This window comes from Desulfogranum mediterraneum DSM 13871, assembly GCF_000429965.1.
GTDB lineage: Bacteria > Desulfobacterota > Desulfobulbia > Desulfobulbales > Desulfobulbaceae > Desulfogranum > Desulfogranum mediterraneum.
Map to the genome: position 1 here is coordinate 59,634 of NZ_KE387004.1, position 115,343 is coordinate 174,976.

The 115,343-nt window shown below is 58.3% G+C and carries 87 protein-coding genes and 9 tRNA genes (2 of these 96 cut by a window edge); 38 read left to right on the top strand and 58 right to left on the bottom strand.

The window, feature by feature from the left end:
• The 29 genes from rpoC to G494_RS0115230 form a co-directional block, all read right to left on the bottom strand.
• Positions 1-3,388: the 5' portion of a DNA-directed RNA polymerase subunit beta' gene (gene rpoC, locus G494_RS0115090; protein ID WP_028585193.1), read on the bottom strand. Its footprint begins 677 nt before the window's first position; only the first 3,388 of its 4,065 coding nucleotides appear in the window; its start codon is at positions 3,386-3,388; the stop codon falls past the left edge of the window.
• Positions 3,389-3,471: 83 nt separating this feature from the next.
• Positions 3,472-7,551 (bottom strand): DNA-directed RNA polymerase subunit beta, encoded by a 4,080-nt coding sequence (rpoB, locus tag G494_RS0115095; RefSeq protein ID WP_028585194.1) that lies wholly within the window; start codon positions 7,549-7,551, stop codon positions 3,472-3,474.
• Between the two features lie 207 nt (positions 7,552-7,758).
• Positions 7,759-8,142, bottom strand: coding sequence for a 50S ribosomal protein L7/L12 (gene rplL, locus G494_RS0115100; RefSeq protein ID WP_028585195.1), 384 nt, complete (start codon positions 8,140-8,142; stop codon positions 7,759-7,761).
• A gap of 68 nt (positions 8,143-8,210) precedes the next feature.
• Positions 8,211-8,729, bottom strand: a complete 519-nt coding sequence (rplJ, locus tag G494_RS0115105; protein WP_028585196.1) for a 50S ribosomal protein L10 — start codon at positions 8,727-8,729, stop codon at positions 8,211-8,213.
• A 240-nt stretch (positions 8,730-8,969) separates the two neighbouring features.
• Complete coding sequence (gene rplA, locus G494_RS0115110) at positions 8,970-9,680, bottom strand: 50S ribosomal protein L1 (RefSeq protein WP_028585197.1); 711 nt, start codon at positions 9,678-9,680, stop codon at positions 8,970-8,972.
• A gap of 69 nt (positions 9,681-9,749) precedes the next feature.
• Positions 9,750-10,175 (bottom strand): 50S ribosomal protein L11, encoded by a 426-nt coding sequence (gene rplK, locus G494_RS0115115; RefSeq protein ID WP_028585198.1) that lies wholly within the window; start codon positions 10,173-10,175, stop codon positions 9,750-9,752.
• 30 nt (positions 10,176-10,205) lie between these two features.
• Positions 10,206-10,769, bottom strand: coding sequence for a transcription termination/antitermination protein NusG (gene nusG, locus G494_RS0115120; RefSeq protein WP_028585199.1), 564 nt, complete (start codon positions 10,767-10,769; stop codon positions 10,206-10,208).
• A 19-nt stretch (positions 10,770-10,788) separates the two neighbouring features.
• Positions 10,789-11,058 carry a preprotein translocase subunit SecE gene (gene secE, locus G494_RS23800; protein ID WP_035246924.1) on the bottom strand — a complete coding sequence of 90 codons (270 nt, stop codon included), beginning with the start codon at positions 11,056-11,058 and terminating at the stop codon, positions 10,789-10,791.
• A 51-nt stretch (positions 11,059-11,109) separates the two neighbouring features.
• Positions 11,110-11,186, bottom strand: a tRNA-Trp gene (locus G494_RS0115130).
• Between the two features lie 6 nt (positions 11,187-11,192).
• Positions 11,193-11,342: a 50S ribosomal protein L33 gene (rpmG, locus tag G494_RS26410; RefSeq protein ID WP_084457006.1), complete on the bottom strand. Its 150-nt coding sequence runs from the start codon at positions 11,340-11,342 to the stop codon at positions 11,193-11,195.
• Positions 11,343-11,432: 90 nt separating this feature from the next.
• Entirely contained in the window at positions 11,433-12,623 is a 1,191-nt protein-coding gene (gene tuf, locus G494_RS0115135) for an elongation factor Tu (RefSeq protein ID WP_028585200.1), read from the bottom strand.
• A 66-nt stretch (positions 12,624-12,689) separates the two neighbouring features.
• Positions 12,690-12,764 (bottom strand) — tRNA-Thr (locus G494_RS0115140).
• A gap of 49 nt (positions 12,765-12,813) precedes the next feature.
• Positions 12,814-12,889 (bottom strand) — tRNA-Gly (locus tag G494_RS0115145).
• A 43-nt stretch (positions 12,890-12,932) separates the two neighbouring features.
• Positions 12,933-13,017, bottom strand: a tRNA-Tyr gene (locus tag G494_RS0115150).
• Between the two features lie 72 nt (positions 13,018-13,089).
• Positions 13,090-13,165, bottom strand: a tRNA-Thr gene (locus G494_RS0115155).
• A 272-nt stretch (positions 13,166-13,437) separates the two neighbouring features.
• Positions 13,438-14,640, bottom strand: coding sequence for a quinone-interacting membrane-bound oxidoreductase complex subunit QmoC (gene qmoC / locus G494_RS0115165; protein WP_028585201.1), 1,203 nt, complete (start codon positions 14,638-14,640; stop codon positions 13,438-13,440).
• A gap of 126 nt (positions 14,641-14,766) precedes the next feature.
• Complete coding sequence (locus tag G494_RS0115170) at positions 14,767-17,031, bottom strand: hydrogenase iron-sulfur subunit (RefSeq protein ID WP_028585202.1); 2,265 nt, start codon at positions 17,029-17,031, stop codon at positions 14,767-14,769.
• Between the two features lie 11 nt (positions 17,032-17,042).
• Positions 17,043-18,293 carry an FAD-dependent oxidoreductase gene (locus G494_RS0115175; RefSeq protein WP_028585203.1) on the bottom strand — a complete coding sequence of 417 codons (1,251 nt, stop codon included), beginning with the start codon at positions 18,291-18,293 and terminating at the stop codon, positions 17,043-17,045.
• 184 nt (positions 18,294-18,477) lie between these two features.
• Positions 18,478-20,493: an adenylyl-sulfate reductase subunit alpha gene (aprA, locus tag G494_RS0115180; protein ID WP_028585204.1), complete on the bottom strand. Its 2,016-nt coding sequence runs from the start codon at positions 20,491-20,493 to the stop codon at positions 18,478-18,480.
• 66 nt (positions 20,494-20,559) lie between these two features.
• Entirely contained in the window at positions 20,560-20,985 is a 426-nt protein-coding gene (gene aprB / locus G494_RS0115185) for an adenylyl-sulfate reductase subunit beta (protein ID WP_028585205.1), read from the bottom strand.
• 451 nt (positions 20,986-21,436) lie between these two features.
• Complete coding sequence (locus tag G494_RS0115190; protein ID WP_035246929.1) at positions 21,437-23,596, bottom strand: DNA translocase FtsK; 2,160 nt, start codon at positions 23,594-23,596, stop codon at positions 21,437-21,439.
• Between the two features lie 274 nt (positions 23,597-23,870).
• Positions 23,871-24,299, bottom strand: coding sequence for a transcription antitermination factor NusB (gene nusB, locus G494_RS0115195; RefSeq protein WP_028585207.1), 429 nt, complete (start codon positions 24,297-24,299; stop codon positions 23,871-23,873).
• Positions 24,300-24,420: 121 nt separating this feature from the next.
• A complete protein-coding gene (gene ribH, locus G494_RS0115200; RefSeq protein WP_028585208.1) occupies positions 24,421-24,888 on the bottom strand; it encodes a 6,7-dimethyl-8-ribityllumazine synthase in 468 nt (155 codons plus the stop codon).
• 43 nt (positions 24,889-24,931) lie between these two features.
• Positions 24,932-26,176, bottom strand: a complete 1,245-nt coding sequence (locus G494_RS0115205) for a bifunctional 3,4-dihydroxy-2-butanone-4-phosphate synthase/GTP cyclohydrolase II (RefSeq protein WP_028585209.1) — start codon at positions 26,174-26,176, stop codon at positions 24,932-24,934.
• A gap of 76 nt (positions 26,177-26,252) precedes the next feature.
• Positions 26,253-26,906, bottom strand: a complete 654-nt coding sequence (locus G494_RS0115210) for a riboflavin synthase (RefSeq protein ID WP_028585210.1) — start codon at positions 26,904-26,906, stop codon at positions 26,253-26,255.
• Positions 26,907-27,530 carry a tetratricopeptide repeat protein gene (locus G494_RS23805; protein WP_051305743.1) on the bottom strand — a complete coding sequence of 208 codons (624 nt, stop codon included), beginning with the start codon at positions 27,528-27,530 and terminating at the stop codon, positions 26,907-26,909. It abuts the gene before it with no gap.
• Positions 27,520-28,668: a DVU0298 family protein gene (locus G494_RS0115220; protein ID WP_028585211.1), complete on the bottom strand. Its 1,149-nt coding sequence runs from the start codon at positions 28,666-28,668 to the stop codon at positions 27,520-27,522. The genes G494_RS23805 and G494_RS0115220 overlap by 11 nt, the downstream gene beginning before the upstream one ends.
• A 5-nt stretch (positions 28,669-28,673) precedes the next feature.
• Complete coding sequence (locus tag G494_RS0115225) at positions 28,674-29,306, bottom strand: tetratricopeptide repeat protein (RefSeq protein ID WP_028585212.1); 633 nt, start codon at positions 29,304-29,306, stop codon at positions 28,674-28,676.
• A gap of 253 nt (positions 29,307-29,559) precedes the next feature.
• Positions 29,560-30,516, bottom strand: a complete 957-nt coding sequence (locus tag G494_RS0115230; protein ID WP_028585213.1) for a bifunctional riboflavin kinase/FAD synthetase — start codon at positions 30,514-30,516, stop codon at positions 29,560-29,562.
• Positions 30,517-30,958: 442 nt separating this feature from the next.
• On the opposite strand from G494_RS0115230, the gene G494_RS0115235 reads away from it, so the two are divergent.
• From G494_RS0115235 to grdA, 4 genes are all read left to right on the top strand, one after another.
• A tRNA-Leu gene (locus tag G494_RS0115235) sits at positions 30,959-31,045 on the top strand.
• Between the two features lie 286 nt (positions 31,046-31,331).
• Positions 31,332-31,418, top strand: a tRNA-Leu gene (locus G494_RS0115240).
• Between the two features lie 418 nt (positions 31,419-31,836).
• Positions 31,837-33,345, top strand: a complete 1,509-nt coding sequence (gene grdC, locus G494_RS23810; RefSeq protein WP_035247060.1) for a glycine/sarcosine/betaine reductase complex component C subunit beta — start codon at positions 31,837-31,839, stop codon at positions 33,343-33,345.
• A 74-nt stretch (positions 33,346-33,419) separates the two neighbouring features.
• A complete protein-coding gene (grdA, locus tag G494_RS27735) occupies positions 33,420-33,875 on the top strand; it encodes a glycine/sarcosine/betaine reductase complex selenoprotein A (RefSeq protein ID WP_232362573.1) in 456 nt (151 codons plus the stop codon).
• A gap of 63 nt (positions 33,876-33,938) precedes the next feature.
• Here the strand turns inward: grdA and G494_RS0115265 are convergent, their stop codons facing one another.
• Positions 33,939-35,264 carry a glycine/betaine/sarcosine/D-proline family reductase selenoprotein B gene (locus tag G494_RS0115265; RefSeq protein ID WP_084456937.1) on the bottom strand — a complete coding sequence of 442 codons (1,326 nt, stop codon included), beginning with the start codon at positions 35,262-35,264 and terminating at the stop codon, positions 33,939-33,941.
• Between the two features lie 2 nt (positions 35,265-35,266).
• A complete protein-coding gene (locus tag G494_RS0115270) occupies positions 35,267-36,511 on the bottom strand; it encodes a glycine/sarcosine/betaine reductase component B subunit (RefSeq protein WP_028585218.1) in 1,245 nt (414 codons plus the stop codon).
• Between the two features lie 462 nt (positions 36,512-36,973).
• On the opposite strand from G494_RS0115270, the gene G494_RS0115275 reads away from it, so the two are divergent.
• From G494_RS0115275 to dsrP, 7 genes are all read left to right on the top strand, one after another.
• Positions 36,974-37,702, top strand: a complete 729-nt coding sequence (locus tag G494_RS0115275) for a hypothetical protein (RefSeq protein WP_028585219.1) — start codon at positions 36,974-36,976, stop codon at positions 37,700-37,702.
• A 401-nt stretch (positions 37,703-38,103) separates the two neighbouring features.
• Positions 38,104-38,349 (top strand): hypothetical protein, encoded by a 246-nt coding sequence (locus tag G494_RS0115280; protein WP_028585220.1) that lies wholly within the window; start codon positions 38,104-38,106, stop codon positions 38,347-38,349.
• 10 nt (positions 38,350-38,359) lie between these two features.
• Complete coding sequence (locus tag G494_RS0115285) at positions 38,360-40,678, top strand: molybdopterin-dependent oxidoreductase (protein ID WP_028585221.1); 2,319 nt, start codon at positions 38,360-38,362, stop codon at positions 40,676-40,678.
• The gene (locus G494_RS25655; protein WP_161630004.1) at positions 40,675-41,337 is read left to right on the top strand and encodes a cytochrome c3 family protein; all 663 of its coding nucleotides are present in this window, start codon (positions 40,675-40,677) and stop codon (positions 41,335-41,337) included. Before G494_RS0115285 ends, G494_RS25655 begins: the two co-directional genes overlap by 4 nt.
• Positions 41,338-41,389: 52 nt before the next feature.
• Positions 41,390-42,019, top strand: coding sequence for a hypothetical protein (locus G494_RS25660; RefSeq protein WP_051305747.1), 630 nt, complete (start codon positions 41,390-41,392; stop codon positions 42,017-42,019).
• Between the two features lie 12 nt (positions 42,020-42,031).
• Entirely contained in the window at positions 42,032-43,000 is a 969-nt protein-coding gene (locus G494_RS0115300) for a 4Fe-4S dicluster domain-containing protein (RefSeq protein ID WP_051305748.1), read from the top strand.
• A 91-nt stretch (positions 43,001-43,091) separates the two neighbouring features.
• Positions 43,092-44,327: a sulfate reduction electron transfer complex DsrMKJOP subunit DsrP gene (gene dsrP / locus G494_RS23825; protein ID WP_035246933.1), complete on the top strand. Its 1,236-nt coding sequence runs from the start codon at positions 43,092-43,094 to the stop codon at positions 44,325-44,327.
• 227 nt (positions 44,328-44,554) lie between these two features.
• On the opposite strand, the gene G494_RS0115310 is transcribed toward dsrP, so the two are convergent.
• Entirely contained in the window at positions 44,555-44,968 is a 414-nt protein-coding gene (locus G494_RS0115310) for a hypothetical protein (RefSeq protein WP_028585223.1), read from the bottom strand.
• Positions 44,969-45,539: 571 nt separating this feature from the next.
• Here G494_RS0115310 and G494_RS23830 point away from each other — a divergent pair.
• From G494_RS23830 to G494_RS0115365, 11 genes are all read left to right on the top strand, one after another.
• On the top strand, positions 45,540-46,397 hold the full coding sequence (locus G494_RS23830) for a M48 family metalloprotease (RefSeq protein WP_051305749.1): 858 nt from the start codon (positions 45,540-45,542) through the stop codon (positions 46,395-46,397).
• Positions 46,398-46,613: 216 nt separating this feature from the next.
• Positions 46,614-47,288: a lipid-binding SYLF domain-containing protein gene (locus G494_RS0115320; RefSeq protein ID WP_028585224.1), complete on the top strand. Its 675-nt coding sequence runs from the start codon at positions 46,614-46,616 to the stop codon at positions 47,286-47,288.
• Positions 47,289-47,643: 355 nt separating this feature from the next.
• Positions 47,644-48,162, top strand: a complete 519-nt coding sequence (locus tag G494_RS0115325; protein WP_028585225.1) for a GNAT family N-acetyltransferase — start codon at positions 47,644-47,646, stop codon at positions 48,160-48,162.
• A 389-nt stretch (positions 48,163-48,551) separates the two neighbouring features.
• A complete protein-coding gene (locus tag G494_RS23835; protein WP_084456940.1) occupies positions 48,552-50,327 on the top strand; it encodes a hybrid sensor histidine kinase/response regulator in 1,776 nt (591 codons plus the stop codon).
• Complete coding sequence (locus tag G494_RS0115335; RefSeq protein ID WP_028585226.1) at positions 50,324-50,896, top strand: DNA-3-methyladenine glycosylase I; 573 nt, start codon at positions 50,324-50,326, stop codon at positions 50,894-50,896. Before G494_RS23835 ends, G494_RS0115335 begins: the two co-directional genes overlap by 4 nt.
• Before the next feature lie 88 nt (positions 50,897-50,984).
• Positions 50,985-51,629, top strand: coding sequence for a flavodoxin family protein (locus G494_RS0115340; protein ID WP_051305752.1), 645 nt, complete (start codon positions 50,985-50,987; stop codon positions 51,627-51,629).
• 525 nt (positions 51,630-52,154) lie between these two features.
• On the top strand, positions 52,155-54,242 hold the full coding sequence (locus G494_RS0115345; protein WP_051305753.1) for a TonB-dependent receptor plug domain-containing protein: 2,088 nt from the start codon (positions 52,155-52,157) through the stop codon (positions 54,240-54,242).
• A 12-nt stretch (positions 54,243-54,254) separates the two neighbouring features.
• Positions 54,255-54,806 carry a YfiR family protein gene (locus G494_RS0115350; protein ID WP_028585229.1) on the top strand — a complete coding sequence of 184 codons (552 nt, stop codon included), beginning with the start codon at positions 54,255-54,257 and terminating at the stop codon, positions 54,804-54,806.
• A gap of 23 nt (positions 54,807-54,829) precedes the next feature.
• A complete protein-coding gene (locus G494_RS0115355; RefSeq protein WP_028585230.1) occupies positions 54,830-57,235 on the top strand; it encodes an ATP-binding protein in 2,406 nt (801 codons plus the stop codon).
• A gap of 368 nt (positions 57,236-57,603) precedes the next feature.
• Entirely contained in the window at positions 57,604-59,250 is a 1,647-nt protein-coding gene (locus G494_RS0115360; protein ID WP_028585231.1) for a hydantoinase/oxoprolinase family protein, read from the top strand.
• Positions 59,251-59,272: 22 nt separating this feature from the next.
• Positions 59,273-60,577, top strand: a complete 1,305-nt coding sequence (locus G494_RS0115365) for a histone deacetylase family protein (RefSeq protein WP_028585232.1) — start codon at positions 59,273-59,275, stop codon at positions 60,575-60,577.
• Between the two features lie 47 nt (positions 60,578-60,624).
• On the opposite strand, the gene G494_RS25665 is transcribed toward G494_RS0115365, so the two are convergent.
• Entirely contained in the window at positions 60,625-63,075 is a 2,451-nt protein-coding gene (locus G494_RS25665; protein ID WP_051305754.1) for a hybrid sensor histidine kinase/response regulator, read from the bottom strand.
• A 325-nt stretch (positions 63,076-63,400) separates the two neighbouring features.
• On the opposite strand from G494_RS25665, the gene G494_RS0115375 reads away from it, so the two are divergent.
• Positions 63,401-65,890, top strand: coding sequence for a glycogen/starch/alpha-glucan phosphorylase (locus G494_RS0115375; protein WP_028585233.1), 2,490 nt, complete (start codon positions 63,401-63,403; stop codon positions 65,888-65,890).
• Between the two features lie 36 nt (positions 65,891-65,926).
• Here G494_RS0115375 and orn read toward each other — a convergent pair whose 3' ends face one another.
• Both orn and G494_RS0115385 read right to left on the bottom strand, forming a co-directional pair.
• Positions 65,927-66,472: an oligoribonuclease gene (gene orn / locus G494_RS0115380; RefSeq protein ID WP_028585234.1), complete on the bottom strand. Its 546-nt coding sequence runs from the start codon at positions 66,470-66,472 to the stop codon at positions 65,927-65,929.
• 140 nt (positions 66,473-66,612) lie between these two features.
• Positions 66,613-67,896: an ATP-dependent 6-phosphofructokinase gene (locus tag G494_RS0115385; protein ID WP_028585235.1), complete on the bottom strand. Its 1,284-nt coding sequence runs from the start codon at positions 67,894-67,896 to the stop codon at positions 66,613-66,615.
• 496 nt (positions 67,897-68,392) lie between these two features.
• Between G494_RS0115385 and G494_RS0115395 the strand changes: the two genes are divergently transcribed.
• Positions 68,393-69,793, top strand: a complete 1,401-nt coding sequence (locus G494_RS0115395) for an NAD(P)/FAD-dependent oxidoreductase (protein ID WP_028585236.1) — start codon at positions 68,393-68,395, stop codon at positions 69,791-69,793.
• A 105-nt stretch (positions 69,794-69,898) separates the two neighbouring features.
• Positions 69,899-70,324: an FKBP-type peptidyl-prolyl cis-trans isomerase gene (locus tag G494_RS23845; RefSeq protein WP_051305755.1), complete on the top strand. Its 426-nt coding sequence runs from the start codon at positions 69,899-69,901 to the stop codon at positions 70,322-70,324.
• Positions 70,325-70,386: 62 nt separating this feature from the next.
• Here the strand turns inward: G494_RS23845 and G494_RS0115405 are convergent, their stop codons facing one another.
• The 3 genes from G494_RS0115405 to G494_RS0115415 form a co-directional block, all read right to left on the bottom strand.
• Positions 70,387-71,835 carry a sugar phosphate nucleotidyltransferase gene (locus tag G494_RS0115405; protein ID WP_028585237.1) on the bottom strand — a complete coding sequence of 483 codons (1,449 nt, stop codon included), beginning with the start codon at positions 71,833-71,835 and terminating at the stop codon, positions 70,387-70,389.
• 1 nt (position 71,836) lies between these two features.
• Positions 71,837-72,526: a glycosyltransferase family 2 protein gene (locus G494_RS0115410; RefSeq protein ID WP_028585238.1), complete on the bottom strand. Its 690-nt coding sequence runs from the start codon at positions 72,524-72,526 to the stop codon at positions 71,837-71,839.
• 323 nt (positions 72,527-72,849) lie between these two features.
• Entirely contained in the window at positions 72,850-73,779 is a 930-nt protein-coding gene (locus tag G494_RS0115415) for a Tim44 domain-containing protein (RefSeq protein ID WP_028585239.1), read from the bottom strand.
• 404 nt (positions 73,780-74,183) lie between these two features.
• Here G494_RS0115415 and G494_RS0115420 point away from each other — a divergent pair, with 404 nt between their 5' ends.
• The 3 genes from G494_RS0115420 (at position 74,184) to hflC (ending at position 77,585) form a co-directional block, all read left to right on the top strand.
• Positions 74,184-75,260, top strand: coding sequence for a rhomboid family intramembrane serine protease (locus tag G494_RS0115420; protein WP_084456942.1), 1,077 nt, complete (start codon positions 74,184-74,186; stop codon positions 75,258-75,260).
• Positions 75,261-75,482: 222 nt separating this feature from the next.
• Positions 75,483-76,595: an FtsH protease activity modulator HflK gene (gene hflK / locus G494_RS0115425; RefSeq protein ID WP_232362576.1), complete on the top strand. Its 1,113-nt coding sequence runs from the start codon at positions 75,483-75,485 to the stop codon at positions 76,593-76,595.
• A 48-nt stretch (positions 76,596-76,643) separates the two neighbouring features.
• Complete coding sequence (gene hflC / locus G494_RS0115430; protein ID WP_028585242.1) at positions 76,644-77,585, top strand: protease modulator HflC; 942 nt, start codon at positions 76,644-76,646, stop codon at positions 77,583-77,585.
• A 93-nt stretch (positions 77,586-77,678) separates the two neighbouring features.
• Here the strand turns inward: hflC and G494_RS23850 are convergent, their stop codons facing one another.
• A complete protein-coding gene (locus G494_RS23850) occupies positions 77,679-78,344 on the bottom strand; it encodes a hypothetical protein (RefSeq protein WP_035246938.1) in 666 nt (221 codons plus the stop codon).
• A 384-nt stretch (positions 78,345-78,728) separates the two neighbouring features.
• Between G494_RS23850 and G494_RS0115440 the strand changes: the two genes are divergently transcribed.
• Complete coding sequence (locus G494_RS0115440) at positions 78,729-80,033, top strand: citrate synthase (RefSeq protein ID WP_028585243.1); 1,305 nt, start codon at positions 78,729-78,731, stop codon at positions 80,031-80,033.
• A 178-nt stretch (positions 80,034-80,211) separates the two neighbouring features.
• Here the strand turns inward: G494_RS0115440 and G494_RS0115445 are convergent, their stop codons facing one another.
• From G494_RS0115445 to G494_RS0115460, 4 genes are all read right to left on the bottom strand, one after another.
• Positions 80,212-81,636 (bottom strand): DUF4139 domain-containing protein, encoded by a 1,425-nt coding sequence (locus tag G494_RS0115445; protein ID WP_028585244.1) that lies wholly within the window; start codon positions 81,634-81,636, stop codon positions 80,212-80,214.
• 88 nt (positions 81,637-81,724) lie between these two features.
• Positions 81,725-82,102, bottom strand: a complete 378-nt coding sequence (locus tag G494_RS0115450; protein ID WP_153305910.1) for a hypothetical protein — start codon at positions 82,100-82,102, stop codon at positions 81,725-81,727.
• A 539-nt stretch (positions 82,103-82,641) separates the two neighbouring features.
• On the bottom strand, positions 82,642-85,326 hold the full coding sequence (polA, locus tag G494_RS0115455) for a DNA polymerase I (RefSeq protein WP_028585246.1): 2,685 nt from the start codon (positions 85,324-85,326) through the stop codon (positions 82,642-82,644).
• Positions 85,327-85,459: 133 nt separating this feature from the next.
• A complete protein-coding gene (locus tag G494_RS0115460) occupies positions 85,460-86,005 on the bottom strand; it encodes a cold shock domain-containing protein (RefSeq protein ID WP_028585247.1) in 546 nt (181 codons plus the stop codon).
• Between the two features lie 407 nt (positions 86,006-86,412).
• On the opposite strand from G494_RS0115460, the gene hemH reads away from it, so the two are divergent.
• The gene (gene hemH / locus G494_RS0115465) at positions 86,413-87,366 is read left to right on the top strand and encodes a ferrochelatase (RefSeq protein WP_028585248.1); all 954 of its coding nucleotides are present in this window, start codon (positions 86,413-86,415) and stop codon (positions 87,364-87,366) included.
• A 30-nt stretch (positions 87,367-87,396) separates the two neighbouring features.
• Here the strand turns inward: hemH and rodA are convergent, their stop codons facing one another.
• The 5 genes from rodA to G494_RS0115490 form a co-directional block, all read right to left on the bottom strand.
• Positions 87,397-88,506 (bottom strand): rod shape-determining protein RodA, encoded by a 1,110-nt coding sequence (gene rodA / locus G494_RS0115470; protein ID WP_028585249.1) that lies wholly within the window; start codon positions 88,504-88,506, stop codon positions 87,397-87,399.
• A gap of 18 nt (positions 88,507-88,524) precedes the next feature.
• Positions 88,525-90,555 carry a penicillin-binding protein 2 gene (gene mrdA, locus G494_RS23855; protein WP_084456945.1) on the bottom strand — a complete coding sequence of 677 codons (2,031 nt, stop codon included), beginning with the start codon at positions 90,553-90,555 and terminating at the stop codon, positions 88,525-88,527.
• 29 nt (positions 90,556-90,584) lie between these two features.
• Positions 90,585-91,121, bottom strand: a complete 537-nt coding sequence (locus tag G494_RS25670) for a hypothetical protein (RefSeq protein WP_028585250.1) — start codon at positions 91,119-91,121, stop codon at positions 90,585-90,587.
• An 88-nt stretch (positions 91,122-91,209) separates the two neighbouring features.
• Positions 91,210-92,061 (bottom strand): rod shape-determining protein MreC, encoded by an 852-nt coding sequence (mreC, locus tag G494_RS0115485; protein WP_028585251.1) that lies wholly within the window; start codon positions 92,059-92,061, stop codon positions 91,210-91,212.
• A gap of 281 nt (positions 92,062-92,342) precedes the next feature.
• Entirely contained in the window at positions 92,343-93,380 is a 1,038-nt protein-coding gene (locus G494_RS0115490; protein WP_028585252.1) for a rod shape-determining protein, read from the bottom strand.
• A gap of 231 nt (positions 93,381-93,611) precedes the next feature.
• Between G494_RS0115490 and G494_RS0115495 the strand changes: the two genes are divergently transcribed.
• From G494_RS0115495 to G494_RS0115515, 3 genes are all read left to right on the top strand, one after another.
• Positions 93,612-93,687: transfer RNA gene (locus G494_RS0115495), tRNA-Ala, on the top strand.
• Positions 93,688-94,170: 483 nt separating this feature from the next.
• A tRNA-Ala gene (locus tag G494_RS0115505) sits at positions 94,171-94,246 on the top strand.
• 809 nt (positions 94,247-95,055) lie between these two features.
• Positions 95,056-95,706: a DVUA0089 family protein gene (locus G494_RS0115515; protein WP_084456948.1), complete on the top strand. Its 651-nt coding sequence runs from the start codon at positions 95,056-95,058 to the stop codon at positions 95,704-95,706.
• A 109-nt stretch (positions 95,707-95,815) separates the two neighbouring features.
• Here the strand turns inward: G494_RS0115515 and G494_RS0115520 are convergent, their stop codons facing one another.
• Positions 95,816-97,270: a GTPase/DUF3482 domain-containing protein gene (locus G494_RS0115520; protein ID WP_028585254.1), complete on the bottom strand. Its 1,455-nt coding sequence runs from the start codon at positions 97,268-97,270 to the stop codon at positions 95,816-95,818.
• On the bottom strand, positions 97,255-98,862 hold the full coding sequence (locus G494_RS25675; RefSeq protein WP_028585255.1) for a DUF2868 domain-containing protein: 1,608 nt from the start codon (positions 98,860-98,862) through the stop codon (positions 97,255-97,257). Before G494_RS25675 ends, G494_RS0115520 begins: the two co-directional genes overlap by 16 nt.
• Positions 98,863-99,036: 174 nt before the next feature.
• On the opposite strand from G494_RS25675, the gene G494_RS0115530 reads away from it, so the two are divergent.
• Together G494_RS0115530 and G494_RS0115535 are read left to right on the top strand one after the other, a co-directional pair.
• Positions 99,037-99,762, top strand: coding sequence for an AzlC family ABC transporter permease (locus G494_RS0115530; RefSeq protein WP_232362577.1), 726 nt, complete (start codon positions 99,037-99,039; stop codon positions 99,760-99,762).
• Positions 99,762-100,082, top strand: coding sequence for an AzlD domain-containing protein (locus tag G494_RS0115535; RefSeq protein ID WP_028585257.1), 321 nt, complete (start codon positions 99,762-99,764; stop codon positions 100,080-100,082). The genes G494_RS0115530 and G494_RS0115535 overlap by 1 nt, the downstream gene beginning before the upstream one ends.
• 75 nt (positions 100,083-100,157) lie before the next feature.
• Here G494_RS0115535 and G494_RS0115540 read toward each other — a convergent pair whose 3' ends face one another.
• From G494_RS0115540 to G494_RS0115550, 3 genes are all read right to left on the bottom strand, one after another.
• A complete protein-coding gene (locus G494_RS0115540) occupies positions 100,158-101,246 on the bottom strand; it encodes an adenylate/guanylate cyclase domain-containing protein (protein ID WP_028585258.1) in 1,089 nt (362 codons plus the stop codon).
• A gap of 46 nt (positions 101,247-101,292) precedes the next feature.
• Positions 101,293-102,378, bottom strand: a complete 1,086-nt coding sequence (gene aroC, locus G494_RS0115545) for a chorismate synthase (RefSeq protein WP_028585259.1) — start codon at positions 102,376-102,378, stop codon at positions 101,293-101,295.
• 168 nt (positions 102,379-102,546) lie between these two features.
• Positions 102,547-103,578: an NAD-dependent epimerase/dehydratase family protein gene (locus G494_RS0115550; RefSeq protein ID WP_028585260.1), complete on the bottom strand. Its 1,032-nt coding sequence runs from the start codon at positions 103,576-103,578 to the stop codon at positions 102,547-102,549.
• Positions 103,579-103,773: 195 nt separating this feature from the next.
• On the opposite strand from G494_RS0115550, the gene dinB reads away from it, so the two are divergent.
• Genes dinB through G494_RS23885 form a run of 3 tightly spaced genes read left to right on the top strand, consistent with a single transcriptional unit; the run spans position 103,774 to position 108,900 of the window.
• The gene (gene dinB, locus G494_RS23880) at positions 103,774-104,976 is read left to right on the top strand and encodes a DNA polymerase IV (protein WP_232362578.1); all 1,203 of its coding nucleotides are present in this window, start codon (positions 103,774-103,776) and stop codon (positions 104,974-104,976) included.
• Complete coding sequence (locus G494_RS0115560) at positions 104,915-107,080, top strand: cation:proton antiporter domain-containing protein (RefSeq protein ID WP_153305911.1); 2,166 nt, start codon at positions 104,915-104,917, stop codon at positions 107,078-107,080. The genes dinB and G494_RS0115560 overlap by 62 nt, the downstream gene beginning before the upstream one ends.
• A 29-nt stretch (positions 107,081-107,109) precedes the next feature.
• Entirely contained in the window at positions 107,110-108,900 is a 1,791-nt protein-coding gene (locus G494_RS23885) for a YgiQ family radical SAM protein (protein WP_084456954.1), read from the top strand.
• Positions 108,901-108,974: 74 nt separating this feature from the next.
• On the opposite strand, the gene G494_RS0115570 is transcribed toward G494_RS23885, so the two are convergent.
• The 5 genes from G494_RS0115570 to G494_RS23890 form a co-directional block, all read right to left on the bottom strand.
• Positions 108,975-109,430, bottom strand: a complete 456-nt coding sequence (locus G494_RS0115570; protein WP_084456957.1) for a GNAT family N-acetyltransferase — start codon at positions 109,428-109,430, stop codon at positions 108,975-108,977.
• Positions 109,431-109,569: 139 nt separating this feature from the next.
• Positions 109,570-110,793: a hypothetical protein gene (locus tag G494_RS0115575; protein ID WP_035247096.1), complete on the bottom strand. Its 1,224-nt coding sequence runs from the start codon at positions 110,791-110,793 to the stop codon at positions 109,570-109,572.
• Positions 110,783-111,592: an outer membrane lipoprotein-sorting protein gene (locus tag G494_RS0115580; RefSeq protein ID WP_028585264.1), complete on the bottom strand. Its 810-nt coding sequence runs from the start codon at positions 111,590-111,592 to the stop codon at positions 110,783-110,785. The genes G494_RS0115575 and G494_RS0115580 overlap by 11 nt, the downstream gene beginning before the upstream one ends.
• Positions 111,589-113,976: an efflux RND transporter permease subunit gene (locus G494_RS0115585; RefSeq protein ID WP_028585265.1), complete on the bottom strand. Its 2,388-nt coding sequence runs from the start codon at positions 113,974-113,976 to the stop codon at positions 111,589-111,591. Before G494_RS0115585 ends, G494_RS0115580 begins: the two co-directional genes overlap by 4 nt.
• Positions 113,977-114,391: 415 nt before the next feature.
• A protein-coding gene (locus G494_RS23890) for an ABC1 kinase family protein (RefSeq protein WP_051305758.1) crosses the window boundary here: on the bottom strand, positions 114,392-115,343 show its 3' portion. It continues 419 nt past the right edge of the window; only the last 952 of its 1,371 coding nucleotides appear in the window; its start codon lies beyond the right edge, outside the window; the stop codon is at positions 114,392-114,394.

Here is a 115,343-nt window from a genome sequence, read left to right on the forward strand (position 1 = left end):
CCTCAAAGAGCTCGGCCACCCGAGGCAGACCACCGGTGATATCCTTGGTCTTGGTGGTCTCACGCGGGATCTTTGCGACCACCGTACCAGGGGTGATGATATCACTCTCATCCACGGTGATCACCGAGCCCACCGGCAGCAGATAGCGGGCAGCCAACTCACCATCGGGCAGTTTCAGGGTCCGGCCCCGTTCATCCTTGATGGTGATCCTGGGATTCATCTGTTTGGAGGAGGTGCCCGGAGTGATCACCTTACTGGCCTTACCGGTAATCTGGTCGACGCGCTCCTGCATGGAGTCACCCTCGACCACATCGCCGTACTTGATCTTACCGCCGACCTCTGCCACGATGGGAATGGAAAAGGCGTCCCAGTCGGCGATGATCCTGCCGGGATCAACCACGGATTCTTCCTCGACCCGGAGCACGGCACCGTAGGGTACCGGGAACCGCTCCCGGTCAACGCCCTGATCGTCGAGTACCGATACCTCGGCGTTGCGGTTCATGACCACCAGGTGCCCCTCGGCCGCGCGCACAGAGTGCAGGTTCTTGTACTGTATCCGCCCTCCCCTCTGGGTCCGCACCTCAGCCTGCTCCACCGCCCGGCTGGCCGTACCGCCGATATGGAAGGTCCGCATGGTCAACTGGGTACCTGGCTCACCGATGGACTGGGCAGCGATGATGCCCACGGCCTCACCGATGTTGACCATGTGGCCGCGACCCAGATCCCGGCCGTAACACATGGCGCAGACGCCGCGTTTGGCCTCACAGGTCAGCACCGAGCGAATCATCACCCGATCGATACCGGCGGCCTCGATGGCATCCACCTTGTCCTCGGTGATCTCTTCGTCCATCTCCACCAGCACCTCATCGGTGTGCGGGTCGACGATGTCTTCCAGGGCAACCCGGCCGAGGATACGCTCACCTATACGGACGATCACCTCGCCACCCTCGATCAGGGGCTCGGCCTGGACCCCGCGCATGGTGCCGCAGTCCCGGATCACGATGGTGGAGTCCTGGGCCACGTCGACCAGGCGACGGGTCAGGTATCCGGAGTTGGCGGTCTTCAGCGCCGTATCGGCAAGCCCCTTACGGGCCCCATGGGTGGAGATGAAGTACTCCAGGACGTTCAGGCCTTCCCGGAAGTTGGCCTTAATCGGGGTCTCGATGATCTCGCCCGAAGGCTTGGCCATCAGGCCACGCATTCCGGCCAACTGACGGATCTGATCCTTGGACCCCCTGGCACCGGAATCGGCCATGATATAAACCGCATTGAAACTCTTCAGCTCGTTGACCGTTCCAGCTGCATCCGGGATATACTCAACGGCCATCTCGTCCATCATCTCCTTGGTGATCTTGTCCGTGGCCTTGGACCAGATATCGATGATCTTGTTGTACTTCTCACCGTCGGTGATCAGACCGTCGGAGTACTGCTGGTCAACCTCAGCCGCCTCCTTCTCCGCATCCTCGACAAACTCCTCCTTACGAACCGGAATCTTCATGTCATTGATACAGATGGAGATACCGGCACGGGTGGCATACTCATAGCCCATATCCTTGAGCCGGTCGGCCAGGATAACGGTATCCTTGGTGCCGGCGTGACGGTAGGTATAGTCGATCAGAAAGGCGAGCTCTTTCTTGGAAAGCTCCTTGTTGACCAGCGAATAGGGAACCGCCTCGGGCAGGAGATCACCGACGATCAGCCGACCGATGGTGGTCTGGACCATCTTGCCCCTGATCCGGACCTTGACCCGTGACTGGAGATCGGCGGCATCGTGGTCATAGGCCATCCTGGCCTCAACGGCCGAGGAGTAGCAGGCCCCCTCTCCCTTGACTCCGTAGCGCTCCCTGGTCATGTAGTAAAGCCCCAGAACGATATCCTGACTGGGGATGATGATCGGGCCGCCGTTGGCCGGGGAGAGGATGTTGTTGGTTGACATCATCAACACCCGGGCCTCTACCTGGGCCTCGACAGAGAGCGGCACATGGACCGCCATCTGGTCACCGTCAAAATCGGCGTTAAAGGCGGCACAGACCAGGGGGTGGAGCTGAATCGCCTTGCCCTCGATCAGGACCACCTCAAAGGCCTGCATGCCCAGACGGTGGAGGGTGGGTGCTCGGTTGAGGATCACCGGGTATTCGCGGACGATGCCGTCGAGCACGTCCCAGACCTCCTTGGCGCCCTTTTCCACCATCTTCCGGGCACTCTTGATGGTGGTGACAAAGCCCTTCTGTTCCAGCCGATTGTAGATGAAGGGCTTGAACAGCTCCAGGGCCATCTTCTTGGGCAGGCCGCACTGGTGGAGGCGAAGGTGGGGACCGACCACGATAACCGAACGGCCGGAGTAATCGACCCGCTTACCCAGGAGGTTCTGGCGGAAGCGGCCCTGCTTGCCCTTGAGCATATCGGAGAGCGACTTTAAGGGACGCTTGTTGGGTCCGGTGATGGTCCGGCCCCGGCGACCGTTATCAAAGAGGACATCCACGGCCTCCTGGAGCATCCGCTTCTCGTTGCGGATGATGATATCCGGGGCATCGAGTTCCAACAGACGTTTCAAACGGTTATTACGGTTGATGACCCGGCGATAGAGATCGTTCAGGTCTGAGGTGGCAAAGCGGCCGCCTTCCAGGGGGACCAGGGGACGCAGGTCCGGGGGCAGCACCGGGATGACCTCCAGGATCATCCATTCGGGCCGGTTGCCGGAATCACGGAAGGCCTCCACCACGTTGAGTCGCTTGCCGTATTTGGCGCGCTTGGTGGCCGAGCCGGTGGTCTTCATCTCTTCCCGAAGGGTAACCGAGAGTTCCTTGAGTTCAAGGCCCATCAGCATTTCCCGGATAGCCTCGGCCCCGATTCCAACCCGGAACTGGCCGGGGTAATCGGTCAGGGCATCGCGGTACTGCTCTTCGTTGAGCAGCGAGCCCACCGGCAGGCTTTCGACCTCTGAGGTGACCACGGCATAGGATTCAAAGTAGAGAATGCGTTCCAGCTGCTTGAGGGTCATGTCGAGAATGGCACCGATCTTGGACGGCAGACTCTTTAAAAACCAGATATGGGCGACCGGTGCGGCGAGCTCAATATGGCCCAACCGTTCACGGCGAACCTTGGACTGAATAACTTCAACACCGCATTTTTCACAAACCACACCACGGTGCTTCATGCGCTTATACTTGCCGCAGTTACACTCATAGTCTTTCACCGGTCCGAAGATCTTGGCACAGAAGAGGCCATCACGTTCCGGTTTAAAGGTTCGATAGTTTATGGTCTCAGGCTTCTTCACCTCACCGTGGGACCACTCCATAATCTTCTCAGGAGAGGCCAGGGAGATTTTCACCTTATTAAAACTAACGGGTCCTTTCGGTTTTGCAAAGAAGTTGAACAATTCTTCCACGAATTCACCTATATATTTTCAAATAAAATCGACAGGCGGCTCCGGTGGGGGGAGTTCCGGAGCCGCTGTAGCGCTTGTGTGCTCTATCCCTGTAATTCGACGTCCAGACAAAGGCCCTTCAGTTCTTTTACCAGGACATGGAAGGATTCGGGCAGACCGGTTTCAAGGAAGTTGTTGCCCTTGACGATCTTTTCGTACATGGTGGTCCTGCCTTCCACATCATCGGACTTGACGGTGAGAAACTCCTTCAGGGTGTAGGCGGCACCATAGGCCTCCATGGCCCAGACCTCCATCTCACCAAGGCGCTGGCCGCCGAACTGGGCCTTACCACCCAGCGGTTGCTGGGTGACCAGCGAGTAGGGACCGGTGGAACGGGCATGGATCTTGTTGTCGACCAGGTGATGCAGCTTAAGCATGTACATGATTCCAACGGTCACCTGGTTGGCAAAGGGCTCACCGGTGAGTCCATCGTAGAGGGTGGACTGACCGACCTCATCGACTCCGGCCTCAACCAGCACTTCACGGATCTCCTCCTCAGAGGCGCCGTCAAAGACCGGGGTAGCGATATGGAGCCCTTCCCTGGCCCTTCTGGCCAAGGCGAGAAGTTGATCATCATCCAGGTCGGCCATCAGCTCTTCGTACTCCTGGTGGGAGTAGAATCGTTTGAGTTGGGCCTTGATGTCGTCGAGTTCATACTGCTTGGCAAACCTGGCGATCTTCTCACCCAAGCGCTTGGCAGCAAAACCGAGGTGACACTCCAGGACCTGGCCCACGTTCATACGTGAGGGTACGCCCAGGGGGTTGAGCACGATATCCACGGTGGAGCCATCGGCAAAGTAGGGCATGTCCTCTTCAGGCAGCAGCCTGGAGACCACACCCTTGTTGCCGTGGCGACCGGCCATCTTGTCGCCCACCGCAAGCTTACGCTTGGTGGCGACATAGACCTTGACCATCTTGACCACCCCGGGAGGCAGATCATCGCCCTTTTCCATCCGCTCGGCTATGCCCTCGTAGCGGCCTCGGACCAGGGATGCCTGGCTGTTGTAGCGGTTGAAGATGGCCTCGATCTCAGGGGCATAGCTGGAGCGATCGGCAAAATCGATGGTGGAGAGCGAGGAAAAATCGACCTGCTCCACAACCTCGGGGGTCAGCTGTTTACCCAGGCCGAGGATGAGCTCGCCCTCTGAGGAGAGGATATCGCTCTTGGCGGTACGCCCCACAAGCACGGCGGCCAGGGAGTTGCGCACCCCCTTTTTCAAACTCTTGAGCTCAGCCTCCATATCACGATTCAGACGTTCGATCTCCATCTCCTCGATCATCAGAGTCCGCTCGTCCTTGTCCACACCCTTGCGGGAAAAGACCTTGGCATCGATGACCACCCCCTCCACTCCAGGGGGAACCCGCAGCGAGGAGTCCTTGACATCACCGGCCTTTTCGCCGAAGATCGCCCGAAGCAGTTTCTCCTCGGGAGAGAGCATGGATTCACCCTTGGGGGTGACCTTGCCCACCAGCATATCGCCGGGGCCGATCTCTGCACCGATCCGCACGATTCCTGAGTCATCCAGGTTGCGCAGTCCTTCCTCTCCCACATTGGGGATATCCCGGGTGATCTCCTCCTTGCCCAGCTTGGTATCCCGTGCCATGGTCTCGAAGATCTCGATATGGACCGAGGTAAAGGTATCCTCGCGGAGCAGACGCTCGTTGATCAGGATGGAATCCTCAAAGTTGTAGCCGCGCCAGGGCATGAAGGCGATGGTGACATTTTTACCCAGGGCAAGCTCACCGATCTCACAGGAGGGACCATCGGCCAGAACCGTGCCCTTGGTCACCCGTTCACCCGGAAGCACCAGGGGCTTTTGGTTGAAACAGGTGTTCTGATTGGTCTTCTTGTACTTGGAGAGCCGATAGACGCCCACTCCGGTGTCAAAGCCGTCCACATCGGGATCATCATAGCGAACCACGATCCTGCAGGCGTCAACCTCCTCAACCACGCCCTTGCCTCCGGCCAGCAGGCAGGCACCCGAGTCACGGGCCACATACTTTTCCACCCCGGTTCCCACCAGGGGCGAACTGGGTTTGAGCAGGGGCACGGCCTGGCGCTGCATGTTGGAGCCCATCAGGGCCCGGTTGGCATCATCGTTCTCGAGAAAAGGCACCAGGGAGGCGGCCACGGAAACCAGCTGGTTGGGGGCAACGTCCATCATGGTGATCTCGTCGGCGGCGATCATGGCCACCTCACTCTCCTGACGGGCAATCAGGTACTCGCTGGAGATCTGATTGCCTTCCATCTCCACCTTTGCCGGGGCAATCACGTGGACCTCTTCCTGGATGGCGGAGAGGTACTTGTACTCGTCTGAAACCACCCGCTCCTGGACGTAGCGGTACGGTGTCTCGATGAAGCCGTAGGGATTCACCTTGGCATAGGTGGCCAGGGAGACAATCAGACCGATATTCGGCCCCTCAGGCGTTTCCACCGGACAGATCCTGCCATAGTGGGTGGGATGAACGTCACGGACCTCAAAACCTGCGCGCTCACGGGAGAGACCGCCGGGCCCGAGGGCAGAGAGGCGCCGTTTATGGGTGACCTCGGAGAGCGGATTGGTCTGATCCATGAACTGGGAGAGCTGCGAGGTACCAAAAAATTCCTTGATGGCCGAGGTCACCGGTTTGGGGTTGACCAGATCATGGGGCATCAGGGTCTCGATCTCCTGGAGGGTCATCCGTTCCTTGGTGGCACGCTCCATCCGTACCAATCCCATCCGGTATTGATTTTCACAGAGCTCGCCAACGGTGCGCACCCGGCGGTTTCCGAGATGATCGATGTCATCACCATCGCTGAGCTCATCTTTGATCTTCACCAGATGCTTGACCCCCTTGAGGATATCTTCCTTGGTCAGGGTCCTGGTCTCGATGGGGGTATTGACCCCAAGCTTGGTATTGATCTTGTATCGTCCCACCTCGGAAAGGTCATAGGTGGTGGCATTGAAGAAGAGGTTGTCAAAAAACGACTGGGCAATTTCCGGAGTCGGCGGACTGGAAGGACGCAGACGCCGATAGATTTCAATCAAGGCCTCTTCCGAATCCTTGACCTTGTCCACAAACAGGGTCTTGCGAAAGGCTTCACTGACGTTGACGCCGTCTATATAGAGGACCGGGAAGGATTGGACCCCGGCCTCGGCCATGACTGCCAGGGCGGCCTCGGTGACCGGATCATTACATCTGCAGTGTTCCAGGACCTCACCGGTCTGCTCATCGATGACGTCACTGGCAAAAAAACGGTCCAGCAGCCCTTCGACCGGGGCCATCATCTCGGCAATGCCGGCCTCCTGGATGCGTTTGGCCAGGGCCTTGGAGACCTTCCGTCCCTTCTTGCCGAGGATGGAGCCGTCGGTGGGGTTGACCAGGTCGACGTTCAGCCGTTGACCGACAAAGGTCGAGGGCTGGAAGTCGATGGCAAAATTTTCTTCACGAAAGTGGATGGTATCCACATGATAAAATTCGGTGAGGAGTTCCTCCTCGCTGAAGCCAAGCGCCTTGAGCAGGACAGTGACCGGCAGCTTGCGGCGACGGTCGATCCGCACATAGAGGACATCTTTGATATCAAACTCAAAGTCAAGCCAGGAACCGCGCACCGGGATGATCCGGGCAGAGTAGAGCCGTTTGCCCGAGGTGTGGGACTTGCCGTTATCGTGGGTAAAGAAGAGGCCAGGAGAACGCTGAAGCTGGTTGACGATGACCCGCTCGGTCCCGTTAACCACAAAGACCCCGTCCTGGGTCATCAGAGGCAGGGCCCCGAGAAAGATCTCCTGCTCTTTGATGTCGCGGACCGACTGGACTCCGGTTTCCTCATCCACATCAAAGGTAATCAAACGGACGGTGATCTTGACCGGTACCTCGTAGGTCATACCCCGCTCGACACATTCCTCAACGGTATATTTAGACTCGCCAAAGGAGTAGCGTACAAACTCAAGGGAACACAGGCCGTTAAAGTCGGTAATGGGAAATATATCTTGAAAAATTGCCTGTAAGCCGTGACTCTGACGCTGGTCCGGGGCCACATTTTTCTGGAGAAAATGCTCATAGGACTCCCGTTGCATGGCAATCAGATGCGGCGGCTCAACGATGTGACTTGTTTTGGCAAAACTCTTACGTACTCTTTTCATTGCTTTCCTCGAACTTTTCCGCGAAACACAGGCATCAGAGATCTTAATCAATTCCAACTACTTGTTTTACCGACCAAAATCCCCTGTTTCTTTACTGCGCCCCTACAAACGCAACAACGCTACAGGGGTGTGAAGGCCCTGTAGCGTTACTGGCTATGTAAGCTTGGCTGCAGGGTAAATACCCCGTCAGCGCGAATGAATAGGTTTTTATTTTATCTCGACTACGCCTCCAACACCTTCGATCTGAGACTTAATCTCTTCGGCTTCATCCTTGGTTACACCTTCTTTGATGGGCGCAGGAGCACCCTCAACCAGGGCCTTGGCCTCTTTCAAGCCAAGAGAGGTAATTGCGCGTACCTCTTTAATGACTTTGATCTTCTGATCGCCGGCACCGGTAAGAACAGCGTCAAACTCGGTCTTCTCTTCTGCAGCAGCGCCGGCATCGCCAGCACCACCACCTACGGCAGCTACAGCAACAGGAGCTGCAGCAGACACACCAAACTTGTCTTCGAGTTCGGTGATGAGCTCGGAGAGCTCGAGAACGGTCATACTGGAGATGAATTCAATTACGTCTTCTTTGGTTACAGCCATTGTCATTCCTCCTGACAAATATGTTCAATAAAAGTTACGCCGCCCCTGCTGGCAGGGACAGGGTATAATCAATTTTCCTTCTGCTCTTTAATCGCCTGCAATCCGAATACAAGCTTCTGCGGAATAGCGTTAAGTACCCGCACAAAACCGGTGGGTACAGCAGCCATGGTACCAAGCAGCTTGGCAAGCAGTTCATCCTTGCTCGGCAGTTTGGACAGGGCGATAACGTCATCTGCAGTCAACACGCTCCCTTCCAGCACGGCAGAACGAATCTGCAGGGCCTCAAACTCCTTGGCAAAGGCGGTCAGGGCCTTTGCAGGACCGACCGGCTCTTCGAAGCTGAAGACTACGGCAGTGGTACCGGTGAAGGAGTCGGTCAACCCCTCGTACTCGGTACCCTTGACCGCCAGACGGAGCAGGGTGTTTTTTGCAATCTGGAATTGCGTTTCGCTCTCACGCAAAAGGTGGCGCAACTTTTCCAGTTCCGTAACTTTAAGCCCCTTGTAGTCGGTGACTACGGCGAACTTAGCTTTGGAAAAGGTCTCGTTGAGCTCACTGACCAGATCGGTCTTTTGGTTGCGATCCAACGTACATACCTCCTAAAAGTCACGGGAATGTCAAAGTGCAGACAGGAATAATGACAAGACTGTGTAATTGATGTACAATCCAATACGGCCTCGGCAGGCAATCTGTGATCCAGATTATTATACTTCCGTACCTGCTGTCTCTGACCTTCCCAGGGTTACAACAAATGGGATTACTCTGTTTTAAAGGGTTGTCTGTGTTCAGGCCTGCTGCGGTGACAACAACCGCAGCAGGCGATTTGCTCATGCGGCTTTAATCAGACCGCGAACCTGGAGCGGATCCAGCTTATAGCCGGGTCCCATGGTGCTTGAGATACTGATGGTCTTCAGATACACGCCCTTGCTGGAAGAGGGTTTGAGCTGAATGAGTTTATCGATGAAGGCAACGATGTTTTCAGTCAGTTTTTCAACGCCAAAGGATCCCTTTCCCACGGCGGCATGGACTACTCCGGCCTTGTCGACCCGAAAGTCGACCTTACCCATCTTCACTTCCTTGACGACGCGATCGATGTCAAAGGTAACGGTGCCGAGCTTGGCATTGGGCATCAGGTTCCGCGGTCCGAGGACCCGGCCGATCTTACCCACCTCGCCCATCATGTCAGGGGTGGCGATGGTCTTATCGAATTCGAGCCAGCCTTCCTTGATCTTTTCGACCAACTCTCCTGAACCGGCATAGTCGGCGCCGGCGGCAAGGGCCTCTGCTTCTTTTTCGCCCCTGGCAAAAACCAGTACCCGAACCTCTTTACCGGTTCCGTGGGGCAGGATGACACTGGAGCGTACCATCTGGTCGGCGTGACGGGGATCTACCCCCAGTCGAACGGCAATATCGATGGATTCGTCGAACTTGGCAAAACGACCGTCGACGACGCCCTTGACCCCATCTTCGAGGTCATAGAGCTTGGTGTTGTCACGGTTGACAACACTGTTGGTATATTTTTTTCCGCGCTTAGGCATTGTCTCAACCTCGTATCTATTCTCCCTGGCACAGTGCGGCTGTGCAGGTTTAGCGAATCCAGCCCAGGATTACCCTACGACTGTAATACCACAACTTCTTGCGGTTCCCTCAACGATCTTCATGGCCTGTTCAACGGTGAAGGCATTCAGATCGGGCATCTTGATCTCAGCGATCTCCTGGATCTTTTCTCTGCTCAGTTCGGCAACACGCTCACGCTTGGGATTACTTGACCCCTTATCCAGCCCTGCAGCCTTAAGCAGCAGTACCGAGGCAGGAGGCGTCTTGGTGATGAAACTGAAAGAACGGTCTGAGTAAACCGTAATAACCACAGGAATGATGGTGTCGCCGGCACTCTGGGTCTGGGCGTTGAACGCCTTGCAGAAGTCCATGATATTGACTCCGTGCTGTCCCAGTGCAGGCCCAACCGGCGGTGACGGGTTGGCCTTTCCTGCTGGTATCTGTAACTTGATATATGATTGTATCTTCTTTGCCATTATGTACTCCTACACAGAACTCTGTACGCCTTAGTTTTTACTTACCTGAATATATTCAAGCTCGACCGGGGTTGACCTGCCGAAGATGGAGACCATAACCTTTACCCGGCCCTTATCAGGATACACCTCATCGATGACCCCCTGGAAATTGGCAAAGGGACCGTCGACGACCCGCACGGTATCACCCTCTTCAAAGACCACCTTGGGCTTAGGTTTACTGGCACCCTCTTCAATTCGGCCGATAATCTGCTGCGCCTCCTTGTCGGTCAGGGAGGGAATGCGCTTATACAGGTCTTTTCCAGCGATTGTTTGATTGGCATTGACCCCAACAAAGCCGGTGACCCGGGGAGTCTCCTGGACCGTGTGCCAGCTATGTTCGTTCATCTCCATCCGGACCAGGATATAGCCGGGGAAGAACTTCCTCTCCGAGGTCTTTCGCGACCCCTTGACCATCTCCACCACCTGTTCAGTGGGCACCAGTACCTCGCTGAAGAGGTCCTCTTGCTTTGCGTTTCTAATACGCTCCTCAAGAGTGGCCTTCACCTTGTTCTCAAAACCGGTGTGTGTATGGACAATATACCAGTGCTTTGCCATGAAATTCGAAAAAGTAGATTTAATCGAGGAGAGTGGAGACAAATTTACCGAGCAGTAAATCTACTGATCCCAGATAGATAGAAATGACAACCACCAGGATCATCACAAAGCCGGTGAGTCCCGCGGTAACCTTTTTCTGGGGCCAGGCGACCTTATTGAACTCGGCCTGGACCTCATGAATAAAAGTACGGATTCCAGCCGGGCTGAAATAGGATGGACCAGACTTCGTGACCTCAGCTTTGGCGACAGGCTTGGCTTTGGTGTTGCGGGTTTTTTTCTTGGTTGCCATTGTCCCTGTTGGATGAGGTTATTGAATTGCGCCTCGATCAGTGATTCGAGATGGCAGGCCAGGAGGGATTCGAACCCCCAACCCCCGGATTTGGAGTCCGGTGCTCTACCAGTTAGAGCTACTGGCCTGCGCGATCACTTGGTCTCTTTGTGCGGAGTGTGAGCCTTACAGAACGGACAGTACTTCTTCAGCTCGAGTTTGTGAGGAATGGTCCGCTTGTTCTTGGTGGTCGTGTAATTTCTCTGCTTGCAGTCTTGACAGGCAAGCGTGATGATATCTCTCATGATACATTCCGATAGAGTGACTACAGCCGGGACGAGCCCGGCTGTAACATTCACTATGGTAAGCGCGACCCCTTCAAGAGGCCTGCCACCTTATTCGATTATTTCGCTGACTACGCCGGCGCCGACGGTGCGGCCGCCTTCGCGAATGGCGAAGCGAAGTCCAACTTCCATGGCGATGGGGGTGATCAACTCGCCGCTGATGTGAATGTTATCACCGGGCATAACCATCTCTACGCCCTCTTCCAGGGTACAGACCCCGGTCACATCGGTTGTCCGGAAATAAAACTGGGGACGATAGCCGTTGAAAAAAGGAGTATGACGACCGCCCTCTTCCTTGGTCAGAATATAGGCCTCTGCCTTGAACTTCTTGTGCGGGGTAATGGAACCCGGCTTGGCGAGCACCTGACCGCGAACGATCTCCTCGCGCTTGACACCGCGAAGCAAAGCGCCGATGTTGTCTCCGGCCTGGCCTTCATCCAGCAACTTGCGGAACATCTCGACGCCGGTACATGTGGTCTTCTGGGTGTCACGGATACCAACGATCTCGATCTCCTCACCGACCTTGACGATTCCGCGCTCAACCCTACCGGTGGCAACCGTGCCGCGACCGGAAATAGAGAAGACATCTTCAACAGGCATCAGGAAAGGCTTGTCCACATCGCGCTCGGGCTCAGGCACATAGCTGTCGACAGCCTCCATCAGCTCCCAGACACACTTGGCCTTTTCATCATCTTCGGGATTCTCCAGGGCGAGCAGCGCAGAACCGCGAACAATCGGGATGTCGTCACCTGGAAAGTCATACTTGTCCAGCAGCTCGCGAAGCTCCATCTCAACCAGCTCGATGAGCTCCTCATCATCCACCATGTCGCACTTGTTCAAGAAGACGACCATGGCAGGAACACCTACCTGACGGGCAAGGAGGATGTGCTCACGGGTCTGGGGCATGGGGCCGTCATCGGCGCCAACGACCAGGATAGCGCCGTCCATCTGGGCGGCACCGGTGATCATGTTCTTAATATAGTCAGCATGGCCCGGACAGTCGACATGGGCATAGTGCCGACCCTCGGTCTCATACTCAACGTGGGCTGTGGCGATGGTGATTCCACGCTCCTTCTCTTCAGGGGCCTTATCGATATCACTGAAGTCGGTGAAACTCGCCTGACCTTTGGTGGACAATACCCGGGTGATTGCAGCGGTCAACGTGGTCTTACCATGGTCAATGTGGCCGATAGTGCCGACATTGACATGGGGCTTTGTCCGCTCAAATTTTTCCTTTGCCATTTTACGTCTCCTCGGACAAAAGTTCAACTTGACTCAGCCGACCTGATAGCGCAATCGACTGACAATTGGAGCCCACGACCGGACTTGAACCGGTGACTTCCTCCTTACCAAGGAGGTACTCTACCACTGAGTTACGTGGGCCCAAAATCTGAATAACAACATACACAAGAGCGTGTTATCAACGTATTACTGGAGCGGGAAACGAGACTCGAACCCGCAACCCTCAGCTTGGAAGGCTGATGCTCTACCAATTGAGCTATTCCCGCTTTCACTAAACTGATGACAAACACTGTTGTCGTACAAACTATGTGGTGGAGGGGGGAGGATTCGAACCTCCGAAGGCTGAGCCGACAGATTTACAGTCTGTTCCCTTTGGCCACTCGGGAACCCCTCCACATATATTCAGGCGAAAAAGAGGAGATGGGAAAAATGATCGCTATCCCAATCCTTAACTTTATGCTTAACCTGGAGCTGGCGATGGGACTTGAACCCGCAACCCCCTGATTACAAATCAGGTGCTCTACCAGTTGAGCTACGCCAGCACGAACCGTGACATTATACCAGCATTTTTCGCGTTGTCAATCTCTTTCTTCAGCTTGTTCTCTTTTTTTCCAATCATCCCCTGAGCTCCCCCAACCTTTCTGGTGAGAGCCTGTCAGCCGGGCCTGGTGTACGCTGCCCGCTCGTTGACTGGAGCTGATCGCTGAAAGCGGTGTATCTATATACCATACTTCTAAAAAAAGCCAACAAAAAAGCCGAAGGCTGATCGCCTTCGGCTTCTTTTTTTTCCCTTGATAGTTGAACTAAACGCTATCTAGTCGTTTAATGGATCCTTTACATAGGCAGACTCGCGATAGCGCTCAAAGGCCATGGCAAAGGTCCGGTAGACAATATGGGCAAACTTGGTATAGGGCAGGTAGAGAAAGAGCATCATGACCGATACCAGGTGGAGGTAATAGACCACATACCCCAGGGAAGGAATACCCACCAGACGAAGCAGCTCGGCCGCTAAGCCGGTAATACCGACGCCGGCGATCATCCAGATCAAAAACCAATCATAAAAGGTGTTGGTCGCCTTGCCGGCGGCCTCCATCTGGGCACGGTTCATCCAGAGGATGCCGATCCCCACCAGCATGGCAACGGCAGAGACGTTGGCCAGCAGCTTCACCGGATTCCACATGGAGATCGGGCCATGCATGGAGGGGATGAAGATCCCGATCACATCCTGGGTAAAGAGGGAGTAACAGGTAACGATGAACAGGCCGATGAAGGCCAGCATCAGGGGCAGATGGCCCCGTACCCGGTCCTGGTTGACCGTACACTCACGAAAGCGGCCGTGGCCGACAATCTCCTTTAAAGAAGGCCAGAGGAAATCCTTGATAAAGAGGGTTGCCGAAGGCCGGTAGTTCAACTCCCCTACCCCCAGGTTCTCTTCCATCTTACCCCACATGGTGGAGATGGCCTGGTAGAGGGAGTAGACGGCAATACCCAGCGCCGAGAGCATGATGACATCAATGAAGAGGACGTTCTTGGCCAGCAGCCGGAAGTCCCAGTGTCCGAAGAACTGGGTGAAGCCGACGTGGGCAAACTGTTCGCCGCTGGGAATATGCATCCCCCCGGAGATCAGCCAGAGCACAAAGACGGTGACTGCAGGAATGCCGATGAGCATGGGCAGATTCTTCACCGAGGTGCAGAGTTTGGCCAGGCCGCTGGGCCAGCCATAGTGCTCATAGGCATAGGCACGGATGGCACCGAGGACATCACCGGGCTTGGCACCCCGGGGACACATCTCGGTACAGTCACCGCACTGATGGCAAAGGAATACGTTGGGATCGGCGAGGAGCTTATCCTTCATTCCCCACTGGGCCAGGATCATTTCCCGCCTGGGGAAGGGGTCGCCGTCCGAAGAGAGCGGACAGGCTACGGAACATGTGGCACACTGATAACACTGCTTGAGTGTATCGCCTCCGGCCACCTTCATCGCCTTGATGAATTCTAAATCTGGTTGCACGTTCATAGACATTTTATCCTCCTGTCATGAAATATGAAAATTCATATATCAGAATTATCGCAACAGTAGCAAAAAAGTAAAAACTCCTCCGCCCCTGAAATCAGTGGGACGGAGGAGAGCAAAAAAAGAGGATTAGAAGCCCTTGAACGGGTTTGGTCCCATCTCGATGATTTCCTCTACAAACTCATCAATGATAGCTGGAACCTTGTCGTAATCGGAGATCGCGATTTCACGGACACCGCAACGCTCAGGCTCAAGGCCGAGGGATCCAAGGGTTTCACCGATATTTTCCATCCGCTTGGTGGCGATTTCAGAGCCCTTGACAAAGTGACACTGGTAATCGTCGCCATACTTACAGCCCAGCAGCAGCGCACCGTCCATACCAGAGGACATGGCATCCTTGATCCAGACCATGTTGACGCTGCCCAGGCAGCGAACCGGGATGAAACGCACCAGGGTATTCATCTTGTTACGGTGCATACCGGACATATCGAGGGCCGGATAGGCATCGTTCTCACAGACAAAGACCGCGATCCGCAGCTTGTCCTCATCATCATCCGGTACCTCGATGGCCTTGACCATGGAACCGATCATGTCGATGGAGTAATCGGCAAAGTTGATGATCCGCTCTGGACAGGCGCCCATACAGGTACCACAGCGGCGACAGCGGGTCGGATTGGGCAGCGGGGTACCCTTCTCATCATCATCCAGGGCGCCGAAAGGACACTCCTCGGTACACCGCTTACACTGGGTACAGCGGGACATGAAGAAGTCAGGGTAGGTCTGATCACCGGAACGGGGATGGACAGAGACTCCGCGGTTGGCAGACTCGATACACTGGATCGCCTTGAGGGCGGCGCCGGTGGCATCGTCCATGGTCTCTTCCATGGTCTCTGCCTTGCGCACGCCGCCGCAGGTGTAGACACCGGTACGACGGGTCTCGTAGGGGAAACAGATGAAGTGGGAGTCGGCATAACCGTCAAACAGGTCCAGATCCAGGAAGGCCGGTCCCTGACGGTAGGCCAGGTTGATCATCGGCTCTTCGGCGGTGGTGGGCTCCATGCCGGCGGCAAGGACGACCATATCCACATCGATGACCAGGTCCTCACCCAGGAGGCTGTCTTCGGCGGTCACGGCCAGGCCGGAACCGTTGGCCTCGACCTTGGTCACGGCAGCCTTGGTCATGAAGACCCCGTCCTTGGCCTGCATACCCTTGTAGAACAGCTCGGCATTACCCGGGGTACGCATGTGCTGATAGAGGATGAAGGCCTGACCGGTCTCTGGGTTATCCTCCACCACGTAGTTGGCCTGCTTCAGGGCAACCATGGAGGTGACGGAGTTGCAGAAGGGGAAGTCCTTATCGCTCTCCTTGGCACCGGGGCTGAGGACAAAGGCGACCTTTGCAGGAACCTTGCCCTGTTTGGCCAGCCGTTCGAACTCGGCGTTGGTGACCACGTTTTGGACCTGGCCATAGCCCAGGTGCTCAAACTCGGAGACATCGGCGGGTTTCCAGCCGGTGGCCAGGACCACGGCACCGAACATCTGACCGTCGGGGTTGAGCTCGGTGTACTTGATCATCCCTGCGTTGGGATCTTCCAGCTCTCCCTTGTCGATCTTCTCCTGCTCGTCAACGGTGACCTTGGCAGGGGCATCCCACTCAGAGGCCACCCCGGCCTCCTTGATGGTAACGTTGAAGGCACCGGGAGCGCCGGCAACCCGGGCAACCTCGGCACCGGTACGGACGGTGATGTTGGCGTTGGCCTGGACCTCGGCCACCATCTGCTCGATGTTGGGCTCTTCCAGGGCGTTGTAGGGGTAGCTGGTGGGGAACATCTTCCGCCAGCCCAGGGCCTTGCCGCCGAGCACTGCTTCCTTCTCGACGATGGTCACCTTATATCCGGCCTTGGCAGCCTCACCGGCCGCGGTCAGTCCGGCGATACCGCCACCCATGACCAGGATCTCCCTGTGCAGGGTCTCCATCTGGTAGGGCTCAGGCATCTCGGTCTTCTGGGCGCGGGTAACGGCCATGCGGACGTAATCTTCACCCATCTCCTGGATGAACTCATCGGTCTCTTCAGAGGCCTCTTCACCCTCGGCAGGCTCGGCCACGGTCCAGGCCACGTGCTCACGCAGGTTGCCGCGGACGGTGATGGTGGACTCACCGAAGTTGAACTCCTCCTGCATCACCCGCGGAGAACAGGCACAGACCACAACGGTGTTCACCCCGTTATCGGCAATGTCCTGCTCGATAAAGGCACGCCCTGCAGCTCCGCAGAGACAGTCGTGTTCCTTCATCTCGATGCCGGTCTCAGAGGCCGCACCTTTCAGCCCATCCACATCGAGAACATCACCTATGCCACAGCCAGTACAAAGATATGCACCATATACTTTATCCATTGTCTCTCCTCCTAGCGTCCAATCTGAATTGCTTTAAGAGCCGCTGCAGTGGAAGACTGGCCGCTTGAGTAGACATCGACAGCAGCCTTAGCACAACCGGCAGAGATCATACCCTTTTCTGGCTCGGAAACGATAAATCCATTACCATCCACAGTCAGGCCGAGTTGCTCTCCCTGCTCCATGGCAGGCTTCATGCCGGTGGCCAGCACACACATATCAACCTTCTGCTGGATCTTCTTCGCAGAGAGGGTGTCTTCGGCAACGACCGTAACCCCACCGTCGCCCTCGGCGATGATGTCGGCGACCTTACCCTTGATGAAGGTGGTGTTTTCGTCGGCGGTGAACTTCTCGCGGAAGCTCTCGTACTTGCCCGGGGTGCGCAGATCGATATAGAAGACATAGATCTTGGCTTCCGGGTACTGCTCACGGATATAGGAGATCTGCTTGAAGGTGGCCATGCAGCAGATGTAGGAGCAGTGTTCCATGTGATTCTCGTCACGGGAGCCGGCACACTGAACAAAGGCAAAGGACTCGGGTTCCTTATCATCGCCGGGACGGAGGATCTTGCCGGCTGTGGGGCCGTTATCGGCGGCAAGACGCTCCATCATCATGTTGGTGATGATGGCAGGAGAGGAGTTGAACTTCAGGTTGTCGATCTTCTCGGCCTCATAGGGATTCCAGCCGGTGGACCAGATGATGGAGCTGACCTGGAGGGTGAAGGTCTCGGTCTGCATCTCGGTATCGATGGCGTTATACTTACAGGACGCCTTCACCGCTGCCAGACACTCGTCGGAGCAGGCATCTTTGGCCAGGACAAAACGCCTGGGAAAGGCCATCTCATGGGGCAGGTAGGCGGCCTTGATCTTGCGCATACCGAAGTTAAAGGGGTCGTCGATCTCGTCGGTACAGGCTGCTGCACAGTCGCCACAGGCGGTACAGTTGGAGTTGACGAAACGGGGCGCGGTCTCCAGTTCCACCGTGAAGTTGCCTGGGCCGCCGGAGACGGACTTGACCGTGGTCATGCTGTAGCTTCTGATCTTACGGTTGTCCTTGAGCCGTTTGAAGTTGATTTCCAGGCCGCAGGTCGGGGGACAGAGCTTGGGAAAATATTGATTCAGCTGGGCTACCCGACCACCAAAGTACGGGTTTTTATCGATGACAAAAACGTCGTTGCCCACTTCCGCAGCTTCCAGGGCAGCAGTGAGGCCGCTGATCCCTCCGCCGACAACCAGTACTGCACCATTTCCTGCAGTATTACTCATACCAAACCTCCATAACTTCTAATATTAATGAAAGGTGTTTTCTGGTTCAATTGATCCGAAGAGAAGGATTACCCTATCTTCTGTATCAACTCAAACAAAAAAAAATCAGGTGGATATAAAAAATCTCCAGACCCCCTAAGGAGTCTGGAGATTTCTATGTCACACGATCAAGACAGACTTGGAACTAGATCCAGGGATCGGTCTCGATGATGTTGATGCACTCAACCTTCTCACACTTCCACTCCTGGCTCTTAGGATCGTAAGTGGAGTTAACGAAAGCCTTCCAGTTCTCGTCATCACAGGTTGGGAAGTCAGAGCGGTAGTAGAATCCTGGGTAACGGGATTCCTTACGGAACTCAATGTGACGGATGTGGGTCTCTACACACCAGATGCGGTGATAGTTTTCCCAGGCGCGCATCAGTTCATGCAGGTCGCCGGCAGCCATCTTGGCAGCATCTTCACGCAGCATCTCGAGGAGATCCAGGCAGATGTTGAGCAGTTTACCGGAGGTCATGTAGTAGGTAGCAACACCACCACCATACTCATCGGTGGCCTTCATCAGACGCATCATCATACCGGCAGGCTTAACGTAATTGGGGTTAACGTTTTCTGCGGTGGAAGCACCCTGGTGCTCATGATAGAGCTTAACCGGTGCGTAGATCTCGTCAGCCAGCTCCTGAGGAGTCTGGGCGATCTCCGGAGCGAAGTCAGCGTTGTCGCGACAGTACTTGACCATCTGCTTGGCACAGATACGACCCTCTGCATGGGATCCGGAGGAGAACTTATGACCGGAAGCGCCAACACCATCACCAGCGGTGAACAGACCGTTAACGGTGGTCATACGGTTGTAGCCCCACTTGTACTGGTGAGAACGGGGACCATCTACAGTCGGTACCCAATCTTCTTCCGGACCAGAGGTCCAGATACCACAACAACCGGAGTGAGATCCGAGCATGTAGGGTTCGGTCGGCATGATCTCAGAGCCTACCTTCTCAGGCTCAACGTTCATACCAGCCCAGAGGCCGGCCTGGCCAACGGACATATCCAGGAAGTCTTCCCAGGCCTCGGACTCGAGGTGTTTCCAGAACTTCTTAACCGCTTTCTCGTCTTTACCAGCAGCGCGCTGATCATCAAGGAAGGCGTTCAGAGCAACGTCGGTGGCCATGTAGATCGGGCCGCGACCTTCTTTGAGCTCGTTGATCATCAGGTGGTTACGCAGACAGGTAGGAGTAACTGCGGAGGCACCATAAGGCATGAACTTCTCGAGTTCGTCCTTGACTGCATCGGTGTTGGCGTAGAACTCACCCAGGCCGTTCTGTACCTTAGCCTTGAACAGCAGGAACCAAGCACCAACCGGACCGTAACCATCTTTGAAACGGGCAGGGGTGAAACGGTTTTCCATCATGGTCAGGGTGGCACCAACCTGAGCACACATGGTGTAGGTGGAGCCGGCGTTCCATACGGGGTACCAGGCACGACCTTTACCTTCACCGGTGGAGCGGGGACGGAAGATGTTAACAGCGCCACCACAGGCTACCATTGCGGTTTTACAGGTGTAGACGTGAACTTTGTTTTCACGGGTAGAGAAACCTACAGCACCGGCGATGGTGTTCTCTTTGTTTTTGTCCAGCAGCATCTTAACGATGAAGACACGCTCGTGGATGTTGTCTTCGCCCAGGGCCTTCTTGGCAGGCTCAGCAACGATACACTTGTAGGACTCACCGTTGATCATGATCTGCCATTTACCGGTACGTACAGGGGTTCCACCTTCACGCAGGGTCGGGGCAGGCTTGGCACCATCGAGGTTCTCGCCTTCGGCGTTCTTCTTCCAAACGGGCAGGCCCCACTCTTCGAACAGCTTAACAGACTCATCAACGTGACGACCGAGGTCGTAGATGAGGTCCTCACGAACAACGCCCATCAGGTCATTACGTACCATCTTGACGTAATCTTCGATGGCGTTCTCACCGATGTAGGTGTTGATTGCGGACAGACCCTGAGCAACAGCACCGGAGCGCTCCAGGGAGGCCTTATCGACGAGGATGATCTTCAGTCCTTCGGGGGCCCATTTGCCGATTTCAAAAGCGGTACCACAGGCAGCCATACCGCCACCAACGATCAGCACGTCACAGCTGTGTTCTACGATTTCCGGATCTACTACAGCAGCGAGCTCGCCCTGCGGCTTATTTGGTAATGCCATATTCCTATCTCCCAATATTTAATCTAGAATAGAATAATTAGTTAATCCCTAATACCAAGCCTGAACTTAAGCCAGTTTGGTAGGTGTAGGCAGATCGCTCTCGAGCAGCAGACACTCGTCATCGAGGTTTGCACCTGTCTCGCCGGGATATTCGTTGGCAGCACCCTCAGCAGTTGTCCGGATGGGGAACTTGAAGCGCTTGATATTGCCATTACGGAATTTTACAGTCCACATGATGGAGTCAGAAGACCGCATAGGATGAACCTGGCCTCCCAGCGGTACGAAGTCATCGTAACCACGGACAAAGATCGCGCCCTGCGGACAAATCTTAACACAAGAGTAACACTCCCAGCATGCATCGGGCTCCTGATTGTACGCCTTCATCTCCTCAATATTGAGAACCATCAGGTCGTTAGGACAGATGTACATGCAGGCAGTCTTGTCGCCGCCCTTGCAGCCATCACACTTTGAAGGATCTACGTAACTTGGCATTAAACTACCTCCTCACTTGATTTTTCCTTTATGGCGCCCGTTGTGGGTACCAATAACCTCTAGCTTGATATTTCGAAGAAAAACAGATTGGTACTACTTGACGATCATCTATTTTTCACCGCAACCCGCAACCAGCAACATGTTAATTTTACTTCACTATAAAGACGTAATCTCTCTGAGTAAAAAATGAACAGCCACTCATTATGGTGAGATCAACTTTTAATTTGTTGCCTGGTCATTGTCAAGAAAAATCGACAAAACAAGGCTGTCCAGGAAAACTTATAAAAACCATCAGGAGAATGTATATAGGCTCCAGAAGGCTATATTTTGCCTTTCCTCCCTTGAAAACCGTGCCCAAAAAAAAATCTAGCCCGGTGCTGACCACACTCCCTGTCGGCCATAAAGTTGGCCTTCTCCAGAGCTGGGCCGGTCGCGGAAGAGCACCCTCCAATCAGCCCTCGTAGCCCCCCCGAACCAAGACCTCCCTGGGGCGTGATCCGTCTGCCGGACCGACGACCCCCTCCCGTTCCATGGTCTCGATCATCCTGGCGGCCCGGTTATAGCCGACCCGCAGGCGACGCTGGACCATGGAGATGGAAGCCTGGCCGGTCTCTGTGACCACGGCCACGGCCTCATCATACTTCTCATCATGCTCAGCCACCCCATCGCCTCCCTCTTCCGGTTCTTCTTCCACCCCCTGGAGCACCGACTCATCATACTCCGCAGGCCCCTGCTCCTTGAGGAAACTGATGATCCGTTCGGTCTCCTGCTCGGAGATAAAGGCGCCATGGATTCGTTGCAGTTTGGCCGCCCCCGGCGGCAGAAAGAGCATGTCCCCCATGCCGAGGAGATGCTCGGCCCCTGAGCCGTCCAGGACCGTACGGGAATCCACCTTGGAAGATACCTTGAAGGAGATCCTGGTCGGGAAGTTGGCCTTGATCAGGCCGGTGAGCACATCCACCGAGGGCCGCTGGGTTGCCAGGACAATATGCATCCCCGCGGCTCTGGCCATCTGGGCCAGCCGGGCGATGGAGGTCTCGACATCCTTGGAGGCGACCATCATCAGGTCTGCCAGCTCATCGACGATGATGACGATAAAGGGCAACTTCTCTTCAGCCACCTGGTTGTAGGAGGTAAAGGACTTGACCCGTAGCTCTTCGAGCAGGCGGTACCTGCGTTCCATCTCCCGTACCGCCCAGATCAGGGCCCTGGAGGCCACCTTGGCCTCCACCACCACCGGATGGAGCAGATGGGGGATATCATCATAGACCGAGAGCTCGATCCGCTTGGGATCGATCATCAGGAGGCGGACGTCTTCGGGGGCGGCCTTGAAGAGGATGGAGGCGATAAAGGCGTTAATGGCCACCGACTTCCCGGCGCCGGTGGCGCCGGCAATGAGCAGGTGGGGCATCCGGGCCAGATCGGCGATGATGGGCCGGCCGATGACGTCAAAGCCCAGGGCCAGGCTGAGCATGGAGGCCGACTCCCGGTACTCCCTGGAGAGGAGGATGTCCCTGAGAAAGACCATCTTACGCACCGGGTTGGGAATCTCGATGCCGATGGCCGCCTTCCCCGGGATGGAGCCCACCACCCTGACCCGATCCACCTTGAGCACCATGGCCAGGTCATCGGCCAGGGAGACGATCTTATTGATCTTCACCCCAGGGGCCGGGGTATACTCGTAGGTGGTGACCACCGGACCCGGTGAAATCCCGACCACCCCGCCCTCCACTCCAAAGTCTTCGAGTTTGGCAGCCAGGATCTTGCTGGTTTCCAGATAGTGTTCCCGGCTGACCTTGACCTCATCCTGGGTGGATTGATCCAAGAGGTTCAGGTTGGGCAGACGATAGACCCCACGTTTCAATGGTTTTGGACTGAACTGCTCCTCGACCTCCTGCTCAGGTGCCTCCCAGACCACCGGCTCATGCACTGCCGGTGGCGGCAGCACCGGTTTTGGCTCGGGTTCCAGGGCCTGGGGTGGAGCCTTTTTCAGGCCTGGCTCGGCACCAGCCCCCTTGATCACCGGACCCGGTTTAGGCAGACGCCCAAGCAGAACCACCCCCCTCAGCAACCATTGCCAGCTCCAGCCCATGGTGGCCAACAGCGAAAAACGTACCGCCGCCATCATGGCCAGGACCAGCACCATGGTCAGGACCAGGGTGGAACCGATCTTGCCCAGAACGGTGTTCAACACGGTCCAGAGGAAGGCACCGATGTAACCTCCGGGGAGGATGTACTGCCCTGCCACCATGCTGGTGCTCTGTTGCCCCAGAAGCCCTGCAGAGGAGAAGAGGATACCGGTGATGCCGGCAACGATAAAGGGCAGACGCTGGATATCGGCCCGGCCCTGGAAAAAGGCCCAGCCCACATAGATCAGAATCACCACCGGAAAAAAGGCGGCAAGACCGATCAGGGATATGAGGTAGTGCGCAACAAAGAAGCCAAATGCGCCGCACCAGTTGGCCGCAGGTTCCTGCAGGGTTGCGCCCCCCTGATAGAGAGGCAGGAGGTAGCTGAGCAGACAGAGCAGGAGAAAGACCGCCAGAAAGAGTACCAGCAGGGTTACGGTTTCCTTGAGCAGCCAAGGTTCTTTGTTTGTACGACGCGCCATTCCTTCCTGATCCCCTTTTTTCTTAGGACGTCCAAGCCGTCCGATGGCACCGAAGCAAGCGGGCTTCGATGGTTCCTCCCCCCAACAGGCGACAGCTGAGACCAGCAGTGGCCAGGGGGCCTCTGCTGGTTCATCTACACTATTTATCAGTAAAAATCAAAGGGACCCCAGGCAGCCGGCAGTGGGCACTGCCGGCAGAGCCGGTGATTTTACGCAGGAAAGAGAGGGGCAGGAGAAAATGGAGAAAGGGTTTGAAGAGGGATGGCGGAAGCGCTCATCCCCGAGTTGAGAGGCCGGCCTGAACCGAATCGAGGATACCGTTGATAAAGGAAACCGATTCCCGCACAGAGTAGCGCTTGGCTATCTCCAGGGCCTCATTGATGGCCACCTGAACAGGCACATCGTCGCGGTACTGCATCTCATAGACCGCGATCCTGAGCACGTTGCGATCCACCAGGGACATCCGCTCCACCCGCCAGTTGTGAGAGTGCTCGGCCAGGAGCGCATCTATCGCCTCTCGATGCTCACAGAGCCCGAAGACCAGCTCCTCTCCATAGGCGAGGGCCTTCTTGCCGGCATCAAAGGTCTGACAGAAGACCTCCAACTCCCGGGCGACCGGTTCCTGGTCACAGGAGCGTTCCTGAAAGTCGTGACTAAAGAGAAACTGGAGGGCCAATTCCCGTGATTTACGCCGTAATCCCATTGTTCGCTTATACCTGTATGGTTGAATAAAAAAGCAGTGGGGCAGAGATCTTCTCCCTGCCCCACTGCTGTTGCGCCCTCTTGCTCCGCCGGGAGGGCATGGGCCGCCCGGGAAGAGCGGCTCAGCCTACCTGCTCGAGCAGGTTGACCATCTCCAGCGCTGCCACGGCAACATCCGAGCCCTTGTTTCCGGCCTTGGTTCCGGCCCGTTCGATGGCCTGTTCAATGGTCTCGGTGGTCAGGACCCCGAAGAGGATGGGCACCCCGGTATCCAGCATCACCTGGGCCGAGCCCTTGGCCACCTCGCCGGCAACAAAGTCAAAGTGGGGGGTCGCCCCACGGATGACCGCACCGATGCAGATCACGGCATCATACCTGCCGGACTTGGCCATCCTCTGGGTTGCCAGCGGAATCTCAAAGGCGCCGGGTACCCGGGCCACGTCGACGTCATCGCTGTTGACCCCGGAACGCACCAGGCTGTCCAGAGCCCCTTCCAGCAGTTTTTCGCAGATAAATGAGTTGAACCGTGCCACCACAATGCCGATCTTGCGCCCGGTTCCCTGGAGGTTTCCCTCAAAATAATTTGCCATAACTCTTTCCTATCTCTTTGCAATAATGGATATATCGTTGAATTCAGGGCTCATTGGAGACATAACCGATGGGCAGCTCTCCATACAACTCAAGAATGTGGCCCATCTTATCGCGTTTTGTCCGCAAATAGCGCTGATTGTCCTTCTCTCCCGGGATCTCGATGGGCAGACGGTCGCTCACCTTCAGGCCGTAGCCTTCCAGGCCGATAATCTTCTTGGGATTGTTGGTCAAAAGCCGCATCTGGCGGATCCCGAGATCGCGGAGGATCTGGGCACCGACCCCATAGTCACGCAGGTCAGGTTTGAATCCCAGCCTGGTGTTGGCCTCGACCGTGTCCAGGCCGTCACAGTCCTGGAGTTCATAGGCCTTGAGCTTGTTGACCAAGCCGATCCCCCGGCCCTCCTGGCGCATATAGAGCACCACTCCGCGCCCCTCCTGTTCGACCATGCGCATGGCCGCATGGAGCTGGGGGCCACAATCGCAGCGGGCAGAGCCGAAGACATCACCGGTAAGGCACTCGGAATGAACCCGGACCATGACCGGCTCTTCGGTATCCACATCCCCCATGACCAGGGCCACATGCTCAAAACCGTCGACCTGGTTGGTATAGGCGATCACCCGAAACTGACCGGCATGGGTGGTGGGGAGACGCGCCTCTGCGGCACGCTCAACCAGCCGGTCCTTGCGCAGCCGATAGGCGACCAGGTCGGCGATGGTGGCAATCTTGATCCCATGCTCCCGGGCAAAGATCTCCAGATCGGGCATCCGGGCCATGGTCCCGTCTTCATTCATGATCTCACAGATGATCCCGGCGTTGCGCATCCCGGCAATCCGGGCCAGGTCAACCGATCCCTCGGTCTGACCCGTCCGCACCAGCACCCCGCCTTCACGGGCGCGCAGGGGGAAGATATGGCCAGGGCTGATGATATCCCGGGGCGCCGCATTGGGGTCCACCGCCGCCTCAATGGTTCGGGCCCGGTCGGCCGCTGAGATGCCGGTGCTCACCCCGGTCCGGGCTTCGATACTGATGGTGAAGCCGGTACCATAGGGGGACTGGTTGTTGGGGACCATCATGGGCAGGCCGAGCTGCTCGATGATCTCCGGGCTCATCGCCAGACAGATCAGCCCCCGGCCATGGGTGGCCATGAAGTTGATGGCCTCGGGAGTGACCGCCTCTGCGGCCATACACAGGTCACCTTCATTCTCCCGGTCTTCATCATCAACCAGGATCACCATTTTTCCGGCTTTGATATCCTCTACTACTTCTTCTATTGAACTGACAGCCATCTCACACCCTCTTTCGGGAATCAACCTGAGCTTCCCTGTTACTCATCAGATAATGACCGCTGGGGCCACCGCTTGTTTATAAAAATCCATGTTCGGCGAGAAAGGAGGGGCTGATCTTACTGCTCGCCTCCCTGGGCCCGCCATGACCGCCAAGCAGCTTTTCCACATACTTGCCGATGATATCCACCTCGATATTCACCCGATCCCCCTGCTTCAGCTCCCCCAGGGTGGTGACCGCCAGGGTATGGGGAATAATGGAAACAGCGAACCGGTTCTCCTGGCAGCTGTTAACGGTGAGACTGATGCCGTTGATGGTTATGGACCCCTTCTCAATAACATATTTTATTAAACTCGGGTCCAAGGAAAAGTGAAACAGGGTAAAATCTCCGCTTTCCCGACGTTCCTCCACCATGCCCAGGCCGTCGACATGGCCGGAGACGATGTGCCCGCCCAGGCGGTCACTGAGCCGCAGGGCGCGCTCCAGGTTCACCCTGGAACCCAGCTTAAGCCGGCCCAGACCGGTACGGGAGAGGCTCTCCGGCGAGACATCCACCAGAAAACGATTACCTGAAAAGTTGCGGGCGGTAAGACAAACGCCGTTGGTGGCGATGGACTCTCCCTCTTTGGGATCGCTGATGGCAAAGTCAGACTCCAGCCCAAAGACCATGCCCCCGCCGGCGGCACGTTTCTCCACCACCGTCCCTAATCCTTGAATTATGCCGGTAAACATTTAGGCCCCTTTTTCCAGCTCCTCGGCGCGTCGGGCAAACTCTTGGGCCAGACGATCGTGCTTGAAGTTGGCATGGATACTGGAAACGGTTCGGAAGCTGTCTGCGGCCTTCTCAAGGGCACCGCTCTCCTGGTAGACCTCTCCAATGGCCTCCAGCACCTCCACCACACCCCTGGGATTATTCACCACCCGGTAGTGGTCGACCAGATCCATCATCATTTCCAGGGCCTTATCCAACTCGCCCATCTTACGGTAGCTGGTGGCAATCTTCTTGTTCAGGCCGACCACGGAAAAGGTATCATCCTCTTCCTCACAGATGCTGGCCGCCCGCTGGTAGTGGCTGATCGCCATGGAATACTCTTCCCTGGCCACGCAGGTATCACCCAGGCGGTCCGAGGCATTGGCAATGCCCTGGCGATCATTCTTTTCCTCAAAGCCCAGGAGGGCGTTATGAAAGTTGATAATCGCCTGGGTATAGTCCCCTGCGGTGAAATGCTTGCGCCCTGCCATGTAATCCATCTTGGCGGGATCATTAGGGTCCCCGAGGTTTTGCCCCTCACACATCGGCTCGGAGGATTGCATGGGCTGAATGGACTGCATGGGCTGAATGGTATCACTGACCATCTTGTTCTCCCTTATGAATTTCTTCTATCGCTCTTTGCGCCACTGCACCAACCGTGGTTTCCAGGGGTGAGCCCTGATCAAAGATGGTCACCCTGTTCTCATCCTGTTGCAGCGGAAGCAGCTGAAAGCCGGCCTCGCTGGCCCTGATCCGACCGAGCATCCGGGCTACCAGGGCCCGAACCTCTGCCTGTTCGTGGCTGAGCAGGTCAAAGAGTGAATAAAAAGGTGTTTTCCTGATAAGATCCGGCCGGGTAACGGCTATCTCCCCCATGCCCCAGAGTACGGCGGCACAGGTGGCGGGATCGTCTAAATAGTTGTAGAGGTGACGGGTAAAGGCGCCGTAGATATCTGGCCTGCAGGCGATGATGGCACCAATGGCCTCGACCATGCCCCAGGAGGTGGATGCCGAATCGGAACAGGACTCAAAGAGCCGGTGGAGCAGATCAGCCACCGGCGCAGGCTCACGGGTGGAGATCCGGGCACAGACCAGGCCGGTGGTCCAGGCCACCCGGTAACGCATGGCCGTCTCAGGCTCATAGAGCAGGCGCTGGAGGAAGCGGAGGGTGCGTTTATCATCAAAGCAGAGATCTACCAGCGCATCCAGGTCATCCTGGAGCACCAGCTCCTTGACCAGTTTCTTGCTGGCCCGTTTCTTCTCCCGTTTGGGATCACGCTCAGGCTCAATCTCAGGGCCTGCTGCGCCTCCCTGGGCTGCAGCTCCCTCGGAGGGAACCCGTTGCTGTTGATTGTTCTGATACCGCTCTACGATCTCGGCCATCCCCTTGTGGAGACGGACAAAGAAGAGCACCCCCCGCACGGCACGGCCATCCAGGTTTCGCTTGGGGATGACCTGGTGGGTGACGTCATCATAGTCTTCCAGCCGTCCGGTGAGGTAGTCTTCCTCTGGGAGGAGTTCCCAGGCAAGATCCCACTCATCGTGACAGGCGTTGACCAGACACTCCACCATGGCTGCCCCGACGTTGTGACCGGTGGCGTCGGCTACATAGACCGCGCCACACTCACACCGCCCCATGGGAAACTCGGTCATCTTCCGCACCATGGCATCGCTGGGTCGACCGATGTCCATGCCGCAGAAGGGGCACCACGGTTTCAAGGTGGCTTCAGCTTTACTGGCCATGGCGCTTAACCCAACTTTTCGTTCAAGGCATCGATGAAACGCGGATCAACAGAGTAGCCGAGCTCTTTGGCCTTTTCCAGGTTCTGCTTGGATTCGGCGAAATCGCCTTTAAAGTAGAGGGCCACGGCCAGGTTATTACGGGCCATAGCGGAATCAGGCTCCAGGGTGACGGCCTCACGGGCTGCCTCCACGGCCTTGGCATCCTCTTCATTCATGGTGTAGGCAGAGGTGAGATTGATCCAGGCGGTGAGCAGCTTGGGATCAATCTGGATGGCCGTGGAATAGCTCTCGATGGCATCGGCCACCCGATTCTGGTGCTGACGGATCAGGCCGATATTGACATGGGCCTCGGCCATCTTGGGCGAGATCGCCAGGGCCTGCTCGTTGAGTTTGAGCGCCTTCTCGGTATCCCCCAGATCAAAATGAATCGCCCCCAGGTTGATCATGCTCTCCATGGACTGGTCATCCAGCTCAATGGCTTTTTCCAGCTGGGTGATCGCCTCTTCGACCCGACCGGCCTGCCGGTAGACCAACCCCAGGTGATGCCTGGCCACGACGTTATCCGGCTTTTCCTTTACTACCTTTTCCAAGTCGCTGATCACCGTAGGCAGATCAGTGGTTTTCTGCTCATCAGACATAAAAAAACCCTTTGTTATCCAGTTTATATAATCTCTTCAACCAAGATCGATTCGTCTTCTCTATAGTGTGGAACTCCAACAAAACAGCAAATATTATAGGCATAAACCCCAAGGAAGCAAGCAGATCCAGGCCAATATTTTTCCGACCGGCTGCTTCTCTGCCTCTGCCCTGCCCGGGCCGATGGACTCTTGGGGGGATAAACAGTACCCGAGCCCGCCCTCAGTGGGCGGTCCAGGGAGCGGCCCGGGCCGCTCAACGCTGATGGGCAATCAGTTTCTTCTTCCGGGCCTTGGCCAAGACCTTGTGGGCCACGGCTATATCTTTGCCGATCTGACGCACCAGGGCCTCGGGACCGTCAAAGGCAATCTCTGTCCGGAGGTGCCTGAGCAGATCGATCTTCAGTGGCCGGCCATAGATATCGGCATTAAAGTCGAAAATATGGGTTTCAGCGACCAGTTTCTGCATCCCGAAGGTCGGATTATAGCCGATATTGGAGACCCCGCCATACTGTTTGCCGTCATAGCTGACCTGGGTGACATAGACCCCGGTCTTGGGACAGAGGTCCTCCTCTGAGATACAGAGGTTGGCCGTGGGAAACCCCAAGGTCCGCCCCCGTTGCTGCCCGGGCTCGACGATGCCGCGAATCTGATAAAAACGCCCCAGGAGCTTACGCACATCCCGCATCCTCCCGGCCATGACCAACTCCCGAATCCTGGTACTGGAGACGATCTCACCCTCGATAAACTGCGCCTCAACCACCGTCACTGGAAACCCCCTGGCATCACCCTGCTCTTTGAGAAAATCAATATTTCCCTGGCGTCCCTTGCCCAGGGCATAGTCATAACCCACCACCAGATCCTTCATCCCGATCCGGTCCACCAGGACCTGGTTGACAAAATCCAGGGCTGGGGTCGCTGCCACTGCCGGGGTAAAGGGAATGACCACCAGCGCGTCCAGACCGGCCTGGGCAATCAGCTCAATCTTTTGGGGCGTGGTGGAGATCAAACGGATCCCCCCGGGACTGAGCACCTTGAGGGGGTGGGGATCAAAGGTGACGGCAACACTGGTGCCGCCCTGCTCCCGGGCGCGTCGCACCACGGTGTCAAACAGCATCTTATGGCCCAGGTGGACCCCGTCAAAGTTGCCGATGGTCACATGGGCGGCGGGGAATGGGGATCGGATTTCGTTGAGGTCGCTGTAAATGTCCATAGACTCCACCTTCACAGTCATGAAGGGGCTCATCAAAGAAGGGGGCTGGGCTCTTCTGCTGACAGGTGTTTTATTCCGGCCAGGAAGACAAACTGTGTATACAGTAAGATCCCTTCACCCCGGTTGCAATACTCTGGGCAACTCTTTTTCGGCTCCGCTTGAAAAATGCGACACAGAGAAAAAATAGGCTGTTGTACCCCATATCAGCCAAACACGCAATTGGTTCATGTGGCCAGCGTCTCTTCCCGGCTCCGGGGAACCCGCCCAAGGGGTGGAGGCGCCTTGACCTGGATTACTCTCAGGAGCAAGATCCAGAGGGATCAACCACGTACCCCGTTCACTCTCCAGCCGGCATCACTGCTGCCTCCCCCAAAAAAAGCACTCTGCCCGACAAAGAACACTTGACACAAAACGCGTCTTGGTGCATATTGGCCCTCGCATTGCCGAAGTGGCGGAATTGGTAGACGCGCTAGGTTCAGGGTCTAGTGGGCGTACGCTCGTGGGAGTTCGACTCTCCCCTTCGGCACCAGAAACGACAAGGGCTGTAATCGATACGATTACAGCCCTTTTTCGTTGGTTCTTCTCTTCGGCCTCTTGCCTACCCTTTGCCGACCTCTTGCTGCCCCCCTCGCCGGCCCCTTCCCGGCGGCTCTTCCTCTCTGACTGCTCCCGGCAGAGCCCGCCGCTGCAGCCACTCGCTCATAACCAGCCTACGGCTTTTTTTCCTATGAAGGCTTGAACCTGCAAACTTTTCGTTATTCACTGCATCAACACTTGACACAGAGCGCGTCTTGGTGCATATTGGCCCTCGCATTGCCGAAGTGGCGGAATTGGTAGACGCGCTAGGTTCAGGGTCTAGTGGGCGTACGCTCGTGGGAGTTCGACTCTCCCCTTCGGCACCAGAAACGACAAGGGCTGTAATCGATACGATTACAGCCCTTTTTCGTTGGCCCTTCTCACCCGATCTTCAGCCGATCTTCATCATCGGCACCGGGCTCTCCCCCAAGATCCCCTGCCACCGCGCCCACAGGTCAAGACTGCACCTGGCCCGCCGTGGTCGACCGGAAAGAGCTGCACCACTCCAGCCTGTCACCGCAAGATCGAGCCATGCCCTGTCCTCCGGCTCCCCCACAGCCGACCTCACCCCGAACTCAACATCCCGGACACATCTTCAACTGACCACCAGCTTATCCCTGGGGCCCTCTTCCGGCCCGCTCCGCCCTGACAGGGCTGCTCATCAGCAGACTCGTAAGGTTTTCCATTGACATCCTCCCCGATAATCGTGGAAAATTTACTATGATCAAGAGGGGAGGAAAACCCATGGGAACACATCCGGTCATTAAAAATTTCTCCTACTGTTTAGCCCAGGTCCCGGACCTGGTTCGTTACGGCTCTAAACCGCGACGGGACATTGCCCGCGACCAGGGCCTTGAGGAAAAAATCAGCCGATCTCTCCGCTCGTACCCGGAGGCGGTCTGCTATCCCCCCAATCAGACCTTTGTGGGAAACCTTACTCCGGAAGAGTTGGCAAAGATCCCGCGTCCCTGGTTTCAATCCAGGGGCGGCCCTGGAGGAGGTGAACCAGAGGGAATCGGCAGATTTGGGGAGATCGCAGACCAGGAGCTCTTCCTTGCCCTCCTCAACGTCGCCGATGTCCTCAAGCCGCCGCTCTTTCAGCCAGACGAGCTGTACAGGGTACGATTGGAGCAGCGCTTGGCAAGCCATCCGCTCTTTGGTGCCGATACCAGCCCGTCTCCACCGCCCCCCCAGCCTGCACACTCACCTTTGTCCACCCCACACCCCACCTCTCTGCCGATATACCACCGGCAAGAGCGCTACGGCTGGTTTCACCGGGACCAACGAGCCGAAGGAGTGGATGACGAAAATCTGGCCGCTCACCATCTCCTGGAGAATCTCTCCACCAAGGCCTCCGCCGCCCTGGCCCTCAAGTGGTTGCTGCACCGGGAAGATATCAGCGCCAACCAGGTCGATTTTGTGATCAGCTGTGGGGAAGAGGCCTGTGGTGACCGCTATCAGCGGGGGGGAGGGGGCATGGCCAAGGCCATTGGCCAGATGTGCGGCTGTAACCAGGCCTCTGGTCTTGATATCAAAAATTTTTGCGCCGCCCCTGCCTCAGCACTGATCCTGGCAGGCGCCATGGTGCAGTCCGGCCTCCATGAGCGCATCGTCGTGGTAGGCGGTGGCTCTCTGGCCAAACTCGGGATGAAGTTTCAGGCCTTTCTCGCAGAGCAGATGCCCATCCTGGACGACTGCCTTGCCTCTCTGGCCTTTCTGGTCACAGCCGATGACGGGCTCAGTCCCATTATCCGGCTTGAACCAGGGGCAGTGGGCAAGGTTCCCATTGGCGCAAGCGGCTCCGAGGAATCGGTGTATCGCTCCTATCTGCTGGAGCCCCTGAGCAGACTGGGCCTCGATTTCACGGATATCGACAAATTTGCCCCCGAGCTCCAGAATCCCGAGATCATGGAACGTTCAGGATCAGGAGATGTCGCCAAAAAAAATTACCGCAAGATTGCCGCAATGGCCGTGCTCTCCCAGGCCCTTGAAAAAAAAGAGATGAACAGCTGGATCCAGACCATCGGCATGCCCGGCTTTGCGCCCACCCAGGGCCACATCCCCTCTGCGGTTCCCTATCTGGGCCATGCGACCGAGGCCATCCGCGGGGAACGGATCCAGCGGGCGATGTTTCTGGCCAAGGCAAGTATCTTCCTCAACAGATGTACCGACCTCTTTGACGGGGTATCATTTATTATCGAGCGTAATCCGCAGCTCGGCCCCCTGGAGAAACAGAGCAACCGGCAGCTCTAAATACAGCGCAGCTCTGCTGCCCAAGGCAGTGCACCATCCCCCCATAACCAGCAAAGAACAAACGAGGGAACCCCATGTTAACAGGAAAAAAAACCATCGTGTTCGGCGAGCGGGACGAGATCAGCGCCACAGCCACCAGTGCCTGCCTCAAGGCGGCTGGAGCTGAAGTCGTCTACGAGAATACCGCCTGTTTCGTCTGAACTTCGGCAGGCGCTGCAGGTCTTGCAGAACAGGAAGAGGTAAAAAAACTGGTGGAACAGTACGGCACTCGGGATATGATCGTGGTTTTTGGCCTGAATCAGCCCGCCACCGTGGAGATCATGGCCCGCACCTTTCACGATGGCGACCCCAGCTATGCCGGTCCCCTGGCCGGTGTGGCCCTTGGGCTGAAGAGTTATCATATCCTTGAACTCAAGGACCATATACCGGCTCATGTCTGGGAAGAACAGATGGGCATGCACGAACTCGAGATCGAGGATGAGATTTGGGAAAAGATCTGCCAGATCCTGAAGCAGGCCCGTCATGAGTAACCGGGCCGTTTTTTAAAAACAAGCGCTGCCCTTACCTGGAGACCAGGGGGCTTCAACAGGGCTCTACTCAAAGACCGTCTGCCCCCCAATGGGGGTCTCCAAGGCTTGTAGGGCCTTTTCCACAAGGCTCCGCCTCAGCGCCTTTTCCTCCGGGCCAGCGAGATGTGGGTCGCCAAAGGGGTGGGGAATGGCAATGGTCGGGACAATCCTGTTTCCGCCGACCGTTAAGGAAATCGGGACAATGGAACATGCATGCACCACCGTCATACCCGCCCGTTCTATCTCTTTTACCATCGTTGCCCCGCAACGAGTACAGGTTCCTCAGGTGGAGGTGAGGAGTACCGCCTGAACCCCGTCTGCCAGCAATATTTTAGCGATGGCCTGGCCATACCTTTGGGCACTTTCAACCGAGGTGGCATTACCAACCGTCGCATAGTACCAGTCATGGAGCGAGCCAATCGCCCCCTCTGACTCCAACTCGCGGACCGCATCCAGGGGGAGCACCCGATTTGGATCCCCATTGGCACAGGTGGGATCATAGCCCCCATGGACTGTTTGATGGCTCTGGGAGCTCAGCCTCTGCAGATTTTTGATGGGATAGCTGCCAAAACGCTGGGCATTGGCGGCTTCTATCTTATCGGGGTTACCGCGCGGCACGATGCCGCCGGAAGTCACCAGGGCCAGGCGGGCCCGGCGCATATCTGCAACAGGCGGGGCCGGGCGTACCCGATCAAAGACCGGCATGGGATACTCGCTCTCAAAGGGTTCACCCTGTAAGCGTTGCACCAGCATCTCCAGCGCTCGTTGCGCCCCAGTTTTAGCGGCACGGACATTCTTCCGGCGGCCCTGGGCAATATAGTGATCCTCCTCCGGCAGACAGCTCTCCCGGCGCACCAGCTTCAACCCCAGGGGGGTCATCCGCTGGATCGCCTCTGCCATCCCCCTGACGTCGTCACTGGTTTCGGCAATGAAAACGGTTTTTCGATAGAGCGCAACTGCCGGGTTTTCCGGAAACATGGCGGTGACCGCCGGGATACCCCAGCGTTCCTGCACCGCCTGACAGAGTGCCCCACAACCAATGCCGTAACGGCCGGCGTTGAAGGCCGGACCGGCCAGGAGGAGATCCGGTCTGCCGGCGTCATCCCCCTCAAAACAGGGCGCCAGCAGGTTCAGAATCTCCTGGACCGCCTTTTCGGTGTTCTCGGCCAGATAATTATCGCCAAAGATAAGCGTGCTCATCACCCGGAGCCCCGGAACACTGTTTTCAATGAGCAAGCCCGGCCCCTTGGGACCTTGCACCAGGGTAGGGGCGGCGCCTGCCTGCTCCTCTCCCCCCAAGCCACCAAAAAATTGATTGAGACAGTGAACGACCTTGTATGAAGTGGACATGGTTAGACCTCTCTGCAGCGAAGGGTGTGAAAGCCGAGTTGATTCGTCGAACCGATGATCGCCTGGAGTTCCACCTCCAGGCTGCCGTCCTGGTGCAGGCTGTGCGGATAGGCACCGGCCAGGCGGGTCAGATCCTCAAGTGGACCAAGCAGCCGTTCCATGGGAGGCAGGAGAATCCGTTCGTTGGCATTACCCACCGAAATCATGGCCCTGGCCTGGGGCGTCGCGTCTGCCAGGGACTGGGAAGCGCCATTATCACCGGCATATTCATCGGTAATCGACACCGTGAGGACGCCCGCCTCTTCCAGGCCCCGGATCAAGAGCATCTGGTCGGTGTCCGGATTGCCGAACCCCTCTTTACTGATGATGACTGCATCGGCCTTGAGTGTCTTGACCAGCTCAACCGCCTTTCGGGCTGAGGCCTCTTTAGCAGCCAGGCGCACCGGCTCGTTGGTCAGGACCACCCCCGCAAAGTTCAGCTCCTGCAAGTGATGTTGGTAGAGTTCCCGAACAAGCGGATTGTTCTGGTGGTGATAGGTGGTATTTTTATCACATGCGCTCACGCAGTTGCCTGAGGTGATCGCCCCATCCATCAGCAGCGGCAGGGGGATGATACAGGGCAACCCCTCTCGGGCATTGCGGCCCAGGACATAGCTATCATGCAAAAGCCCCTGACTCAGCAGCATGTAGAGATAGGCCACCCGCGGCAGCTTCGGCCCACCCTCCAGGGTATCAAGGCAGTGATAGCGCTCTACCTCGGCGGGCCTGAGCGTCCTGGCGGCCTCTGCCAGCAGGCCAGCTGCCTTCAAGCCCGCATGACGGACAACCTCCTCATGTGCATGGGGCGGCAACTCAGGGGCTACCTCAACCTCCACCACCAGGTTAAGGGTCCGGGAAAAGGGAGAATGCTCGGCACCGGCGCCACTCATGTCGATCAGGCCTTCCTGGAAGCCGACAATCTTGCCGCAGCTCACCACCGCGACATTGCGGAGGATATGGGTTCGGCCCTCGCCGACGCTGTGGCCGTCCACCTTGCAGCGTGGCTCGATAACGTCTTTCACGCAGATAATCCGGGTGGATTGGCCTGGTTTGGCCAAGGCGAGATTCAGGCCTTGAATCCTGTCATCCCCGCTCCTCAAGGCCTCCTTGAAGGCGTCCTGATCGACGACCAGGGTCGAACCGTGGACCCTGGTTTCCTGACCGAAAACGAGGTCTTTGATTTCGATATATCCAAGTTCTAACACCATCGTGTCTTCTCCTCTCCATGGATGACTCGTTTCAGTCAACCCTGTCTGGCGGAGCAAAACCACAGGAAGAACATGGGCTCACAACCTGAGCCACGAGCTTCCCCTCTGCTCGATCATGGCTTTGCCTGGGGAACCCTTAAGGCTATCTTATCACAAACCCTCTCTTTGCTGCAGTCTTTCTCTCTTCCGGCCCCCCTGCGGTTCCCCTTTGTCCGCCCCAGCTACCCCGGGGGCGAGCAGCTCATGCCTGAATCGAGTTCCCGGACAATGATACGGTTCATCGCCAACCAGGCTTGCGAAAGAGAGAATATCGACGCAGTCTGCGGCCTAAACCCTATCCTAAGCCCCATCCTAAGATCCATCCTAAGATCCATACCAAGGCCCATATTAACCTGGTGGGATTCTGGACATGGTGTAGAGTGGGGAAAAACAGACCGTCACCAAAGGACAGAGGAAGGAGCCATGACGAAGAGAGTACGATACAACATTATCTGGCAGGAATGCGGCGCCGACAGCCAGACCGCAGAGCGCTTCTTTGTGCCTGGTTTTGCGGGGCACCTGCCATTCTTTGTGGATGGTGAGGAACTCGAGGCCCTGGAAAGAGAGGAGAAACTGGAACTGCGGGAGGAGCACCTGCTCAAGGGGATCCTCTACGGGCTCTATGACCTGGAGCATCACCCGGAACCCCGGCACCGGCCAGAGGAGCGCGACACCCTCTGCTACCTCCTGGAGGTACTCAGAGACGGCTTCAGGTTTGATAGCCTGGAGACCATGATCCTCGATGTTGCCTGCAGTGTACGGGAGAACAATGGCCACAGGGCAAGCCGCATCATCCTGGAGGTCGGCAACACCCTTGCCGGCCAGTCGGCAAAGATCAAGAGCGACCTCATCTTTGACCTCTGGGCGCTTGCAGCTGAGCCAGCTGAGCACGCGAAAGAGGCGGCACGGTTTGAACAGATCAGCCGCCTGGTCGAACAGATAGACCTGACAGCCATCCAGGCCGCCGGCCGAGAGATTGTTTGCTACTATGGGCTGTGCGCACTGGTGCTGCTCAGGGATCAGGAGGCCGTGGATCGCTACCTGCCCAGATACATCTATCCCAATGTGACCAGCCCCCAACTCGTCCACAACATCAAGGCACTCCTGGAGCGTCCCGAGGCCTTTCGGCCGGCAGAGCTGAAGATAGGCTGACCGGCAGCTCCCCTGGAAAAACGGATCTCCCTTCAGCCAAGACACCACGCCTCCCCTGCTCCAGGGGAGGTTGAGCTGCAGGATATCTCCCCTTCATGATCCACTGCCCTCCAAGCCCCGCCATCCCCCCTTCCCGCCATCTGCCCCCCATCTCCCGATCCTTGCCTGCAATCCCACCAAGACAGCCCTGAGGCAAACCCGTCCCCACCCTTTTTTGCAACAATTCGTGCTGCTCCATATCACCCCCCCGCCCTCCTGTGCTACAATGTAGCCATACAGTCACCACCTGAAAAAGATACGTTTCTTGATCTATGTCAATGAAACCAGCCCCAACCAGGTCCATACTAGCTATCATCCGCGAGCTGCAGCGCCCTGCTGCCCAACAAGAATAGGGACCGACTATGCCTGTTTTCAGCTACCTTGCCACACCCAAGCGTGGTGCCAAAACGACCCTCTGTGTCGACCTGGCAGCGCTGCCCTACTGCGAAGTGATACCTGCCGATAACCAAGATCTGGTCGTCCTCATCACGGACACCCCGGATGAAACAAAGGAAAAAGAACTCCAGAAACGGCTGAAGAGCGTGCAATCTCTGCAGTCTCTCAGCTTGACCTTTGGCTATGACGACCACGAACAACCAGGGAGATAACGAGGTGACCATGAAGCTCAACAGACGACGGTTTATACGACATGCGGCCACCAGCAGTGCCATTGCAACCGCTGGAGCACTCTTCCCGGGAATCAGCTTTGGCAGCTGGCCGCAGCTGGCGAACAACTCAGGGCTCGTTTCCTGGCAAAAGGCTCCCTGTCGTTTCTGCGGCACAGGTTGCGGTGTGCTCATCGGGGTAAGCGATGGCCGTGCAGTCGCGGTCAAGGGTGACCCCAACTGCAGTGTCAACAAGGGGCTCTGCTGCATGAAGGGCTACCACTCGGTCCAGGCCCTCTATGGTAAGGATCGCCTGACCACCGCCCAGGTACGGAAGAACGGCACCCTGGTCGAGGTACCTATCCAGGAGGCCCTTGACCTGATTGCCGACAAACTCAAGACAACCAGAGAACTGCACGGCAAGGACTCGGTTGCCATCTACGGCTCCGGCCAGTGGACCATCCCGGATGGGTACGTGGCCTCCAAGCTCTTTAAAGGCTGTCTCGGCACCAACAACGTGGAAGCCAATGCCAGGCTCTGTATGGCCAGTGCCGTCACCGGCTTCATGACGAGTTTTGGTCTTGATGAACCCATGGGCTGCTATGAGGACATGGACCACGCCAATATCTTCGTCACCTGGGGCAACAACATGGCGGAGATGCATCCTGTGCTCTTTTCGCGGATGCTGGCCAACCGTAAACGCCGCACCAATGTCCGGATCATCGACTTTGCCACCCGCTCCACCAGGACCAGCCAGGCGGCTGACAAGTCCATCCTGTTCAAACCCCAGACCGACCTGGCCGTTGCCAATGCCATCTGTTACGAGATCATCAACAGGGATTGGGTCAACTGGGACTTTGTCAACCAGCACGTCTCCTTCCACAGGGGCAAGACCGACATCGGCTACGGCACCGAGGACCACTTTGCCTTCAAGGACCAGGCCGAGGCCATCAGCTTTGAGGAGTACAGCCGTTTTCTTGAAGACTATACCCCGGAAAAGGTGGAGAAGATCTCCGGTGTAGCGGCAAAGGATATCAAATACCTGGCTGCGCTCTATGGAGATCCGGCCCTCAAGGTGACCTCCTTCTGGTGCATGGGCATGAACCAGCACACCAGAGGCACCTGGATCAACAACCTGGTCTACAACATCCATCTGCTGACGGGGAAAATTTCCACCCCCGGCAACAGCCCCTTCTCGCTCACCGGGCAACCGAGCGCCTGCGGAACCGTTCGCGAGGTGGGCACCCTGACCCACAAGTTGCCCCATGGGGTGGTAATGAACCAGCATCACCGGGAGATGGCCGCCGGGATATGGGATGTGCCGCTGAGCAACATCGATCCCAAACCAAGCTACCATACGGTGGAGATGTTTCGCGCCCTGGACCGCGGCGATATCAAGTTCATCTGGATCCAGGTGACCAACCCCATGGTCACCATGCCCAATCTGCGGCGTTACCGTGACGGCGGCCTGAAGGGAGACCGTTTCGTTGTCGTTTCCGACGTCTACCCCACCCCGACCACCGATATTGCCGACGTGATCCTCCCGGCCGCCATGTGGGTGGAGCAGGAGGGGATGTTTGGCAACTCGGAACGGCGGACCCAACACTTTGCCCAGATCGTCGATCCGCCCGGCGAGGCCATGTCCGACACCTGGCAGATCATCGAGGTGGCCAGGCGACTCGGTTTTGAACAACAGTTCCCCTGGAGCAAAGAAGACTATATCGAAAAAATCTGGGAAGAGTACCGCAGGTTCCACGCCGGGCCAAAGCACGAGATGGCACCCTACTCCGTGCTCCGTGAGCGCTCCGGGGTACAGTGGCCCTATGTCAACGGCAGGGAGACCCGCTGGCGATTCAACCCCAAATATGATCCTGCCTGCAGCAATGGCAAAGACTTCGATTTTTACGGCAAGAAAGACAACCGTGCCTGGATCTGGGCCCGCCCCTACGAGCCGGCTGCGGAATCACCTGACAACACCTATAATTTCTGGCTCAACACCGGCCGGGTGATTGAGCACTGGCACACCGGCTCCATGACCAGACGGATACCGGTGCTCCACAACGCGGTACCCGCTGCCTACGTGGAACTGCACCCCGAAGACGCGGCAGAACTCGGGGTGGTCAACGGTGAAATGGTCAAGATCATCTCCCGCCGGGGGGAGGTCACCATGCCTGCCCAGATCCAGGGCAGAGGCGTGCCGGTGAGAGGGATGGTCTTTGTCCCCTTCTTTGACGAGAGTTACCTGATCAACGAGCTGACACTTGATGCCTTTTGTCCGATTTCCAAGCAGCCTGATTACAAAAAATGTGCAGTGCGACTGGAGAAAGCATGATGAAACAATCAGAAAAGAGGGGCTGGGTGGGGCCCTGTATTGCCGCATGCTGTATTCTCGGCGCTGCCGTCACCATCGGCTCCCCGAAGCACTCGGCAGCCATCGACCTCGGCAACTTCGATCACCAGGGCCAAAAGGTGTTCAGGAGCTATGAGGCGACCCCCGAGACCTACCTGGCTGCCGACTCAGGAGACAGAAACCTTGCCCGCTTCTATGAGCTGCGCCAGTACCCCGGGTCACCGCCACGGATCCCCCATGGGGTTGAAGCAAGTTTCAGCGGCGACGAGTCCAACTGCCTCTCCTGCCACGGCAAAGGCGGCTACAGTCCCGAATTCGGCAAATTTGTGCCTGTCACGCCCCATCCGGAAAACACCCTCTGCTACCAGTGTCATGCCCGGGTGATAACCGAGAAGGCCTTTGGAGAGAGCGATTGGCAATCGATTCGCCCGCCCAGGCTCGGACGCTCCTTTTTAAGCAGCTCGCCGCCGCCCATCCCCCACAGCCTTCAACTGCGGGAAAACTGTATCTCCTGCCACACCGGCCCGGGAGCCGTGGTTGAGATCCGGGTCGAGCACTCTAGCCGGGGTAACTGTCGGCAGTGCCATGTCCCGGCTGTACAGACGGCTCCTGTCAACGAGTTTGTACGGCCGGGACCGTAGGCTCAGCCCGCTGTACGCTACGAAGCCTATCAAGGAAACCACGAGAGCAGCTATGAACAGAGACACCATATTCCAGCTCAACAGAGGAGCCCTCCTTCCCACCCTGCTGGCAGCTCTGCTTTTCTCCAATGCCGGCCTTCTCTCGGCAGGAGAATCATCAGTAATCGAGCGGGTCAAGGCCAGAAAAGAACCCTTTGCCGATCCCCTGAGCAGCCAGCTCGGGCCTGTTCTCGAAAAGACGGTGTGGGCAAAAGAGGGGTATCAGGGAGGGGCCTTTCGAGTTCTGGCCAGAAAACAGGCCATCGCCCGTTTTCCCTGCAGCAGCTGCCACGGGGCCAAACCGGTTCTGGTCCGGCAGGCCTTTGAACTGACCCACGGCAATGTCATCCTCAACCACGGACAAGGTGAACGAGCGCTGAGCTGCAGCGATTGCCATACCCCTGAGAAGCCTCAGCTCCTTGAAGATAACAGGGCCAGAAAAATCGATTTTGACCACAGCTACCAGTTATGCGGCCAGTGCCACTTCCGCCAGAAACGGGATTGGCTTGGCGGCGCCCACGGCAAGAGGGTGAGTCGTTGGGCAGGTGAGCGCGTGGTCTACAGTTGTGCGTCCTGCCATGACCCACATTCGCCACGATTTGAACAACGATTCCCGGCCACCTACTCGGTACCGTTGGACTGACAGGGGTATCCTATGCGTTTGCACAAAAAAGACGATCCGAAACACCTTATCCAGGAGGTCCTGGAAAAACCAAGCAACAGGCGCTCCTTTCTCAAGGGGGTGTCCATAGCCGCAGCCGCCGGGAGTGCCGCCCTGACCGCAGGATGCATTCCCGACGCAGAAGGGACCGGCTTGGAAGAGGCCCGCTTGCGTTGGCAGGAGTTCTTCAAGAAAAATTACCGCTTGATGAGCCAGGAGGAGAAAGAACAGACCGTCAGGCGACTGGAGCGGCTGGCAAGCATCCAGGACCAGGCCCAACTGCAGATCGGCAGTGAGCCTCCGCTGGAAAAGGTCCTCTTTGGCTATGCCTTCAATATCAGCCGTTGTGAAGGGTTCATGGAGTGCGTTACCGCCTGCGTCAAAGAGAACAACCTGGACCGCAAGAGCAACACCCAGTATATCCGGATCTTTGAAATGGAGCCAGGGCAACTCGATCCCGGTACCGGCGATGGACAATTTTACCACAAGGTACCGGTCGACCATAAATTTTACACGGGAACCCAATGTTTTCATTGTGAAAATGCGCCGTGTACCAAGGCATGCCCAACCCGGGCCACCTGGAAGGAACCCGATGGTATTGTGGTGGTCGATTACGACTGGTGCATCGGTTGCCGCTACTGTCAGGCGGCCTGCCCCTATTACGGCAGAAGGTTCAACTGGGGCCAATCAGAAGTGCCCAAAGAAGAGGTCACCCCGAAACAGCATTACCTGGGCAACCGCAAACGGCCCAAGGGAAAGATGGAAAAATGTACCTTCTGTATCCAGCGTACCCGCAAGGGCAGACTGCCTGCCTGTGTGGAGGCCTGTCCCACCGGCTCACGGGTCTTTGGCAACCTGCTTGATCCGGACAGCGAGATCCGCTATGTCCTCAAACACAAGAAGGTCTTCAGGATGAGAGAGGAACTCGGTACAGATCCGAAATTTTGGTATTTCATTGATTGATGGTTCGTGAAAACAACTCAACCATCCCTGATGGCCATCAAGAGCAGCGCTGACTGTTACGAAGGCCATCGTTGATTGCAAGAGGAGCAACATGAGTGCAGCCCAAAAAAACCTCAGAACCTTTCTTGTGGACGCCATACGCTGGAATGTCAGCGGCGGCATAGGATTTCAGATCTTCCGCCTGCTGCTCTTCATCGGCATGGGGGTCGGCATCTATGCCTACTCATTCCAGGCACGGTACGGACTCGCAGTCACCGGCATGAACGATATCGTCAGCTGGGGCTTTTACATCTCCAACTTCACCTTTCTCGTCGGAGTTGCGGCTGCCGCGGTCATGCTGATCCTGCCGGCCTATATCTTTCATGACCCCGATTTCCACCGGGTGGTCATCATCGGGGAAGGGGTTGCGGTCGGCGCCCTGGTGATGTGCCTCTGTTTTATCCTGGTGGACCTGGGAGGACCGCTCCAGGCCTGGCACCTGATCCCAGGCATCGGGATCTTCAACTTTCCCTCCTCCATCCTTGCCTGGGACGTGCTGGTGCTCAACGGCTACCTGCTCCTCAACGCACTGGTCCCGGCCTACATCCTCTACTGCCACTACCGGGGCAAGACAGCGGATGAACGGAAGTATCGCCCCTTTGTCTTCCTCTCTATCTTCTGGGCATTTTCCATCCACATGGTCACAGCCTTTCTCTATCAGGGTCTACCGGCCAGACCCTTCTGGAACAACCCACTCATGGGACCCCGTTTTCTCGCCTCCGCCTTTGCCGCAGGCCCGGCGCTCATTGCCCTGATCCTGGCCGTGATCCACAACAGCAGCAGTTACAAGATTGAGCGCACGGTCTTTAACAAGCTGCGCCTGATCATTGTCGTCTCAGCGATTATCAACCTGATCATGCTCTTCTCTGAGATCTTTAAAGAGTTTTATTTTCCAACCCACCACTCAAGCTCTGCCATCTACCTCTTCTTCGGAATGGATGGGCACAACTCACTGGTCCCCTGGATCTGGAGCTCGGTGGGCGTCAACTTCCTCGCCACCCTGGTGCTCGCCTTTAACCCCGGCAAGAACAATCCCAGGGTACTGCTGCCTGCCTGCGGCTTCCTGTTTGTGGCGATTTGGATGGAAAAAGGTATCGGCCTGATCGTTCCCGGCCTGATCCCCAGTCCGCTGGGAGAGGTGGTCGACTATCTGCCGACCTGGGTTGAACTGGGCGTGACCCTGGGCATTCTCTCCCTGGGGATAACGGTGGTCAGCTGGCTGATCAGAACAGCCCTGATCATCGAACAGGACTATGCACAGCAGCTGCAACAGGAGAGGCTCCCCTGAAAAGACACCCCCAGCACTCAAAAAAAAGGGGGGGGAGAGGCTGCCGAGGCCCTGAGCCAGACCTTCAGCCAGCAGAGAGCCGGCGGACAGCCTGCGGTCCCTGCAGCCACGGCCGCCTCTCCTGCTCAGGACCCTTCCAGCCTGCCCCGGCTGAAAGGCAAGGGTCCAGGTACTTGCTGCACCCTTGCCGGTTACAGCAGGCATCCGGCAAGCCCTGGGGACAGGCCCTAGACCCCGAGGGTCTGGGCGGCTCTATCGTAGTCATCCTCCTTGACATAGATGAGATAGCCGAAACTCCCCTGGCCATCGGTAACTCCGCTGGCAGCATAGACGTTGACGTCCGCCTCAAAGAGTTGCTGATGGAGCTGCGCCAACGCCCCCAGCTCATCGTCCCCCTGAACGAGGAGCGCATGATGAGGCCCGTCAATAACCATTGCAGCCAACCCGGCCTCATGGATCAACTTCAGGGGATCTTCAGGAAAGATTGCCAGCTGGGTCGAATTCGGACCAATGGGTACGGCAGAGAAGGCCAGCTGATTTATCCCCATATCAGCCAACATGTTGAGCAGTTTATAGGCCTCTCCTGGTTGATCTTTGATGGTGGTATAAAAATACTGAACTCTTTGAATGGTAAACGGCATATCTCCTCCTCGACTCATTGCTTGAATGCAGGATCGTGATCACCCGTTAACAATATAATTATAAGGGGTTGCCCTCAAGGGTGTCAATCTTCACCTCTCTTTTTGGCCCTGCCCGAGGCTGATAACAGCTCTGACAGCGAAGAACACCGGTGCGCCGGACGCACATCCAGGCCTTGACCTGAGACGACCGTAAGCAGGCGAGACAGGCCCTTGTTTGCCACTAGCTGTTTCCTTAAAACAGCTGAACTTCCTGGCCGAGATCCCGGCAAACCGCGCTGCCCATCCGGCCAAGGTAAGCGACTGATTCGATGGAGAGAGCACCCTTAAAAGGGGTAAGGGGGCTGAGCTGAAGAAGATCTTTTAGAGGAGGCTTCTCGATCTGAAGTGGACGCCCGGAGCGGATTGGCCTGAACGCACCCAAAAGACTGCTGAAACCACTCTTTCCCCGACAGGAGCGAAGGTTTTTGCACCTTGCACGGACATAGCGACCGCTTGCACCGGCCCCAGGCCTGCATTAGGGTAGTCACCAGGAGTATCAACCAGTCACCCCATTCCCCAGGCCCCCGGATCGATGATACGATACATACTCTTCCTGCTCTTGGCAGTGCCGCTCAGTGGCTGTGAAGATACCAACCTGCTGATGCTGAGCGATGCCGCCAAAGATGGAGTTACCGCCATCAGCCTCTCTGATCACGATGTCACGGCCCTGGCCCGACAGGCGGCGGCGGTATCCGACCGTCAACGGCAACTCGCGCCCGCAGACAGCAGCTATGCCCAGCGCCTGGGGCGCCTCACCAGGGGTAAGGTAAAAAGAGATGGCCACGGCTTCAACTTCAAGGTCTACCTGAGCAGGGAGGTCAACGCCTTTGCCCTGGCCGACGGCAGCATCCGGGTAAACAGCGGCCTGATGGAGCTGATGAGTGATCCGGAACTGCTCTTTGTCATCGGCCACGAGATGGGCCATGTGGTCAACAGCCACTCCCGCAAACAGCTGGTTCTGGCCTATGCGGCCAGTGCCCTGCGCAAGGGAGTGGCCTCCCAGGAGAACGAGATCGGCCTGATGGCCCGCTCGCTGCTGGGTGACCTTGCCCAACGACTCAGCCATGCCCAGTTCTCCCAGCATGAAGAACGACAGGCCGATCACTACGGGGTCGCCTTCCTGGAGGCGGAAGGCCATGACCGCAGCGCTGCGATCTCGGCCCTGGAAAAGCTGGCTCTCCTGGCCAGAGAACACAGCCTGCTCTCCACTCATCCTGATCCTGCAACCAGGGCCAGGCAGCTGGTCCAGGACAGGGAGGAGAATGGTGACGAGCAGGTCTCCATCCTGGTGCGCCTGCTCACCACAGCCAAGCTCGTCCTCCTCTGGACCGTTCGACAGGCCTGGAACCTGGGCCAATGGCTGCTCCAGCGGCTGCTCTCCTGGTGGTGAATTTCTGCCCTCGAGTCCGACCAGCCGGCAGCAGAGCGAGTCATCCCCTCGGCCGGGTCTTCACTCTCCCCTGCCCTGGATTTCTAAAACAGCCGATCCGGGGACAAAGGATACTTTTCCACCAGGCAGAGATCTTCGCCTTGCACAAGCCCCTCCAATGACGTACAAATGACCTGAAGGCAGGGACAGCAGGGCGAACTTAACATCAGGAGATAAATGATGAACATCGTGCGTCGTTTGGTCATAACCATGGTCGTGGCTGCCGCTTTTTTGGGCAGTTGCTGTTCCTTGCTGTATGCCGAGGATTTCAGCAAACCCGATGAGCTGGTGGCGAAATCCACGGCCGTATTCAAGAGTTTCATGGCAGATCCGGAGATGGAATGGTTCAAAAACCATCTGGATCGCGCCAAGGGGGTATTCATCGTGCCCCAGCTACTCAGGGGCGGCTTTTTTATCGGCGGCTCAGGAGGGAGCGGCATCCTGATGGCCCAGGATGCCAAGAGCGGCAAGTGGAGTTATCCGGCCTTCTACACCATGGGCTCCATCTCTTTCGGACTCCAGATCGGAGCAGACGCGAGCGAGGTGATCCTCCTGGTGATGAGCGACAAGGGCTTGGATGCCATGCTCTCCACGGAGTTTAAACTCGGAGCCGATGCCGCGGTCGCCGCCGGTCCGGTGGGAGCCAGCGCCAAGGCCCAGACCGCAGACATCCTTGCCTATGGCCGCTCCAAGGGCGCCTTCATGGGCTTGAGCCTGGAAGGGGCCGTTATCTCGGTGCGCGACTCCTGGAACAGAGAATACTACAAGAAGGCAGTTCGGCCGGTTGAGATTGTCATCCAGCAGAGTGTGGTCAACTCGGGAGCCGATCCCCTCCGGCAGGCCCTCCCCTAGCCCCTCCCCCCCTGCCGGCAAGCTAGCTCTGTACCTCTAAGCCAGAGCCTTCAGCCCTCTGTCCCCGGCCCCAGCAATGCCTGCCCCGGAAGCCAGGAAGACTTCCGGGGCAGGCACCGGCAGACAGGCCGACCCGAGCCGATGCCCAGGGTCCGTCGCAACAGCCTCCCGCCCGGCTCTGCTCCGCACGCTTACTGTAGAGACGGTCCCTGCCGGTCCCCAGGTAGCCCCTCATCAAAACCATAGAAAAAGAACAGACAAGCGATAGTCGCTTTCCCCAGGCCATGAGATCAGGTACACTGGACTGCTCCAGTCCATCCCCCTTTGAAGGAACAACGACCCTTTTTTTACCACTATGAAAATCCGCAGACTGACCCCGGCTGAACACCCTAAGGCCCTTGCCCTCCTTAAGAAGGCATTCCCCGGCAGCAGCCATGAGAACCGCCTCTTTACCAACCTTCACCAGCAGTCCAGGGTCCTGGACGAGTGGATCTGTATCCATCGCCACAGGGCCATCGCCTACATCGCCTACTCCCGCGCCTATCGGCAGGAAGAAATCTGCGGCCTGCACCTGGCCCTGGTAGCGGTGGCACCGGAGCTGCAAAACCAGGGGATCGGCTCGGAGCTGATCCGTTTTTCCCTGCGTCAGCCGGAAATAGAGGCACAGCCGCTCTATGTCCTGGGCGCAGCCGGCTTCTACCAAAAATTCGGCTTTGAGCCCTGCTCCACACCTCTCTCCCCCTTTGCCACCAACAAGCGGCGCCTCCTCACCATCCGCAACCCTGACTCCCAGGCCTTTCAGCTGGGCTATGAGCCGGAGTTCACCTTGGCCAGCCGGCCAAGGCCACGGAGCGGACAACAGCGTCGAGGCTGAACAGAGAGCACAGGGCAAGACCTGAGCAGAGGATCCACACCCCATAAGCGAGCACAAATCCAGGCTCAATCTGCCAGGAAGGGAGAGGAGCCACCTCAAACCTTGAGCCTGCCGCAGCCTTTCTCCCAAGATATATCCAGAACGCCCGCCTGTTCCCCCCTTGGTGCTGGGCAGAGCCGCTGCCGGCAATTTTCTTGCCATCCCCAGCAGCATCCTATATATCGGAACAAGAGCAGGATGACGACGACACCCTCCACAGGAACGGAACATCAGGCACAAGGAACAAGGGAAGCAAGGGGAAACTGCGGTTCACCGAGACTCTTCCCGGTAACGAATCGCCTCTGCTGAAGGTGTTTCCCCAACCCAGGGGCCGGGAGAGAGACTATGCAATGCAGCTGAGATACCGTTATAGCTATTGCCTTATCGGAATGGGCCTGATCCCTCTTCTGGGAAGATTGGCGCTCAGCGGCAGCGGACACAGCGAAGACTGGTACCGCTACCTGATCCCTGCCGCCGTGGGGGCGGCCTCCGGCTTCCTGCTGGGACAGATGAAAGAACAGTGGCTGGCCAAGACAGCGGCCCTGGAGGCGGAAATCCGCCATCGCAGGGACATCGAGCAGGAACTTGTTTCCCAGAAAAACAGCCTGGCGGTCACCTTGGGCAGCATCGGCGATGGGGTGATCACCACCGATATCGATGCCAGGGTCATGTTGATCAACAGGGTGGGCGAACAACTGACGGGCTGGAGCCAGGAGGAGGCGTTCGGCCAACCAGCGGCAGAGGTATTCCCGCTCATCCACGAACAGAGCGGCCGCCCCTGTCCCTCCCCGGTGGAACAGGTTCTAAGCTCAAAGGCAATCTGCTCCGCCACGGTCTCGGCCCTGCTGGTGGCCAAGAACGCCCCCCCCTACCCTGTTGAAGAACGCTGTGCGCCGATATTTGACCAGGGCAGCAGGCTCTTGGGAACGGTACTGGTGTTTCGGGATGTCAGCGAAGAACGGCGAACCGCCGAAGAACTCTTCAAGGTCAGGAAACTGGAATCCCCGGGAGTACTCGCCGGCGGCATTGCCCATGATTTCAACAACATCCTCATGGGCATCCATGGCAACATCGATCTGGCAGGGACCTACCTGGCAGCGGATAGCCGGGCCCGCCCCCTCCTGCACCGGGCACAACAGGCCTCCTTTCGCGCCAGGGACCTGACCAAACAACTGCTCACCTTTTCCAAGGGAGGCGAGCCCATACCAACCACGGCCTCTGTCGCCAAGATCATTACCGACTCTGCCGGGTTCATCCTCCATGGCAGCCCTGTTGCCTGCGAGTACAGCCTTCCCCCGGAACTCTGGCTGGCCGAAATAGACCCCGGTCAAATCAGCCAGGTCATCCAAAACATCGTCCTCAATGCCCGGCAGGCCATGCCCGAAGGAGGCACCATCCGGATCATTGCCGCCAATGTTGCCGACAGTTCCGGTGCAGCGTGCTCTTCTCAGCCCAGGGGGAAGGCTCTGCAGATTACGATCACAGACAGTGGCCCGGGTATCCCGGCAGAGAACCTGGATAAAATATTCGACCCCTACTACACGACCAAGGCAGAGGGCAACGGTCTTGGTCTGGCGATCAGCCATTCCATCATTCAGAAGCATGGCGGCGGCCTCGAGGTGGAGTCACAGCCGAACCAGGGGACCAGCTTTAGGATCTCTCTGCCGGCAGCAAGGGAGCAGACCATTGCCAGACACCGGGAACAGGCGGCCCGAGTGAGCGCCGCAGCAAAGAGAGTCATGGTGATGGATGATGACCCGTTTATCCTGGACCTTTCCCAACAGATGCTGTTACAATTTGGACACGAGCCCGTACTGGCCAAGAGTGGCCATGAGGCCCTGGAACTCTACCAACATCATCACGGCAGCGCCCATCCCATCGATATTCTTATCCTGGATCTTACCCTGCCCGGCTGCATGGGAGGCAGAGAGGTGCTGCAACGGATTTTGGCACTCACCCCGGAAGCCAAGGCCATCGTCACCAGTGGTTACTCCAATGACAGCGTCTTAACCAACTACCGCCAACACGGCTTCAGCGCCACCATCTCCAAGCCCTTTGTGATGGCAGAACTGCAGGCAACCATTGATCAACTCAGCGAACAGCCCCCTGTCGGCAAGGAACCATGAAACGATGCACCTGGGTGACAGCAGACCCACTCTATCAACAGTACCACGACGCTGAATGGGGCGTCCCTGCCCACGACGATCGTCATCTCTTTGAGATGCTCCTCCTGGAAGGCGCCCAGGCAGGACTCAGCTGGCTGACCATCCTCAAGAAACGGGAAAACTATCGCCAGGCCCTGGACGACTTTGACCCTCAGCTCATTGCCGCCTATGGTACGGACCAGGTGGAGCGACTCCTGGCTGACGCCGGCATTATCCGTAACCGTTTAAAGATAGAGGCAATCATAAAAAATGCCCGGGGCACGATCAAACTCCAGGAAGAGTATGGCTCCCTGGACGCCTACCTCTGGCGCTATGTCGATGGCGTCCCTCTCCAGAACCGTTGGCCGTCGGTCGACAAGATACCGACATCGACCGCCCTGTCCCTGCTCATGAGCAAGGACTTGAAGGGTCGCGGCTTCAACTTTGTCGGTCCCACCATCTGCTACTCCCTGATGCAGGCCATTGGCATGGTGAATGATCACACCATCGACTGTTTCCGTCATCAAGAGATCCAACAACTTAGCCGATAACCCCAGCCCTGCCCTTCTCTCAAAAGCCGGCCAGGCTGTTCGGCTGGTTTGCCCGGGCTTCTGCAGGCAGCAATCATGAGGTGCGATAATGAGATCCACTCCTGACTTTTCCAGCCCCCTCAACCAGCCCCTCGATCCCCGCCCCCAGGTCCTGGGGATAGGCGGCAGCCCGAGGAAAAAAAGCAACTCAACCATCCTGCTCCACCGGCTGCTCAAAGGGGTTGAGCAGGCAGGGCTGAGCAGCCAGGCCCTTGAACTCAGAGACTGCCAGTTCCAGGGTTGTATCGGCTGTGAACGCTGCAGAAAGGACCGTATCTGCACCGGACTCCGGGATGGCATGTCGCTGATCTATCCCGACCTGATCCGTTCCCAAGGCCTGGTCCTGGTCTCCCCCACCCATAACTATAATATTACCGCCTGGATGAAGGCCTTCATTGACCGCCTCTACTGTTTCTACACCTTTGACCAGCAATGCCCCAGGGCTTGGTCGAGTCAACTGGCCGGTCAGGGGCGCAAGGCCGTCCTGGGGGCGGTCTGTGAACAGGAAAATCGGGACGACATGGGCTTTACCCTGGAGGCCATGCGCCGCCCCCTCGAGGCCCTGGGATACGAGATTGTAGCTGAGTTACCGATATTTCGTATCTTTGCCGGCGGCAAAATCGCCCAGCAGCCTCAGCTCCTGGACCAGGCCCAGGCCCTTGGGAGCAGACTCGCCGAGTCGCTGGCTCCCTGAGACGCTGAACCGCTCCCTGCCATTGCCAACCAGGCAGCATTGGCAAGAGATACAGTCACCGCCGGTATCGGTCTGACAGATCCCTCCGGGAGAGAGCCTGGTCAGGGAATAAAAACGATCTTCTCCTGGCCGCTCTCTCTCCAACTCCTGCAGCCGCTGCTCTAACTCTTCATAGCTCGGTTTCAAGGCCATTCCCTCTTGTCAGCCATCACCGTTCATAGCAACAGTCGTCTGCTGTTAAAGCAGATCCGCAAACAACAGGCCTACACGACGACCAAGTCCTTAAGCGATGCAGGGGACTCAGGACAGCCGGGAGACAACCTACCTGGATATCAAACCAGGGACTCCACCATTCTTCAATGTGAATCCCTACAGTTCCTTTTTTACTTTTGTCTTTCAATCCGTTATACTATCAAGACAGCAGCTGTTCTGCTATGGAGAGCCACTATTGAGATATCCTGGAGAGCCACTCAAACCAAGCGCAGAGATAGCCCATACCCCAGGTCGCTGCCACCGGGAAGAACCATGAGAACGGCTCTCCCTGGTCGTATCCCTACCCCCCTGTCTCCCTCTTCGACCACCTTCCCCTCAGCAGTCACCACCCCACGATCAGGTCGCAGCTGGAAGCTGCTCCTGCTGACCTGCATCCTCGGCTGGCTGCTGCCGTCAACCGCTGAAACCGCAGCCAACAAGTATCTGGACATGGACCTGACCCAGCTGATGGAGGTGACCATCACCTCGGTTGCCAAGAAGCCACAGCTGCTGGCCGATGCGGCTGCAGCCATCTTCGTGATCAGCCAGGAAGACATTCACCGCTCCGGGGTGACCTCCATTCCCGAGGCCCTGGCCCTGGCCCCGGGGCTCCAGGTCGCCCGAATCAGTTCCAGTAAGTGGTCCGTCTCTGCCCGGGGCTTTGCCGGCTATACCTCCAACAAGCTGTTGGTGATGATCGATGGCCGCTCGGTCTATACTCCCGCCTTTAGCGGCACCTTCTGGGATATGCAACACACCCTGTTGGAAGACATCGACCGAATCGAAGTCATCCGCGGCCCTGGCGGCACGCTCTGGGGAGCCAACGCGGTCAACGGGGTCATCAACATTATCACCAAAAAAGCCCAGGAGACCCAGGGAGGACTCCTCCGGCTGGGCGCAGGCAATCAGGATAAGTTCACGGCAGGAGCCCGTTATGGCACCAAAATCAACGACCACACCTTTGCCCGCCTCTATCTCAGCGCCGATGATCGGGACAGCAATATCCTGGCAGCCAGTCAGGAAGATGGCTATGACGGCTGGCAAAACCTGCAGACAGGCTTCCGGATGGACGGGGAGGAGGAGGCCTCCTCTCAATGGACCCTCCAGGGGGACCTCTTCAAGAACCAGGGGGACCAGATCATCGCCCCCTTCTGGATCGATCGCCCTCCCTATGCCACGGTCAACTACTGTACCCAGTCTGCAGAGGGGGGTAACCTCACCGGCTCCTGGCAGCGCAGCTCAAACAACGGCGATCGGCTCACCTTGAAGAGCTACTATGACTATACCCATAGGGAAGAGTCCACCTATACACAGACCTTCCAGATCCTGGATCTGGACCTGCAGTATGAAACCGAGCTGGGCCCCCGCAACAGCCTGACCATGGGTGCCGGCTTTCGCAGGATTCACGGCAGCTTCTCCACCTCTTTCCAGATTCGGATTCCCGATCAGACCAAGGACCTCTACTCCGTCTTTCTCCAGGACCAGATATCCCTGCTTCCCGAGCGCCTCTGGCTGACCCTGGGGAGCAAGTATGAACATAACGACTACACCGGCAGCGAATGGCAACCCAGCGGCCGACTCCTCTGGAAGCCCGCTGAACAGCACTCCATCTGGGCCTCCCTGGCCCGGGCAGTGCGCACCCCCTCCATGGTCGAATACGGAGGCGCCTTCACCGTAGGCGCCTACCCCACGCCGCTGGGCACCGGCAGGGTCCAGTTCGTCGGCAACCAGGAGATCGGCAGCGAAGAGCTGCTCGCCTACGAGGCCGGCTACCGCTGGCAGGCCACCTCCCAGCTCTTTCTGGACCTGGCCCTCTACTACAACGACTATGATCAGATCTACGGAACCGTCCCCCGCCGGGACCCGCCTGACCTGAACCAGGTCTGGAGCGGCAACCTGGAAGGGGAAGGCTACGGCCTGGAACTCGCCCTCAACTGGCAGGCCAGCCGGGCCCTTGCCCTGACCCTGACCTACGGCTACCAGGAGCTGAACCTGGAGGAAAAGGGCATCCCGGAGGCAGGGGCCGATGGGGTTGATCTCTCTGAGGTCACCACTCCCAGGCACCAGGCCTCCCTCCGCGCCTCCCTGGACCTCAACGAGCAGTGGCAGCTCAACGGCTGGCTCCGTTATCTGGACCAGATCCAGGGCAGCACCTCCCTGGCCCACAACACCCTCTCCCCTATTCCCTCCCACATCCTCCTGGATCTCAACCTGATCTGGAAGCCCAGGGAGGATCTGGAGTTGATGCTGGTGGGACAGAATCTGCTCAATTCCAGTCAGCTGCAGTATATCACAGAGCTGGTGACGCCTCCCACGGAGATCGAACGCAGTGTTTATGCCAAGATCAGCTGGTGCTTCTAGGCAGATAGGGTGATGCAGCAGCGAACCAGAATAGACCCCCTGCGCAGGCTGTTGCTCTGCCTGATGCTGTTCCAGGCACTCCCCCTGGCCGTCTGCTGGGCCGGGCCCTCCCATGAATACCAGCTCAAGGCCGGTTTTCTGGTCAACTTCATCCGTTTTATCAGCTGGCCCCAGCAGGCATTTCCCGAGGGACAGCCGGAGCTTATCCTCTGTGTGGCGGGCAACGACCCCTTTGGCTCGGCCCTGGATGAGCTGAGCCAACGCACCATCGGGGAGCGTCCCCTTCGAGTGCTCACTGTCCCCTCCCTGGAGCAGGTACCCCGCTGCCACCTGCTCTATGTCGGCAGGTCCGAACAAAGGGCCCTGGATCTGCTGGCAGCACTGACAGCCAGCCAGGCCGTAGTCACGGTCAGCGATATCCGGGACTTTGCCCGGGCCGGGGGCGGGATTGAATTTGTCGTCCAGAACGACCGACTCTCCTTTATCATCAACAACACGGTGTTAAAGCAGCAGGGTATCCAGGCGAGGGCCGCCCTGCTTGACCTTGCTGCAGCCGTTTATTAGTCTTCAAGAGGAGTCATCAGGCCATGAGACGCTGGTTTTTCCAACTCCCGATCCGCTTCAAGCTCTACACCATTGTCCTCCTGTCCTGCGCCCTGGCCCTGATCCTGGCGACCTCGGCCTCTTTCCTGATACAGAGGCAGCTGATCCACCGGCAGCTCAGCGATGAAACCCAGACCCTGGCCCAGGTCATTGCCACCAACAGCCGGGCCGGTATCGTCTTTGAAGACCACCAGGCCCTGCAGACCATCCTGGAGTCCCTGGGGGCCAAGGCCTCCATCACCAGCGGCCGCATCTATGATAGCAACATGGCCCTCCTGGCCGAGTACCAGCGCGACAAGCCCGTCCACAGGCAGGCACCACCTGCCGACGCGACCACCGGCAAAGGCCTTTTCTTCGCAGCCAACCAGGCCATCATCGTCCAAGCGATCGTCTTGGCAGAAGAGAAAATCGGCAGCCTGGTCATCCTGACCGACCTGACCAAGACCCGAAAAAACATCCTGATCATCGGCCTGCTCATGAGCACGGTCCTGCTCTTCGGCCTGGCCGTGGCCATGGTCCTCTCCTCGCGCCTGCTCAAGGTGATCATCGATCCCATCGCCGCCCTTTCCCGGCTGACCCAGACCATCAGCCAGGAGCGTGACTACAGGGTCCGGGCCGACGTTGCGGCCCAAGACGAGCTGGGTGTCCTGGCCAAAGGCTTCAACGATATGCTGGAGCAGATCCAGAAACGCGATACCCACCTGGAGAAGCAGGTGGCCCTGCGAACCACGGATCTCCGCCAAAAGAGCGAGGACCTCCAGGTGGCCAAGGACAAAGCAGAGGCGGCAAACCAGGCAAAGAGCCAGTTCCTGGCCAACATGAGTCATGAAATCCGAACCCCGATGAACGCCATCATCGGCATGACCAACCTGGCCATGGAGTTTCCTGACCAAGAAGAACAACAGCACCACTTTCTGACCACGGTAAAGCAGTCGGCAGAGAGCCTCATGGGTATCTTGAATGACATCCTTGATTTTTCCAAGATCGAGGCCGGCCAACTGCAGATTGACACCCACCCCTTCCACCTTGGCCAACTCCTGGATACCATTGTGGCCACCATGGCGGTCCAGGCCCAGGAAAAGGGGCTGCACCTGGACGCTCACCAGGCGCCGAACCTGCCCGAGGTCCTGATCGGCGATGACCTCCGCATCCATCAGATCCTGATCAACCTGGTGGGCAATGCCATCAAATTCACCCACCAGGGTGGGGTCACCATCACCGTCACCTCTGCCGAGCCGGCTGGAGATGGCAACACCGTCACCCTGCTCTTCAGTGTCGCCGACACCGGGATCGGCATAGCTGCGGATAAACTCGAGCAGATCTTCAACAGTTTTGAACAGGAAGACAGCTCGTATAGCCGCCAGTACGGAGGATCCGGACTGGGCCTGTCCATCAGCAAGCAGTTGGTCCAGCTGATGGGTGGAGCGATCTGGGTCGAAAGCAGGCCCGATGACGGCAGCACCTTTCAATTCAGCCTTGCCCTTAAACCGGGCAACCCGCAACAGCAGCCCCTCTCCTCTGCCCCCCTTGCAGCGGACAGACAACAACCGAGGAACCTGGCCATCCTGGTGGTGGATGACAATACGGTCAATCGGGATGTTGCCAGGATGACCCTCCAGCAATACCACCAGGTTACGGCTGCTGAAAACGGCCTCGATGCCCTTGAGATACTGGCAGAAAAAACATTCGATCTGATCCTGATGGATGTACAGATGCCCCTGTTGGATGGATTGACCACCTCGACCATCATCCGCTCCCTGGAGCAGGGCAAAGCCGTGAAACATGACTTGCCCGCCCCACTGCTGGCCAGACTCAGACAAGGACTGGCAGGTCGACATCTGCCGATCATCGCCATGACAGCCCATGCCCTCAGCGGTGACCAGGAGATGTGTCTGGCAGCCGGCATGGACCAGTACATCACCAAACCCTTTCAGCCCCAGCAGTTGACCGCCCTCTTGGCCGAACTGGTCGGTGAGGAGCCAGAGCCAGGCAAGAGCAGCACCCTTCAACCAGAGGGGAAGCGCAGGCAGACAGAGAGCGGCAGGGCTGCGGAGAGCGCCTTTGCCGGCGCAGCGACCTTCCTCCAGCAGAGCACCAACCTGCCCGCAGAACAAATCCCCCAGATGATGGAGGCCGCCGTCAAGAGCATCCGGTCCAACCTGGAAAAGGCTGTCCTGGCCGCAGGGATCCTCGACTATCCTGCCTTGGGAATTGCTGCCCACACCCTCAAGGGTACCCTGCTCCAACTGGGCCTGGTTACCCCGGCCAAGCTGGCTGAGGAGATAGACCTGGGCGCCAGGAATAAACAGGATCTGCCCTATGCCGTCCTGGTTGAACAACTCAACAGGGACCTCAGAAATTTCTGCAGCTGCCAAGAGGACCAGGATTGATCCCCGGAAAACAAGCCAAGGCGATCCACCCCGGGACAACCGTCTTTCCAGCACGCCTCCTCTGCCCGAGCAAGCAGTTGCCGTTCTGGAACAGGGGGGTGGGGTAACAACGGGAGAGCCGGGAGCTGCCCGCCTTGATGTAACCGGCGGAATAGCCATCCCAAGCAATGGCCCTGATTACTTTTTTGCTCGTGATTCCGAAGTACCAGGCCAGCGTCACTGCCGAGAATTTGCTTGTCATGGCCCGGGGGTTGAGATTATGGTGACAGGAAGGATTCTCCCTTTTCCCAACGAGAAGATGCAGCAGCGCCCGCCAGGCTCAGCCCCAGGCGGGCCTGCCCGGCTGCACTGCAACCTGCGAGGTAACGATGGCGCTCATTATTGGTATTGATGTAGGCGGTACCCATGCGGACGGGGTACTCCTTGACGGAGACCAGGTCCTGACCAAGAACAAGGTCCCGGTGGATCAGGAAAAACTGAGTGAAGCCATCATCACCCTACTCAGGAGCCTGCTCCCTGAGCCGCCTGCCAAACCTGGGGCCATCCATCTCAGCACCACCCTCTGCACCAACGCCATCGTCAACGATGCCCTGGACGAGGTGGGAATGTTCATCCAGGCCGGTCCGGGGATGAATCCGGAATTTCTCAACTGCGGTGACCATGTCTGCTGGTTGGACGGGGCCATCGATCATCGGGGCAAAGTGGTCAAGAAACCGGACCAGGACCTGATCGACCAGGCCGTGGCCCGCTTTGGCCGCGAGCGGCTCGAGAGTGTGGGGATTGTCACCAAATTCTCCCACCGTAACAACGGCCACGAAGAACTGGTCCACGACCAGGTGAAACCCCACTTTGCCCACAGCAGCATGGGCCACCGGATCTCAGGGCTGCCCAACTTTCCCCGCCGGGTCTACACCACCTGGCTCAACGCTGCCCTGAAATCACGCTTCAGCAGTTTTCAGGAGGCCATGGACCAGGGCCTGGAGCGACTCCAGCTCGACTGCCCCTGCCATATCCTCAAGGCCGACGGCGGCACCATCCCCTTTGCCACGGCCGGCCACTTCCCCTGTGAGAGTGTCCACTCCGGCCCTTCGGCCAGCGTCATGGGCTGCCTGGCCCTGACCCCAAGCCAGGAGGATGCCATCCTCCTGGACATCGGCGGCACCACCACCGACATCGGCATCCTGGCCCACGGCACCCCCCTGCTGGAGCCCTATGGGGTCACCATCAAGGAGCGCCCCACCCTGATCCGCTCCCTGAATACCCGCAGCATCGGCCTGGGCGGTGACAGCGCTGTTGCTCTGGATGTGGCCGGATTTACCATCGGTCCCCACAAGCTTGGGCCGCCCATGGGTTTTGGCGGCCCTGTTCCTACCCCCACGGATGCGATGATCGTTCTGGGTGCCATTGAAGCGGGGTCCAGGCAACAGGCCAGGGCGGCCATGGCCCTGCTGGACCCGGAGCAGCCGGCCGAAGAGGTGGCCGGCCAACTGCTGGCCGCCTTTGCCGAGCAGGTCCGAGAGGCGGTGGCAGAGATGATTGAGGAGCTCTTTGACCGACCGGTCTACACCGTGGCCGCCCTGCTGGAGCGCAAAAAAATCCATCCCCGGGAAGTGATCGTGGTCGGCGGACCGGCCCAGGCCATGGCAGCACCCCTTGGCCAGGTCTTCCAGCTGCCCTGCACGGTGCCGCTCCACTTTGAGGTGGCCAATGCCATCGGTTCGGCCAGAACCAGAGCCACCCTCCAGGTCAGTCTCTATGCCGACACCGCCGACGGCAGCCTCTCCATCCCGGAAACCGGCTGTCGGGAGAAGATCCGCAGCTACTTTGACATGGAGGATGCGGAAAAAAAAGTGATGGAAGTCATCACCGCTCTGGCCGAAGAACGGGGCATCGGCACACTGCCGGAAATCGATTTTCTCGAACGTCAGGAGATGAACACGGTCCGTGGTTTCCGTACCTCTGGAAAAATCATCTCCCTGAAAGCACAGATCCGCCCAGGTCTGGAACAACTATAGGAGTGACACCATGAGCAGATGTATGCCCTCGGCCCCCACCTCCACCGGCCTGGTCCTCTTTCCCGCCTTTGACTGGTGTATCAGCCCCACCCATCCGGAACGGGAGGAGCGGTTGCTCTACACCAAGGACCAGCTCATCGAGGAGGGGCTGGAGGATGTGAACAACATCTCCTTCTTCAACCCGGAGATCGCCGCCCACCACGACATCGACCGGGTCCATCTCTGTGTGCCCTCATCCAGGAAACTGCTCACCGAATCCCACCTGATCTCGGCCGGAGGCGCCATCCGGGCGGCCAGGGCGGTGATGGAGCGGGAGGTGGAGAAGGCCTTTGCAGTGGTCCGCCCACCGGGTCACCATGCCATGCAGACCGTGTTTGGTGATCGCGGCTTCTGTATCGTCAACATCGAGGCCATCATGGTGGAGTATATCCGCCGTCACTACGGTATCCGCAAGATCGCCATCGTCGATACCGACTGCCACCATGGGGACGGGACCCAGGATATCTTCTACAACGATCCCGACACCCTCTTCATCTCGCTGCACCAGGACGGCCGCACCCTCTACCCGGGGAGCGGTTTTCTCCATGAGTCCGGGGGACCTTCGGCACCTGGCTACACCATCAACCTGCCCCTGCCGCCGGAGACCTCGGAAGAGGGCTTTGATATGGCCATGGAACGGGCCATCATGCCCATCCTGGATGCCTTTGAACCGGAGCTGATCATCAACTCTGCAGGCCAGGATAACCACTACACCGACCCCATCACCAACATGAACTTCACTGCCCAGGGCTATGCCCGGCTCAACCGACGGCTCAATCCGGATATCTGTGTCCTGGAGGGCGGCTACTCCATCGAAGGCGCCCTGCCCTATACCAACCTGGGGATCATCCTGGCCATGGCCGGCCTGGACACCTCCCATGTACGGGAACCGGATTACGATCCGGCCAACTTTGTCCAGCCCCCGGAGATGAACAGCTATATCGGCGAGCTCTGTGACCAGGCCGTGGCCCTCTTTGCCGGGCGGGAGCAGCTTCGCCGGGAGCAGGCCGAACAGGGGGTGGTCACCACCGACAAGCGGATCTACTACGATACCACCGGCTTTGATGTCCGGGAGAGCCGTTCCTATCACCTCTGCCCCCACTGCCCGGGCTTCACCGAGATCACCGCCGCCGGCCTGGACCGACAGGTCCACGCCTTTTCCATCCCCTTCAACGCCTGCCCCAGATGTCACACCAGGGCCAAGGATCGGTTCCAGAAGAGCTCGGGCGACGGCCACAGCCAGGTGGTGCTTCAGGATCGGATCGATGATCTCTATGAGCTGAAGTAAGTCTCAGCAGCCGGTCCTGTCCCGGACCGGTACCGGCTGAGCCGGGCTCAGTGATCCTTGCCCGGCTCTTCCCCCTGGTTAAGGAGCCGGTGGACCACGGTGGCGACCTCGGCCAGCCGAAACGGTTTGCTCAGGGCAGCCGCAAAGCCATAGTCCCTGTATTTTGCGAGAATGGGATCATGGGAATAGCCGCTGGTCACCACCACCCGAGCATCGGCTGACAAGGACAGCAGCCGTTGCACCGCCTCCTTACCTCCCATCCCCGAGGGGATGGTCAAATCCATAATCACCAGATCCGGCGGCTTCCCTCCCTTGCGGGCCTGTTCATAGATCCGCAGGGCCTCTGCCCCTTCACGGGCCAGAAGAACATCATACCCCAAAAAATCGAGGATCGATGCCAGGGCATCCAGGACAATCTGCTCGTCATCCATCACCAGGATGGTGCCGCTGCCCCTGGGCGTCTCCTCCTGGCTCGCCTGGGGCAATTCCGCCTCCTCTGCCACGGGCAGATAAAAGGTGAACAGGGCGCCTCCACCGGGGGCCTGCTCCACGTTCAGCACCCCCTGATGTCGGCTGACGATGGAATGACACACCGCCAGGCCCAACCCGTTGCCATCCTGCTTGGTACTGAAGTAGGGGTCAAAGATATGTTTGATGACCGCTGCCGGTATCCCCGGACCGTTATCCCTCACCTGAACCTTGACATACCGCTCGCCCCCCAGCAGGGGCGGCAGTGATACGCTCGCTCGCTCAACATTGACGCAGCTGATGGTGATCTGCCCACCCGGCGCCATGGCCTGCTTGGCATTGATCACCAGGTTCTGCATTACCTGACCGATCTGGTCACCATCCACAGAAACCGGCCAGAGATCCTCGCCAAACCGGTACACACATCTGACATCGCTGCCGGTGAGAGCGAACTGCACCGAGCCGGTGACGAGCTCTGCCAGGTCCATCGCCCGGCAGTGGGGTACCCCACCTTTGGCAAAGGTGAGGAGCTGGTTGGCCAGTCCCCTTGCCCGGAGCGCGGCCCCCTCTGTCCTGGCGACCAGCTCATGTTCGCTGCAGTCCGGAGCAAGGGCGTGGGAGAGCAGGCCCAGGTTAGCCAATATCCCCACCAGAATATTATTGAAATCATGGGCAATACCGCCGGCCAGCACCCCGATGGACATCAACTTGTCGGTCTGAATCATGGCCTCTTCCAGACGAACCCTCTCACTGACATCATCGATCCGGATAACCGCACCTTCCGTACCATTGGCAGCCAGCGGATAGATGGTGATATCTTCATAGAGGGTGTCTGCACCGGCCTGACGACTGTTCTTGAGGGTAGGCTGTACCTGGCGGGTATGGATGGCCCTGCGCACCTCGACCATCACCTCCTCTTTGATATGGGGATAGACGCTGGCCAGGTCCCGGCCCAAGGCATCCTGCTGAAGAATGCCGGTCACCTTCTCCGCCTCCTTATTCCACTGGCTAACCTGGCCGGCGGGATTTACCCCGATGAGCACCGAAGGCATGGAGTCAACGACATTGCCCAACATCCGCCTCAGCCGGAGGGCCTCCTGATTCATCTGATGATGCTCCATGGCCACGGCCGCCAGTTGGGCCATGGTCTCCATCAGACGAGTCTCTGCAGCTTCCGGCTCCCGTAAGGCGCGGTAGTAGAGGGCAAAAGTCCCCACCACCACCCCATTGCTTGCTATGATCGGCTCAGACCAGCAGGACTGCAGCCCGGCCTTGCGAACCTCGAGCACCACCCCCTGCCAAAAGGGGTGGTGCTCAAGATCCACGCTAACCACCCGTTGCCTGCGGTATGCCGCTGTCCCGCAGGCCCCCATCGCCTCTCGAATGGGGGTTCTGTTGATGGCCTGCTGAAAAGAATCAGGCAGACGGGAGGGCACGACCTGCACCAGCCGTTTACCACTCTCATCTACCCTGAGAATGGAGGCAATCATCCCTGCAAACTCGGCTTCAGCGATCTCGATGATCATCGCCAGGATCTGTTCCAGACTGTCCCCCAGGGCCAGCCTCTTGAGCACCCTGTTCATCTGCACTTCATGATGACGAAGGCTATGCACCTCACTGACATCAGAGATAACACCATAGAGTAGACTGCGCCCCTGGTCATCACGGATCAGGGACTTACGGGTAGAGATGGTACGGGTATTTCCCTGGGCATCCTGAATCTGCTCCACATTGGTGTGGGCGGTGCCAGAGGTATAGACCAGCTCATCCATCTCCCAGAAAACATCTGCCTGCTCCTTGGGGAAAAAATCATAATCAGATTTCCCCAACATCTCTTCGGCCCGGTGACCGACCAGACGACAGAGCGCCGGATTGAGATAGAGCCAGCAATGGTCACGGTCCTTGACAAAGACCGGATCCGGGAGTTCATCCAGTAACTGTCGAAAAAATCGGGGAGCTCCCCCTGAGCCCACTGTGCCGGACCAGGCACCCGGCTCTCCGGCTCCTCTGCCGACCGACTCTCCTCCCATGCTCTCCCCTCCTCCCGCTATTATAGGTAGCTGTTTCCGACCTCAGTTGAACCTGGCCCAGAACAGGCCGGATGCCTGCCGTAAACATATTCAGCCGGCCCTGTTTGCAGGGAGAGGCTGTCGTTAGCTTGTTGACAGTGTATATTATGCGTCAAACCAGGGGCAAGGTCAATCCCGTTCCCAGACAAGATCAATGGTCCAACTGCCTGAGGAGACAATTATTCTTGGTAATTTGTCCTTGGCTGCAGTACACTTCAGAAAGATCAGCTGCTCACTGTTCTGTGAGCATTCCCTTATGGTTACTTGCCACCCTCAAGGAGAGCATATGAACCAGCAGACCGCAATAATCGAGCCCAGCAGCGGCTACGCTTCAATCTTCGGAAAAACCAGTGTAGAGCAGTTTAAACAGTGCATCCAGCATCACCTGGTCAGTTTTCAGGGCCGGGACCCACTGATGGCAGGTGATCAGGATGTGTACCGGGCCCTCTCCTATGCCCTGCGTGATGTGTTGATGGAAAAGTGGATCAACACCCAGAAGACCTTTTATGCCCAGAAAAAGAAACGGGTCTACTACCTCTCCCTGGAGTTCCTGGTCGGCCGTTCCCTGGGCAATGCCCTGATCAACATGGGACTCCTGGACAAGGTGAGCGAGGCCCTGCAACAGCTGGGCTACGACCTGGAGGAGCTGCGGGAGTGCGAGGAGGACGCAGCCCTGGGTAACGGCGGCCTGGGCCGACTGGCCTCCTGCTTCATGGATTCCATTGCCACCATGAAGATCCCGGCCTATGGCTACGGCATCCTCTATGACTTCGGCCTGTTCAACCAGAAGATCGTAGACGGTTATCAGGTGGAGACCCCGGACAGCTGGATGCGCCTTGGTTCGCCCTGGCTCTACGAACGCACCTCCTTCATGTATCCGGTGCACTTCTATGGTCGGGTGAGCAGCGGCACCGACCAGGACGGCAACTACCGTTCCCAGTGGGTCGATACCGAGGTGATCATGGCCATGGCCTGCGACCTGCTGGTCCCGGGATTCAACAACGATCATGTGATCAACATGCGGCTGTGGAAGGCCAAGGCCTCAAGGGAACTTGACTTAAGCATCTTCAATGCCGGTGACTACATCAACGCCGTGGAACAGAAGGTACGCTCCGAAACGATCTCCAAGGTACTCTACCCCTCCGATGATATCCGGGAAGGCCAGGAGCTGCGGCTCAAGCAGCAGTACTTCTTCGTGGCCGCCACCTTCCACGATATCCTGCGTCGCTACCGTAAAGAGAACGAGACCTTTGGCGACTTTCCCTCCCAGGTGGCGGTCCAGCTCAACGACACCCACCCGGCCATCGCCATCCCCGAGCTGATGCGGCTGTTGCTGGATGATGAGCGCCTGGGCTGGGTCGAGGCCTGGGACATCTGTACCAAGACCTTTGCCTACACCAACCACACCCTGATGCCCGAGGCCCTGGAGACCTGGACAGTGGAGCTGCTCTCCAGGGTCCTTCCACGTCACATGGAGATCATCTACGAGATCAACCGCAGGTTCCTTGAAGAGGTCAGCGCCCGCTACCCGGGAAACACCCGCAAACTCCGGGAGATGTCGGTGATCGACGAGCAGGAGCCCAGGCGGGTGCGGATGGCCAATCTGGCCATCATCGGCAGCCATTCGGTCAACGGCGTGGCCGCGCTCCACACCCAGCTGCTCAAGGAGGATCTCTTCCGTAACTTTCACGAGATGTATCCCTCCAAGCTCAACTCCAAGACCAACGGCATCACTCCGAGACGCTGGCTGTTGAAGTGCAACCCCGGCCTCTCTGACCTCATCGGCGAGGCCATCGGCTACGACTGGGTCACCGACCTGGAGGCCCTCCACGGGCTGGAGGCATACTGCGACAACCCTGACTTCCAGGCCCGCTGGCAGGCCGTCCAGCACAGCAACAAGGAGCGGCTGGCAGAGATCATCCTCGCCGACTGTGGGGTGGTGGTCAATCCCGAGTCCATGTTCGACATCCAGATCAAACGGATCCACGAGTATAAACGGCAACTGCTCAATGTTCTCCATATCATCGAGTTGTACCAGCGCCTGATCACCCAGCCCGAGCGTGCACTCACCCCCCGGACGGTGATCTTTGCCGGCAAGGCCGCCCCCTCGTACCAGCGGGCCAAGCTGATCATCAAGCTGATCACCTCGGTGGCCGAGGTGGTCAACAAGGACCCCCGGAGCAATGACCTGCTCAAGGTGGCCTTTATCCCCAACTACAACGTCTCCCTGGCCGAGTTGATCATCCCGGCCGCCGACCTTTCCCAACAGATATCCACGGCCGGGACCGAGGCCTCGGGTACCGGCAACATGAAGTTTGCCCTCAACGGGGCCCTGACCATCGGCACCCTGGATGGGGCCAATATCGAAATCCGGGAAGAGGTGGGCGAGGAGAATATCTTTATCTTCGGGATGACGGCCGAGGAGGTGGCCTGTGAAAAGCGGTATAAATCCCGGACCCCCTACAGCATCTATGAACAGAACCAGGTGATACGCAACATTATCGATGCCATTGCCGGCGGGGTCTTCAGTCAGGGGGACACCGAGCTGTTTCGCCCCATTGTCCAGGACCTGCTCAATGAAAACGACCCCTACCTGCTGCTCCTGGATCTGGAATCCTACCTGGACTGCCAGCGAGAGGTGAGCAGCTGTTTTCGGGATCCGGCCGCCTGGAATCGCAAGTCCATCCTCAACGTGGCCAGGATGGGCAAGTTTTCCAGTGACCGGACCATCAGGGAGTATGCCGAGGAGATCTGGGGGGTGAAAGTGGCACGGTAAGCCGGGCCGCAGACGCGCTGCCGGGAGGACGAGGGTTCAGGAGTCGAAAAAGTTCTCCCGGTAGTAGCGCAGCTCCTCGATGGACTCCCGGATATCATCCAGGGCCAGGTGGCAGTGACGCTTCTTGAAGCCGGCAGCCAGCTTCGGTGCCCAACGATGGGCCAGCTCCTTGATGGTGGAGACATCCAGAATCCGATAGTGGAAGAAGGCCTCCAGCTCGGGCATCAGCCGGCTGAGGAAATGACGGTCATGGTGAATGGAGTTGCCGCACATGGGGGAGACCCCCTCAGGGACCCACTGTTTAAGAAAGGCCAGGGTTTCCAACTCTGCCCGACGATAATCGTAGCTGCTGCTGCGGACCCGCTTGATCAGCCCGGAGCGGCCGTGATGATCAGCGTTCCACTCATCCATGGCCGTCAGGATCTCCTCGGGATGGTGGATGGCCAGAACCGGCCCCTCGGCAATGACCTCCAGATCCGGGGCAGTGACAATGGTCGCAACCTCCAGGATGTGATCGGCCAAGGGGTCCAGGCCGGTCATCTCCAGATCAATCCAGACCAGGTTATCATGGGCTTTCTTCATACGCATACTCCGGATGGTGCGTGGTGTGGCCGTGCTCCCTTATTTCAGAATACCTCTCCTCCGCCCAGGCTGCAAGGGCTTAAGGCACCTTTGAAAAATCTACTGTCTTAAAGTAGCCTTGTGAGATTTCCGTCCCCCTGCTAGAGGAGGCAGCTCGCCTGCCCTGTGGCTGCCAAGACACTGGACCAGAGGCGCCCCTTGGGATCGACCTTCTTCCTGGAGGCCGTGGCCAGGGGGATGGGGACGTGGGTAAAGCGGTTATTCCAGTGGCCCACCACCATATTGGTCAAGCCCGCCATCCCGGCATGAACCGCATAATGACCGAGTTGGAGACAGAAGGCGGAATCATAGGCTGAAGCAGGCATGGAACGGATCATATAACTGGGATCAATATACTTGAGCGAAAGCTCCAGCCCCCGCTCATGGAAGTGGCGCCTGATCTCATCACGCAACAGCACTCCGATGTCTCCCAGCTTACGGTTACCCGAGGCATCCTCTCCCAACTCATCGCCAAAGAGATTCTGGCCCGCCCCTTCGCCCACCACGATCACCGCATGCCCCCTGAGGCGGAGGCGATGTTCCAGCTCTCGAAGCAGGCCCACCAGGGTGAAGCCCACCTCAGGGATCAGGCAGAAGTTGACCTCATTGTTGGCCAGGGCGGCTGAGGCCGCAATAAAGCCGGACTCACGGCCCATCAGTTTGACCAGGCCAACACCGTTACGGGCACCGACCGCCTCCACATGGGCGGTATAGGTGGAATGCCTGGACTCTGCCACCGCGGTCTCATAGCCAAAGGAAAAGTCCACGTGGCTGATGTCGTTATCAATGGTTTTGGGGATACCGATGACCGCGATGGGAAGGCCGCGACGCCCGATCTCCTCGGCAATGGCCACGGCCCCGCGCAGGGTACCGTCGCCGCCGATGGTGAAGAGAATACCGATATCCAACTGGACCAGGGTATCCACCATGACCGTGATCTCCTGGGGCCCCCGGGAAGAACCCAGCAGACTGCCCCCCTGTTGGTGGATCCCCCCTACCAGCTCAGGGGTAAGCTCCATGGGGCTATGGTAGTAGGCAGGATTCAAGCCTTCATAACCATAACGAAAGCCCAGTACCTTGCGCACCTTATAGTGGAAGTGGAGGCTGAGAACGATGGCCCTGATCACGTCGTTGACCCCGGGACAGAGGCCGCCGCAGGTGACGATGCCGCAGGAGAGGGTGGAGGGATCAAAATAGATCTCCTCTCTGGGACCGGCGATATCAAAAGAAGGCGGCCGGCTCCCCTGCTCCAGGTAGGGTTCAATATCCTTGAACTGATTATGGTAGAGCACAGATTCAGTGGCAGCGGTAAACTGAACCCCCTCCATGGGCGAGGGGTGGCAGCACTCCCCCAGTCTCTGGATCAGACAATCTTCCGCTTTCATATAACTCTGCTCCCGCTGACGGCTATCGTTTAAAAAAAAGGATCAGCCCCATCCGTCCTGCAGCAAGGCGTCAGCCAGGTCAGACCATGGCTGCCATCTTGGCTCTCACCTACCTCTATGGTATAGTTCCTGCCCCTGATCTGCAATGATTATTCAACAAAGCCGATAACATCCCTCTGAGATAGCCTCAGCTGGGCCAAACCAGGGCGCTGGTGTTCCAGCGCGGCACGAGCTGCAAAGTTTCCAGCCTCCCGGGACAGGCGACCCCAGAGAGAGACGCCAGCGGCCTGGGAGAGCATTTCCGCCATAACCTGCTAAGCCGGGGCCTCGGGAGAAAAGATCTCCCCATGGACGATAGCCTATGGTCAATCCCCGTAAAATATGGCACACTTCAGGCGCTGCAACCGACACCGGCGGAGGGAATGCGCCCTCGGTGCTCGATCCACAGCCCAGGGCAGAGGGCCTGGGCCAACCTTTTTGGCAGGAGTGCGACCCCATGGATAGTGTTTCAGCTGAGAACACCTTTGATGTCATCATCGTCGGCGGAGGACCAGCCGGCCTCTTTGCCGCCTACTATCTCTGCGAACACTCCTCCCTGAAGGTGGTGGTGATCGAGCAGGGCAAACTCCCCCTGCAGCGCAGCTGTCCCATCGGCGACAAGGGCTGCATCAGGTGTCAACCCTGCAACATCCTCTGCGGCGTGGGTGGGGCAGGTCTCTTCTCCGACGGCAAGCTCAACTTCATCCACAAGCTGGGCAAGACCGACCTCACCCAGTTCCTTCCCACCAGCGCAGCCTGTGCCCTGATCGATGAGACGGAGGCCATCTTCAACCGCTTCGGCATGGATGGGCGGGTCTACCCCACCGACACCGAGGCCGCCTATGCCATCCGCAAGGAGGCCAGAAAATCCGGAATCGACCTGCTGGTAATCAAACAAAAGCACCTGGGCAGCGACAACCTCCCCGGCCACATCGACGCCATGCGCCGCTACATTGCCGAGCGCGGGGTGGCCTTTCACTCCTCCGAGCGAGTGGAAGATATCACCGTGAAAGACGATGCAGTGACCGGGGTCATCACCAGCAAGGGGACCTACCGCGCCCCCCATGTCATCCTGGCTCCCGGTCGGGTCGGGGCGGAGTGGGTGGCCGGGGTGGCCAAACGCAATCAGATTAACATCTCCCAACGGGGGATCGAGGTCGGCGTCCGGGTGGAGGTCCACAACGAGATCATGCAGGACCTCTGTTCGATCATCTACGATCCCACCTTCTTCATCCGGACCTCCAAGTACGATGACCAGACCCGCACCTTCTGCACCAACTTCGGCGGTTATGTGGCCCTGGAGAACTATCAGGATTTTGTCTGCGTCAACGGCCACGCCCTGATGGAGAAGAAATCAGACAATGCCAACTTTGCCTTCCTCTCCAAGGTGGTGCTCACCGACCCGGTGGAGGATAACCAGGCCTATGGAGAGTCCATCGGCAAACTGGCCACCCTAATCGGCGGGGGCAAACCGATTCTCCAGCGCTACGGCGATCTGAAACGGGGCCGGCGTTCCACCTGGAACCGGATCAAAAACAGCTATATCGAGCCCACCCTGACCAATGTCACCTGCGGCGACATCGCCATGGCCCTGCCGGAGCGGATCCTCTCCAACCTGGTGGATGGCCTGGAGCAGCTCAACCAGATCGTCCCCGGGGTGGCCAACGACGAGACCCTGCTCTATGCCCCGGAGATCAAGTTCTTTGCCACCCAGGTCGAAAGCGACAACAACCTGGAGACCAGGATCACAGGCCTGTTCATAGCCGGTGACGGCCCTGGGGTGGCCGGTAATATCGTTTCCGCCACAGCCACGGCCCTGATCCCCTCCAAGGAGATTATCCGCAGGGCAACCGACTAAGACCAGGCGTGGCCGCTGGCTGAGGCAAGGCGACCTGGCACGGTCCTGCCCGGCCCGTTCAGCCCCCGCCGTTCCCCACCCCATAACTCACAACCAAGGACGACCATGCAGGTACAAGCAGGCAAGACCGTTAGCATTCATTACACCCTGAGACTGGAAAACGATGTGATCTATGAAACAACCGAGAATGAACCACCCATGAGCTACACCCATGGTGCCGGAGAGATCGTGGCTGGCCTGGAAAAAGGCGTGGAAGGGATGCGGGTTGGTGAACAGAGATCCTTCAAGGTGGAGCCGGAGGAGGGCTACGGTGAGGTCCGATTGGAGGCGCTGATCGAGGTTCCCAGGGAACATGTGCCCCTGGAGGCCAGGCAGGTGGGCGAAAAGATCATCGCCAAGGGCCCGCAGGGACAACAGCTTGAGGGCGTCGTCTATGAGGATAAGCGGGATTATCTGGTGGTGGATTTCAACCATCCTCTGGCAGGGATGGTCCTCCACTTCGAGGTCTCGGTGGTCAACATCGAGGAGTAGAGTAAAGCTGCCTGGCCTGCCGGCCAGCGGCAGCAGGCTGCCGCTGGCCGGTTGACCAGCCCCTAGCTCCGGAGCAAGCCCTTGAACCTCTTAGCGGCGATCATCACCAGAATCCGGACAAAGGTCTTACGGTTGCGGTACTTGACGAACATGGCCTCGCTCCGATTGTAGTAGCTCACCGGGATCTCGATCAACCGTTTACGATCCCGGAGCATCTCCACCGCCATCTCTGCCAAGAGCTCCGGTCCTTTAGCCTCCAGACGATCCTGGAGGTCCTCGTAGCAGCTGCGCCAGATGGCCCGGAAGGTACAGCCCACATCGCTGATCCGGACCTCCCGCTTCCACCAGAGCAGCTCGATGAACTTGGCCAGGACGATGTTGGCCAAGCGGACCAGGCCACGCATGTCAGAGCCCTGCTCGATGAGCTGACGGGTGGTTCTGGTGCCGACCACCATATCCGCCTCTTTGATGTATTCCAACAGCTTGCAGATGTCATGCTCAGGAAAGGTGTAGTCGGCCTCGGCCATGACAATGATGTCTCCGCCGGTCCGTGCCAGGCCGTAGCGGATCTTCTCGCCATAGAGCTCCACCTCCCGGGGACAGAGAATGACCTCTGCTCCACAACCCCGTACCTTATCGGCAATGGTATTGGCCTGGGGCATCACCACCGAGATGGTATCAAGCTGTGGATTACGGCGGTAGCGGTTGATGGTAAAGTCGATGTTCTCCTCCACCCCTTCGGAGTAGAGCAGCAGGGAGATCCTGTTCTCGCTGAAGTGCATTCGCCGTTCGTAGAACCTGGCCAGGTTGAGGCTGTCGCGGTCGTTGATGTTGACGTAGGTGCCCTTGAGTTCGTAGCAGAGCACCCCGGGTTCCACCCCACAGAGCTGATCCAGAAAGGTGACAAACTCCACGTATCCCGAGGGTGCCCGGGCAAAGGCCTCTTCCAGCAGCGGAAAGAAGGCAGGGGTCAACAGAAAGGTGCCCAGGCCAAGCAGGTTGTTCTCCGGAACCTCGGGCTTTTCCACCAGGTTGAGGACCCGGTCCCCCTCCTTATGCACCGAGTAGTTACGCTGAATCAGCTTGGTGTCATCGGCATCCATGACCGTACAGGTAGCCAGGGCATCCTCGTAGGCAAAATCGAGTAAGTCCTGATGGTTGGAGCCAACGTAGCACTCATCGCTGAGCATGACGCAACAGGGCGCTGCCAGCTCCCGCCCGGCCAGGAGGATGGACCAGGCCAGCCCCTTGTCCAACTCGCTGTTATCGATGTAGTGTAAGCGGACCCCCAGCCAGACCCCGTCCCCGAAGTAGGCCTTGATCACCCCGGAAAGGTAGCCCACGGTCATATAGATCTCGTCGATCCCCAGCTGATCCCGCATCAGACAGATGATCCGTTCCAGGTTGGGACGCCCGTCGACCTGGAGCATGCCCTTGGGCACCAGGGTCGTGTATGGCCGGGCACGTACCCCTTTGCCGGCGGCTGGAATCAGCCCTATCAGTTTCGCCATGTCAACGCTTCAGGTAGTAATAACAGGTGAGGTAGAGATACTTCAGGGTTTCGGAGATATGCTGCATCTTGGCCTGGCCGGTATGACGGGGGGTAAAATCGATGGCAATCTCTTCGATGGTCAACTTGCGGCGGGCCATCCTCACCCCAAACTCCAGGACATGCTCAAAGCCCTTGCGCTCAAAACGCACCCCGGCAACCACGGCCCGGTTAAAGGCCTTGCAGCCGGTGTAGAGATCCGTGAGCCGTTGCCGGAAGAGGAGGTTGAACAGGGCGGAGATCAACTGGTTGCCCAAGCGCTTGGGCAGGGGCATAAACTGATTTCTTCCCTCAAGGAAACGGCTGGTATAGACCACGTTGCTGGTGTCCAGCCGTTCTATCAGCTCCGGCAGGGCCTCGGGGGGATACTCACAGTCCGCATCGATGATCACGATCTTATCGTTTTCGGAGTGGGCAATACCATCCAGAATAGAGCCGCCATAGCCTTCATTCTGCTCATGGCGGATCAGGGTGACATCACCGAAGGAGGAGATGATCTCCACCGAGCGATCACTGGAGGCGTTATCCACGTAGATCAGATGCAGGGGAAGATTAAGGGCCGTGATCCGACGATGGAATTCCGGCAGAATCTCCTCCTCGTTATAGACCGGGACAATGACATCGACCGGCTCGACTGGGTGTAAGGTTTCCATGATTTCCTGGTTTGATTAGCAAATGTTCAAGGGAATGCCTCCCGGACCAGACCATCCTCTACGGACATTGCCTGGACAGGGACAGCCCCCTTCCTTATCTTCTTCATGCTCTAACAGATCAGGCTTTGCCGGCGACTCCCCCCAGGGGAGAGGGCCATTCGAAGAGCGCCTGTCGGCCAGCCTCGGGTACTCAGCAGGATTCACTCCGGGCCGGGCCAGGGCCGCTCCGGAGCTGAGCAGCTGTTTCGCCAAAAAAAAGGCTGCACACCATTGTTCTGATGCACAGCCTTGCTGGTCTCAATGACAAGCCGTCAGCTCACGACTCAGCCATTGACCACCTCAATGCCTTCCAGTTTCCAGGCCTCACTGCGAACGGGCCGGGCCCAGGTCCACTTCTCGGCAAACTTCACCGGCTCGGTCATGCTCCCCTCTACCAGGGCGCCGCTCTGCTCGTCTACGGTGTAATCCAGCAGGTTGGCGGTAAAGAGTACGGTGACAAAGTCTTCCCCGTTCTGGCTGCCGCAGTCGGTGATCTCCACCTTACGGATGGCGATGCTCTCCAACTTGTTGAGCTGGCCCTTGGCCTTCATCTCGGCAAAATGCTGCTCATACTCAGCGGCCAGTTTGTCACCCAACAGGTGACGGTAGCTCTGCAGATCCCGCCGCATCCAACCGGCCTGGACCTTGAAGAAAACGTCTGAGGCGATCTCCACAAAGTAGTTTTCGTCAAAGCCCGGATCAGTGGCCCGGATCTCCTTGAAGCCATCCTCAAGGGTAAACGATTCCTGTACAGGAGGAACCGGAGGCGCTGGAGACTGGCCCTGGCCAAAGGGACCTCCGGACAAGTTCTGTTTACCAAGGGGAGGAGGCTGGAATCCGGCGGACGAGGAACTCCGCGGCCGGCCGGCAAATCGCTTGTAGAGAAAATAGCCGACCACGCCCAGGATCAGCAAGGGCAGGATGCCCATGCCGGAGCCGCCTGCTCCAAAGAGGCTTCCAAAGAGCATGCCGCCCAGGGCGCCGCCCAGCAGACCGCCGGCCAGGCCTCGACCAAAGCTCGACTTCTGTCCACTCTTCTGGTTCACCTGGGAAGGGGCCTTGGAGGGGGCCTTTTGGGTGGTGGAACGACTGAAGGAACGACCGCCGCCCCTGGAACGGGCATCGGCATAGTCGGTGACAATTCCTGCCTCAGCAAGCAGCAAGGCAAAAAGAATCAGAAAAAAAGGGGTGCATCTACGTAATTGTGTCATCATAGGGTTTTTCCAGCTTTTTGGTTCCTGTTGTCCGGTGAAAAAAGTTGGGGGGTTGGAGGGTCTCTTGAATAATGGGATATTTTGTTCTAGATCAAGGCATGCGATAAAAATTACCACAGGTATAGATTTGATATTCCAAGGATAATTTTTTGAACATAAGGCCGAGATTGGGCAAAAGAGCAATTATTCAGGGTGCCCTGGAGTCTGAGTGTTTACCTTATCTCCCTGTAAACTGCAATAACCATAATTGTTTTTCACCAAGGGTCAAGGTGTGCAGCCCTCTTCTCTAAAATCTTCTCTAAAAGGTAGTTTGAAAAATGAGACCTTTCGATCAAGATCAAGGCATGGGAAAATGAAGCGCAGGCAGATACAATCGATATTCCGAGGATACATTTTTCACCATAATGCAGAGATTGGAAGAAAAAATAATTTTTCAAGGTGACCTGGAGCACAACTCGCGCTCCTCCCAGGAGGGAGGAGTGCAAGATGAGGCCGAAGGTACCCGTATACCCATGAACCAGGAAGGCCTGGGCTCAGATCTCAGCCCAAGACAACAATCGTTCATGGAATCCCAGCCATCAGCAGCCGAAGCTTCCCGGCCGGTGGTCATAGCCAGCGGCACTCCTGATCAGCTTGCCTCCTCGGCCCTGGTCCTCTTGAGCAAGGACATCGAGCACGAGCTTGACCAATCTAGAGGCGAGCTGCTGGTCTCACCGCAACAGGCCTCCGCAGCCCTCTACCAACTGGAAAGCTACCGGTGCGAGAACAAGGATTGGCCCCCTTGCCCGGATGTTTCCTGGCAGCCCCCCTTCTTCAAGCCCTGGGTCACCCTGACGATCCTGGGGCTGCTGGCCATTTTCTTCGGCCACACCGGCAGCTGGCAGAGCGAGAGCCTCTGGTTCCAGCTCGGAGCCATCAATCGAGACACTATCCTGGTTGACCACCAGTGGTGGCGGCTGGTCACGGCCCTGACCCTCCACGCCGACCTGGTCCACCTCAGCGGCAATCTCCTCATCGGCGGTCACCTCATCCTGCTGCTCAGCCGAACCATGGGCTTTGGCCTCTCTTGGCTGTTGGTTCTGCTCTCCGGCACAGCCGGCAACCTGATCAACATCCTGGTCCGCGACCAGCAGCATCTCTCGGTGGGTTTTTCCACGGCCGTCTTCGCCACCATCGGCATCTTCACCGGACTCAGACTCTGCTCTCCCGGCTCCTCAGCCCTCAGACAGATTCTCCTCCCCCTGGGCGCCGGGCTGGGGCTGCTGGTTTTTCTCGGCTCCGCAGGGGCCAATACCGACATCGGAGCCCATTTTTTCGGCTTTATCTGCGGTATCCTGGTCGGCATGGCTGCCAGGGGCAGCCGAATTATCCTTCGGGCCGCCCGGGCCAGGCGGCAGCTGCTGCTCTTGATCACGGCCCTGCTCTTGCCGATTCTCTGCTGGCTGCTTGCCCTCTACGCCCCACTGATTTCCCCTGCCTGATCCGCCCTGGGTCCCCTATTAATTTTTCCCTCTTTTCTCATGTTCAGGATTGACGGCCAGGGTCAATGTGCATACATTATTTCAGGTTTATATACGATCCAGCAGGGGGGAAACCAAGCGCATACCGCCCCCCTGATCAACCGCCATCAACCCGTGCATGGTACAGCCCTGCGAGCTCCGCCTGACTGTACCGATTGTCTAACCCGAGGTAACTCCATGCCAATGAACGAACAACCACCCTGGGGACAGAAGAAGCGTCCCTCTTCACCAGAGGACTTTCTGGCTGCTCTGATCCGGAAAATCAGGGACTCTTTCAACGAAAAACAGACCCCACCCGGCCCAAACGACAATGAAGAACAGCCAAGCGGTGAAGGTCCTGGAATGTTTGCCGGCTTAGGCAAGGTGGTACTGATTATCTCGGCAGTGTTCCTCTTCCAGGTGATCTACTCCTCCTTCTATACCATCCAACCCGGAGAGGTGGGGGTCTTGCTCCGCTTTGGTCAATACACCCGGACCACCGAGCCTGGACTCCACTTCAAGATCCCCTTTATCGAAGAGCTCAACAAGGTCAATGTGGAGGCGGTCCGTAAAGAGGAGTTTGGCTTCCGCACCAGAAGTCCCGGTAAAAGTCCCAACTACAACCGGCGTGGCTTCGACATGGAGGCCCTGATGTTGACCGGTGACAAAAACGTCATCGAGGTGGCCTGGATCGTCCAGTATATTGTCAGCGATCCGGTAAATTTTCTCTTCAAGGTCCGCAACGTCTCCCAGGCGGTGCGCGACGCCTCTGAGATGGTCACCCGCAGGATCGTCGGCAACATGGATTTTGACTATGTCCTGAGTAACCGTGAAATCCTGGCTGCCGATGCCAAGAAAGAACTCCAGGGCGAACTGAACACCCTGGAATGCGGGGTCAATATCGTCACCCTCCAGCTCCAGGACATCAATCCACCGGAAAAGGTCAAGCCGGCCTTCAACGAAGTCAACGTGGCCGACCAGGACATGAAGCGGCTGGTCAACGAGGCCGAAGAGACCTACAACCGGGTCATTCCCAAGGCACGGGGTAGCGCTAAACAGACCGTGGAAGAGGCCCGCGGCTATGCCATCGAACGGATCAACCGGGCCAAGGGTGAGACCAACCGATTCAGTGCCATCTTAAAAGAGTATCAGGCAGCCGAAGGCGTCACCAGGCAGCGGATGTATCTGGAAGCCATGCAGGATATCCTTCCCCATGTGGACAAGGTCTATGTCATGGACAAGAGCCAGCAGGCGGTTATCCCGTTTCTCGACCTCACCGGTAAAGGACGCAACAGCGCCACCCAAAAAACCCAGTAATAGCGGCAACAACTGTCAACTGCCCCTATCCATAACCAAAAGAGACCCATGAAGAAAACACTTCAACTTATTGGACTAATCATCGTCGTTGCCCTGGCTGTGACGGTTTGGGATGGCTTTTATATTCTCAAAGAGGGCCAGCAGGCCATCATCACCCAATTCGGTGCGCCGGTGGGCGATCCGGTCACCGAGGCGGGCCTGAAACTCAAGATGCCCTTTATCCAGGATATCCGCCTCTTTGAAAAGAAGATCCTCATCTGGGACGGTGAGCCCAACCAGATCCCCACCAATGACAAGACCTTCATCTACCTGGACACCACCGCCCGCTGGCGGATTACCGACGCCCTCCGCTTTCTGGAGGCAGTGGGCAGTGAAAGTCGGGCTCGCTCCCTCCTGGATGACATCCTTGACGGTACCCTGCGTGACCTGGTCAACAAGAACAACCTGATCGAGATCATCCGCAGCTCCGACTGGAGCGAAGAGTACATGATGACCTCAACCAATCAGTCACGCGATATGTTCACCCCGCCCAAACTGGGACGTGACGGAATCAGTGAGTTGGTCCTGGAGAGCGCCTCCAAGGTCACCCCCCAGTACGGTATCGAGCTGATCAACATCATGTTCAAACGGGTCAACTACATCGACTCGGTTCGGGAAAAGGTCTATGACCGGATGATCTCTGAACGGAAACGGATCGCGGCCGAGAAACGCTCCATGGGTGAGGGCCGTAAGGCCGAGATCCTGGGTCGGGTGGACAAGGAACTCAAGGAGATCACCTCCTCGGCCAAACGTGAGGCCGTCGAGCTCCGCGGTGCTGCCGATGCAGAGGCGACCAAGATCTACGCCCAGTCCTACTCCGGCAACCCTGAGTTCTATGCCTTTATGAAGAGCCTGGAGAGCTATCGCCACATTATCACCAACAACACCTCCTTGGTTCTCTCGTCTGACTCAGATCTATTCAAATATCTGGAGAACCTGCAGGTCCAGTAAGGCGCCCCTAGCCTCCTGCCCGTAAACAAAAAAGGCTGTGTCACCTGGTGACACAGCCTTTTTTGCTGGAGCCGGTTCTCTTTCCACCCTGGCTCAGTCCAGGATCACCCCTGTGCCCTCGTCGGCAAAACTCGGCCGCTGTTCCCGGGAATAGGGAATCCGCCCCCGTTCCTCCAGGAGATCCTCAAAGCGGAGCAGTTCTGTTTCGTTGCTGATGGCATCAAGCCCCAGTTGTTCAAAGCGACAATCGCAGTGAATCAACTGGCCCCCGCACCAGGGACAGACCTCCACCGGGCAGCCCAACTCATGGTGCTCACCGGCAAGCGCATGACAGGCCGGACAGATATCCTCATCCACCTGGAGCGGTTCATAGCTGTGCAGCTCGGCTGGAGCTGCACAGAGCCTCCGAAAGGCCTCTTCACTCTCAAACTGGAAAAAATCCAAGAGCTCCTGGGCCAGGAAGCCGTCCGCCAGGCTGCCCTGAAACTCAATACCCTCGCTGGAGACCAGGTAGAGGTACCCTTCCCGGCCCCCGACCATGGCGCTCAACAGGAAGATGCCATGATGCCGGGCCAGGACCATGATCTCCCGCACCCAGGCCTCCCTGGCGTCGGGTAGACTCAGATAAAACTCGTGGAGGAGATCCAGGGCTATCTTGTCGTCATGATAGATATCCAGCAGATCTTCTGCCTTGTCCAGGTAGCCGTCGGGAACGGCATACTCCATGGCCTCTCTGATGGCCTTTCGTAATTCTCGCAAATCCGTCATTCCTCTACCGATGCAATCGTTTATTATAATTCGTAAAGAGTCAGCGATTCCAGTGGTGAAAAAACTTGCCCCCAGAACCGGAAGATCGACTCCGCCGGTCTCCCTGCTTGTATTTTTTTGAGTATCGAGTATACTATTTATGTTTAATATTGATTAACTGAACAGTCCCCAACCGGGAAAAAGCTGCCCCTGCCAGGGTGCACTCTTTCCAGCAACGGAATCGATACCACGCCTCGCCAGTCTACCTGAACCAGGTGGTCGTCGCATCTTTTTTCTGAGGTGTCCTTATAGCCAGGAATTAGCCGAACTGCCTATCCCGCTCTCGTGGGGGCATGCTCTTTATTATTTACCTTTACCACCAGGTACCTTGAACCTATGACAGAGACTGTAAAAAACACTACCCATGCCCAGCTGATCATCGGCGACAAGCAATACCAACTCCCTATTCTCAAAGGATCTCAGGGAGATAAGGCCATAGATATCTCCCGACTCCACAAAGAGACCGGCTTATTCACCTATGATATCGGCTCAAAGAACTCCGCCACCTGCAGTAGTTCCATAACCTACCTGGACGGCAACAAGGGGATCTTGCGCTATCGCGGCTATGACATTGAAGATCTGGCGGAAAAATGTCTCTTTATCGAAGTCGCCTATCTCCTGATCCATAACAAACTGCCCAACCGGGAAGAACTTGAGGACTTCCGGATTCTCCTGGAGGAGTATGCCCTGCTCCATGAGGATATGATCCATTTCTTTGATCATTTCCCGCCCAACGCCTCACCCATGGCCATCCTTTCGGTGATGGTCAACTCTCTGGCCAACTATTATCCGGAGATGGGTGGGGACCCGCTGCTCAACATCAACGATACCGCCGGTCGACTGATCTCCAAGATCCGGACCATTGCCGCCTTTTCCTACAAGAAGTCCATTGGTCATCCCCTGGTATACCCGCGCAATGACCTCTCCTACTGCGGTAACTTTCTCAATATGATGTTTGATACCCCGGTTCGTCCCTATACGGTTCAGCCCGAGGTGGTTGCCGCCATGAACAAGCTGCTCATCCTCCATGCAGACCATGAACAGAACTGCTCGACTTCAGCAGTCCGCCTGGTGGGCAGCGCCGGAGTGAACCTCTATGCCTCCATCTCTGCCGGGATCAATGCCCTCTGGGGCCCCCTGCATGGCGGCGCCAATGAGGCGGTGATCCAGATGCTCGAGGCCATCCACCGCGACGGCAACGACTACAAGAAGTATGTGGCCAAGGCCAAGGACAAGAATGATCCCTTTCGCCTCTCCGGATTCGGCCACAGGGTCTACCGCACCTATGACCCCCGCGGCACCATCATCAAGAAGGCCTGTGACGGTATCCTGGCGGTGATGAACGTCTCTGATCCGCTGCTGGAGATCGCCCAGAACCTGGAGGAGATCGCCCGTAACGATGACTACTTCATCAGCCGCAACCTCTATCCCAACGTGGACTTCTACTCGGGTATCATCTACCGGGCCATCGGCATCCCCACAGATATGTTCACGGTGATGTTTGCCCTGGGCCGCCTGCCCGGCTGGATTGCCCAGTGGAAGGAGATGCGGGAAGATCCGGCCACCAAGATCGTCCGCCCCCGCCAGATATACACCGGTGAACAGGCAAGGATCTTTCAACCCCTGGGTGAGCGATTCTAAAGGGGTCTTGAAAAAGAACACTCAGATCGCTCCCCCAGGAAGAGGCCGGCAGCACCCAGTGGAGGCGGACCACTGTTGCCCCTCAGCCAGATCAAGAGGCGTGGAAAGGCAGCCTAGCTCGCTTGCACCCCGAAGCAAGCTGCTGATTAGAACCCGGGTAAAAACGCTCTGCCCAAGCCTAAAACCGCACCCGTACCCGGAAGCTTAAGTCTACCCTTCCCTTGGCAGGGACGATCAGGTTCCAGGCCAACAGGTTGGCCTCCTCCCTGGCCCCCCTGTGGGAGGAGGCAATCAGTTCCCAGTCACCTGGCACCGGTTCCTCCACCCGGATGGTCACGGCCTCCGGCTTGCCATTTTTCAAGGTCAGTGCATACTCGGACTCCACCACCCGGCGAGTACCCTCCCCTGCGGAGAGCTGTTTAAAGTCGGTCTGTTTTTTCTCCGCAGTCAGATCAAAGGCCTCACCCAATTTCAAACGCACCACCTCCTGGGCCGGTACATGATCGGTCCTGTCTTCGCCGACAAACTGAAGAGATCCCTTTGGATCTCGTTTATAGACCCGGACAATGCCGGCAGGAAGGGGGTCACCCAGGCCTGAAGCGCGCTCATTTTTCAACTCCAGCTCCACCCCGACCTTGGGTGTACGATCAAGCCGGCCTGCCCTGGAGAGAAAATATGAAGACTGACCTTTGAGGAGATAGTGCTTCTCACAGACCACCTCGGCAGCCCGCATCAGGCTCATCTGTTTCTGCTGGTTATCGCCGATGGTGGTCCTTCTTCCCAGGGTGTAGAGGTGATAGTCAAAGATGGACTCTTCCTGCATAACCCCCATCTCCCGCCCCTGGGCCGCCTTCATAAGGTAGGGCCCGGGAGGGTGCACCCCCTGCTTCTGCACCAGATTCACCTCTCCTGCCACCAGCTGCAGCCCGCTATCATGGTAACTGACTCCGCTCTCGTTGCTCAGGGTGACCCACCCTTGAAGCAGGAGCCGATCCTCCTGGTCGTTGAGTTCGGCAATGTAATCCGCCTGCCACGACATTCCCTGGGTCAGGTAGGTAAGCTCCACCGTCCGTTCCCCTGACGCCTCGGCCTCGATGAGCATGGTCAGGGTCGGCCGATCACGCAAATCGGCAGGCAGGTCGGGAAAACGCAGCTGTCCCTTGAAGTCGGTGATGATGCCCTCCTTGGTCCTGAGCACCACTCCGTCTGCGGTGCTGAGCACCCGGGCCGGCTGCAGCCGTTCTGCTCCGCTGACAGGGTTGATGGAGGAGAGCAGGACCTCACGACCGACATACTTCTGCAGCAGGGATTGGGGAGAGAGCAGGTCGTACACAAAGGTCTGCTCAAGGACCTGTAGCCCTTCAGCGCTCAGGAAGGCGGTTTCCGGCTTGATCCGACTGCTCACCTCACGAAAGGCCAGGGTATTGACACCCTCTCCCAGAGTAAGGGACCGCTTATCCCGAACCAGGGCAAGATCATGGTTATAGATGGTAATCTGGAGTTCCTGATGATCCTCAGCCGTTGAAACCACCTCCTGGGCAGGGCAGAGACCGGGAAGGAGGAGGACGATTATCAGGACACGACACAGCAAGGGATGCAACATGGCTCACTCTCCTGTACAGGTAATTACAAAACCGAACTACGATGTTATGACAGGAGTGTACCACACAGGGGGAAAATGGAAAGGCGACCTAGACTCGGCCAATGGAACTTCGGGCAATGAAACGGCGCAAACCCGACTGCTGCTCATGGTTGAGGGTGTCAAAGGCCACCCGCACCTTCTTGGTTTGCAAGACACTGAAAAGGGGAGGAAAAAGGACCGATTCATCCACCTTGCCTACAGGTATTTGCTGGAGATAGGTTTCCTGCTCATAGGAGAGCAGATCTATAAACAGGGGAAAGAGATGTTTCTTGTCTAAAACCACGAATTGGACCGCCATGCCGGCTTCACTGATATCCTCGATGGTACAGGGGATGGACTCCAAAAAGGCGAAGGTCCCCTCTCGTACCTTAAAACGTGGATACCTGCGTCGCTCTTTCCGGCTCAACGCATCTCTCTTCTCCCCCATGGTATCTTCTCTACTTAGATTTCAGGGCCGCCTGATCAGTGGGCCACCCCGTTCAAAGCCGGACAGGCGCTGGCTCCGAGGTATACAGGAAAATGTATCAGGGCCGGCGAAGGAGTCCCAAAGATACCTTTTCCGGATAACGCCGAGGTCACCGCAGCTGCCCATCATGCAGGGTGCTCCTTATAGGCGTTAACCAGTTGACAGTATTCGCAGACCAGTTGCCAACGTTGAGCAGGGCGTAATTGGAAATAAATAGGGCTCAGCATCAAGATTCGGATCGCTTCACGGGGATTCATAACCTTACCTCCCTATTAGGTGAATCTATGCCTTTACTAATGCAAAAGACATTCCACTTGGGATGCGTTATTTAACCCTACTCACCGCTCTATACAACACAATCGGCCCTGAAAAGACAACCTGAAATCCGGAATAACGGAGCTTTTCTCTATTTTTCCAATTCTACGCATAAATGTCTCCCCGTGTCCAGGCTCCTTCTGAGCCGGCCCAGGAGACTGTCGCCCGAAGACAACATCAGCAGCCTACTCCTTGCCAAGATTCTGACCATGATGCAGCTGCACCGTCAAAGGTACGTCCAGCGAGACGGCAGACTCCATCGCATCCTGCAACATCCCGGAAACCCTGTCCAACTCCGGTTCAGGGACCTCAAGTACCAGCTCATCATGGATCTGGAGAATTAAATGTGCCTGGGAGCGCAAGCCCTTCAAGCCTTCATCGACCCGAAGCATGGCCAGCTTCATAATATCTGCTGCAGTCCCCTGAATGGGGGTGTTGATCGCTATACGCTCGGCAAACTCACGCCTGCTTTTGTTTTTACTGTGAATATCCGGGAGAAAACGCCTTCTGCCTGAAAGGGTGGTCACATACCCGTCTTCTCTGGCCTGCTCCACCACCTTGACCATAAATTCTTGAATTCCGGAAAAATGACCAAAGTAGCGATCAATAAAGGTCTGAGCCTCCTTTCGACTCAGGTCAAGCTGGTTGGCCAGGCCGTAACTGGACATCCCGTAGACAATGCCGAAGTTAATGGTCTTGGCCACCCGCCGCATCTCCGAGGTGACCAGCTCCGGGGCCACAGAGAACACCTCTGATGCCGTTTGGCGATGGATATCCCCCCCTCCACGGAAGGCATTGAGCAGTTCCTGGTCCTGGGAATAATGGGCCATCACCCGCAGGTCGACCTGGGAATAGTCACCGGAGAGCAATACCCAGCCAGGCTCCACCGTGAACGAGGAGCGAATGCGCCTCCCCTCTTCGCTGCGGATCGGGATATTCTGCAGATTGGGATTACTGGAACTGAGCCGGCCGGTGGCGGTGCCGCATTGATTGTAGGAGGTATACACCCTGCCACTCTCCGGATTGCGCAGCTCAGAGAGCTTATCCACATAGGTTGATTTCAACTTGGCCAGGTTGCGATAGCTCAGCACCAGGGCCGGCAGTTCGTGCTGGCCGGCCAGCTTCTCCAGGACCTTGACATCGGTGGACCAGCCGGTCTTGGTCTTCCTGCCCTTGGGCAACTGCAGATCTTCAAAGAGGACCTCCCCCAACTGCCGGGGGGACTGAATATTGAAGGTCTTACCGGCTACCCGATAGATGGCCTGCTCACAGTCCTCAAGGCGCAGGCCAAACTCCTCAGCCAGCCCCTCCAGGACCTGGGCATCAACCACAATGCCGGTGTTCTCCATGGCGGCAAGCACCCGGACCAGTGGCCCCTCCACCTCTGCCATCAGGGAGAGGATGCCCCACTGGGACAGGGTCTCCTGCTGGCCAAGATAGAGCCGGTAACTGCCATAGACGTCCTCACAGCTGTAATCCTTGGCAGCCTCAACCGGGACCCGGGTAAAGGCATCATCGCTCTTATCGCCCTGGACCACCTCGCTGAAGGGAGTCAACCGCAGATCGATCTCCGCACAGAGGTCATCCAACTTGTAGGAACGCCTGCCCGGATCGAGCAACCAGGCCCCCACCATGGTATCGTGCAGGGGGCCGCCCAGACGAATAGCGCCGTTCTGGGGAGCGGCCAGAACCGCATAATCATACTTGAGGTTATGGCCGATCTTGGTGGCAGTGGTGTTCTCCAGGATCGGTCTGAGCATCGCCAGCAAACGTTCCCGATCCAGCTGTCCGGGAGCCGGACTGCCGTCTGCCAGCAGGTGCCCGCAGGGCAGATACCAGGCCGCAGTCTCGTCTATGCAGAAGGAGATACCCACCAGCTTCGCCCGGCGGGGATCCAGGGAATCGGTTTCCGTGTCCAGCACCCAGCTGTCGGCAGCTTCCAGTTGGTGACAGAGTTTGGCCAGGGCCTCCTCGTCCTGGATCAGCTGAAAATGCTCAGTCGGCACTGCCGCTGCCCGGACTTCGTTTTTCAAGAGGGTGTGGAACTCCAGCTCGGTAAAGAGGCTGCGCAGCCTATCCTGGTCTGCAGCATCAGAGCCGCCATAGCTGTAGGCAGGCAACGCTTCCTGAACATGGGCCTGGTGGTTGAGCCGGATCAACTCCCTGGAGAGAAAAGCATCCGCCTTATGGGCGATGATCCGCTCGGTCATCTTGGAGGGCTTCAACTCACCAACCGCCCCATAGAGTCCCTCCAGGGTCTGGTAGCTGCTGAGCAGCTTCTGGGCAGTCTTGGGACCGACTCCGGGCACGCCCGGGATGTTGTCGGCACTGTCGCCGGTCAGGGCAAAGTAATCCAGCAGACCGACAGGGCTCACCCCATACTTCTCTGCCACCGCGGCCTCATCCATGGTGCGATTATTCATCGGATCCCACAGCGAGACCTGGGGAGAGACCAGCTGCAACAGGTCCTTGTCCCCGGAGACAATCACCACCCGATGGCCCTGGTCTGTCAGGGCCCTGACCGCAGAGGCGATCAGATCATCGGCCTCCTGCCCCTCTTCAATCAGGCTGAGGATATTGTAGGCAGCAACCAGCTCCCGGATATAGGGGATCTGGGGAACCAGGTCCTCGGGCATGGAGGGTCGGTTGGCCTTGTACTGGGGATAGAGTGCATGCCTGAAGACCGGCCCGCGACTGTCAAAGGCCACGGCCAGGTATTGCGGGTTCTTCTCCTTGATCAGCTTCCGCAGGATGGTGGTAAAGCCGAACACGGCATGGGTTGGCAGGCCGGTGGAGTTGGTCAGGGGCTTAATGGCATGGTAGGCCCTATAGATATAGGCACTTCCATCGATCAGGTAAATTTCAGACATGGAGGGTATCTTTGCAGAGCTAAGTTGAGGATCGAGACCGTAGCAGGGTTGGCAACAGCGCAGACCCGGAAAGAGCAGACAATAAAAAACCCCTGCCCAGGGGCAGGGGTTGATCAACTGGAAAAAAAAACGATCAGGCAGCGGCACTCTTCACCCAGGAGGCCTGGGGTCCCTTGTCGCCCTCTTCAACGAGACACATCACGGCATCCCCTTCGGCCAGATCATCGATGGAGATGTCCTTTAAGGCGCCGGCATGGAAGAAGATCTCCTGGTTATCGCCGGTGACGATAAAACCATACGCCTCCTCGGAAAAGAGTTTTCTGATCACCCCGGTGGCCGGGGCATCGATGCTTGCCCCATGCGGGGCTTTAGCGTTTTTATGGTTCTGCTTCTTGCGCACAATCTCTTTTAACTGCAGACCCAGTACATCAAAAGCTTCAACCAGCAGTGGCCGGACCATCTCTCCCCAACGTTTAACCACGACGGTATCGTTGGGTACAGAGGCGACCAGACGCACCTCATATCCTCCCTCCTTATACCCTGGGGTAGCCTCAATCGTTACGCGCAGATGAAGAACGAAGTTCGCGTAATGTCGGATTAACTTATCGCGTTCTCCTTCGATTTTTTCCTGCCAGCTCTTCCGCATCTCGAGATTTTTGGCTTCGATTTTCAATTCCATATACATCCTCCACTAATGATAGCGTCAGCGACCCCATTGTCGCTCTTCCCTGGTCCATGCCTCTCCTCCGGCCACTTTCATACGCAAAAGGCGCACTACTACCCCGACTATAGCAGGCACGATTTTGACACAGGGGAACGTACAAAAGAGGAGGGATATAAGAAGGGGTGAGACATAACCATACTTCAACTATAGCCACGGATGAGCCCCGAAATCAAGAGCAAGATGAGAGCAGGACTCGAATAATATTTTTTCCCTCACCTTCCGAGGCGAACAATCATGGCGGCGGCGCCGGGCAAGCCCCCCTGGGGTCCTCACTAGAGCCCAGGGCAAAGGACAACAAACAATCCGGCAGAGGAACCTACATTCTCTTGACGCCCTGAGCCTCCCCCGGTTAGAGTCAGATCATGACGACCTCAACAAGGCGGGGAGTGCTCCTCTTAAACCTGGGCGGCCCGGAAAAAATCGAAGATGTTCAACCCTTTCTCTACAAGCTGTTCTCTGATCGGGAGATCATTCGCCTGGGCCCCTGGTTCATGCAAAAACCACTGGCCAGACTGATCGCCAGAAAACGGGCCCCAAAGAGCAGGGCCAACTACCAACAGATCGGCGGAGGCTCACCCCTGCGCAGGATCACCGAACAACAAGCCAGAGCCCTGGAACAGCGCCTGGCCGAGCACGGCAGCTACCTGGTCCGTCCCTGCATGCGCTACTGGCACCCCTATGCCGCGGAGGCGCTCAGGGAACTGCAGGAGGCCCGGATCGATGAACTCATCGCCCTGCCCCTCTATCCCCACTACTCCAGGGCCACCACCGGCTCCTCGTTGAGCGATCTGGAGAGCGCTGCCCGTAAACTCGGGCTGATTATCCCCCTGCATACGATCGATTCCTGGCCCCAACAGAACAACTACATCAGCAGCCTGGTGGAGCGTATCAGGGAGGGTTTGGCAGCCTTCGGCGATGACGAGGTCCAGATCGTCTACAGCGCCCACAGCCTGCCGGTCAGCCTGATCAGGGAGGGTGATCCCTACGTGGAGCACCTCCAGCAGACCATAGACGCCATCGAGCGTCAGACCGGACGCCCGGGACGGCTCTGCTACCAGAGCAGAAGCGGCCCGGTGGAGTGGTTGGGACCATCGACTCCGGAGACCATCGAGAGCCTCTCCGCCTCCGGCTGCCGCAAGCTCCTGATGGTGCCCATCTCCTTTGTCTCCGACCATGTGGAGACCCTCTACGAACTCAACATCCAGTACCGCAAGCTTGCCGAAACAGCGGGACTGGAATACCGGGTCACCGCCGGCCTGAATACCTCGGCCCAGTTCATCGAAGGCCTCTGCCGACTGGTACTCCAGGCCGGTTAAGCAGGCGCTGCCCAGGCGTTCAGGACCACTTTAGCTGACCTGAAAACGGCGCATCCGGATATTCATCATCACCCCGATGGCCACCATGGTGGTGATCAGGGATGAACCGCCATAGCTGAACAGGGGCAGGGGAATGCCCACCACCGGCAGGAAACCCATGATCATGAAGAGGTTGATAACCGCCTGCCAGAAGATCATCATCACCAGGCCATAGGCCAGGAGCACCCCGAATTTATCCCGGGCACCCAGGGCAATATTGAGCCCCCAGATGAGCAGGAAAAAGTAACAGCCCAGAAAGATGAGACAACCGGCAAAACCCCACTCCTCTGCCCAGACCGAGAAGGCAAAATCGGTATGGCGCTCCGGCAGGAAGTTGAGATGCCCCTGGGTCCCCTCCATGAAGCCCTTGCCAAAGGTCTCCCCACTGCCCACCGCGATCTTGGACTGCATGATCTGATAGCCGTGATTCATCGGGTCACCCTCGGGATTGAGGAAGGTTTCGATCCGGCGACGCTGATAGTCCTTGAGCAGATACTTCCAGCCGATCAGGGCAGCCCCCATCCCCATGCCCCCCAGGATAGCGATGGTGGACCAGCGCAGTTTGACAAAGAGGGTCATGGAGACAAAGAGGATCCCCAGCATCAGGGCCGTCCCCAGGTCAGGCTGGATCAGGATGAGGACAAAGGGGATGGCGGTCAGGATACCGGGCCTGAGCAGATCCCTCAAGCGCAACCCGTCCCGGCTCTCTATCTTGGCATAGCTGGAGGCCAAAACCAGGACCAGGATGAACTTGGCCGGCTCCGAGGGTTGGAGGCGAAAGAAGCCGAGGTTGATCCAACGCTGGGTATCGGCGATGGTTGCCACAAAAAAGTTGGTATAGACCAACAGCAACACCACCCCTCCGTACATCAGATAACCAAAGGTGGCCAACTCCCCATAGTCCACCACCACAAAGAGCAGGATCAGGACCAGGGCAGCTACGAACAGATACAGCTGTTTGTAGAATACGGCCGAAGCCGTACCGCTGCCGCTCCAGGTGGAGCTGTAGAGGTTGGCCAGCGCCATCCCGGAGACCAGCACCAGCATCAGCAGCATTACCCAATCAAAGTGGTGCACAAGTCGGCGATCAAATCGTAACATAGCAGATAAACCAAGAGGTTAGGGAATCAATTTGGTCTGCTGCCGGAGCAGACCTCCGGCAAGGCCTTGGCCAAACAAGGGCGCCTGGGCCAGCATGCTGCCGGGCAGGACCACGGTACTGACCTCAGCAGAGGCGAATCGGCCGGCAAAATATTTTTCCAAAACCGCCCTGGCAACAGGAGCGGCCGCACTGCCGCCGTGGAGTCCGTGCTCGATCACCACGGCCACCACGATCTCAGGATTTTCGGCCGGAGCAAAACAGATAAACAGGGCATGATCCCTGTACTTATAGGGGATATCCTTTTCCTTGAGGTGGATGTACTGCTTGAGACGAACCACCTGGGCGGTACCGGTCTTACCGCCGACGATGATCTTTTTATCCGACACCCGGGCGCGTCTGCCGGTTCCCCGCTTGCCGTTCACCGCCTCCACCAGGCCCTCCCGGACCAGCTTCAGGTTGCGCCCCTGGCCGCTCAAGCGCTTCAGCACAGCCGGCTTAAAGGATTCAATCACCCGCCCGTCCGGATCCCTGACCTCTTCGACCAGGGCCGGTTTATAGAGGGTACCGCCGTTGGCCAGGGCCGCAGTCATCAGGGCAAGCTGTACCGGGGTGGCCAGGTTAAAGCCCTGACCAATGGCAATGGAGAGGGTCTCTCCCTCCTGCCAGATCTTGCCAAAGCGCCGTTTTTTCCAGGCTGCCGTGGGTACCAGGCCGGCCTTTTCGTGCTCCATCTCCACCCCGGTCCGGCTGCCCATGCCAAAGAGCTTGGCATACTTGGCGAGCCGGTCAACGCCTAGACGCTGCCCCACCTGATAGAAGTAGACATCACAGGATTCGGCCAGGGCCCGCTTCAGGTTCACCGCGCCATGTCCGCCCCGCTTCCAGCAGCGATAGGTCCGGTTGCCGAAACGATAGTAGCCGGGACAGTAGATCACCGAATCCGGGGTGATGACCCCCTCGGCCAGACCGGCTACGGCGGTTATGGGCTTATAGGTCGAACCGGGCGGATACTGGCCCTGCACCAGCTTGTTGACCAGGGGAGTATGCGGATTAGCCAACATCGCATTCCAGGCCTTGTGGGAAATACCGCCGACAAACTCATCCAGATGCAAGGCCGGGGCACTGGCCAGGACCAAAAGCCGCCCCGAGTTGGCCTCCAGGGCTACCACGGCTCCGGCCCGATCCTCTTGGGCCATGATTTCTTCGGCGGCCTGCTGCAGTTGCATGTCAATGGTCAGGCGCAGGTCATTGCCCGGCAGCGGCTCCAAGCCCTTGAGGTTGCGTTGTTCAAAGCCCAGGGCATTGACCTCCATATAGTTACGCCCCTTCTCTCCCCGCAGATCCTTCTCCCGCAGCCGCTCAAGGCCCATCTTGCCGATCATGTCGCCGCCGCGGTAGAGGCCGTCCTTTGAGGCCTTCAGCTCCTTCTTGTTGATCTCACCGAGATAACCGATAATATGGGAGCCCAGATTTCCCCAGTGGTAGACCCGCAGCGGCACCACCTCGATCTTGATCCCGGGCAGATCCATCCGATTGTTCTCGATCCTGGCCACGGTCTCCCAATCGATGTCTTCGGCCAGGCGCACCGGAATATGGCCTGGGTTATGGGCCATCTTCCGGATCTTGGCCAGCAGCTCCGAGGTTTCCATGCCGAGGATCCGGGTCACCTTTTTCAGCCACTCATCATCGATCTTGTTATCTTCCCGTACCCAGACCACATTAAAGGAGGGTCGATTGGTGACGATCTCCCGCCCATAGCGGTCCAGGATATTCCCCCTGGGCGCCGCCACCTCCAGATAACGCACCCGGTTGGAGTCGGCCAGGTTACGGTAGTACTCACCCCGCTGAATCTGCAGATACCAGAGCCTGCCGATGATCACCGCAAAGAAAAAGAGGAGCACAAAGGCGGCATAGAGGGCCCGCTTCTTGTAAGCATCCAGCTCATGGTCATCCCTGGGGGTCAGCTTGGTCACTCCGCTGTCTTTCTTGCGCTCCGCATCCAGCAGCGGTTCAGGCCGTTTTCGATTTTTGCGTCGTATATTCTTCATCTCGATTCATGCTCCAACGGTCGGCACCCTCAGGCCCGATACCTGTTATCGGTACGAACGCGAAATTTTTTCCAGGAAAATATCCCCTTGGCCAGTCGATACTGGATCCGTTCAAGCAACCAGAAGAGCGGATAGGCACAGAGAACGATCAGGCCGGTGCGGAGCATCATCTTCCACCAGACCCACTCAACCAAACCGCCCGGCACCAGAAAAGAGGTGACCACATAGGCGCACCAGGACATCACCAGGTAGCTCACCCCAATCAGCGGCACCTGGTAGAACGACTCACTCACCGGCATCTTTTGAGCAATAAAACGGAGCAGGAAAAAGGAACTGAAGCAGAACAGCGCGTACATCCCCAGGATAATGCCGGAAAAGACATCGAGAAAACAGCCCAGAAAGAAAAGGACCACCAGACTGCTCATCAGGGGCAGACGATAGGCCAGATAGGCCAGCAAAATATAGTAGAGATCCGGTGCCGCCACCCAGGTGGGATGGAGCATGCAGACCGAGGTCTGAATAACCACCAGCAGGAGGCTGATAATGGTAAAGACAAGAACAATCACAGCTGCCCCTTACTCCCGTTTTCCCGGTTTCCCGGTTTCCTCAGTCCGCGGCAGCTCGGCATCCAGCAACCGACCGCCTGGAACCGCCTTATTGAGGCACCGGCTCCTTGCGCTGAAGGACAAATAAATATTCCAGGGTCTTGTAATCCACGCTAGGCCTGACTTCAATCTCATGAAACATGCCCCTCCGCTTGCGAATCACCTTGGAGACCACACCGACGGGTAAACCGGTGGGAAACATCCCCCCATAGCCGGCAGTGACCACCACATCCCCCTCTTCCACTTCAACGGTTTTCAGGACATACTCAAGGCGGTAGGTCTGGGAACCGGTCCCCTTGAGGATACCACGGACCCTGGATTTCTGCAGCAGCACATCGATGGCACTGGAGGGGGCGATGGCCAGCAGGACCTTGGAGTAGTGGGGAGAGGCGGTGAGCACCTGGCCGACGATCCCTTCACTGTTGGTCACAGGGCTACCCTTGAAAACACCGTCACTGGTACCGCGATCAATGATCAGAGAACGAAACCACATGGAGGGATCCTTACCGATGACGGTTGCCGCGACCATGGGCAGATCCGAACTGTCCTTAAAGGCGAGCAGCTTCCTCAAACGGGCATTGGTGGCCATGGCCTCCCGGCTCTTATGGACCAGCGCCCTGCTCTCCTGCAGCTCCTGCCACAAGCGCTTGTTTTCCTCGCCCACGGCAAGCACATCGAGATACTCCTGCTTAAAAGATCCCAGGTAGTTGACCCCTGAGGCGACCACCTTCTGCACCGGTCCGGCAGCCTCGAGAATCAGTTTATGCAGGCCCCCGAACTTCTGGCTCCCCAGAGTGGAGACGAGAAAGATGCATGCCAGGGTCATGAGCAGACCGGCAAAAAAAAGCAGGCGGAATATTCGAAAACGGCTACTCCGTTTTCGGGTGGACTGTTGTCGCATAGGAAAGGGTAGAGGCTCAACAATGCATGGTATTTGAGGCGAGCAGGCAAGCCCGGGTTTTGGCCCCTGCAGTCCCCCATTGAGACCATGCGAGGAAACAATCTAAAGGGTATCTTGCAGCATGCGTCCCACTCAAGGCAGCCGGGAAGATCTCCCCCCGGGCAGAACTTCCCGGAATAGATCCTCCTCCACAGCGCCGAGCTGCTCAGCGCCGGCAAGGGCTCATGCGGCCCTGGTTCACTCGGGATAGGGCAGGATCTGATCCAGGGTACAGCCCGGGATCAGTCGATGGCGATCTCTCTCAATATTTCAAGGTTGTCCAGGGCCCGGCCAGAACCCAGGACCACCGAAGAGAGGGGGTCTTCGGCAACCAGGATGGGCATCCCTGTTTCATCCTTCAAGAGCGTGTCCAGGTTTTTCAGGAGGGCCCCTCCACCGGTGAGGACAATCCCCTGGTCAACGATATCGGCCGACAACTCCGGAGGAGTGACCTCCAGGGCCACCCGCACCGCGTCCACGATGACCTCGACCTGTTCGGCAATGGCCGACTGGATCTCCTTGGAGCTGATGGTCATGGTTTTAGGAATGCCGGAGACCAGGTCTCTGCCCTTGATCTCCATGGTCTCGTAGGGCTCTTCGGGCAGGACATTGCCGATGGTGGTCTTGATCCGCTCGGCGGTCCGTTCACCAATGGCCAGGTTATGCTTGCGTTTGATATACTGGAGGATCGACTCATCCATCTTGTCTCCGGCCACCCGCACAGACTTGGCATAGACGATCCCGGCAAGGGAAATCACCGCCACCTCGGTGGTCCCGCCGCCGATATCGATAATCATGTTGGCCGTGGGCTCGGTAATGGGCAGGTCGGCCCCGATGGCGGCAGCCATGGGTTCTTCGATCAGATAGACCTCACGGGCCCCGGCAGATTCCGCCGACTCCCGCACCGCCCGTTTCTCCACCTGGGTAATCCCGGAGGGCACAGAGATGATAATCCGGGGATGAACCAGGGTCCTGCGGTTATGAATCTTGTTGATGAAGTAACGGAGCATCGCCTCGGTCACCTCAAAATCGGCAATCACGCCGTCTTTCATGGGGCGGATGGCGGCAATGTTGCCCGGAGTCTTGCCCAGCATCTCCTTTGCCTCCTTGCCGACAGCCAAAACCCGGCTGCCGCGCTGATCTCTCCGTACCGCGACCACCGAAGGCTCACGCAGGACAATGCCCTTTCCCTTAACGTACAGTACGGTATTGGCCGTGCCCAGATCGATCGCCAGGTCATTGGACATCCAGCCAAACAGAAAATTAAACGGAGAAAACATTCCGAATCCACCTCTAAGATGAGAATTATCGCTACCAAAGCCTCAAGCACCGCCTCACACCGGGCTCCGCTTCTGGAGCTGCCTACCAGCTAACACACAAAGCCCTACACATTACCAACTGCTCCCTCTGTTGGCAATGTATATGGAGAAAATCGGAAAAAAGAACCAATAGTTGTTGACAGGCCCCGATCAACCGTGGTAGATGAAGCGCCAGAATCACAGAGGACGTGAGGGGCTATAGCTCAGCTGGGAGAGCGCTTGACTGGCAGTCAAGAGGTCTGCGGTTCGATCCCGCATAGCTCCACCACATATAAAGGATGTATCACCGCACGGTGATACATCCTTTTTTTTTGCTGTTGCCTCAGTTGATACCCCGGATCGACTCCATCAGGGGGGAGCTCCTGCTCACCACTGGCGTGATGGGGCCAGCTGGGAACTGAAACCCTTCCGAAACTCTTCTTTTAGCGCCTCGGCTGCATATCCCTTGCGTGTCCCTTGCGTGTCCCGATAGGGTCCTTTCCCGGATCCTTTCCCGCCATCTCGGCGGCACACTCAAAAAAAACCATCCTCGAAATATCAATCTCTATGTCCAATCTCCACCTCAGCGCTCCTTTTCCCCGACCCTTGCGTTTGAGCCAACCCCCTCATTTATGGGCAGACACCAGCGTTAGGGGCAGAGCACAGCGGCCCTGAACAAGGTCTACCCGACTGGCGGCGCCTCGGAGTAATAGTTGTTGACAGACCCTGATCATTCATGGTAGATGAAGCGCCAGAATCACAAAGGACGTGGGGGGCTATAGCTCAGCTGGGAGAGCGCTTGACTGGCAGTCAAGAGGTCTGCGGTTCGATCCCGCATAGCTCCACCAACCTTTCGGATCCACTGGAAACACATTCATGATTCAGTGGATCCTGCCAGGCCTGTCTTGCACCAATCCTGTCCACCCAGGAAAATGCAGGGCGGGCCTTGCTTGTTCCCATCTTCCGGAATATCTTCACCAATCCCTCAAAAAGACGACTCTTTTTCCAACTCGCCCTTTGCAAGAATTGCCCAAGGAAGGCCGAACCCCGGCAAGGGTGGCCCCAAGTGCCCCCTGGCACGCACCACTCACCGCATATTCTCTCAAGCTAGCCTCATAAGCAGATCCCCCAGGATACCATGAAAAGAGTGACCCCTATCCCGGCTCTCTCCATGCCTCCCTGTTGGCGCATTTGGATTTGGCGAGCTGCTCCCTTGTCCCATCTCGGCCTCAGATACAGCCACCTGTTTTTTTAACCAAAATATCAGCCAGATGCCGACGAGAGAGATTTACACCTGCCTTGACCTTGCTCAAAACAAGGGCTTGGAATCATGGGAGGCGACAGGGACTGTGGGGAGCAGCTGAGCGGATAAGCGACAGAGGGAGGTCAGTGAAAACATGGACCAGTATCTGCCCCGGGAACAGACCTCAAGCCTATCCATCTGAAAAGTGGTCCATACTCAACATTTCCGGTTTAGCGAAAACAATTCCGAACAAGGGGAATTCCGTGTCATTTTACAACACCTTCATTCCTGCAACCAACCGAGAAGAGAGCATTTTATTCAGCGAACATCTGGCCCTATAATTGCTTGCCCCCATATAAGGGAACTCAATTCCTTACCCATTCCCATTCAAGCTAACCATACAGGAGGTTAGAGATGAAAAAGAGATTGGTCGTATCAATGGCAATTTTCGGGTTGGTTTCCTGCCTGGTCAGCACGGCAGGTGCCACCTCAATCGGCGAGATAGAGCCAAACAGCACCCTAGCAACGGCTCAGAGCCTTGACGGGTCATTCTCCTTGGGAGCGAACCCTGATATCTTCATGGCAGGGACCATTCCCTGGGTCTCCATAGGGGCCACTGGTGACGGCACCTACGATTACTACTCGTTCACGGTCGCAGCCGGGGGGGTTACGGGCTACTTTGATATCGATTACGGCATGAATCAGGGCGGCTCCATAGACACCGAGATAGCACTCTTCGACTCCCTGGGCAACGTTCTTTTTGCCCGAGACGATGGCAGTAACTATCAAGCAGTCAATGACCCGGGGACCGTTCATGGTTATGATCCTTCCCAGTCCTACTTCTTCAGCACAGCAGGGACCTATATCATCGGGGTGGCCGAATACTCTGCAACGCCGGTTCTCGGAGGCTGGACCGGGAATATACCGGATGCAGGCGATACCTATACCCTGCAGGTCTCCCTTGAAGGCGCAGACACCTCCTCCCCCGTACCCGAACCCACCACCATGCTCCTCTTCGGTACCGGCATAGCCGGGCTTGCCGCGGTCTCAAGAAGGCGCAGGTAAGGCCAAACCAAGCTAACCAAGCTACCGGCCTATTGCAGGGCAGGGTCTCCCAAGACCCTGCCCTGTTCTTTGCTCCATGCCGCCGGTCTTTGCCGTTCGGCCAGAACCCTTAGCGGCGCTGGCCGGCCTCCAGCCGGCCTTCGATGATCCGGGTCAGCTGCTCCTGAAGCAGCCGACGCATCTCCCCGGCCACCGGCGCCTCGGCCCACGACTCTCCCCCGCAGACCAACTGGAAGAAACGCTCACAGCTCCGCCGCTCCTCCCTGCTCCAGAAGGCGGTGAAACCGGCCTTGCTGCTCCCCTTGGCCAGCCGCTCTCCCTGCTGATAATCGCGCCTGCCATGGGCCCAGTTGACCACCTGGCGGTAAAAAAGGAGGCTGCGGTCCAGGAGGATGTAGAGCAGCTGGATATTGTTCACCGGCCCGACCTGGAGCTGCTCGCCGCCGACCTGCATGCCAAGGAGCTTGATCCCGGAGAGCCACTGCTTCCCCTTGATAGCCGTGCCCGCGGCCCCCAAGAGCCCCCCCAGGGTAGAGAAGACCCCAAAGGAGATCCCGGCGGTCGCAACATCCAGGCCGGCGCCCAGGGCCGCCCCGCCCATGGCCCCGGCCAGGATGATCTGCCGATCGGTGAGTCCCAGAAACTCCCAGGTCTTCCTGCTGAACAGGTCCTGGGCCAGGATGGAGTGCTCCGGCAGCACCAGGTTGAAGCGGTTATGCTTGTAGAGGTTGCGGATGGCCCGATGGGCGGCCTGTTCCCGGGCAGCGACATGGTGCTGATACTCCTGCCAGAGCCGCTCCTGGAGTTGCTCAGAGGCTCCACCGCTAGAGGGGACGCTCTTGCTGTAGGCCAGGGCCTGGCTCAAAAAGTCGAGGATGATATCCACGCTCTGCTCGTTGCGGGCCTGCCAGTCCGCCTGAAAGGCCTGGACCACCCCGCGCAGGGCAGGCTCCCACTGCTGATCAATGGCCTTCAGGTTCTCCAGCAGCTCGATCCGTTGGATATAGGTGGCCCGCGAGGAGTTGAACAGGCGGGTGGCATTAAAGTGTTTCCTGAACTCGGACTGCCACTGGGCCAGGTAGCTGCTCTCTTCGTCTTTGCAGTTGATCACCGCCATCCTGGGGGCACCGCTGAGGCGGAGGATCTCCATCTCGGCCCGATCCATATTCCGAACCGGCCTGGAGCCATCCACCACAAAGATAACCCCGCTGCCGGCTGCCACAGGGGTCAACAGGGCACAGTCATCCCTGAAGGCGGGATCGTCTTCATGGGCCTGGATAAAGGCCTCGATCAGGAGGGCATCCTCCCCCTGATAGCGCTGCAGCCAGCGCAGGGTCTTGCGTGGATTCTGAAAGCCCGGGGTATCGATGAAGCGGATCACCTCCCGGCCATCGACAATCACCGGAAAATCCTGGCAGACCTTGGTCTCACCGGGAACAGGGCTGACCCTGACGGAATCATCTTCCGCCAGGGTGGAAAGAACCGAAGATTTTCCCTCGTTGGGGTGGCCGATAATGGCAAACCTGGGAATCTGATGGGATGATGTGATCACGGCAGTAAACATACCTCTATCTCGGAGTCACCAAGGGTGGCCACCTTCATCTCCCATATCCGAGCGCCGGTCTGCTCGGGCTGGGTCAGGATGGTGTCTGCTCCTGGTTTTCCGATCAAAACTATGGTGATGACCATCCCGGGCCCTGCGGCCCTGCGGAGGGTCTCGAGAAAGGAGAGAAACTCTTCAATGGGCGGTTGCCAGCTCTCCTGGACCACCACCACCCTGGCCACGGCCCCAGCCTTCACCTCCCTGGCCAGGGCCGCAGGCAGCCGGTCCTCGGCCTCCAGTTCATCGTCATAACTGTGGAGGGACAGCGGCGCCTCGCCGAGCCAGCTCTGCAACCCGGCTGCAAACTGCTCCAGGGGGAAATCGAGGGCCAGTTCTTCGGGCACCAACAGCCAGCTGCTCTTCACCGGCAGGGGAGCAGGCACTGAGCCTGCCTCAGCCGTGTCCCCGGGCAGCTCCTGGGCAGGTTCCTCCGCTCTCCCGGCGGGCGGCGGCTGCTCTTTCTTACGGCCGGAACTCTCCACCAGGGGGGTAAGCAGCCTGCGAACAAGCTGACGAACCCCCGGATCCTCCATGGAAGGCAGCTCCGAGAGGAGTCGGCGCTGCCGAAGAAAACCAAAGAGCAACAGCCCCAGCCTGGGGAGCAGCCCATAGCTAAGAACGGCACAGCAGAGGAAGGGCCACCAGGAGACCAGATCCAGGGTGGAGAGGTGATATATTCCATCCTTGAGCACCATCCGGCTGCCGGCTATGGCCTCAAGGCTCGGGTAGGCGAGCTCTTCCGGCAAGAGCCAGCTCCAGGGCAGGGCGATCCAGCGGACCAGCTCGGCAACCAGGGTCTCGGAGACCTGGAGGGTGGATTGCCAGCCAAAGGCAATATCAGAGAACAGGACCTTGGCCAGGGTGGTGCTCAGGATGCCGCCGTTGAAGCCGATGCCCACCAGTTGGAGCAGGAGAAAGGTTGACCAGAGCAACAGGCCGCCATAGGCGCCCGCGGGCCCTGCCCCGCTAAAAAAGGAGGTCCTGGCGGCCTCGCCAGCCGACCGCCGCCTGCTGCGGGCGCGGCGCTCCAGCCTGGCAGCGAGCCTCCAGCCGGCTCGACTGAGCCAGCGAACCAGGAAGGAGGCGGCCGGCTTGCGGCGGCGCAGGCCCCGCCAGGCAAGGGCCAGCAGCTGCGTAGCCAGGAGCAGGAGCTGCACCAGGACCAGGAGGACAAAGTAGGCCGTGACATTCAAGGGCGCCGTCCCGCCATAGGCCAGGAGGGGGGCAGTCACCCCGATGCCGAGCAGGAGGCCGCTGCCCAGGGCGGCAAGGCGCAGCAACAGCAGCAGCTCGCGGTAGACCCTGCCGGGCAGCTCTGCCGCGAGATCCGGCTGAGCCAGATACTCGGCCCGGCGCAGCTCCAGCCAGCGATGCACCAGGGCGCGATCGTTGTCTGTCTGGCCGGCAGCCCCCTGCTCAGGCACGATGGCATCGAGATAGAGGCTACGATCACGCCGGCTCAGACCGCGGTCATCGTCGGCGGATCCGAGCCGATCCTGGCCCAAAAAAAACTCGAGATCGAGCAGTGCCGCAATACTCCACAGGCGTGCCATCAAAAGCCCCCCCCGGAGAGCAGAATGCACAGGGCCAACGAAAAAGAATTGCAGGAGATTTTCATTTTAGCTACAACACCTCTTGGCGTTTTCCCCAGAGGGGCAACGCCCTGATAAAAAAAACGAGTTTGTGCCGACAAACCCAAAGAGCACCTCCCTAGCATATCGAGAAAGATGATGGACAACAAGCCCCAGCAGCCAAAAAAAGATCCCCGCCCGTCGATGCCCCTGCTCCGCCAGGGGGCCGGTGCTGCCTGGCCCATCTGTCTTGGTTATTTTCCCGTTGGCCTGGCCCTGGGGGTCCTGGCCCAGCAGGCCTCCATTCCGGTCTGGGCAGTGGCCATGATGTCCATCCTGGTCTTTGCCGGCAGCGGCCAGTTTATCTGTGTGGCCATGCTGGCCAGCGGGGCCTCCATCCTGGCCATCATCCTGACCGTCTTCGTGGTCAACCTGCGTCATGCCCTGATGAGTTCGGCCCTGGCCATTCACCTCCAGGGAGTCAATCGCTGGTTCCTCTCCCTCTTTGCCTACGGGATCACGGACGAGAGCTTTGCCGTCAACATGACCAGGTTTCGTGACCAGGAGTGGAGCCGCTGGAGCGCCCTGACGGTCAACCAACTCTCCAACCTGGTCTGGATCAGCTCCACGGTGAGCGGTACGGTCATCGGCCAGTTCATCCCCCAGGGAGCCTTTGGTATCGACTATGCCCTCACCGGCATGTTCATCTGCCTGCTGGGCTACCAGCTCCAGGGCAAGATCTTCGTGGCCACGGCCCTCATCGCCGCCGTGATCGCCACCCTCTGGTATGTGGTCATCCCCGGCGACTCCTATATCGTCGCCGCCTCCATGCTGGCGGCGACCATCGGCTTTATCCTCAAACGACGCTGGAGAAAAAAATAATGCGCTTTCTCGACTACCTGCTGCTCTTTGCAGGCATGGGCCTGGTCACCTATATCCCCCGTTGGCTGCCGCTGCTCTACCTGGCCCACCGGCGGCTGCCCCAGTGGCTGATCGACTGGCTCAGCCTGATTCCGGTGGCCATCCTCAGCGCCCTGCTGGCACCGATCCTCTTTACCCAGGCTGCTCCACGGGCCATCGACCTGGGCAAACCGGAACTGCTGATCGCCATCCCCACCTTTGTGGTGGCCTGGAAGACCAAGAGCCTGGGGGGAACGGTGATCGTGGGGATGGCACTCTACTGGCTGGTCGGCATGATATAAAGTGGGCCGAGGAGTGGAGGGGGCGAGCAGGCAGGCCGGGACCGGAGAAGGCCTCAAGGCAGACTCAAGGCAGGCTCAAGCGGCAACAGACTCCTCGGGAGAGCGTGGCCCCAGGAGAAAGGCCATGGCACGGCCCCCCTTGCCTTTCATCTCCACCTGGAGCGGCTTGGAAAAACGATATTCAGCTGCAAGTGTTTCATGCACCTGGGCAGAGACATTGATCTTCATGGGCGCAGAGAGGGACTCCAGCCGGGAGGCCACATTCACGGTATCACCAAAGATATCGTAAAGATACTTGTCCGTGCCCACAATCCCGCCCACCACATCACCGCAGTGCATCCCAATCCGGACCTGCCACTTGTGAGCGGCCCGTTGGTTTCGCTCCTCCATAAAGGCGATGATCGCCAGGGCGGTATCCGCCATCTTGTGGGCGTGACGGGGATCGGCCTCCGGAATACCACAGGTACAGAGGAAGGCATCGCCCACGGTCTTCATCCGTTCACAGCCGTGTTCCCTGGCAATGGCATCAAAGCCGGAGAAGATCTGGTTGAGTTCCTCTATCAGGATGTCCGGTCGAAGCAGGGAGGCGGCAGCGGTAAACTGGACAATATCGATAAAGCAGACCGAGACATTGGTGTAGAGCTGGGGGGAGAAACTGCCGGTGGCAATCAGCTCCTGGGCAACCCGGGCAGGGAGCACATTCAGAAGCAGGCCCTCTGATCGCTGCTTCTCCAACTGCAGCTGCCGGTTCTTCTCCTCCAGCTGCCGCTGGAGACGGCAGAGCTTGAGGTGGGTATGGATCCTGGCCAGAACCTCGGCACTGTGAAAGGGCTTGGTGATGTAATCCACACCCCCGACTTCAAATCCCCGCACCTTGTTGGCGGCTCTATCCAGGGAAGAGATAAAGACCACCGGAATATCCCTGAACTGCTCGTTCTTTTTCAACAGTGTACAGAGGGTGTAGCCATCCATGCCCGGCATCATGATATCAAGAACGATCAGCTCCGGCAGCGTGGTCCGGTTTTGGTGCAGATGGGCAAGGGCCTGGTCGGCATCGCCTGCCAGGCTCACCGCATAGCCCTGCTGGGTCAACAGTCTCTCCAGAATCTTCTGGTTGATAACGGAATCCTCGACCACCAATATCCGCTCTTGATTCGCTGTCATCAAAATCTCACCACCCGATTGCGGTCATCAAGGTCAGGCCAAAGGCTCAACCGCCCTGTCGTGCCCGCTGCTGCAGCGCCAGATCCATCAGCACCAGGGCAGCCATGGATTCGACAATGGGTATGGCCCTGGGTACCACACAGGGGTCATGGCGCCCCTTGGCCGCCAGCTCCACCTGATTGCCGTCAAAGTCGACGGTCTGCTGCACCCTGCCGATGGTGGCCACCGGCTTGAAGGCGACCCGGAAGATGATCGGTTCACCGTTGCTGATCCCCCCCTGGACCCCGCCGGAGTTGTTGCTGCTGGTACCCAAGCCGGCACCCTTCCTGACAAAGGGGTCGTTGTGCTCACTGCCCCGCATCCGGGTGCCGGCAAAGCCTGAACCGATATCAAACCCCTTGGTGGCCGGCAGGGAGAGCATGGCCTGGGCCAGGCAGGCATCGAGCTTGTCAAAGATGGGCTCCCCCAGCCCAACGGGCAGGTTCCGGCAGACACAGGTCAGGATACCGCCGGTGGAGTCCTTGGCCTCCAGGATCTCAGCCACCCGCTGCTCCATCAACTCGGCCGTGGGCCCGTGGGGGCAACGGATCAGGGTGGAGTCCACCTCCTGCCGGCTGATCCGGCCGGGATCGATGGCCGGGGCCTCGATATCGCCCACCGAACTCACCCAGGCGACGATCTCGGTGCCATAGTTCTGCTGCAGCCACTTCTCGGCGATGGCACCAGCCGCCACCCGACCGATGGTCTCGCGGGCACTGGAACGGCCGCCGCCGCTGGAGGCCCGGATGCCGTACTTGAGCTGGTAGGTGAAATCCGCATGGGAGGGTCGGGGAATGGTGCTCATCTCCCCGTAATCTCCCGGGCGCTGATCCTTGTTATGGATCAGCAGCATGATCGGCGTGCCCAGGGTTCGACCGAACTCGGTGCCCGAGTAGATGGTCACCTGATCCGCCTCCTGGCGCGGGGTGGTCAGATCACTCTGTCCGGGCCGCCGCCTGGAGAGTTGCGGCTGGATATCCGCCTCGCTCAGCTCCATCCCCGGAGGACAGCCGTCAACGATGGCCCCCACTCCCTTGCAGTGTGATTCGCCAAAGGTACTTACCTTATAGAGTGTCCCCAGTGTGCTGGACATAACGTCTCCCTTGTCTGATCTTTGCGGGGTATCATCGCTGCCTGCCGACCTGCTCCGAAGAGATCCAGCTCGGCCCCGGCCTCAAACCACCCGCCTTATGGTCTGCCGGTCGGCGGCCCCATCATAGAGCCGTCGACCGGATCTTCCCTCGGCCAAAGAGCGGCCACCTCATTGGCTGAACTTCTCCAGATACCAGCCACTGGCCTTATCCAGCCCCTGGCGCACCGAGTAGGCGGGTGCATAGCCCAGCAGCTGCTCGGCCTTGCTGATATCGGCCAGGGAATGGCGGACATCACCGGCACGGAAGTCACGATAGACCGCCTGGGCAGCCGCCACCTCGGGGCGGCGGACGGCGACCCGTTCCCGGATCAGTTCAAACAGGGTCGTCAACGAGGTCCTGGCGCCGCAGGCCACGTTATAGGTCTGATTCAGTGCCTCCTGGTCGGTGACCGTGGCAGCCAGGATATTGGCCTGGACACAGTTCTCGATAAAACAGAAGTCCCGACTGGTCTCGCCGTCGCCGTTGATAAAGACCTTCTCCCCCTGGAGGAGTCCGCCGAACCACTTGGGAATCACCGCCGCATAGGCACCCTCGGGATCCTGGCGCTGGCCAAAGATATTGAAGTAGCGCAAGCCGATGGTGGCAAAACCATAGGTCCGGGCAAAGACCTGGGCATAGAGTTCGTTGACCAGCTTGGTCACGGCATAGGGGGAGAGCGGGTTGCCGATCTTCTCTTCCACCTTGGGCAGATCCGGATGATCGCCATAGGTGGAGCTGGAGGCGGCATAGACAAAACGGGTGACCCCGGCATCCCGGGCGGCAACCAGCATGTTCAAAAATCCGCTGATATTGTTTTCGTTGGTGGTGATCGGGTCTTCGATGGAGCGGGGCACCGAGCCCAGGGCTGCCTGGTGGAGGACATAGTCCACCCCCTCGCAGGCCGCCTGACACCGTTCCAGCTCACGGATGTCTCCCTCAAGCAGCTGGAAGCGCTGCCACTGGCCGGCGTCTACCCGGGAGCGGACCTCATCCAGGTTATGATGATGACCGGTGGAAAAGTTATCCAGCCCCACCACCCGCTGATCGAGCTTGAGCAAGGTTTCCAGCAGGTTGGAGCCGATAAAGCCGCCCACACCGGTGATCAGCCAGGCCTTGGGCTGCTGCTGGAGGAGTTTTTGTTGTTTTGTATATCTGCTCATAGTATCTTTTTTCTAAGGAACTGTTACCTGATTACCTGGGGAGGAGCCGGGCCTTGGGCCGTGAGCTCGACCGGATGACCGGTCGCCTGCCCTGCAGGCCTTGGACTGAAGATAGCCTACAGGTTCATCACCCGCAGCCATTCACTCTCTAGGAATATCACAGTTATTGATCGATTGAAAGGATCAATCCACAATATGCCCCAGCCACACATGGCCTCTCTGAAAACGCAGTCACCCCTGCAGCAGCGAAAGATCATCCACATCGACATGGATGCCTTCTTTGCCTCCATCGAGCAGCTGGATAATCCCCGGCTCCGCGGCAAGCCGGTGATCGTGGGCGGTGACCCCAGCGGCAGGGGGGTGGTGGCGGCCTGTTCCTATGAGGCCAGAACATTCGGGATCCACTCGGCCATGCCCTGTGCCCATGCCCAGCGGCTCTGTCGCCAGGCGGTGTTTGTCCGCCCGCGCAGGGAACGCTACCTGGAGATCTCCCGCCAGACCATGGCCCTGTTCTCCCGCTACACCGACCTGGTGGAACCCCTCTCCATCGATGAGGCCTTTCTCGATATCACCGTCAATCACCTGGGCAACCCCTCGGCCACCCGAATCGCCCAACTCCTCCGTCGGGAGATCTACGCAGTCACCGGTCTCACCGCCTCTGCCGGGGTCTCCTACAACAAGTTCCTGGCCAAGGTGGCCTCTGATCAGAACAAACCCGACGGCCTGAGCGTGATCCTCCCCCAGGAGGCCGAGGCCTTTATCCGCCGCCTGCCGGTGCGCAAGTTTTATGGGGTGGGCCAGGTGACCGAGAAGAAGATGCACAGACTGGGTATCCGCACAGGTGCGGACCTGGCCCGTTTTTCCAGGGAAGAGCTCAGCGCCGCCTTTGGCAGCAACGGGGCTTTTTTTTACGAGATCGTCCGGGGGATCGACCACCGCCCGGTGCACATCCAGCGGACCCGCAAATCCATCGGCAGCGAGACCACCCTCCAGGAGGATGTGCTTGAGCTGGAGGCGGTACTGGAGGTCATCGAAGAGATCAGCCGCCAGGTGGGCGGGGCCCTTGAGCGGAGGAAGATCGGCGGCCGTACCCTCAGCCTCAAGGTCCGCTACGATGACTTCACCACCATCAGCCGCTCCCAGAGCAGCCCAGGGGGTTTTTTCGACAGCCAGGATATCCGCCCCCAGATCCCGGGGCTGCTGGCCGCCACCGAGGCGGGCCAAAGAAAGATCCGCCTGCTGGGCCTGACGGTCTCCAACCTCATGGACCAGGGACGCTATCGCCAGCTGCCCCTGCCCTTCCCTGCTCCGACCCTGGACTCACCGGGAGCACGGATTGCCCAACTCCGCAGAAGGGAACCGGGATGCACCCCTGGACCTGCCACGCCCTATGTTTGACGTTACCCTGGCCCTGGCCATCCTCCTCACCTGCGGCCTGTTTGCCGCCAAGCTGGTCCAGCTGCTGGGCCTGCCTTCGATCACCGGCTTTGTCCTGGCCGGCCTGGCCCTGGGACCCTCGGGCCTGGCCCTGCTCACCAGCGAGACCGTGGGCCATAACCTGGACCACTTTACCCAGATCGCCCTGATGCTGATCGCCTTTGGCATCGGTGAACATATCGAGTTCCGCCGACTGGGCGCCATTGCCGGCCAGGTGGTTGCCATCTGTCTGGGCCAGGCCCTGGCCTGTTTCGGTTTGGTCTTCCTGAGCACCTGGGCCGTGACCTGGATCATCTCCCCCCACCAGCCCCCCCTGTTCCATGCCATCCTGGCCCTGCTCCTGGCCGCGGTTTCCCTGGCCGGCGCGCCTGCAGGCATCCTCCACCTGGTCCGTGAATTTGACAGCCGCGGACCCCTGACCACCACCCTGCTGGCGGTCATCGCCCTGGGAGACGGCCTGGCCATTGCCGTCTTTGGCACCACCCTCTCCATCATCCACCAGTTCGGCGGCCAGGAACAGCTCTCCCTGCTGAGCAGCGTCCTGGGGCTGATCTCTGAAATCGGCGGCTCCCTGGCCATCGGTGCCGCCACCGGCCTGATCATCGATTTCGTCCTCCACAAGACCCATAAACGGGGCGAGATGCTCACCGCCGGCCTGGGATTCCTCCTCCTCTGCGGTGAAATCACCCGCCTCCTGGAACTCTCGCCCCTGCTGGCCGGGATGGCCGCAGGCTGCATCCTGATCAATCGGGAGGAGCGGGATATCCGGCTCTTCCGGATCCTCAACGGCTTTGAGCCCCCCATCTATGTGCTCTTCTTCACCCTGGCCGGAGTGCACCTGGACCTGAGTATGCTCCAGTTGGCCGGCTGGGCCGGACCAACCTACTTTATCGCCCGGATCCTGGGCAAGTACTGCGGCAGCAGGCTGGGAGCCCTGCTCTCCGCAGCCCCCCAGGTGGTCCGTAACTACCTGGGCTTCGGCCTGATGCCCCAGGCAGGAGTGGCCATCGGCCTGGTCTTCATCATCAGCAGCGATCAGCGCCTCCAGCCCTGGAGCGAGAACCTGAGCGCCATCGTCCTGGCCGGGGTGGTGCTCTCAGAGCTGATCGGCCCCATCATGGCCAAGAAGGGCTTGTTCCTGGCCCGGGAGGTTCCCGGCCACCTGAGCAGCCAGGGCCAGGGAGCCCCCTTGCGCCAACATCTCTTTGCCCGCTCCGATGAACTCTGCCTGGCCCCCTGGCACGGTGAGCCGATCTCCCCGGCAACCCATCCCCAGGGGGTGGTCATCTTCGGTGCAGCCAACTATGCAACGGTCCGCGGCCTGGCCCGGGTCACCACCATCCTGGCCCACTACTTCGACGCCCTGCCCATGTCGGTTCGGGTCATCAACGAAACCACGCCCGAACACCCTGGGAGAAAACAGGCCAACCAGACCCTCTTTCTGCCGGAGATAGACGAGGTCAAGAGCCTGGGCTACCCCCTGCTCACCGCCACCCTCCAGGGCTCGGCAGTGGAGGGGATTCTCCAGGCAGTTGAGCAGCACCGAGCCAAGGCCCTGGTCCTGGGCTACCCCCTGGGACATAATCCCCTTGCCATCCAGAAGATCGTGGATAAGGTAGCCCGCAGGGTCTCCTGTCCCCTGGTGGTGGTCCGCTTCATCGGCACCTTTAACTGCGAGCAGATCCTGGTGCCTGTGCTGGAGCCGGCAGAACTTTCGACCCTCCAGCCCGTCCTGGAGGCCATGGGGACCGCCGGCCAGCCGACCATCACCCTGATGCAGCTCCTGGATGCCGACTGCGGCCGCAGAGATATCCGCCGGGCAGAGGCCGGACTGCAACGGTGGCTGGAGACCAACCTCCTGGAATGCGTTACCCAGGTCCAGGCCATCCCGGCCGGTTCCCGCCTGGAGGCCATCCTGGACGAGGCCCGGCACCACGACCTGGTGATCATCCAGGCGGTCAACCTCCATGGTCTCCAACGCCTCTTTCTGGGCTCCCTGGCCGCGGCCGTGGTAACCAACTGCCGCACCCCGGTAGTTACCGTCTACCCGGGAAAATCGAATTAACCTCAGCTCCCCTGGAGCAGCACAACACCATGTTTCTTCCCACCAGCAAAAAAGAACTCCGCCAACTCGGCTGGTCCCAGCTTGACATCATCCTGGTCAGCGGCGACTCCTATATCGACTCACCCTTTATCGGCGTGGCCGTGATCGGCAGGGTCCTGGCGGCAGCCGGTTTCAAGGTCGGCATCATTGCCCAACCCAGCGTCAACAGTGGCGAGGATCTGACCCGACTGGGCCAGCCCAAGCTGTTCTGGGGGATCAGCGGCGGCTCGGTGGACTCCATGGTGGCCAACTACACGGCCACCGGCCGGCCCCGGAAAAAGGATGACTACACCCCCGGCGGGGTCAACAACCGTCGCCCGGATCGGGCGGTGATCGTCTATGCCAACCTGATCCGCCAGTACTGCAAAGAGAGCGCTCCCATCGTCCTGGGCGGCATCGAGGCCAGCCTCCGCCGGGTGGCCCACTATGACCTCTGGAGCAAAGGGATCAGGCGCTCCCTGCTCTTTGACGCCAAGGCCGACTACCTGCTCTACGGCATGGCCGAGAAGAGCGTGGTGGAGCTGGCCCGGGCCCTGGCCGAGGGCAAACCCCTCCAGGAGATCCAGGCCATCCGCGGTCTCTGCTACAAGGCAGAGAACCCGCCGGAGGAGGCCCTGCTGCTGCCCTCCTTTGCCGAGAGCAAGGCCGACAAGGCGAGCTTTTCCCGGATGTTCCAGCTCTTCTACGAGAACAACGACCCCCTGAGCGCCCGGATCCTGGCCCAGCAGCAGGACAGCCGTTACCTGGTCCAGAACCCGCCCCAGCCCCAGCTGAGCAGCAGCGAACTCGACGCTGTCCACGCTCTACCCTATGAGCGGGAGCTGCACCCCTTTTACGGTCAACACGGCCCGGTGCGGGCCCTGGAGACCATCCGCTTTGCCGTGACCACCCACCGGGGCTGCTACGGAGAGTGTAACTTCTGCGCCATTGCCGTCCACCAGGGACGCACGGTCCAGAACCGCAGCCAGCAGTCCATCATCGACGAGGTCACGGCCTGCAGCCGCCATCCGGCCTTCAAGGGGATCATCGCCGATGTGGGCGGCCCCACAGCCAACATGTATGGGATTGAGTGCAGCAAGAAGCTCAGCCGCGGCTGCTGCCGGGATAAACGCTGCATCTTTCCCACAACCTGCCCCACCCTGCCCATCGACCACGGCCCCCAGATCGAGTTACTGCGGAAGCTGCGGGCCATCGCCGGGATCAAGAGGATCTTTGTGGCCTCGGGCATCCGCTACGACCTGATCCTGGCTGACCGCAAGAATGGCCGCCGCTATCTCCAGGAGCTGCTCAGGCACCATGTCTCCGGCCAGATGAAGATCGCCCCGGAACACTGCAGCCAGGTGGTACTGCAGGCCATGGGCAAGCCGGGCAGCGACACCCTCCTCGACTTTATCAGACTGTTCACTCAGCTGAACAAGAAGCAGCAGCAACAACTCTTTCTGACCTACTACATCATCGCCGCCCATCCCGGCTGCTCCAAGCGGGAGATGACAGAGCTACGCGACTTTGCCAGGCAGGAGCTCAAGGTCATCCCCAGGCAGGTGCAGGTCTTCACCCCAACGCCATCCACCTGGTCCACCACCATCTACTGGACCGGCAAGGACCCCTGGAGCGGGGCCCCCTGTTTTGTGGAAAAGGATCCCCAGGCCAAGGAGCGGCAGAAAGAGATCCTCCTGGGGGCACTGCCTGGCAGGAAAAAGAGCCTTGGCAGCAAAAAAGCGCCGGAACGGGCAGCCACCCCCCGCCGACAGAGCAGGAAAAAGGTCCGGAGGGACAGGTAGGCGGAAAGGGGGAGAGCAGAAAGAGTCGTCCCCTGCTCAAGGAGCAGGGATGAAGACAGAGGAGCTGGCCCGGCTCAGGCCAGCAGACGCCTCAGCCGGGCACCGGTGTGCTTGAAACTGTTGGCCTCGTAGAACCGGACCGTTTCCGGCCAGGCGGCAGGTGCAGGGGTCCCCACCTCCAGCCGCTTCCACTCCAGGGAGCTGGCCTTGTCCGCGGCCGCATCCAACAGCCGCCTGCCGATGCTTCTGGAACGGTGCCCAGGCAGGACATAGAGCTCGGAGATCTCTCCAAAGACCCCGCCGGCATAGATGGCGGCACACTCATTAAGGGTGATCACCCCAACTGCTCGACCACCCTCCCTTGCCAGAAAGGCATGGAGCTTGCCCTCTGCAAAGAGTCGCCTGGCCACCTGCTCACAGGACATGGCCAGAATTTCTTCAGACAAGGCAGGCTCCAGCTCCAGGAGAAGCGCCCGCACCAGGGCAGCCACCTCGGACATATCGTCTAGTCTTGCTTCAACAATTTCCATAGCTCTCTTTGATCAGGGATTACAGCCATCATGGGTCCAACAGTACCACCAGACCAGGGAGTTGCCAACAGCTTTATCCTGGCCCCAATGGAGCCAGCTCTGCACCTGGAGGGAATAGAGGAGAGCAGGAGGGCGCAGCCTAGAAGTAGTAGCTGCCCTTGAAGAGGAGATAGCTGTCCTGCTGATAGAAGCGGAGGGGATCCTGTTCAGCGGTGCGGACGAAGAGGTAGCCGGAAAGACTCAGGTGCAGGGACTCACCGAGCCGTTGCCCGGCCTCAAGGACCATGAAGCAGGAGGGCTGGGCAAGGTCCTGGACCATGCCCAGGAGGAGCTCGCTGCCCTGGGCATCGTTGAGGCCCAGCCGCATCCCCAGCATCAGGTCATTGTCATAGGGCGAATCATCGGCCAGCCGGCGCTGATCACGCACATACTCAGCGATGAACCCCAGATCCAGGTCCAGCTGCCAGGGCCTGACCCAGGTGTATTCAAAACCGCAGGCCACGGCTCCCCGCCCCGGCCCCTGGCCGCTTCGCTGGAGGGCTTCCAGCTTCCACAGCCACTGCCCCTCCACCAGCTGCAGATCCAGCCCGGTCTGGCTGATCTGACTGTAGAAGGGGATCAGCTCTTCCTCCTGCCCGGCCGAAGGGAGGAAGAGCGGCTCCCTTGAAGTGCCGAAGAACTGGTAAAGACCCAAATCAAGGTTGCCGAGGGTGTGGCTGTAGCGGAGGGCAAGATCGGGATGGGTGCGACCTGCCCCGCTCTCATACTCGGCTGCCCCGCTATCGATGACCAGCGGGCCCCGCAAGCGCCCCCGGCTCCCCGGGAAGGTCCGTTCCCTGAACAGGGGCAGCAGATACGCTTCCAGGGTGCCCCACTCTTGTTCCAGGCTCAGGGCCAGCATGGGTTGGCCCAGCTTTTCCTCCTGGTCCGGGGACTCCACCAGGTCGGTCTGGTTGACGATATCCACCAGGTGGACAAATTCGGTCACCCCCCAGAAGACCTTGTCCAGGCCAAAGAGCAGTTGCCAGGAGTCGGCCCCGTAGAGCAGGTTTGCCTCCCGCAGATCCGAGTGGCTCCGCTCGGGATCGCTGGTATCCAGGCGGAGAAAGGGTTTGAGCGAACAGCTCAGCCCCCCCTCCCCTTCCCAGTAGAGTTCCGGCTCCAGCACCAGGGAGGCGTCATAATCCTCCTGGCCCTGATAGGCAGAGGCCTGGGGAAAGAGGCGCCCCTCCAGAGATACGGTTCCCTGAAGCTCCATGCTCAGGCCCACCGTGCAGCAGCCGACCAGCAGGAGCAGGGCCGCAGCTGCCCCAAGCCCCAAGGCCCGCCCGGAAGGGGAGCCGGTAGGCGTCCTAACGGCCACCACCGGTCCTCAGGTTCTTGAGCCGGTTTTTGCGGAAATCCCGATCCGTCAGGCCCACCTGAAACCGGTAGTTTGCAAAGAGCAGATCGGTCTCCTTGCCGTTCTGGTGATTGACCATCTCCAGGCGATGGGCCTTCCAGAGAAACCCCAGATACTGCTGGTACTCCCGGCAAAACAGGGTCTTCAGCAGCCGCTGCTTCTGGTCAAAGTACTCTTCTCGAATCAGCCGGTAGGTCGTGGTATCCAGCCAGGAGATGATCCGGCTGTAGCCGGAGTTTTTACTGTCCAGCGGGATCTGCTCCAGGACAAAGCACTCCCGGCCGTCCAGGGATTCGCTCCCCAGATAACGGTGACCATACTTCTCCAGCTCACGGCTGCCCAGGTCTTCAAAGGCAAATTCACTGCCCATGAAGGCCCCTGACTTGTTGGCTGCACTGATCCGCTTGACCCGCTTCAAGGCCGGGAGAAAGAGCCACTGATCATCATCCCCCCTCTTATGACTGAAGGTGAGCAGGATGGTGCCCCGGACATCCCCAGGCGAGTCAAACAGGGTCAGGGACTTATCCCCGTCATCCTCCTGCTCCAGGACCCGGCTGCGCAGCTGGCGACGATTCTCCTGCCCCTCCCGGTTGCGGAGGATCATCACCGTGTCGGCGGTGCAATCGCCGAATCCGGAGCTGCGGCGATCAGCCTCCACCGCGATGGCGTGCCCCTGTTCTTCCGGGGTCTCGGCAAGCGCCTGCAAGGGCGACACCGGCATCAGGGCCAGCAAGAGCAGCAGCATCAGAGAGCGCTTCATCGTACCCCCTCCAAGCTGGCTCTTACCTGGAGATCCTTTTCCCTGGAGGTATAGACCAACGAGAGCAGGGCCGGGGTCAGGAAAAAATCGGTGAGCAGGGCCATGAACAGGGTGGCCGCGATCAGGATGCCGGTATGGATGTTGAGGGTCAGGGAAGAAAACATATTACAGAGAAAGCCGCCCATCAGCACCAGGGTGGTGGTCACCATGGCCCGGCCCACGGTCTTGAGCGATTGGCTGGTGGCCCAGAGCGGGTCCTTGCTCTGATCATAGTACCTGGCATAGTTATGGAGGAAGTGGATGGTATCATCCACGATGATGCCGATGGAGATGGAGCCCACCAGGATGGTGGCAAAATCCAGGGGGATCCCGAGCCAGCCCATCAAGCCCAGGACCATGACAATGGGAAAGAGGTTGGGGATCATGCTCAGCAGGCCCATCCGCACCTTGGCCAGCATCACCACCATCAGGATGGAGATCAGGACCAGGGCAATGGCATAGCTGCGCAGCATGGTGCTCATCACCTTGTTGAGGATCTCCACAAAGAGGGCATTGACCCCGGTGATGGTGATCTCATAGTCCGGGAAACGGCTGCTCAGATCCTGCTCCACCGAGCCGATGAACCGCTTATACAGGTCACTGTCCCTATAGGGAAGGTGCATGGTCATCCTGGTGGTCCGGAACTGCTGATCCACCAGCTCCTCCAGATCATCGGAGCCGCTGAGCTGGAAGAGAAAGAGCTCCTGGGCAATTAGATCGCGCTCTGTCGGCAGATGATAAAACTGCTGCAGATTGTTATGCAGGGCCCGGTTGGTCTCCTTCAGGACCGTGGTCAGGTCGATGATCTTGCCCACATAGAGATCTCCTTCCCGGTAGTGGAGGTACTGCTCGCCAGCCGCCTCCAGGCCGTGAATCAGTTCCGGGTCATAGACCCCGTCCGGTCTGCCGGTGTCGATCACCACATCCAGGGAGACCGTCCCCCGCATGGCCTGGTCGATCAGTTCCGTATCCTGGCGGATCACGCTGTCCTCGGCAAACCACTTCAGGGCGCAGTGGGAAAAACCCAACCTGCTGATCCCGGCCACGCCCACGGCCAGCAAGAGCAGAAACAGCCCGAACACCAGCAGCTGCCGGCTGCAGCTGAACTCCGCCAGCCGGCTGAAGAGACGATCACACCGTTCACCGGACCGCGTCTGGCCCGGCTTCAGCCGTACCGGGAAGATGGCCACCAGGGCAGGAAGGAGCAGGAGGGTGTAGCCCAGGGCCAGCAGCGCCCCGATGGGGGTAACGATGCCCAGATCTGCAATCGGGGCAATATCGGCGGCCACAAAGGACAACAGGCCGCCGGCCGTGGTCAGGGTGGTCATCAGCACGGCCAGGCCGGAATGCTCCATGGCCTCGACCATGGCCTGCCTGCGACTGCCGCAGCGCTGGTAGGCCGGATAAAAGAGGGCCAGGATATGGACCGCATCACTGATGCTGACCACCAGGATAAAGGAGGGCAGGATGGTGGTGATGTTGGTGAGCGGAATCCGGAGCAGGGCCATCAGGCCGATGGCCGACAGGAGGGAGAGGATAAAGATCAAAAGCGGATAGATGATGCCGCTAGCCCGCCTGAAGAGCAGGCCGAGCATCACCATGATCACCAGCAGCATCAGGGGGACAATCAGCCCCATGTCCCGTTCCAGGGCAAGGTTGAGGAAATCGATCACCACCGGCATGCCCGCGACCGCGATGGGCAGCTCGGGGGTGCGATACTGGTCCACCACCAGGTTCAGGGCTGCCATCATCTCCCGGTTCTGGACATTGCTCATGGGCTGGCAGGAGCCCTCGACCTGGAGTTGGACGGTCTCCGGATTGCAGGCCAGGGGCTTGATCACGATCGCGGTGGTCTGCTGGTCCCCGGCGAGCATGTAGTTTTGGTAGAGGCTGTTCTCCCGGGCACGTTGCTCCAGGGTCTCCAGGTCTGCTGCCCCTTTCGGCCAATGCTCGAGAAAGTCCTCGACAATCAGCTCGTCCCCCTGTCCGCGGGTGTTGCGCACATTGAGCAGACTGGTCACCTCATCGAGGTAGGGCACCTCCCGCTCCACGGCCTGGTGCAGCCCCCTGAGCCGCTCTAAAAAATCCAGGCTGAAGACCTCATCAGGCTGGAGGGCAATGACGATGAATTCATCCTTGCCGAACTGGTCTCGAAATGCATTGTAGTCGAGCAGTACCTGGTCGTCGGGTCGAAAGAAGCTCTCGTTACTCATGTCCACCCGCAGCTGGCTCAGCTGGGCCAGGAGAAGGATGTTCACCACCAAAACCAGGGCCAGGGCCAGCCACCTATGCTCAAAGGCCCAGCCGCCGATCCTGCCAAAGATACGCTCACATCGTTTTTTCATAGTCTGCATCGTTTCCTCCGTCGTTTTTTTAAATGAGCACGCTCACATTAACGACCAAAGGAAACCGCGGCAAGAAAAATATGAGCGCGCTCATATTAGCAGACCGAGAGAAACAGCTCCGCCAGGGCTGGAGAACGGGCCAAGGTGGGGAAATGCGGCTCGCTCAGGGGGCGCCCCGGGGCTGCGAAAAAAATTCTATCCGGATCTTCCAAGGTATGGGCAGCGGAGTGCCCTCCCCTCTCAATCCTGCCAGTTTGGCAGTCATTCCCGCGCAGGCGGGAATCCAGTCTTGAAGGCCCCATGAAGCACAGGGAAGTTCCAGGTCACGGTCGATGTCAAGCCCGGCTGGGATATGCGGAGAGAACCAAAAAAACAGAGGGAAGGAGGAGGAACCGAAAAAAGAAGAGGAACAGCGCTAGAGCTCAGGCGAGCCCTCTGAGGAAGAGGCCCCACGCATCTCCTCCAGGTAGAGGCGGCTGTAATCAAAGACGCTGCCCAGCCGATACATCATGGAGCGGTGCCCCAGGATCGCCCTGTTCAGCCAGTTATAAAAGCTGTCTGTACGGCTGTAGCCGAGCACAAGGCTCTCCTTGAAGAGTTCCACCCCTTCAGCCACGTAGGCGCCATCGGCAAAATCAAAGGGCCCCCTGGTGGTAATGGGACTGACCACCCACTGGATCTGGCGAAACATCAGCTCCACCCACTGGGGATCGAGCTCTTCAGGGGAATCGTGGAAGGAGAGCCGGGCCAGGAAGTCACGAAGCTTGTCCTGATCCTGAGAGAACATGGCCTCCTCGCTATCCGCCTGTACCTGCCAGCGCTGGGGAGAAAAACGGCGAAAACAGCCAAAATCCAGGAAGCCCAGGCGGCCGTCAGCCATGAAGATGAAGTTGCCGGGATGCAGGTCCGCATAGACCGTCTTGCAGCGGAAGAAGGAACGGACCAGGGCCAGGGAGATCAGGCGGCCGAAATGGTTGCGCTGCTCCTGGCCGGGATCAGCGCCCAGAAAGGCGGGCAGGTGCTTGCCCGGGAGGTACTCCATGGTCAGCACCCGCTTGGAGCTGTAGTCGGGAAAAGACCTGGGCACCACAATCTCGGTACCCGCAAAGAGCCTCCGGTTCCGCTCCATGTAGGCGGCCTCGGAGAGGTAGTCGAGCTCACGGCTGAAGACCTCCTTGGCATCGAGGATATGGGCAAAGAGGTAGCGGTAGCTCTCCTTGAAGCGGATGGTCTTGAGCAAGAGCCCCAGGGTCTTGAAGTCGCTCTCGATGGTGCGAGCCATATCCGGGTACTGGATCTTGACCGCCACCCGGGTGCCGTCGGCAAGGCGGGCCCGATGCACCTGGCCCAGGGAGGCCGCGGCAAAG

Bases quoted from the DNA above. Each gene is read 5' to 3' on its own strand.
- rplK (WP_028585198.1), bottom strand. From the start codon at position 10,175: ATGGCAAAGAAGATACAATCATATATCAAGTTACAGATACCAGCAGGA.
- G494_RS0115220 (WP_028585211.1), bottom strand. From the start codon at position 28,668: ATGGCCAGTAAAGCTGAAGCCACCTTGAAACCGTGGTGCCCCTTCTGC.
- G494_RS0115350 (WP_028585229.1), top strand. From the start codon at position 54,255: ATGCAGCAGCGAACCAGAATAGACCCCCTGCGCAGGCTGTTGCTCTGC.
- G494_RS0115450 (WP_153305910.1), bottom strand. From the start codon at position 82,102: ATGGGGGAGAAGAGAGATGCGTTGAGCCGGAAAGAGCGACGCAGGTAT.
- G494_RS0115285 (WP_028585221.1), top strand. From the start codon at position 38,360: ATGAAGCTCAACAGACGACGGTTTATACGACATGCGGCCACCAGCAGT.
- aprB (WP_028585205.1), bottom strand. From the start codon at position 20,985: ATGCCAAGTTACGTAGATCCTTCAAAGTGTGATGGCTGCAAGGGCGGC.
- G494_RS25675 (WP_028585255.1), bottom strand. From the start codon at position 98,862: ATGGCACGCCTGTGGAGTATTGCGGCACTGCTCGATCTCGAGTTTTTT.
- G494_RS23885 (WP_084456954.1), top strand. From the start codon at position 107,110: ATGTTTCTTCCCACCAGCAAAAAAGAACTCCGCCAACTCGGCTGGTCC.
- mreC (WP_028585251.1), bottom strand. From the start codon at position 92,061: ATGCGACAACAGTCCACCCGAAAACGGAGTAGCCGTTTTCGAATATTC.
- G494_RS0115420 (WP_084456942.1), top strand. From the start codon at position 74,184: ATGCAGAGATTGGAAGAAAAAATAATTTTTCAAGGTGACCTGGAGCAC.
- G494_RS0115210 (WP_028585210.1), bottom strand. From the start codon at position 26,906: ATGTTTACCGGCATAATTCAAGGATTAGGGACGGTGGTGGAGAAACGT.
- G494_RS0115360 (WP_028585231.1), top strand. From the start codon at position 57,604: ATGGCGCTCATTATTGGTATTGATGTAGGCGGTACCCATGCGGACGGG.
- G494_RS0115225 (WP_028585212.1), bottom strand. From the start codon at position 29,306: ATGTCTGATGAGCAGAAAACCACTGATCTGCCTACGGTGATCAGCGAC.
- G494_RS0115355 (WP_028585230.1), top strand. From the start codon at position 54,830: ATGAGACGCTGGTTTTTCCAACTCCCGATCCGCTTCAAGCTCTACACC.
- G494_RS0115490 (WP_028585252.1), bottom strand. From the start codon at position 93,380: ATGTTTTCTCCGTTTAATTTTCTGTTTGGCTGGATGTCCAATGACCTG.
- G494_RS0115230 (WP_028585213.1), bottom strand. From the start codon at position 30,516: ATGGACATTTACAGCGACCTCAACGAAATCCGATCCCCATTCCCCGCC.
- G494_RS23835 (WP_084456940.1), top strand. From the start codon at position 48,552: ATGCAGCTGAGATACCGTTATAGCTATTGCCTTATCGGAATGGGCCTG.
- G494_RS0115385 (WP_028585235.1), bottom strand. From the start codon at position 67,896: ATGAAAGCGGAAGATTGTCTGATCCAGAGACTGGGGGAGTGCTGCCAC.
- G494_RS0115460 (WP_028585247.1), bottom strand. From the start codon at position 86,005: ATGGAATTGAAAATCGAAGCCAAAAATCTCGAGATGCGGAAGAGCTGG.
- G494_RS0115270 (WP_028585218.1), bottom strand. From the start codon at position 36,511: ATGGTGTTAGAACTTGGATATATCGAAATCAAAGACCTCGTTTTCGGT.
- G494_RS0115405 (WP_028585237.1), bottom strand. From the start codon at position 71,835: ATGGCGAAACTGATAGGGCTGATTCCAGCCGCCGGCAAAGGGGTACGT.
- G494_RS23830 (WP_051305749.1), top strand. From the start codon at position 45,540: ATGATACGATACATACTCTTCCTGCTCTTGGCAGTGCCGCTCAGTGGC.
- dinB (WP_232362578.1), top strand. From the start codon at position 103,774: ATGCCCCAGCCACACATGGCCTCTCTGAAAACGCAGTCACCCCTGCAG.
- nusG (WP_028585199.1), bottom strand. From the start codon at position 10,769: ATGGCAAAGCACTGGTATATTGTCCATACACACACCGGTTTTGAGAAC.
- G494_RS0115540 (WP_028585258.1), bottom strand. From the start codon at position 101,246: ATGACAGCGAATCAAGAGCGGATATTGGTGGTCGAGGATTCCGTTATC.
- G494_RS0115570 (WP_084456957.1), bottom strand. From the start codon at position 109,430: ATGGAAATTGTTGAAGCAAGACTAGACGATATGTCCGAGGTGGCTGCC.
- G494_RS0115445 (WP_028585244.1), bottom strand. From the start codon at position 81,636: ATGTTGCATCCCTTGCTGTGTCGTGTCCTGATAATCGTCCTCCTCCTT.
- G494_RS0115300 (WP_051305748.1), top strand. From the start codon at position 42,032: ATGCGTTTGCACAAAAAAGACGATCCGAAACACCTTATCCAGGAGGTC.
- rpmG (WP_084457006.1), bottom strand. From the start codon at position 11,342: ATGAGAGATATCATCACGCTTGCCTGTCAAGACTGCAAGCAGAGAAAT.
- G494_RS25665 (WP_051305754.1), bottom strand. From the start codon at position 63,075: ATGGGAGGAGAGTCGGTCGGCAGAGGAGCCGGAGAGCCGGGTGCCTGG.
- G494_RS0115325 (WP_028585225.1), top strand. From the start codon at position 47,644: ATGAAAATCCGCAGACTGACCCCGGCTGAACACCCTAAGGCCCTTGCC.
- G494_RS0115275 (WP_028585219.1), top strand. From the start codon at position 36,974: ATGACGAAGAGAGTACGATACAACATTATCTGGCAGGAATGCGGCGCC.
- G494_RS0115190 (WP_035246929.1), bottom strand. From the start codon at position 23,596: ATGGCGCGTCGTACAAACAAAGAACCTTGGCTGCTCAAGGAAACCGTA.
- G494_RS25660 (WP_051305747.1), top strand. From the start codon at position 41,390: ATGAACAGAGACACCATATTCCAGCTCAACAGAGGAGCCCTCCTTCCC.
- ribH (WP_028585208.1), bottom strand. From the start codon at position 24,888: ATGGCAAATTATTTTGAGGGAAACCTCCAGGGAACCGGGCGCAAGATC.
- G494_RS0115550 (WP_028585260.1), bottom strand. From the start codon at position 103,578: ATGAGCAGATATACAAAACAACAAAAACTCCTCCAGCAGCAGCCCAAG.
- qmoC (WP_028585201.1), bottom strand. From the start codon at position 14,640: ATGAACGTGCAACCAGATTTAGAATTCATCAAGGCGATGAAGGTGGCC.
- aroC (WP_028585259.1), bottom strand. From the start codon at position 102,378: ATGTCCAGCACACTGGGGACACTCTATAAGGTAAGTACCTTTGGCGAA.
- hflC (WP_028585242.1), top strand. From the start codon at position 76,644: ATGAAGAAAACACTTCAACTTATTGGACTAATCATCGTCGTTGCCCTG.
- G494_RS0115205 (WP_028585209.1), bottom strand. From the start codon at position 26,176: ATGGCTGTCAGTTCAATAGAAGAAGTAGTAGAGGATATCAAAGCCGGA.
- G494_RS0115340 (WP_051305752.1), top strand. From the start codon at position 50,985: ATGAGATCCACTCCTGACTTTTCCAGCCCCCTCAACCAGCCCCTCGAT.
- G494_RS0115535 (WP_028585257.1), top strand. From the start codon at position 99,762: ATGCGCTTTCTCGACTACCTGCTGCTCTTTGCAGGCATGGGCCTGGTC.
- G494_RS23805 (WP_051305743.1), bottom strand. From the start codon at position 27,530: ATGGTCAGTGATACCATTCAGCCCATGCAGTCCATTCAGCCCATGCAA.
- G494_RS23845 (WP_051305755.1), top strand. From the start codon at position 69,899: ATGCAGGTACAAGCAGGCAAGACCGTTAGCATTCATTACACCCTGAGA.
- polA (WP_028585246.1), bottom strand. From the start codon at position 85,326: ATGTCTGAAATTTACCTGATCGATGGAAGTGCCTATATCTATAGGGCC.
- grdC (WP_035247060.1), top strand. From the start codon at position 31,837: ATGGGAACACATCCGGTCATTAAAAATTTCTCCTACTGTTTAGCCCAG.
- G494_RS0115170 (WP_028585202.1), bottom strand. From the start codon at position 17,031: ATGGATAAAGTATATGGTGCATATCTTTGTACTGGCTGTGGCATAGGT.
- G494_RS0115515 (WP_084456948.1), top strand. From the start codon at position 95,056: ATGAAAAAGAGATTGGTCGTATCAATGGCAATTTTCGGGTTGGTTTCC.
- nusB (WP_028585207.1), bottom strand. From the start codon at position 24,299: ATGGGATTACGGCGTAAATCACGGGAATTGGCCCTCCAGTTTCTCTTT.
- rodA (WP_028585249.1), bottom strand. From the start codon at position 88,506: ATGTTACGATTTGATCGCCGACTTGTGCACCACTTTGATTGGGTAATG.
- rpoB (WP_028585194.1), bottom strand. From the start codon at position 7,551: ATGAAAAGAGTACGTAAGAGTTTTGCCAAAACAAGTCACATCGTTGAG.
- G494_RS0115375 (WP_028585233.1), top strand. From the start codon at position 63,401: ATGAACCAGCAGACCGCAATAATCGAGCCCAGCAGCGGCTACGCTTCA.
- G494_RS0115580 (WP_028585264.1), bottom strand. From the start codon at position 111,592: ATGAAGCGCTCTCTGATGCTGCTGCTCTTGCTGGCCCTGATGCCGGTG.
- G494_RS0115395 (WP_028585236.1), top strand. From the start codon at position 68,393: ATGGATAGTGTTTCAGCTGAGAACACCTTTGATGTCATCATCGTCGGC.
- secE (WP_035246924.1), bottom strand. From the start codon at position 11,058: ATGGCAACCAAGAAAAAAACCCGCAACACCAAAGCCAAGCCTGTCGCC.
- G494_RS0115585 (WP_028585265.1), bottom strand. From the start codon at position 113,976: ATGAAAAAACGATGTGAGCGTATCTTTGGCAGGATCGGCGGCTGGGCC.
- G494_RS0115365 (WP_028585232.1), top strand. From the start codon at position 59,273: ATGCCCTCGGCCCCCACCTCCACCGGCCTGGTCCTCTTTCCCGCCTTT.
- G494_RS0115415 (WP_028585239.1), bottom strand. From the start codon at position 73,779: ATGATGACACAATTACGTAGATGCACCCCTTTTTTTCTGATTCTTTTT.
- G494_RS0115520 (WP_028585254.1), bottom strand. From the start codon at position 97,270: ATGTTTACTGCCGTGATCACATCATCCCATCAGATTCCCAGGTTTGCC.
- G494_RS25655 (WP_161630004.1), top strand. From the start codon at position 40,675: ATGATGAAACAATCAGAAAAGAGGGGCTGGGTGGGGCCCTGTATTGCC.
- G494_RS0115345 (WP_051305753.1), top strand. From the start codon at position 52,155: ATGAGAACGGCTCTCCCTGGTCGTATCCCTACCCCCCTGTCTCCCTCT.
- G494_RS0115175 (WP_028585203.1), bottom strand. From the start codon at position 18,293: ATGAGTAATACTGCAGGAAATGGTGCAGTACTGGTTGTCGGCGGAGGG.
- G494_RS0115335 (WP_028585226.1), top strand. From the start codon at position 50,324: ATGAAACGATGCACCTGGGTGACAGCAGACCCACTCTATCAACAGTAC.
- G494_RS0115410 (WP_028585238.1), bottom strand. From the start codon at position 72,526: ATGGAAACCTTACACCCAGTCGAGCCGGTCGATGTCATTGTCCCGGTC.
- rplL (WP_028585195.1), bottom strand. From the start codon at position 8,142: ATGGCTGTAACCAAAGAAGACGTAATTGAATTCATCTCCAGTATGACC.
- hflK (WP_232362576.1), top strand. From the start codon at position 75,483: ATGAACGAACAACCACCCTGGGGACAGAAGAAGCGTCCCTCTTCACCA.
- rplA (WP_028585197.1), bottom strand. From the start codon at position 9,680: ATGCCTAAGCGCGGAAAAAAATATACCAACAGTGTTGTCAACCGTGAC.
- orn (WP_028585234.1), bottom strand. From the start codon at position 66,472: ATGAAGAAAGCCCATGATAACCTGGTCTGGATTGATCTGGAGATGACC.
- G494_RS0115530 (WP_232362577.1), top strand. From the start codon at position 99,037: ATGATGGACAACAAGCCCCAGCAGCCAAAAAAAGATCCCCGCCCGTCG.
- G494_RS0115280 (WP_028585220.1), top strand. From the start codon at position 38,104: ATGCCTGTTTTCAGCTACCTTGCCACACCCAAGCGTGGTGCCAAAACG.
- tuf (WP_028585200.1), bottom strand. From the start codon at position 12,623: ATGGCAAAGGAAAAATTTGAGCGGACAAAGCCCCATGTCAATGTCGGC.
- dsrP (WP_035246933.1), top strand. From the start codon at position 43,092: ATGAGTGCAGCCCAAAAAAACCTCAGAACCTTTCTTGTGGACGCCATA.
- G494_RS0115310 (WP_028585223.1), bottom strand. From the start codon at position 44,968: ATGCCGTTTACCATTCAAAGAGTTCAGTATTTTTATACCACCATCAAA.
- G494_RS0115320 (WP_028585224.1), top strand. From the start codon at position 46,614: ATGATGAACATCGTGCGTCGTTTGGTCATAACCATGGTCGTGGCTGCC.
- G494_RS0115440 (WP_028585243.1), top strand. From the start codon at position 78,729: ATGACAGAGACTGTAAAAAACACTACCCATGCCCAGCTGATCATCGGC.
- hemH (WP_028585248.1), top strand. From the start codon at position 86,413: ATGACGACCTCAACAAGGCGGGGAGTGCTCCTCTTAAACCTGGGCGGC.
- aprA (WP_028585204.1), bottom strand. From the start codon at position 20,493: ATGGCATTACCAAATAAGCCGCAGGGCGAGCTCGCTGCTGTAGTAGAT.
- mrdA (WP_084456945.1), bottom strand. From the start codon at position 90,555: ATGAAGAATATACGACGCAAAAATCGAAAACGGCCTGAACCGCTGCTG.